This is a genomic window from Staphylococcus sp. HMSC14C01, from assembly GCF_001808085.1.
Classification (GTDB): Bacteria; Bacillota; Bacilli; order Staphylococcales; family Staphylococcaceae; genus Staphylococcus; species Staphylococcus hominis.
Genome location: NZ_KV792054.1, coordinates 1 through 85,174, shown reverse-complemented (window position 1 = coordinate 85,174; position 85,174 = coordinate 1). Strand labels below are relative to the sequence as shown.

Below are 85,174 nucleotides of genomic sequence, written 5' to 3'. Positions count from 1 at the left end.
TTATGCTTTTTCTTCCAAATTTGATATAAAATCGGGGCATATTCTTGAACCCCAAAAAATATGTAATACTAATATTCTATCCATAAAAAGTATGCGCTTAATATTAATTAAAACCTATTATCAGTAGTGTATATCAATATATATTATGAAACTGTTGACATAAGAAAAGATTATAGGTAGTTAAAATGTATATCTTATACATAATCAATAAAAGTTGAATTTAATGTATTTGACATAGAGGAATTTTTTTACATTTCTTTTTCGTTAACTCAGCATATCTTGTAGTTCACTATATTGGAAAGTATTTATTATAAAATATTTCTATGTTTTTGCTAAGTCTTGTCTTTCTATATTTTCGAGTACTAACAAAAAAACTTTCTCACTAATATTTAATGTTTTAAAGATCACTTTACTTTCCTCTTTAATCGACAGTATTATATTATGTTCTATATCTTGAAACAACATTTACTATCTCTTATTTATCTAGATGACGATATAAAGTTGCTCTACTTATGTTTGTTTTTTCTTTTATTTCATCTAGAGTGTAATTTTTGCTCATATACATTTCTATAGCATCTCTAAGATTTTTATCATCTCGTTTGGGTCTGCCTAACGTTTTTCCTTCTTTTGTATAATTTTCTAATCCAACGCGTGTCCTAAATTTAACAACATCACTTTGAAAGTCTGTAATATCATGTAGTATTTCTAAAAATTCTCCTTGGATATTTTTAGAAATATATCGGTTTAAATTAATTACATATAAAGATATATCCTTCTGTGAAAGATAATCTAATATATCTACTAATTGTTTCGTAGAATCTGCAAGTATACATAAATCTGTAATATATACTGCATCCCCCGAGACCAACTTCTTTTTTAAAAGAAGGTCTAATTCATTTCTTTTTTTATTATTAGCATGACTTTCCTCAACTATTTTTTTTGTATAGGTTTCTATTTTCTTTTTTTGTTCGTTTAAATCATCGTTTATTGTAACAGGTCTGATATAACCGTATTTCATTTACTTGCACCACCCTATAGCTAAAGTATAACAGAAAAGTTTCATTAAAGGGTATACATATGAAACTTTTCTGTTATACTTTACAATATAATTAAATAAAAAGGAGAGTAAGTTATGGTTGAAAAATTAAAACATGAATGGTTTAACCAGCCAGGTAAAAATATACTTGCCGGTATCGTGGTTGCCTTAGCTTTAATCCCTGAAGCTATCGCATTTTCAATTATTGCTGGCGTAGATCCAATGGTTGGTTTGTATGCTTCATTTATCATCGCTGTTGTTACTGCTATTGTTGGTGGTAGACCTGCAATGATATCAGGTGCAACAGGGGCTGTTGCCTTATTAGTTACACCACTTGTGAAAGATTATGGTGTAGAATATCTTTTAGCTGCCACGATATTAATGGGAGTAATTCAATTAGTTTTAGGCCTTCTCAAAGTGGGGCGTTTAATGAAATTTATACCTCATTCTGTCATGATAGGTTTTGTAAATGCATTAGGTATTATGATTTTCATGTCCCAAATAGAACATATCTTCGGTATTTCAATCTCAACTTATATATATGTAATTGTAACATTACTCATTGTATATATAATCCCCAAATTTTTCAAAGCAATACCTGCACCATTAATAGCTATCATCGTATTGACTGCTCTTTATATGTATACAGGTTCTGACGTGAGAACTGTTGGTGATTTAGGAAATATTAAGCAAGCTTTACCGCACTTTTTAATTCCTAATGTTCCCTTTAATTTGGAAACACTTCAAATCATTTTTCCATACTCGCTATCTATGGCTATTGTAGGTCTAGTAGAAAGTTTACTTACTGCTAAAATTGTAGATGATGCAACAGACACTTATAGTAGTAAAAACAGAGAATCTCGTGGCCAAGGCATTGCTAATATGATTACAGGATTATTCGGTGGTATGGGAGGTTGTGCCATGATTGGACAATCTGTAATCAATGTCAAATCAGGTGCAAACAGTAGATTATCTACTTTTTCTGCTGGTGTTGTCTTAATATTCATGATTATTGTTCTTGGAGGACTTGTTGTTCAAATTCCAATGCCAATTTTAGCAGGTATTATGGTTATGGTTTCGATTGGTACATTTGATTGGAATTCTTTTAAATATATTCAAAAAGCACCAAAAACAGATGCAGTTGTTATGATACTTACAGTGATAATTGTACTGATGACACATAACTTAGCTCTCGGCGTGGTCGTAGGTGTTATTTTCAGTGCTTTATTCTTTGCTACTAAAATATCAAAAGTAGAAGTAACATCTGAGAAATTTGGTAAAACTAACCGTTTATCTTTTAAAGGTCAAATCTTTTTTGTTTCTATTGACTCTATGATGGATCAAATTAGCTTTAATATTGAAAATAGTATTATAGAATTAAACTTTAATAATGCTCATTTATGGGATGATTCAGCAGTAGATGCTATTGATACAATGGTAAGGAAGTTCGAAGAAAAAAATAACATTGTTCATGTAGAAAAACTAAATTCAGATAGTCGTAAAATAGTCTCAGAATTAAGCAAACTAAATGAAAATCATTTAAACTAAGGAGTGTTGTTTATGTATAAATCAATTTTATTAGCAGCCGATGGGTCAGAAAATAGTTTACGTTCAGCACAGGAAGTTTTGAATTTTATAGATGAAAATACTATAGTTACTTTACTTACAGTTGTAAATGTTGAAGAATCGAAAACAGATGTTTTACATGGTAAACAAGGACATAGTTTAACAAATGAAAGAGAAGACAAATTATCCAGTATAACTGAACTATTTGTAGAACATAATGTAAATTATGAAGTAAAAATTGCACATGGTCTTCCTGCAGAAACAGTGGTTTCAGTTGCTAATAGTGGTAAATATCAAGCAATTGTTTTAGGGTCTCGTGGTCTAAACAGTTTACAAGAAATGGTATTGGGTAGCGTTAGTCACAAAGTGGCTAAACGTTCAAAAATTCCCGTTATCATTGTAAAATAGTCTGTCTAACTCAATCCATAAAAGGATTGAGTTTTATTTTGAGACGACTAAGGGTACCTTAGTAATTTAATAAAGTCTATTTTACAATATAAAAAAACAATACACAGTAATGTGTATTGTTAATTATTTCAGTATATAAACTTTAACGTAATCATAATTTCAAATAACATTTTAAGATATTTATTTTTGTTCACATAATTACTGATTATAGGTAGTAAGTTTGTATAATATATCATTTATTGTCTTTCCTCTTTATAAAAAAAAGCAGAGCTATTGTAATTATTAAGATTACTAAAGTTATCAACAAAGATTTTTCTATATCATTAATTAAAAAAAGCAATATCATAAAATTGGAATTATTAGTATCATTAGCGAAAAGAACTTATTCAATTTAAAGTCATCCTTTCAACATTTTTATTTTCTTTGGTAATTCCTTAAAGTCATTAATATTAATAAAAGTACTATATTTATAATATTGATTTATCACAGTTTATTTTTTCAAAATACAATAGTTCTGATAATACAATATTACTTTCAATATTAGTCTGTTTAATATATTATTTTATATTAATTATAATTTGTTTAGTTATTTTTAAATATAATAGGAGGAATTATTATGAAAAATTTTAACTATACTGATACAGGAGATAAAATTAAGCCAGGAGATAAAATTATAATAGAAATGTCTTTTCCTCAAAAATTCTCTTTCGTAGGGAGAGCCGATTCAGTATTTAAAAAACTACTAGAAGATAATAATGCTAAAATAACAAAATCTGATAAAGAGTAAATTGAATTTAGAAATATTATTATATAAAATAAGTGGCTAATATCTAGCCACTTATTTTTTCGCAGAAAAAATCTTAAGGGGCTTGGGGATATTCCCCAACAAGCCGGCGACGCTACCACGTATGTGGCTAGCAAAGCCAGTGCTTGCCAAACCACTATATTACTTTAATAACCTTTACATATTTTATATGCTTAGGTTATTCAAGTAATAACTTTCGAAGAAAGCGTGGTGGGAATGAATGAGTGAACGAGACACATTTGTGGCTAGCGACGATGCTGTTAAGAAAAACCGTAAACCTAACCGTAAGGAGCGTAAACAAATTAGTTTTCGAGTGAACGAAGGCGAATATTTAAAGTTACAACAATCTGCGGAAACTTTAAATATGAGTGTGCCTGCTTTCGTTAAGAAAAAGGCACAGGGAAGTCGATTGGTCGCACCAAAATTTGATAAAGAAACGCGACAATCGATAGCTAAGGATTTAAGCAAGCTAGGATCAAATGCTAATCAAATTGCTAAATATTGTAACTAACATCAATATGAGGCGCCGAATTATGAAGCATTAGAATATAATATCGAAGAATTACGTAGAAGGTTGGATGAAATATGGAAAGTCCTAAAATAAATATGATTTTAAGTCTAATTTTATTTATTGTCTGTTTAATTATGATTAGCTATTTTATTTTTTATGCACATCAATTTTGGGCAAGTATCTTTTTTTTACTTTTAGCCTTTATAGATGTTATTAAATGCTATACATCTTATAAAGAAATGAAAGAACGTGATATAAATGGCCACAGCTAAAATAAGTTCAACGAAATCAACGTCACGGGCTATTAATTACGCTGAAAAACGGGCTGAAGAAAAAAGTGGCTTAAATTGTGACATAGACTATGCCAAGGGAAGTTTCAAAGCGACACGTGAACTGTATGGAAAAACGAGTGGCAACGAAGGTCATGTGGTTATCCAGTCATTTAAGTCTGGCGAAGTAACACCAGCACAATGTAATCAACTTGGAATGGAATTAGCCGAGAAGATAGCACCTAATCATCAAGACAAGAAGAAACTCGTTTTCAACTCGTTTCAAAACAAAGACAAAGGAGATAATTATGAGTCAATTTAACCGAATTTTTGACGGTAACAATTATTTCGAATGTGATAAATGTGGAAGTTTAGCAACCATCGATGAAGATGGGAAGTTAATGCGAATGATTACGAATATACAAGGTTTGCCAGTAATTTACGAAGAAAAAAATAAAGAATCGTTTATAGATGAAAACGGAAACTTAAAATGCGACTGTAGTGATTAAAAAATTTAATATCGCTTTATTCCAATTGCTTTATTGACGTTGAGCCTCGGAACCCTTAACAATCCCCAAAACTTGTCGAATGGTCGACTTAATAGCTCATGCTATGCCGACATTCGTCTACAAGTTTAGTTAAGAGTTCTTCTCAACTTCAATAAATTTTCTCGGCATAAATGCGTGTCTAATCTTTTTTAGAACGACTAATCAAAAAATAATCTAAAAAATCACAAACCAAAATTAAAAAAATAAAAAAGCCTAAATACTCTCTCGATTTGTGAGAAAGTATTTAGGCTTTTTGAATTAATAAATTTCTTACTTCTTATGTTTATTTAACAATTAGTACTGGGACAGAACTTCTTTTAGCAATCTTATGTGTAACATCTCCTAAAACATGTTTAATATTCAAATCGACTCTATGATTACTCATAATTACTAAATCAAATTCACCATTATTTATATCTTTAGAAGTAATTTTTTCTAAGATTGTATCTTTAATATGCCCAAAATCTACATCTATTTTATATTGAATACCTCTTTTTTCTAATTCACGTAAAAATGGAGTGAGTTTTTTTTCTTTTTCTCTAATAATATCTTCTTTATGCTTATTATAATACTTTATACTAATTGCAAGATCATTTTCTGTTACAACGTGATAAATTACAACAACTGAATCTTCATCGGTGACTTTTTCTAAATAGTCAGGGATAGCACTAAAATCATTTTCGAAATCATAGGGTAATAATATATTTTTGAACATCTACACCAGCCTCCTATTACTTATTATTTAGATGTCTATTACTTATATATACCCTAAATATATATGCTTATTCTGGTTCTGTTATAAAGTAAAAAATATAGCTAACCACTATTTGAAATTTTAAGATACTTTTTTAGAGCATTTAGAGAGATTTATAGAATAATAAACAGGTTAAAAAGTAATAGGAAAAATAGGATTTGGATAAAAAAATCAATCCTATTTATAGCATTGACGTCGACTGAAGCCTATGAAATCAACTAAAATAATAGTATTCAGACAATTTAAAGTGGTCTTGTAACAATTGTAAATAGTATGCAATATTAGAGGTTATAGTATCGATAAATTCTTATTCAATATTAACTATAAGTATTGTTATATCAGCGTTTATGATAATTTTAAAAAGAGCACTTAATTAAAAGAAAATAGAGATATAGATGTATTCTAATATTGATTGGACCATTTCAATTAATATTATTAAATAAGCAGTTAACATAAGTGATAATTATCAGAAGTTCCGTCACTATAAAACTAATTATTATCCATTTTTATCCTTTCTTTAAGATTGAGAGATAGTAAAAAAGTTAACTACACTTGTAGCTAACTTTTTTTGTTCGAAGAAAATAAAAATGCACCTAAGAATAATAAAGGAAAAATAACGAATAAACGAGTAATAAAAAAGTTGGTAGGTAAAAATATATAAATAATAAAAGATAATATGAAACAAAGAAAATATATTTTTTTATTTGTACTCATGTCATCACATCTCCAGTATTATTGTATTATAACTTTTTTAATTGTTCTTTAGGTTGCCAATCTCCGCTATTAGTTCAGAACATTATCTAAAGATTGCTACCAATCTAAAAATATAATACTAATGTAGGAGGCTAATAGATAAATGATAACTTTTATATACCAACTTATTTTATTTTTTATAATTATAGGAACGTATGCTTTAATGCGTGGAGGATATATGGATATTGAATGGAATTTTTTATTATCTATGTATGGCATGTTCGTTGGATACTTGGTAATGTTCTATTTTTCGATTTATACTAATACTGACTTTAGTAGAAGAACAATAAAAATAATAGCAACAATCAGTATTATTTTAATGACTATTATCTTAGTTATTTTAGGACATTTGTTGTTTATTTTATTAACAGAATAAAGATACAAAAGGGCTTTTCTAGACATGAATATATAATCTACTTTTTATTTTTATATAGATAATTACCAATAAATTCTACTAAAAAATGAATAATTGTACCTAAAATAATAGCTGATAAACAAAGTAAGGTGATACTATAATTGTCGCTTAATGAAAATAAAAAATACAATAAAATCAAAACTCCAACTAATGTTATTTTAAAAGTCTTTTTATCTACTTTTGCCATCTCCTTTTCTAAGTTTAAGTTAACAATAAATAATATTTATTATCATTTATGATTATCAAAAGTTATGTTAATGGAATAAATTAATAAACTTTTCATTAATAGAACAATAATATAGATGTCATACAGCTGAGACGTTTGATCGTCTCAGCTTTTTGCATAATAAAAGAGCAGTTATAATCGATTGTTATTATGACAAATGTAATAGTTAAAATCACACACAGAATGTGCTTAACACGTCATATCACATATTTAAAAGGAAGTGAGTGACTTAATAAATATATTCAAGATAAGTTATAACTACAGATTATTTCATTTGTATATTTATATCATTTTGTCGATCATTTCATAATGTGTAAGATAGATATATTTTGAAGTAATTAAGTAAAAAATAAACAAATTTTTCAATTTAATTTAAAAATTTAAAAAATTCCGTGAAATATATTTCGTTTTTTAGTAAACTGTCTACTAAGGAAGAAAGTAAGTAGTGAGATATTGTTTGATTTGAAGCCATACCTCACATCTAAATTAAATATAAGGGGATGACAGTAGATTATGGATTTATTAATTGGTACGTTGTTTTTAGTTTTAGTCTTAGTGATTTTTACGTTATTTACATATAAAGCACCTAGTGGTATGCGTGCGATGGGAGCTTTAGCTAATGCAGCCATTGCGACATTTTTAGTAGAAGCTTTTAACAAATATGTAGGTGGAGAAGTATTTGGTATTAAATTTTTAGAACAACTAGGTGACGCTGCGGGAGGTCTTGGTGGTGTCGCTGCTGCTGGGTTAACTGCCTTAGCTATTGGTGTTTCACCTGTGTATGCATTAGTTATCGGAGCTGCTTGTGGTGGTTTAGACTTACTTCCAGGGTTCTTTGCTGGGTATATTGTAGGTTATCTTATGAAATATACAGAAAAATATGTTCCAGATGGTGTAGATCTTATTGGTTCAATCGTTCTTCTTGCACCACTTGCACGTTTAATTGCGACGGGTTTAACGCCAGTAGTGAATAATACATTACTAAAAATTGGTGACATTATTAAAAGTAGTACGGACACAAATCCAATTATTATGGGGATTATTCTTGGAGGCATTATTACGGTTGTAGGTACAGCACCGTTAAGTTCAATGGCTTTAACCGCATTACTTGGTTTAACTGGCGTGCCAATGGCCATTGGTGCTATGGCTGCATTTAGTTCGGCATTTATGAATGGTACGCTGTTCCATCGTTTAAAATTAGGAGATCGTAAGTCAACGATTTCAGTAAGTATTGAACCGTTATCTCAAGCTGATATTGTCTCTGCTAATCCGATACCAGTGTATGTGACAAACTTCTTTGGAGGAGCTGTTGCAGGTTTAATTATCGCTTTATCTGGTATGATCAATGACGCAACAGGTACAGCAACACCCATTGCAGGATTCTTAGTGATGTTTGGTTTTAATAGTCCAATGAAAGTGATTATCTATGGTGTTGTAATGGCCATTGTGGGTGGTTTAGCAGGTTTTCTTGGTTCTCTTGTATTCAAAAAATATCCGATTGTTACAAAACAAGATATGATAGATCGTGAAGCAAAAAGAAAAGTTAAAACAGCATAAATATGAGTGACTTCTTTGTCAAAATATGGCAAAGAAGTTTTTTGTTGTATGTTTTAAATTTTCTATCTTATGTTTTTTGTGTAATAATATAATAAAAAGTTACACATATTGTAACGTTCATACACATCATGTGTATTGAATTTTAAATGCTAAATCTCTGACAAAGGAGTGGGCTAAGATGCAAAATTTAAGAAATAGAAATTTTTTAACATTACTTGATTTTTCAAAAAAAGAAATGGAATTCTTACTTAATCTCTCTGAAGATTTAAAACGTGCAAAATATGCTGGTATTGAACAACAAAAACTTAAAGGTAAAAATATCGCTTTAATTTTCGAAAAAAATTCTACACGCACACGTTGTGCGTTTGAAACAGCAGCTTATGATCAAGGTGCTCATGTGACGTATCTTGGGCCTACAGGTACACAAATGGGAGTAAAAGAAACGGCTAAAGATACGGCTCGTGTTTTAGGTGGGATGTATGACGGTATCGAATATCGCGGATTTTCTCAACGTACTATTGAAGAAATTGCAGAATATGCTGGTGTTCCGGTTTGGAATGGTTTAACGAATGAAGATCATCCAACACAAGTGCTTGCTGATTTTTTAACTGCAAAAGAAGTATTAAAAAAACCTTATGAAGACATTCATTTCACATATATTGGTGATGGACGCAATAATATGGCAAATGCATTGATGCAAGGCGCAGCTATTATGGGAATGACATTCCATCTTGTGTGTCCGAAAGAGTTAAGACCTAAAGATGAGTTACTAAAAACATGTCAGTCATTGGCTGATAAAAACGGCGGTACTATTTTAGTGACTGACAATATTGACCAAGGGGTGAAAGGATCGGATGTGATTGCTACAGATGTGTGGGTATCGATGGGTGAACCTGACGATACTTGGGAAGAACGTATTAAATTATTAGAACCTTATCGTGTAACAAAAGAATTAATAGAAAAAACAGGCAATCCACATACCATTTTTGAACACTGTTTACCTGCTTTCCATAATGCAGAAACAGAAATTGGTAAACAAATTAAAGAAAAATATGGTTTGAATGAAATGGAAGTCACAGATGAGGTCTTCGAAAGTGATCGTTCTGTTGTCTTTCAAGAAGCCGAAAACAGAGCACATACGATTAAAGCAGTAATGGTGGCAACTTTAGGCGAATAGAGAAAAAAGGGGGACCTATGGATGTCTAAAATCGTGGTCGCATTAGGTGGCAATGCTTTAGGGGAATCACCGAAAGAACAATTAGAGCTTGTAAAAGGAACAGCTCAATCATTAGTTGGTTTAATAAACAAAGGATATGAAGTGGTCATTAGTCATGGGAATGGACCACAAGTGGGAAGTATTAATTTAGGATTAAATTATGCAGCAGAACATGAACAAGGCCCGCCTTTTCCATTCCCTGAATGTGGCGCAATGAGTCAGGCGTATATTGGCTATCAAATGCAAGAAAGCTTACTTAACGAACTCCATACTTTAGGTATCAATAAAGAAGTTGTAACACTCGTAACACAAGTCGAAGTAGCGAGCGATGATCCAGCGTTTCAACATCCAACGAAACCTATTGGCTTATTTTATACAGAAGAACAAGCAGATAAAATGAGACAAGAAAAAGGATATACATTTATGGAGGATGCAGGACGTGGGTATCGTCGCGTTGTGCCTTCTCCTCAACCTATTAATATTGTTGAACTTGATAGTATTGAAACACTCATTAAACATGGTACGCTTGTGATTGCAGCTGGTGGCGGCGGCATCCCAGTTGTTAAGGAACAAGGTCGTTATCAAGGTGTCGATGCAGTCATTGATAAAGATAAGACAAGTGCATTACTTGCAGCTCATTTACAATCGGATCAATTAATGATTTTAACAGCCGTTGATTATGTTTATATTAATTACGGAAAAGACAATCAAGAAGGACTAAGTGACGTTACAGTCGATGATATGAAAGAATATATTGCCGATAATCAATTTGCGAAAGGCAGTATGTTGCCAAAAGTAGAAGCAGCTCTTCAATTTATTGAAAAGAATCCCAAAGGTAGTGTGTTGATTACTTCTTTATCAGGTTTAGATGATGCGTTAGAAGGTAAAATTGGTACACGTATTACAAAATAAATAGTTATATTAAATCGCTTGAGCCTAATATATGTATTTTACATATGTAGGCTCAAGTTTTTTTATGAGTTACTCAAATATCTAATAGTTACAAGTTCTACTTCGGATTGTCTGAGGTTATATTCATAGACCATTTCATTTTAAAACATCCTTTGATTTAATTAAAGAATAATGTAAACTTATTATTATATAAAGTTTACAATTATGAGTTTTATTAGTGTATTTTAAAAGATAGGAGTGACAAACATCATGACATTAAATCTAGCAGAACGTGTATTGAATGGAGAAGCGTTAACTAAAGAAGAGTGTCTAAGTCTATTTCAAGACGAGACGATTGATACGTTTGAATTATTAAATGAAGCCTATATAGTAAGAAAGCATTACTATGGTAAAAAAGTAAAACTTAATATGATTCTCAACGCGAAAAGTGGCATTTGTCCAGAAGATTGTGGTTACTGTGGGCAATCTGTCAAAATGAAAGAAAAACAGCGTTATGCTTTGGTAGATCAAGAACAAATTAAAGCAGGGGCACAAGTCGCGACAGACCATAAAATTGGGACGTATTGTATTGTAATGAGTGGACGTGGTCCTTCGAATAAAGAAGTAAATCATATTTGTGATACGGTAGAAGATATTAAAGCTATTCATCCACAACTTAAAATTTGTGCGTGTTTAGGTTTGGTTGATGATGAACAAGCAACACAGTTAAAAGAAGCTGGTGTCGATCGGTATAATCATAATTTAAATACAAGTGAACGTTATCACGAGGAAGTTGTGACAACACATACATATGAAGACCGTGTGAATACAGTTGAGATGATGAAAGCACATCACATTTCACCTTGTTCTGGCGTGATTTGTGGAATGGGAGAAACAGATGAAGATATTATCGATATGGCATTTGCGTTGAAAGAGATTGATGCAGACAGTATTCCAGTAAATTTCTTACATCCGATTAAAGGTACCAAGTTTGGTGGGTTAGATTTATTATCTCCAACAAAGTGTCTACGTATCTTAGCTCTGTTTAGACTGATTAATCCTACTAAAGAAATTCGAATTGCGGGTGGTCGTGAAGTCAATTTACGTTCACTTCAAGCAACTGCACTTCAAGCGGCTAACTCTATCTTTGTAGGCGATTACTTAGTGACAGGCGGACAGCCTAATGAACTTGATTACCAAATGATTGAAGATATGGGATTTGAGATAGACGGGTAGTGAACATATTATAAAACACCTTCTAGCAGTTTTGGTTAGAAGGTGTTTTATTTAATATCTATTTTTCAGTATTTTTTCTTGCTTTATACGCATGAGTTGCTGCTGCACTTGCATTTTGAGAAGCTTCTGCGGCATTTTCATTGGCTGCTCTAGCGCTATGTGCCGCTCTTTCTGCCCATATTGCAGATGCTTGGGAATTGGATGCTGCTAATTCTGACGCGTATTTTGCTGCTTTAGCATCTACACTTGTTTGAGTAACAGTAGAAAGAATTTGTTGTTGTTGCCCTTCCATACGTGCTTGATGTGATTCTGTTTCATATAAATTAATGGCTTCTTTTAAAGTATCAGCGCGTTGGTTATAAAGATAACTAAACATTGAACGTAAAGAATGAATGTGAGTATAAGCTTTTGGAATACGTTGTTGGGCTTTAGAAGCTGCTACAGTGTGGTGTATATCAGTTAATGTGTGTTGATGACGTTGAATATTATGTTGATGCTGTTGAATATCGGGTTGATCTTTAAGCTCTTTTTCAGCTTTTTTATATCCTTTCGATTTAGTAATTGATTTGTTTTCAGGTCTGATATTTTTATTTTTGACGAACCAGACGATAAGTAAAATGAGTCCAATCATCATAAGGCTAGTTGAGTGATAGATAAACAATGATATGAGTATCATCACAAGACTCGGTAATAATAGCATTAACATGGTTTTCTTTTTAACTTGTTTTAATATTAAGTGTTTTATCTCTTTTTCTTCTTGACGAATAAGTCTATCTTGAGATTTTTCTTGATCGTGCGCTTTAATTAATAATGCGATATCTGACATTAATTGTTCTTTTGTTTGATACATATATTGACTACTCCTTACTCCATATTGAAATCTGAAAATTTAACTTGTGTAACGTCTTTATCTTTAGGTGAGAGGTCGACGAGTTTTTGATCTTTATTATCTAATTTAATCATTGTATATTTATAATCCTCATCATCTGCATCATCTCCTCTAAGTGTTGAAGGATCCGCTGTAAAGGTTCCAATATACTCTACATTTTTAGTGGGATATTGAGATTGACCTGTTTCAACGTTAGTGTAGAACATAAAACTATCTTTATTGGTAGCAGATTTATCCATAGCCTTGCTAATATCATTTTGAAAATCTTTTTTAGAAATCTTACTTGTAGAAAGTAGTGTGAATAAAGGTTCTCCGTTATCCGTGGTTAATTCAATATAACTTTTAACATCTCGGTAAGGTGTTTCCTCATAGTCAACATTTTTACTATCTAAGGTTTTTTTAACTTCGTTGGTATCTAATTTACTAATTAAGCTAGGTGGAATTTCTAAAGAATCATCGAATGCAATCATTTTCATCTTGCCGGCTTTCGTGAGGTATATCCAATCTACTTTTGATTCTCCATTGGAATTACTTACGGTATATAAAAGGTGTTCCTTTTTATCATTAATAATATCTTTAATAGAAATATCTTTTTTATGTTCGATACTTTGGCTACATCCTGTCAGTGAAAAAGTGAATATTGCTAAGCTCATTATGATGAGGAAAGGTTTGAATTTTTTCATAGTAACAGCTCCTTAATAAAATTTTTAAAATGAACATGTAGGATGTATATATTACAACCTACATGTTATGAGGTCATACTTCATTTCTTAGATAAATCATTTGTAGTTTGATAAGTTCTACGGTGAATTGTTTTAATAGATGATCAGGAGAAATCAATCGTAACGAGCGATGATATTGAAAACACAAGTCAATTGCTTCATTAGGATTTAAATTCATTTGAACGTCATATGTTTTATCGTTTTTATTTAAAATTTTAATGTCATCACGTATTTTTAACGTTTCGTATAGCTTAAATGTCACTTCATATGTCACTTGAACACGTAAGTCATCTTGATGTGAATATTTAGGAGAACGTTTAATAAAGTAGCTATTTTTACTTTGTTCAAATTGAATTTGTAACTCAAGATCTGAGTGCAGCGTTGATTCATATAGATAATGTCGAATATTATCTATATCTCGTTGAATCGTTCTAGGATTCACATTAAATTCTGTTGCAAGTTCTAATTTGTTGACTGTTTCATTTTTTAATAATTTATCGTAGATATTTAATACTCTAAATGCTTGTTCCATAGGCGAAAGCTTCCTTTCACAAAACCTAAATTTATTATAAGAAACGACCTTAGACATGATAGGTCATTTCTTTAAAAGTTTTTATTTTATAAAAATTGTATTTTTCGCTTTAAATGGCGTACTATTTAAATTTGAAAATTTAAGTTAGTTATATCGTGTCTAACCTAGTCATTTCCCAGGACATATGAATAAAGAATGAACCATTCTATTAATTCAGATGGATTAGTCGATATGAGTTTTAAATAAGGGCGTAGTGTATGATTTTGATTCAATTTGTGAAAGATTTTAGTGAAATTGCAGTTTAATAATGTTTCATCGTTAGTGCATGATTGACCAAATTCAATACGTTCATATTGAGCGATTATCGTTTGTGGCGTTTCATTTAGATTATTGAGTTCTGTAATGATTTCGTGATATATCATGTCATTCACCTCCATTTCTCACGTTGGAAACTAAAGGCGCCTGACAAGGCGACTTCTTTTATTTTTAGACGGGCAAGGAGTTGTAAAAGAGAGAGGTAAGCATAAAGTAAAAAAACGCCCCCTTACCAATTAAGGTAAGGGGGCGCGATATTAAGGGTTGTTTAAAATGATATAAAAAAGTCTCTCGCAACTATGCGAGAGACTTTTTTATAGTTTTTTACATAAATCCAATCAGTTTCATCCATAATGAGCCAATGCCTAACCAAATAACAAGATAAACAAGTCCTAATACGATATTCATGAGCCACCAACGTTTTTGTGTAATGTAACCTGCTGAATAAAGAATTGGGGCAGGACCACTACTATAGTGTGTTGTTGATGCCATTAAGTTACCAAAGAAACCAAGCATGAGTGCACTAAATAATGGTGGTGCGCCAGCTGCAATGGCAACGCCAAGTAATGCTGCGTACATTGCACTGACATGAGCCGTTGAACTTGCAAATAGATAATGTGAATAGAAATAGAAAATCACTAATATCACAAGTACTATAGGCCAACTAAAGCCATGTAAACTATGCGCAATGGTTTTACTTAACCAAGGAATAAATCCGAGTTGATTCAATTGATCTGCCATCATGACAAGTACTGAGAACCATACCAATGTATTCCAAGCGCCAGTTTCATTTAAGATATCTTTCCAATTTAATACGCCAGTTAAAAGTAAAAGTGATAATGCGATAAATGCAGTAAGCGTCGCATCGATACCAATAAAGCTACCAGTTACCCATAGTAATAAGGCAATAGCAAAGATAGCCATCATAAATGCTTCAGCTTTTGAGATATGACCCATCTCAGATAACTCATGTTCCGCCCATTTTTTAGCATTTGGCGTCTCTTTAACTGTAGGTGGATATATTTTATATATAATAAAAGGAACTACAATGAGTGAAATTAAACCAGGAATTAAGGCAGCTATAAACCAATCTGTCCAAGTTAAATGGATATGTGCTGTTTTGGCTGCTAAGTCTTGTGCAAGTGGGTTACCTGCCATTGCAGTTAAGAACATTGCTGCGGTAATTAAATTTCCATGAAATTCTGTAAATATCAAAAATGCACCCATTTTACGTTCGGTACCTTCTTTTGGCGTTGAACCAAAAGAAGTTGATAAGGACCGAATAATTGGGAACATAATACCACCAGCACGTGCAGTATTACTTGGTGTAGCAGGTGCTAAAATTAAGTCTACGCCAACAAGAGAATAGGCTAATCCAAGGGTCTTCTTCCCAAATAATTTAACGAATTGTAAGGCAATACGACGTCCTAGCCCTGTTTTTACAAATCCTCTAGAAATAAAAAATGCCATAGCAATAAGCCAAATACTTGAATTACCAAATCCTTGAACGGCTGTTTTAATATCAACAACGCCGACAAGCACAGTAAGAGTAAATCCGAGTATAGAGACGGCACCAATCGTCATCGGTTGTGTGATACATCCGATAATGGTTGCGACAAAAATCGCAAACATGAACCATGCTTGTATATTTAAAGATTCAGGTCTAAACGGTGCAAGTAAGGCAATAATTCCTCCAACAATAATAGGAAGTATAAATTTTTTATACTTCATTGAATGATCCATATAGTAGCCTTCTTTCTTGAAAACACTTTTATACATGTCTAGAATAGGCCAATCTTTAAGAATGTACAGACTAATATTTAAAAAAATAAATAGAAGAAAGTAGGGGGGAATTTAAGTGTACTTTAGTCAATTGTGCAGTAATTGGCTAAAGTACACTTAGAATAACTTTAATTATTTTATTCGCTATCTTTAATATCAGTAATGAACATATGGCCTGGCGCATGTGTAATCATAAGTTCTGGTTTAGCATCGAGTGCAACGGATTGTGGAGTTACGCCACATCCCCAAAAGACAGGCACTTCATTAGGACGAATAGTGACGGGTTCTCCATAGTCAGGAACATTAATATTTTGAATGCCAATATGTTCAGGATTGCCGATATGGATTGGCGTGCCATGTACATGTTTAAAATGTGAGGTTATCTCAGTAGCTTTAATAGCTTGAGACATTGTCATTGGACGCATACTGACTGTAATATTCCCAGCAAATTGTCCACTCGGCTGGGCTGGTATGGTTGTGTGATACATTGGTACATTATGTTCTTCTTCAATATGTCGTACGGGAATGTCTGATTCTATTAACGCATGTTCAAACGTAAAACTGCATCCAATTAAGAAGCTCACCATGTCCTCAGTATATAAGTCAGAAATCTCATCACGTTCTTCAATTAATTTGCCTTGTCTATACACACGATAACGTGATACATCGGTGCGAATATCTGCTTGTTGACCATAATAAGGAAATGAAGGTGAACCGATTTCAGACACATCCAATAGTGGACATGTTTTTGGATTTCTAAAACAAAATTTCAAAAAATCATAAGCATATGTGGATGGCAAAATAACGACGTTTGCTTGGATATATCCTTCAGCCATCCCACTTGTATGATGTGTTAATTGACCTTCACGGATTAATTGGCGTAAGTATTCTGGTGATTGATGTTTGGTGTCCATCATGCATACCCCCTTGTTTTTTACACAGTACAATATATGAATATATTAATTATTTATCTGTCTGTGACCCATTTGATGTTTCCTCGTCTTTTTCGCGTTTTTCGAGTGGAATAGAGTAATCTTTATCATCCTCAACATATGACATTTGGAAATGTTTTGTATGTTCTCGTCGTAACGCACGCATAATAGATATTGTCATCAATAATAAAATAATTGAAAATGGTAAGCCAGTTACAACAGAGGCTGTTTGTAGACTTGTGAGTCCACCTGCAATGGTCATTGCGACTGAAATCGCACCAATTAATAAACCCCAAATGACTTTATGTTTTATTTTTGGATTCTCACTACCTCCTGTTGCCATTCCAGCAACAATATGCGTTGTTGAGTCAGCACTTGTGACAATGAATAAAAAGATTAACAAAATGGCAAGACCGCTTGTAATATCAGATAATGGAAATTTTGATAATAATTCAAATAAAGCAACCGTATAATCTTTATCTACAAGACTAGCAATCTTGTCGCCACCCATAGCAATTTTGACAGCCATACCACCGAAGCCACAAATCCAAACGAATGAAATGAGTGGAGGTACTATAAGCACACACATAATAAATTCTCGAATGGTGCGACCGCGTGATACACGTGCAACGAAACCTCCAATAAATGGTGACCAAGAAATAACCCATGCCCAATAGAAGACAGTCCATTGTTGAATCCAAGCATTGTTATTTGTATACGGATCAATACGTAAACTATATTCGACAAAGTGTCTTATGTAGTCTCCGATAGCAAGTGTGTAAGATTCAAAGATAAATTTTAAATCCCCGAAGATAAGCATAAAGACAAGTAATAAAGCGCCTAATATAATATTAAGGTTACTAAGCCATTTCACACCTCGTCCTAGACCTGTAATACCAGATCCAATGAAAATAATCATCATTAATACTGTAATAGAAATTTTAGTGATATTGTTATTTGGTACATGGAAGACATGATTTAATCCACCACTAATTTGCATAATACCAAGTCCAATTGATGTTGCTATCCCCATTACGGTAGCAATAATTGCTAAGATATCAATGATATTTCGAAAAGGACGTTTGTAGGCTTCACCGAAGACAGGTTCCATTGCAGTAGAAATTAAACCATCACGTTTCTTACGGAATTGAAAATATGCGACGATAAGCCCAGCCATTGCAAAAATAGACCATTGTGAGATTCCCCAATGAAAAAAGGTATAACCCATAGCAAGTCTTGCGGATTCAGGAGATTGATCTGGCACTTTTCCTGGGAAAGGAGAATGAAGATAGTGTGTGAGTGGTTCAGCTACACCCCAAAAGACAATACCAACACCTAAGCCAGCAGAGAATAACATACCAAGCCATGACATGAAAGAAAATTCAGGTTCTTCATTATCGTCTCCTAATTTGAACCGACCATATCTAGAAGCAGCTAAAGAAATTAGAAAAATATCTAAAATAAATATAATAAGTAAGAAAAGCCAACCAAAAGTATTTGAAATAAAATCGTACATCGTTTGAGCATGTGTACCAAATGTCTTAGGAAATATACCAGCAATTGCAGTGATAATAATAATAATAGACACTGAAATGATATAAACCAGTCTGTTATTTCTTTTACGTTTGTCATTCATGAATTAATTAAGTCATCCCTTTATAAAATAGTTGTTTTGATTATACATATAATTATGAATATTTTCAAAATTCATTTTAATCGTTTATAAATTAGTTTAAAGAAAGTTAACATTAAATTTGAAAATTTTTTCCAAAAGAAGAAATTGCCTAATGATGACAATATGAAATGATATAATATCTTTGAAATGATAAGAAATTTTATAGAAAAGAAGGGGTATCATGTCTCAATATGTCATTACAAATGGAAGAATTTATACGGAAGCACAAGTTATTGAAAAAGGGTATCTTGTCGTAGAAAATGGCAAAATTAGTGATATTCAAAAAGGTGATTATAAAGGTCATTTAAATCAAATAGATGTAGCAGGAAAGCATGTGTTACCAGGTTTTATCGATATTCATATTCATGGTGGCTATGGAGAAGATGCGATGGATGCATCGTATGACGGCTTAAATCATTTAGCTAAACAATTATTGTCTGAAGGGACAACAACATTTTTAGCAACAACGATGACGCAATCTGATGAGAATATTGAAAAAGCATTAAAAAATATTGTCGCATGTTATGAAAATCAAACGTTAGGTGAAGCAGCTGAAATCGGTGGTGTACATTTAGAAGGACCATTTATTTCTGAACATAAAGTGGGTGCTCAAAATCCTAAATATGTACAACGTCCCACTGTTGACAAAATTCGACATTTTCAAAAGGTAGCGAAAGGATTAATTAAAATCATTACTTTTGCGCCAGAAGTCGAAGGCGCTCATGACACATTAAATGAATTGCGTGATGATATCATCTTTTCAATGGGACATACTGTCGCCACATTTGAAGAAGCAAATGAAGCGGTAGAACGAGGTGCGAAACATGTAACGCATCTTTACAATGCTGCAACACCTTTTGAACATCGGAATCCAGGTGTGTTTGGTGCCGCATGGACCAATCAAAGTTTAAACACTGAAATTATTGGTGATGGGATTCATTCACATCCTGCTGCTGTAGATATTGCATATAAGCAAAAAGGACCTACTCACATGTATTTAATTACAGATGCCATGCGTGCCAAAGGTATGAAAGATGGTGAGTATGATTTAGGTGGACAAAATGTGATTGTTAAAGGGAAAGAAGCACGTTTAGAAAATGGCGCACTTGCAGGCAGTATTTTAAAAATGAATGAAGGACTGCATAATTTAATTCAATTTACGCATGATAGTTTAGATCACTTATGGCGAGTGACAAGTTTAAATCAGGCCATTGCACTTAATATTGATAAGCAAAAAGGAAGCTTAAGCATAGGAAAAGATGCAGATATCGTAATTGTAGACGACCATATACAAGTAGATACAACGATTAAATCAGGTACTATTCATCATTTTTAAGACTACTCGCATGGTGAAAAATGAATAATTTAGTATCTCTTTATCTTTTTAGGTTTATATATATGAAGTTTAGTGTATATACATAGTAAATCTACATAATATATGAATTTGAAGTAAAGGAGGGATAGGTAATGCAAAATGATTTGAGATTTCCAAGTGCAAAAAATTTCTTTACTACTTTAGGGTGGTTATCAGTCATTGCTTTATTAGCGGTTGTAGTGGTCAATGCGCTTTATAATAGTTCTTTTAAAAGTTGGTCAGATATCAGTGTGAAATTCACTCAAACGGATTTAATTTTCTTGATTACTTTCGCAATTATTGCGATAGTTTGTATTATTATTTCATTGCTTTTAAAATTATTTAAACATCCATAGTAAGTAAAGTTAACATATTAAAAGGGACAGAACTCGAGCGTTCTGTCCTTTTTAGTGGTTTAAATAATTAAATATGACATCATCAATGATAATGTCTACATTCGGATGCGTTTGTAAAATAGAAGCAGGTAATGTTTCAGTTTTCGGTCCATTCATTAAACGCTCAACAGCTTCTTGTTTACGTTCTCCAAAAGCTAATAAAATGATACGTTTTGCGCGCATAATAGATTGTAATCCCATAGAAATGGCTTGTTTTGGAACATCATCAATCGTATCAAAATGAGTACTATTTGCTTTAATCGTAGAATCAGTTAAATCTACAACTCGTGTTTGACTATCAAAAGATGTACCTGGTTCGTTGAAACCGATATGACCATTTTCTCCAATACCTAATAATTGAATATCGGGTTGTCCTATAGAGGATAGACGCTGTTCATAAGCATGTGCTTCGTCTTCAAGATCAGATGCGTCTCCTCTTGGAATGTAGATATGATCTTCATTCCATTCGTTATGATTAAATAACAGCTCATGCATATATGTGTAGTAGCTTTGAGGGTGTGATGAATTAAGACCCACATACTCATCTAAGTTAAATGTTTTAATATCATTTAAATTCACACGATTTGCCGTTAATAATTCAGATAATCGTGGATAGATTTCTGTCATCGTATTACCTGTCGCTAATCCAAGAGTGGCTGTCGGCGTACTTTGTATTAACTTTAATAACTCAACTGCTACATAATCACTTGCGATAGATTTGTTTTTTAAATTGATCAATTTCATCATCTAAACGCCTCCATATGTTTATGAATGATTTTTTACTGCTTCAACAAATCGTTCGGTAATTTGTTTAGGTCGTGTAATCGCACCACCAACTACTGTACAATGAACACCAAGTTCGTTCACTTTTTTATACATGTCAGGTGTGATGACATTACCCTCTGCAATGACTTTTGTGTTTACTTGATTAAGTACTTCTTTTAAAAATTCAAAATCATTTTCATATAATATATGACCCTTTGTATAAGATGTATACCCTCTTAGAGTGGTTCCAATATAGTCAAAACCTAATTGATCTGCATAAATAGCTTCTTCAATCGTTGAGATATCAGCCATAATTTCAATATCAGGCGCTTTTTCTCTAATATATTTCACAAGTTCTTCAAGAGATTCTTTTGGACGTTTTTGTTTAGTAGCATCTAAAGCAATGACTTCACAACCGCTTTCAATGAGTTCATTTACCTCTTTTGAAGTTGCAGTTATAAATACACTTGAGTTAGTGTAATCTCGTTTAACAATTCCGATAACTGGTAAATTGATTTCCTTGCGAATAGCTACAATATCTTCTATAGAGTTAGCACGTATACCTACTGCACCGCCTTGATAAGCAGCTAAAGCCATTTTTGACATAATGAACGAAGAATGTAAAGGTTCTTCAGGTAAAGCTTGGCAAGAAACGATTAATCCTTGTGGTAACATATCATTCACTCCGTAACATTTATATTTATAAATAGAATATATCGAGTTTGTGGTTATTTATACAATACTGTTGAATTGATTTACTCATATCATAACATTGAGAAAATTATTATCAATTTAAAATTATAAATTGAAAAATATTTTCATTTATAATAAATTAGACATAAGTTATTTAATTGAGTAAAGAGGATGATTGTAAAATGAAATTTGAAAATAGAGTTCAGCGTTGTCGTCATTTATTAACAAAAACAGATAAACGAATTATAGAATATATACAAAAGCATCCACTTGATGATAGTTTCTCAACAATTAATTCATTGGCTTATGCAATTGAAACATCGCCAGCTACAATAACGCGTTTCAGTAACAAATTAAATTACGATAATTTTCAAGATATGAAGTTTAGTTTGCAACATGAAAAATCAGAGAAATCTGTAGAAAATGCACCATTAGTACAACTTATACATCGTTATCATCAAAATATCATTCAACAAACTGGAGAGTTTATTTCTGAGGAAAAAATTAAACGCTTAGCACATAATTTAAAAACATGTAGACAGGTGAATTTCGCAGGTTTAGGGAGTTCAGGTTTAACAGCAAGTGAATTTTATTATCGTGCCATGCGTATGGGGATAAAAGGTTTAGTATCCACAGATGCTCATCAAATGAAGATTTCTGCGTCATTATTATCATCGAATGATATGTTTGTAGCAATTTCAAATAGTGGTGAAACAAGTGAGCTTATCGATGCGGCTAAAATAGCACGAAATCAAGGCGCTTATGTTGTTGTAATTACTAATTTTGAAGGAAGCACAATTACTAAAAATGCAGATTTAGTGCTGATTACGTCTGCGCAGTCCAATAATAATGATACAAGATTTATTAATTCACAAATTGCAACTCACTTTTTATTAGATCTTGTGAGTTACATTCTTCTTGGAGATCCTTACATGCATAAACTCTATCAACAAACACGTCAAGTTGTGCTAAACCATGGGAGCAAATAAATAAGAGGACTAGAATGCGTAGTCCTCCATGTTTATAACTACTATTGTATTGCACCGTACAAAGCTGCATTATTACCACTTCGAGTCGTCTGAAGACGTGCTATTCCATAATGAGGCGGAAGGTAATAATGAATTTTAGGCTTAATATATTTTAATAGTGTATCTTTTTGAGAAGAGATACCTCCACCAATCAAGATAAGTTCAGGATCATAGATAATTTGTAATTGAGCGATACCTTCAGCTACTGAATGGCTCCACTCTTCTAAAATATTGATTGCTACAGTGTCATTTTCTTCAGCTAATTCAAATAATTTTGGTACGTTAGTGTCATACTTAAAGTAATGTAATAGCATTAAATCTTTTAGCGCTGAAGTTGAAGCTCTTTGTTCAAATGTTTTGTCATCGGAAGAACGATAAAGCAAATAACCAATTTCATTTGCTCGATGACGTGCACCTTGATAGATTCCAATAGATTTATTATAAAATGCACCGCCAATTCCTGTTCCTAAAGTAAGACAAAAGATGTTATTTTCTTCATAATTATGCAAAGAAAGCTCCCCAAGTAATGCTGCATCTACATCGTTGTAAACAGTTATATTTGAGGACAATTCCTTGAAAACATTTAAAAAATTTGTACCATCAAAATTTTGAATAGTTGGTCCAGTGTAAACAATTTCTCCACGAGTTGAATTTACAACGCCAGCACTTGAGATACCAATGTGAGGATTTTTAAGCTGATATTTTTTTATAAATGCATCAATGATTAAGTATATTTCGTTCGTTATTAAAATGTGAATATTGTCTGGAGTAGCAATTGTTTTATAATCAATAATGTTTAATTCATTGTTAATTACTGCAAGTTTTATATTAGTGCCCCCGATATCAACTGCAATTTTATACATATAAAAAACCTCCTTAGTTTTCTTTATAACTACTATAAATCATTTTTAGTACTCTAGTTTTAATTTGAAAATTATTTTCATCAAATTTAGAATTATTTGTTAATATTTTTCATATAGTATTGTATAAAAATATGATAGCGTTTACAATTCGAAATATAAATAGAATATATTGCTGTTGAATTAATAATAAAATTATAAAAAATTCAGATCATATATTGGAGGATTTCGAATGGAAGAACAATTAAAAGGATTATATGCAGCGTTACTTGTCCCATTTGATGAAAATGGTCAAGTTAAAGAAGAGGGATTAAAACAAATCGCAAAGAATGCAATAGAAGTTGAACAATTAGACGGTTTATATGTAAATGGAAGTTCTGGAGAAAATTTCTTAATTAGTAAAGAACAAAAGAAACAAATCTTTAAAGTTGTAAAAGAAGCGGTTGGAAATGATGTGAAATTAATTGCTCAAGTAGGCTCACTAGATTTAAATGAGGCCATTGAACTTGGGAAGTATGCCACAGATTTAGGATATGACGCATTATCAGCAGTAACACCATTCTATTATCCGTTTTCTTTTGAAGAGATTAAGCAATATTACTTCGATATTATTGAAGCAACGCAAAATAAAATGATAATTTATGCCATCCCAGATTTGACTGGTGTAAATATTAGTATCAACCAATTTAAAGAATTGTTTAATAATGAAAAAATTGTAGGAGTAAAATATACTGCGCCAAATTTCTTCTTACTTGAAAGAATTAGAAAAGCATTTCCAGATAAGTTGATTTTGTCAGGATTTGATGAAATGTTAGTTCAAGCAGTTATTTCTGGAGTAGATGGTGCAATTGGTTCTACATATAATGTGAATGGCCGTCGTGCACGTCAAATTTATGACTTAGCTCGTGAAGGTAAAATTGAAGAAGCTTATAAAATTCAACACGATACTAATAATATTATTGAAACAGTTTTAAGCATGGGTATTTACCCTACTTTAAAAGAAATATTAAAAACACGAGGCATCGATGGTGGAGTACCTAAACGTCCATTTTCACCATTTAATGAAGCAAATCGTAAAGAATTAAATCAATTAATTGAAACTTATAGCTTGTAATTACGACACAATTTAAACGACAGAATATAAACAAGGGGTGATCCTTATGCAACATATAGGATTTGGGTTATGGAATTGGATAGCAGTTATCGTCTATCTTGTAGCAATGTTATTAGTAGGTGCCTATTTTACTAAACGTGCAAGTCAAGATACTGATAGTTTCTTTAAAGCAAGCGGACGTTTACCATCGTGGGCAATTGGCTTTTCTATTTATGCGACTACATTAAGTGCAATTACGTTTATGTCTACACCTGAAAAAGCTTTTTTAACTGATTGGGCCTATATAGCAGGAAATATTGCAATTGTAGCAATCATTCCAATATTAATTGCTTTTTATGTTCCATTCTTTAAAAAATTACATGTAACTTCAGCTTATGAATATTTAGAAGCACGATTTGGACCAAGTATACGTTTAATTGGATCATTATTATTTATTATTTTTCACTTAGGACGTATTGCAATCGTTATTTATTTACCAACTTTAGCAATAACTGCTGTATCTGATATTAATCCATACATTGTAGCAAGTTTAGTAGGTATTTTATGTATTTTATATACATTTTTAGGTGGATTCGAAGGAGTCGTTTGGAGCGATTTTATCCAAGGTGTCATTTTACTTGGTGGAGCACTGCTTATCATTATCATCGGTGCTTTTGAAATAAAAGGTGGATTTGGCACAATTGTACATGATGCTATTGCGAATAAAAAAATTCTTAGCGCAGATAATTGGAAACTTAACTCAGCAGCAGCGGCGATCCCAATTATTTTCCTGGGAAATATTTTTAATAATTTACATCAATATACAGCGAGCCAAGATGTAGTACAACGTTATCAAGCATCAGAATCTATGGAAGAAACCAAAAAATCATTATGGACAAATGGTGTCTTAGCACTAATTTCAGCGCCTATTTTCTATGGCATGGGTACGATGATGTATTCATTTTATCAGCATCAAGAAACATTGCCTAAAGGTTTTAATACATCATCAATTGTTCCATATTTTATTTTGACTGAAATGCCCCCATTTATTGGTGGATTACTTATTGCAGCAATATTCGCTGCAGCACAATCAACAATTTCATCAAGTTTAAATTCAATTTCAGCATGTACTTCTGAAGATATTAAACATCGCTTCTTTGGAAAAAGGGATGATAAATCAGAAGTGAAATTTGCTCGATTAATTATTGTGATAGCAGGTTTATTAAGCTATGGTATTTCGATGTATTTAATTGCAGCAGATTCTAATAATTTATGGGATTTATTCTTACTTATTACTGGATTATTTGGTGTGCCGTTAGCTGGAATATTTGCAGTTGGGATATTCACAAGACGTGCAAATACATTTGGTGTCATTGTCGGACTATTTGCAGGAGTAATTATCGCTTATTTACTTCATGGAATAGGTGGAGGAAACTCACCATTTTACGTATCAATTATTTCATTTTTAGTTGCTTTTATTTTAGGTTATATCGTAAGCTTGCTTGTACCATCTAAAAATGTAAAAGATATTACTGGTTTAACGATTTACGACAAAAATAAAGCTTCTACATATATATCTAAAATAGCAAAAAGAAATTGATTTTTAATATTAAGAGAGTAGGAAAATGAATTCATTGTCAATTCAATCTTACTCTTTTTTCTATGCTATGATAAATTTATATACATCACTTATATTGGAGAATAAAAATGAAAATAATAAAAATTGTTGGTATGTTTCTTTTAGCGATAATCATTATGGTTATTTCTCAAACGATTGCGCTATTATTTGATACATTGATACCATTTTATGGAATTGGAACAATTTTATCGAGTATCACTTATATTTTACTTACATTTTTCATCGTAAGATGGATAATTACTCATGTATTTAAAGAGGCGCTATCTTCATATCGAATTACAAAACCTGTATTTCATCCGATTTATTTGATTTTAGGGATTGCATTACCGTGCGTAGTATATGCGATTTACTTTATTTTTATACCGGGAGATTTTAAGATACATCATTTTAACTCAATCAGTAAGACGATACACGACTTGAGTTACATTATTTTTATGCAAGCTGCAGCTGGTGCTATTGTCGAGGAAATGGTGTGTCGAGGTCTTTTAATGGGCTATATTGAAAAGAAAACGAACATTCGAATCGCAATCGTTGGTACTTCACTGTTTTTTGGCGTGATTCATTTATTGAATGGTGCTCTAAATGTTACAAGTTTCCTTTTATTGTTAGCTAGTGGCACTTTAGTTGGTATGATGTTTGGTATAGCAACATATCGATTTAACACCATTTGGGCGAGTATCACTTTACATTTCTTTTGGAATGTCTTTCAAGTCGTTTATATCACTACAAAAGAAACTGACTATAACGTCTTTCAATATGTTTTACGTTTTAAAAATATGGTGCTTACGGGAGGACAGTTTGGTTTTGAAACATCTATCGTCTCTACCATAGGCTATACCATTGTGATTATTGTTCTGTTAATGTGCCGTAGTCCATATAAAGATAGCAACTTATAACGCATTCAAAAGTAGTCGTAATTGTTCTATACTTAAAGTAAAGATAAATAAACGTAGTTAAGGAGAAAAGTTATGAAAAAGATAGTGGTAGTAATGCTTATTCTCATATTATCTATTGGCTTAGTGGGATGTCATCGATTGTCTAAAGAGGATAGTGACCATTCGGACAAAGCGGATACACAAGAAGAACATTCAACAGAAGACAATAAGAGTTCTGATGATCAAGATATCAGTCTAGAATCAGATACAAAGGTACCGGATCATGTTTTTGAAAAAACATCAGTACGACATGTACAGATTTCTGAGAAAACGATTAAAAAAGATATTAAAAAGTATATTAATATTGACAAAAAGATTAACGATACGATCAATACATATAAAATAAAATTATATTCCAATCAAAAATTATCCAATACAGAAGCAAATAAATTAAAAAAACTTGTTCAATTAGAGAATGAGAATGATACAAATTTTGCACAATACATTCAAAATAATCAGATGCCAAATAATGACTATGCGATCTATACTGATAAAATAAGTCGTTATATTTCAACAGCCAATCGCATAGAGCAAAAAAGTTTAGAAATATCATTAAAATCAGATGATGATACATCTATTTTTAATGATATTGAGCAAGTGAATAAAGATCAAGATATTGTAAATGATCGAGAAAAACAAGATATTACAAATTTCTTGGAAGATAAAAATATTAAAACTGAAGCGTTTAATGAGGATTCAAATCATATTGATATAGATTAATCGAATGAATTAAAAAAGGAGTGGGCCGATGAATTCAAAATGAATTCCGATCCACTCCTTTTTTGGCGAGATAGTTGTCGACTTCATTTAACTGGTATACTTTTTTAGCTAAACATTGCGATAAAGTAACTCACAATAATCACAATACCCGTCACGCCATTATGAATCATATGAACCATCATACTATCTCTAACGTTATGACGACGATGATAAGCGAGATAAAAAATCATCGCCATTGTGATATACATTAAAACAGCTACCCAATTTGAAATACCATGTTGAGAAGCGAAAATAAGTGAAGATAAAATAAATGGTAACCAAAAACTGCTACGTTTAAATAGTGTCTCTTTAAAGATACCTCGATAAATTAATTCTTCTAAATAGGGAGCTACAAACGTAAGGGTAAGTGCAAATACTATGACAGGAAACGCTTGTCCAAGTTGATCGGGAGAAGGTTTCGCGCCTTGAAAGTTACCCAGTAATGCCTTATCATTTTCTGTCTGTGCTTGACCTGTTATTGCCATCATTAGAAAACTCATTCCAATGACAATAACGCGAAGTAATAGTGCCCATCCGATATTAATCATAATATCTTTGCGTTTAAACGGTTTAATTGGCTCATATGTATGCCGTTGATAATAACGTCTAACCAGCCAAATAACGACAGCGGCTAACAGCATAAATAATAATGTTGCTAGTGTTCCACTTGTAACATCCATTTTTGCAGAAAAATTAGTAATAAATAAAATAAGAACAATAGGAATCTGAGCAAGTAACATCCATCCTATAAAAATAAGAACATTTAAGAAGCGATTCCCTTTAGGATAATGTTCATCTTTTTTATGATAATGAGAGTCAAGATTTGAATCTGAATGCATACGTGTTTCTGTAATACCTTGTTGAGTCATGATTGTATCACCTCTAATGTTTTTATTTGAACTACGTATACTGCAACTTGAACATAACATACTCTGATTTCAACCTACAACTTACTTTATAAAATATTTGAACTATTTATGAAAAAAGTGAGACAAAACTCGTTGTCCCACTCTTTATTTTGAATTAACCAATATTTAAATGTTTACCAGGTAAAGCTTTCAATAAATATGAATCATGTGTAATGATAATTAACTGTAAATGTTGAAATTCTCTTAACATTTGTAAGATGATATCTTCGTTCACCATATCTAAATTTGTTGTTGCTTCATCTAAAATCAAGACATCTGGTTCTACAAGCAAAGCTTTTGCTATCCATAGCCTTTGGAATTGGCCACCACTTAAAGTACTCACTTTTTTACCAAGTAATTGTGATTCTAACTTACATTGCGACATGACTTCTTTTATTCTGTCCTCATGTATAGCTTTAGGATAATGAAAATGAATTAAAGGTTGTTTTAATATCCAATGAACTGTTTTATTTGGATCAAGTGTACTCGAATGATATTGAGGCACATATTGGATATGTTTCATCCATTTGTGTTGTGAAATATGGCCAAGTTCTAAATCGTTATATATGAGTGTACCTTGATAATTTGAATCTAATCCTGCAATAATTTGAGCCAAAGTAGACTTTCCGCTTCCACTTACGCCACTTATCAATAAATGATCGTGTGTCTCTAATGTATAATTAAAATTTTTAAATATCTGTTTATTAGAAAAAGCTTTATTTAACTGTTTAATCTGTAACATATTGATATCTCCTATTAGCTAGTTCAATCAATTGCTTCGTGTAAGCATGCTGAGGATCACGTAAAATATCAGAAGCACGCCCTGTTTCTACAATGTTTCCGTTTAGCATGACACTGATATGTGTTGCATAGTTTAAGACTAAGTTTAAATCATGAGTTACAAATAGCACTGTCATATCATGTTCTGTCACTACATGATGCAGTAGAGCCATTAAACTATGACGATTGTGTTGATCTAGCGCACTAGTCGGTTCATCTGCAATTAAAAACTGTGCTTCTCTTACAATAGCCATGACAAGTGCAACTCGTTGTGCCATACCACCACTCAATTCAAAAGGATACTGATAATAAATGGATTCAGGTTGGTCCAATCCGAGATGTTTAAATTGACGTAATACAAATGCTTTTTGTTGATCACGTGTTAATGAAGATGACATAGAGTCAAACAATGCATCAAAGTGTCGCTTGATACGAACATTTTGGAAAAAATTGCGATTCGCATCTTGGAACATTGCATCCGTTTGCGTTAAATCGAGATGAATCTCACCACGATAGGTTAAATCATCTTCTTTCATATTCAGTACAGTACGTGTAAGTAAAGATTTACCACTCCCACTTTCTCCAATTAAACAATGAAAGCTTCCTTTTTCAATCTTTAAATGTATCTGTTTAAGTAATGGTTCATGTTTGTGATAAACAGATACATCATTGATATAAAGGACTGTATCTAATGTAGGTGACGACGATTGAGTATTTGACATATGAGTGCGAACCCTCCTAATAAGACACCTGGAAAGATAAATAACCAGGGCGCAGAATAGAAATAACTTTTACCGTCATGTAAAATGGCGCCTAATTCAGGAATAGGGGGTTTTACTCCTAAACCAATAAAGGCGAGACCGGAAATACTTAACATTAACTTACCAAAATCTGCAGTAACAAGTGCCATAATGTCACTGATGAGATGTGGCACAATGTGATGTATTGTAACTTGGAACTTCGACATCCCACTAAGTGGCGCAAATTTAACGAACGGTTGTGTCATCGTGTCACGTGCTAAATTTCTGAAATACCGCAAATAGCGACCGAGCCAGCCGATGATGAGTGCAAGACATAATCCTACTACAGAATTATTAATAAAACCAAGGACGACAAGCGCGATAATGATAGCTGGTAAAGCGATTAACATATCTGCAAGTGCCATAATGATAGAATCTAACCATTTACCTACTATAGCTGAAATAAGACCAATGATCAGTCCAAGCACGATTGTCCCTATCATAATGAATGCAGTAAGACCAAGTGTAATCAAGCTACCTACAAATAGTCGTGTTAGAAAATCTCTACCCAAATCATCCGTACCAAGTAAATGATGTAAACTTGGGGGACGTAATGCTTGAGATTGATGAATTTGATTTGCTTTATCATATAGGGCATAAGCGAGTACAGCTAAAATGATTATTGCAATAGGCCATATGAAATGTTTAATCTTCATACGTTACTCGCCCTCCTAACGTTTTCGACATATTCAAACGAGGGTCACTTTTTTCTAGTAAAATATCACCCAGGAAATTCAATATCATAATGATTGTAATCATCATCATTAGAATACCTAGAATGAGTGGATAATCCCGAAGATTAATACTAATAATAAGCAATTTTCCTAACCCTGAAATACTAAAAATGACTTCTAAAATAATGACTCGACTGAATAAACGAATAAAATTATTAATTGTAATCGTAAGTAATGGCGCTAAGATGTCTTTAACTTGTACGTAAATACGATCTTTTAATTTAAACTGACGTAATGAGGCAAGTTGGTATGCTTCATTACGAAGTGTACGTTCAAATAGATGACTGCTGAGTAAAACCATATGACTCCCTTCAACTAAGACTAAAATAGCGATAGGTAGAATAAAGTATTCAAAGCTATAACTTCCAACAAATGGTAGAAGATGCCATTTCACACCGAAATAGTAAATAAAAATAATGGCTAACCAATATTCTGGTAGTGATGTCACCACTTGAGACGCACGTAATATGAATATAGACCACTTTTTCTTAGGATAATTCCCACAGAGATAGCCAATAATATAGCCAAGTGGAAATAAGATGATGGCTGAGATAAAAATAAGTTTCAAGGTAGGAGCAACGGCTTTAGCAATACGGTCAGTGACAGGCTCGCCGTTACTAAAGCTCGTGCCTAAATCGCCTGTAAATGCATGGCCTAACCATTGTAAATAACGAATAGGCAATGCTTGGCTTAATCCAAGTTTATCTTGAGCCATCTTAATTCGTTCATCTGTGATTTGTGCGACACCATGTTCATGTAGATATTGAATCGCTGGATTTCCAGTTGTATGTTCAAGTAGCACAAATAAGATAAACGAAATAATAATGAAATATAATATAAGTTTAAGTAAATGTTTAATCATACTAATCATGATGAGATACCTTCAATTTATCGTAATTAATGGGTGCATCCGTTTGTCCTGAGAATTCGAATTGCTTAATTTTAGGACTTGTAACAAACACTTCGTTTGGATAAGCAATTGGCACTTCAAGATACTGTTGATTGATGCGATGTGAGATGTGATTAAATGCACGTTGTTGATCATCCTTATTGGTAATGGTTGAGAAGCGGTTAAGCATTGTTGTTAGCTGAACATCGTTTGCGAACATACCGGGCTTATCTCCGTCTTGCTTAAAGCGTGCATTTAAAAAGTTATATGGCATGAGCGCATTCGTATAAGAACGATAGAAAATAAGATCATAATCTTTTCGGATAGTGAGTGTTTCATAATACGTTTGGGCATCTAAAACGTTAATATCCAAATGAATACCTACGTTTTTCAAATCTTGTTGCATAATTTCTGCTTTTGTTTTCCATTCAGGAAATTCATCAGTTTGGAGCGCTAATTTTAAAGAAAGGTCTCGTCCATTTTTTTCAAAGTAGCCCCGATCATTTTTTTTATAGCCTAATTGTTCTAATAAGCGTGTCGCTTGAGTAGGATTATATGAATGGGTGTGTTGATTTGTATCATTCACGAATTCTACGCCGTCTTGGAATAATCCTTTAAGCTGCTTATTTGATGATAAGTGATCAGTATTAATCGCTTTACTGATTACTTCGCGCATCTTTTTATTTTGAAGTAATGAGACCTCTGGATTAAAGGCCATGAACTGTGTTTCTGTACTTGGATATTGTTTTACCTTTAAATCTTGATTACGGTATGATTCCTTGATTTGTTGAGGAGTCAAATGTCCTAGTGAACCCCCTGTAATATCAATAGAATGACTTTCCATTGCAAGATGTCTCGAATCGCTATCTTCAATTGTTTGAAAAATTAAATCGTAATCCAATGGATGATGGTTGTGATAATAAGGATTCGGTTTAAAAGTCACAGTCTCATTTGTTGAATCTGCTACTTTGAATGGTCCTGTACCAATCGCTTTTTCAAATTTTCCAGTGGTTTTACCATCTTTTACCGCATGTGGACTCATGATACGTAGCGGACGTATTTGTGATAATTCATTTAATACTTGATTTGATGGCATTTTCAAATGAATATCTACAGTATAGTTATCTTTAATAGTAACCGACTTCAGTTTATCTAATGTTTCCATAGGATTCGTTTTATCTGTCGCTTTCGCACGTTCAATTGAAAATTTGACTGCTTTCGCATCAAAGTTCGAACCATCATTGAATTTAATATGGTGTTTTAAGTGAAACGTATAATCTTTTCCGTTATTAGAGACTTTCCAAGATTTAGCCAAACCAGGCTCAATCTTTCCATTTTCTCCATATGTAACAAGAGGTTGGTATATTGCACTGTAGACAGGCATCGGAACATCAAACGCTTGTGCATCTAACTGGCTCGGGTTAAATTCTCGTGCAAGAGATACTTTCACTTCTTTGTGTTGATGTTGATCATGTGTACATCCAGTTAATAGTAGGGAGGCACACATTGCGAATGACAAAAGCAGATGCTTTTTCAAATTTAAAACCTCTTTCAATTTATATTCGTCACTTATTAATGATACATGGAAACATTTATTTTGAAAATAAAAATGTCTACAAAATTATATGTTTTGTAGACAAATAAAATCGTTTTAATTATAGAAATTGTATCTTACATATCACTAATCATCTTATTTTCTAATGTGTTTCTCCTAAAGCTACTTTAACATCAGGGTGGTCTGAAATCGCATTGATTGCTGCTGTAAGTCCTTTTGTAATCGTATCTAAAGACATCGAAGGTGTATTAGGTTTATCTATGACTTGTTCTGGAATAAAGGGCACATGGATAAAGCCAAATCGTAAGTTAGGATAATACTTATCTGCAAGGTAGCCTAATTGATAAAGCACATGATTGCAGACAAATGTGCCTGCGGTATTCGATAAACTTGCTGGAACACCCGCTTTTTTAATTGCTTCGGTCATTGCCTTAACAGGAAGATTTGAAAAGTAAGCTGGCGCTCCATCTGGATGAATGGCAACATCAATGGGTTGATGTCCTTTATTATCTGCAATACGTGCATCATCAATATTAATGCCTACACGTTCAGGTGTAATATTGAAACGTCCCCCTGCTTGTCCAATCGATAATACCACGTCGTAATGATGATGTTCTAATTCATGTTGAATCACATCTTTTGATTTGTGAAATACAGTTGGGATTTCTAATGTTGTAATGGTATGTGCCCCAATAGTAGGGTCCAGTTGTCTAACCGCTTCTAATGCCGGATTTACCTTTTCTCCGCCAAACGGATCAAATGCAGTAACTAAAATATTCATAAGAAAACATCTCCTTTAATTTTTTACAGTTTAATACGTAAGGTATAAACACTTATTTACATCATTAAACAGATGATGATATAAGGCAACGTAAAAGATATATGAACAGTTTGTGAATCATTTAAAATTAAGAATAAAATTAAACTATAAGGGTAAAATAATTATGTAAAAGGAGTGGTATTATGACAAAAACAGCAGTCATTACAGGTTCAGCAGCAGGATTAGGAAAAGGAATTGCTCAACGTTTAGCCAATGATGGATTTAATATTGTGATTCAAGATATTAATCAAAAAGCTCTAGAAAAAACAGAACAAGAATTTAAAGAGAATGGATATAACGTGGTAGCATTTCATAGTGATGTTTCTAAGAAAAAAGAGCAAGAAGAATTAGTTCAATTTGCAGTGGCAGAATTTGGTCAAATTGATGTATTTGTAAATAATGCTGGTGTAGATGCGGTATCACCTATTTTAGATATTACAGAAGATGAATTGGATAAATTATTCCATATAAATGTATATGGCACGTTATTTGGAATTCAAGCGGCAGCAAAACAGTTTATTAAGCAAAATAGTAAAGGTAAAATCATTAACGCATGCAGTATTGCAGGACATGAATCTTATGAGGTATTAGGTACATACTGTGCTACTAAACATTCAGTACGTTCTCTCACTCAAACTGCAGCGAAAGAATTAGCTGAAAAAGGGATCACGGTGAATGCATATTGTCCTGGAGTTGCTAAAACTGAAATGTGGGATCGTATTGATGCTGAAATGGTTAAACTAGACAGTAATCTAAAACCAGGTGAAGCATTTGAACAGTTCTCATCAGCAATTAAACTCGGACGTTATCAAGAACCACAAGATGTGGCTTCTTTAGTGTCATTCTTAGCATCATCAGATTCAGATTATATTACTGGACAAGCCATTTTAACTGATGGTGGACTAGTTTATAGATAAAATAAAGAATGATAAAAGTGAAAAAATAATAAGCCTCTCTTACAATTTAATGTAAGAGAGGTACTTTACTAGATTTAAAAATATGTTAGTCATTCACTTTTTCAGTATATAACCCTTTGTTCTTTCTCGAAAAGACTATCAAATCGTCACGATTTATTAAGTCATTGGTGAGTTGTAATTCTGTAATGGTATTCGAGTCATAATATTTAATATAGAGGGTTTTTGTCGTTAAATTAAAAACAGTTTGATATAACGTATAATAAAATCTATTGTCTGAAGGGCGAACAGCGCCTTTTGGTACACTCACATGGTCTAAAATTCTAAATGCATCTAAGATAGGATGGTCATCGCTATTTGGTAATAAGTGATGAACAAGATAAGCTGCGCGAACAAAGCGTTCGCCAGATGTATAACCTCCAGGTAAACCGAATGTGCCATTCATATTCCCTAAGTTCAATTGTTTTGAAAATGTATTGTCAATGTTATATGGTGTCACATGCATATAGTGTTTCAAATTTTCATAATGCCAATTTAAATCTGGGTTATTTGTGAGCACGCCAATTGGATTATCAATCACGACGATGCGACCATCATTAAATGTCACTTCCACAGTGCGCCCTGTCGCATCAGATAAATGATAATGTAATGGAGGAACTTCGTTAATATCACTATATGAATAGGCTACAACGTTAACTTGTTCCGCATTTTCAATAAATTCTTCAATCGTTTTGTTATAGCCAAGCGCCCAGACAAGCACTTCTGTTTGAGAAATATTGATATAGCCGTCACGAATGTCTGTCGCATATGACGCATATCCACGATCGTATTGATTGGACATGGCAAGTCCATGTTCATTGACGCCATCTCCAAAAACAAACCCTTCCATATCAGAACCAGCACCTGCAAAGGCATATAACGTTTCTCCTTTATAGTCGACATGCGATTTAAAGGAGTATCCTCGAGGTTGAACTGCAGGAAAGCCGTTCAAAGGATAATCGTAATCCATCGTTCTTCCAAAAATAACATCTCCATTGCTGGCTTGAAATGTAATGCCTGTACACATATCGTCGTCTCCTCGTAAATTAATTTTTAATTGCTGTTTTAAAATATAAACCTAAAACAAATGTTAACACATAAGCAACGCTACTAATTACATATGCCCACATCACTCCTTGATTATCTACAACAAGAGAAATACCTAAAGTACCAAGTGAGAAAAATACACTGTTTAATAAATTATTCAGTATATAGGTGGATGTTAGGGCTTCTTTTGGTACTTCACGTTGTACAACTGAGTTTAAAGAAATATAGCGTGAATCTTCGAAAATTCCCATTAATAATGAAATTAGTAAAGCAAGTAACACAGATTTATGTAGGATAAAGCTGGCATTAATCAAAGCTAATATGAGCGGAATATAAATAATAATAGGGTAACTTATTTTTGTGAAAAATTGATCTTTATCATTCATCCATAACCCAGCAATAATTGTCCCACTAAAGAAGGCAGCATTGATGAGTCCAAACCAAAAATCATCGACATGTAAAAATGTTCTCGTATATGTAAGAATAATTGCAGCAACCCAAATGGACGTTGCGACAGATTCGAAAATTATAGATAGATTTAGATATAAACTCAGTTTATTGGAATAGTTATGACGTAATACAGTTTTAAAGCTATTTAATATATTTTCTTTTTCATTATTATAAATATGCCGTTCTGAAAGTTGAATAATAAAGAAGTAGGATAGGATTTCTAGTACAAGCGCAAATAAAAATAAATATTTAGCGCCAATCAGACTCATCAGAAATCCACCTAATGCCCATGTCGACAATTGAACCATACTACTCATCATATTCATTAAAGCGTTCGCCGAAGTTATGTATTCTTTCTTTTCAATAAAAGGAATCATCGCGTTCTTAATTGGATTGGTAAAGCCATCAAATAGAGCATTTATAAATAGTAGAATAAAAATAAATATTGGAGATTCCTCGAATATAAGTAGACTTGCGATGATGGATAGACTCACAAGTTTAAGCCCTTGGAAAATCCACAATACTTGTTTTTGAGTAAAATACTGATAAATATAATTTGAAATAAAGCTACTAACAAAGAGTCCGGAAGTAAAAATAATTGGAATCATAGAAGCGGCAGTCGTTTTTGAGGTTATACTATATACTACCGAAATTAAGCCGACAACGATTAACACGTCTCCAGTATTTGCGAATAGCTGACTATAAAAAAGATGGAAGTAATCTTTACTGTGCTTCTTCATAACAATCACCTTATGTAAGTTTCAATTTAAGTTATTATAGCACAGTAAGTATGTAAAAGTACCCTTTAAAAGTAGGTTGATACTTATAAAGGGTACATATCATTATGCGTGAATATGTTCAGGAACATCTTTAAAGTTCTCTAAACGACGATTCCATTCCTCATCACTAATATGGTGTTTTGCAACGTAGCGATTACGTTTATGTTTAGCACAGTCATATGAACATGCGCCAAGATATTTTGCTTCATTTTCTTCGGATACTAAAATTTGTTTATTGCATTCTGGATTTGCACAGTTAATATAACGTTCGCATGGTGTGCCATCAAAGTGTTCTTTACCAATCACTGTTTTGTCTACATGGTTAACATCGACACTAATACGTTCATCGAAGACGTACATTTTGCCATCCCAGTACTCACCTTTTGTTTCTGGGTCTTTACCATACGTAGCAATACCGCCATGTAATTGTCCTACATTTTCAAAGCCTTCTTTTACAAGCCAGCCTGAGAATTTTTCACAACGGATACCACCCGTACAATAAGTCACAATGTTTTTACCGTCTAATTTTTCTTTATTTTCACGAATCCAATCTGGTAAATCTCTGAAGCGTGTAATATCTGGACGAATGGCACCGCGGAAATGACCTAAGTCAAATTCATAATCATTACGTGCGTCTAAAATAACAGTGTCATCATCTTCTAATGCAGCTTTAAACTCACTAGGTGAGTAATATTTACCAGTTGTCACACGTGGATCAACATCATCTTCTAATCCTAAAGCAACAATTTCTTTTCTAGGACGTACATGCATTTTTTTGAATGCATGGCCCTCAGTTTCATCAATTTTGAAAGTCATATCTTTAAAACGTTCATCTGCATGCATATGTTCAATATATTTATCTGTATCTTCTTTTGTACCAGATAATGTACCGTTGATACCTTCTGTAGATACTAAGATTCTACCTTTTAAGTTATGTTCTTTACAAAATGCTAAATGTTCAGTAGCAAATGTGTCAGGGTCATCAATTGTTGTATATTTGTAATACAATAACACTCTATAATCCATTTTCTGATTCTCCTCTAAAAGTTAATTTATCTGTATGTTAAACGTATCTAAATTGTTATTTATATAAAAATCGACATTATAATATTTTAACAAAATTATAACTTCTTTCAATATTTGCGCTCATAAATCAGTCAATTGACCTATACAAGGAGAATCATTTTACTTATTGAAATCGATTACATATAGTAAGCTTAAGTTTAGAATGTTTCAAGCGTATAATAAACTATGTAAATGAATGACATAAGGAGGCTTATTTAATATGTTGGATAATAAATTACCTAAATTAACGTATAGTGGTAAATCTAAAAGTGTAGTTCCTATTGTTTCTGAAAGTGAATTACAAACAGTTACAGCTGAACCATGGTTAGAAATTTCAGATGAAGGACTTCAACTTGAAGGACTTATTTTTGATAGAGAACATAACTTATTTTTATGTGAAGTATTTGGTGGAAAGATTTTCAAAGTTAATCTACCAAGCAAAGATATTTCTGTAGCGTTTCAATCAGAAAAACAAAATCCAGCTGCAGTAAAAATTCATAAAGATGGACGATTGTTTACATGTTACTTAGGTGACTTTGAATCTACAGGTGGTATTTTCGCAACAGATGAACATGGAGAACACTTTGAAGACATTATTTCAGAAATCAATACAGATTATTGTATTGATGATATGGTATTTGATAGTAAAGGTGGTTTTTATTTCACCGACTTTAGAGGGTATTCAACGAATCCTAAAGGTGGCGTCTACTACGTTTCTCCTGATTTTAAAACGGTGACACCCGTGATACAAAATATTTCTGTTGCTAATGGTATCGCACTTAGTACTGATGAAAAAGTACTGTGGATAACTGAAACAACGACGAATCGCCTTCACCGTATTCAATTAGAAGATGATGGTGTGACTATTGCACCGTTTGGAGCAACCATACCGTATTATTTTACTGGTCATGAAGGACCTGATTCTGTTTGTATTGATAGTGATGACAACTTATATGTTGCAATGTATGGACAAGGCCGAGTTCTTGTCTTTAATAAAAGAGGGTATCCTATTGGTCAAATCTTGATGCCAGGTCGTGATGAAGGGAAAATGTTGCGTTCTACGCATCCGCAATTTATTCCAGGTACAAATCAATTGTTAATATGTACCAATGATATTGAGAATAATTCAGAAGGTGGATCAATGATTTATACAGTAGAAGGTTTCGCTAAAGGACATGAAAGCTATCAATTTCAATCGTAAATAGCTATAAATTACAATTAAAAACATCCTTACTTATCGTAGTGAGGGTGTTTTTGAATTGTATTATTGTAGATAGGATTTTAATTAAAAAAAGATAAGTATCATGTGAAACATAAATAGATATCGATTATACTAAAGAAAAGAATAGGACATACATCATGTATGAGAGGAGTATTGGATGAAAGACAATTGGATAACACATAAAGCAGATAGTCTCGTAGGAACATTCTATGACCAACAATCATATCAATTTCAACAAGAAGGGTTTGAAACGACACTTTCCTTTGGAACAGCAGGTATTCGTGGTCAATTTGGTTTAGGTCCAGGACGTTTAAATCGATATACCATTCAACGTCTAGCTTTAGGAATTGCATATTATTTACAAGATAATATGGCACAACCTTCCATTGTCATTCATTATGACATTCGTCATTTATCAGCAGAATTTGCAGACATTATCGCACATATTTTAGCAACACATCATATAAAAGTGTATTTATCAGATACATATCAAACAACGCCTCAATTATCCTATGCAGTGAGGTTTCTTCAAACATCTGCAGGCATTATGATTACAGCCAGTCACAATCCTAAAGACTATAATGGCATTAAAGTGTATGGTGCTGATGGAGCACAGCTCGATGATATCGCCTCACTTGAAGTGGCTAATTATATTGAGCAATTAGATGATCCACTTCATTTAGAAATTGAATTAAATGAGGCGTTAATTAAAGAAAATATTTTACCCTTACCAGAAGAGATTAATAAATACTACTTTTCGGAAATTAGCCAATTGATTGGTGACATACCTCCATCAAACTTAAATGTGGTGTATACGAGTTTGCATGGTACAGGAACACCTATTATTCCGAAGGTGCTAAGCCACCTTCACTTTAATAACATTGAACTTGTTGACTCACAATGTAAAATTGATCCTGATTTTAGTTCTGTAAAAAGCGCCAATCCAGAAGAACATGAAGCGTTTGATTTAGCTATCAAACAAGCCCAATACTCTAAAGCTGATTTAATCATTGCGACAGATCCTGATGTGGATCGAATGGGATTCGTTGAACGAGATCATGATGGTCATATTCACTATTTTAATGGTAGTGAGATTGGTGCGTTAATGATTAAATATTTAGTTGATCATACGACGCTTCCTAAATATCCAGTCATGATTCAATCCATTGTAAGTGGTGAACTAGGAAAACGTTTCGCAAAGCAACATGGAGTCACTGTGAAGGAAGTCTTAATTGGTTTTAAATTTATTGCCAAGGCCATTCGCGAATTAAATAACGATGAAGCGTTTATCTTTGCTTACGAGGAAAGTTATGGTTATCTTGCGGGAGATTTTGTGAGAGATAAAGATGCCATTCAAATTGTGCCACTTGTGATCAAATATGCGTCAATTTTAAAAAATGAAGGCAAAACCTTACGCGATGCATTAACTGACATTTACGAAGAAATAGGATATTATTGTGACCAACCTATATCTAAAGTATTTGAAGGGCAAAAAGGTCAACAAGAGATTGCAACGTTAATGGAACATCTTCGTCAACACATTCCAGATACGTTGGGCGGATTAAAAGTGATAGCAGTTGAAGACTATCAAAGTCAAAAGAGAATCAATAAACGGGATGATAAAATTGAAACGATATCTCTGCCAAAGTCAAATGTGATTCGGTTGATCTTTGATGAGGGATTTGTTGCATTACGTCCTTCAGGAACAGAACCTAAACTCAAATTCTATCTTTCACTTAATGTTGACGATTTCGAACAAGTTTCGCATGATATCTATCAATATATATTTAATGATAATAAATAAAATAGAAAAATAAGTATAAAAAAATAACACCTTATATCGAGTCTTTATACTCATGATATAAGGTGTATTTTAATTAATATTTTCTTAAAAAGTCGAGTTGACGATGATACAATTTATCAGCAATATAAGCTTGGACGCGTGTAAGCACTTCTTCAATTTCTTGTGTCAGATTAGATAATACACGTACTGTAAAACCATGTGTAGGTAATTGCGTAATACCAATACGGCAATCGTATTGCTTTGTATAATCTTTAATTTCATCATACACATCTTCAATGAATTTTTGCGTTATATTAGGGTGTATACAATAAGCCGAACCAAGATGTGTATAGTTTTCCATATAGCCAATCGAACTCATTTTTGTTTCACTTGGGTGCATGCGTAAATTATCGTAGGTGATAAGCACATCATCTACATAAATTTCATTAATTAAATGCATGTAGTCGTAAGTGAATGGTGTGTCTTTTTCAGAATAGCCTGGGGTTAAAATATCGGTATAGAACATTGATGCACTTTTATCTAAATTAAAGACGTTATGTTGGAAAAACTTTGCTCTTTCATAAGCAATAATAGGATCTCCTACATATTCCATATAACCATCTTTTGCTATATTGAATGTTTGGTATTGTTTCACGCAATCGTTTAACGTCTTATATATTTTAGTTGCACCTTGAGAGGTCAAAGTGACTTTAGCATCTTCTTCAACATTAATATCCATACGATAACGATCGCCATCTAAATAACCACCGCCAACATTTACGATATAAAATGTTGGAATCGTAGAAAAATTTAAATAAATTGGACGAATAACCTTTAACGCTTTTTCGAAAAAGATATTACGGGCAACAGAACGCTCACCATTATTAAAAACAGTGAGATTCAATTGTCCAGTCCAAGAAGGTTTTGAATCGAATTGATGTTGTACCATTAAGCTAATCCTTTAAGTAATGCATCGCGTTCAATCCATTCAATGACATTATCTAAACCCTCGTCGGTTTTTAAATTTGTAAATGTGAAGGGACGATTGCCACGAAATGTTTTAGTATCTTCTGCCATTTGGTCAAGTGATGCACCAACAAATTCTGCTAAATCTGTTTTATTAATGATAAAGTAATCAGATTTAATCATACCTTGTCCACCTTTACGTGGAATTTTTTCACCTTGAGCTACATCGATGATATAAATAGAGAAATCTACTAATTCAGGACTGAAAGTAGCAGCTAAGTTATCGCCACCTGATTCGATGAAAATAAGTTCAATATCCTCATGACGATCTAATAATTCATCGATTGCAGCAAAGTTCATTGATGCATCTTCACGAATTGCTGTATGTGGACAGCCACCCGTTTCCACACCGATAATTCTATCTTCTGGTAAAACACCAGTATTCACTAAGATTTTTTGGTCTTCTTTTGTGTAAATATCGTTTGTAATCACGCCAATACTCATATCTTTTGATAGACGACGTACAAGTTTTTCAATTAATTGTGTTTTACCTGCACCTACAGGACCGCCTACACCAATTTTAATTGGATTTGCCATGTATATTACCTCCTATGAAATAAAGATTCTCACGTTTACGTTTTCATGCTCCATTTGATTCAGTTCTAAGCCAGGAGCTGTTAAACCGAAATCTTCTTCGCTTAATGTGAGAATGTGTTGTCGTGTCCGTTCGATATGTGGAATCATCTCCGTCACAACTTGTTGTCCTATTGTTTGACCTAAGGGAATTGCACGTACTGCATTTTGCGTTAAACTGGAAACATTCTGATATAGATAGTAATCAATAATCGTTTCAATATCGACGCCTAAATAATGTCCTAGCATTGTAAAACAAATAGCTGGATGCAGTTTTGCACGTTTATCTTTCATTTGTTGATGATACCAATTAATCCATGGACTATCATAAAGTTCTATAGCAAGTTTTACCATACGTGTACCCATTTGTTTAGTACCTACACGTGTTTCTCTTGGTAAACTTTGGACATAAATTAATTGATCAAGGTGTAATACTTTTTCTGTATCACCATTATTTAAAGCGTTATAAACTAAACGCATTGCAAGGCCATCTGAATAGGTTAACTGCTCATTTAGAAAGAGTTCTAACCATTCTCTAAATGATGTAGCATCATGAACTGTCTGACGTTGAATATACGTTTCTAGTCCAAATGAATGACTAAATGCGCCAGTAGGGAATTGTGAATCACAGAACTGAAATAGTCGTAAATGTGAATGATTAATCATGTGAGTGACCTATATGTCTGAAGGCTTTATTCACTTTTCGATCTTCATGGCTATAGGGAATACCTAGCGTTTTTAATAAATCTTCTACTAGGTAGTCATATTGTACAAGCATTTCAGTTTCTGTGAATTGCGCAGGTAAATGACGATTACCTAATTGATGCGCAATATCTCCCATTTCTTGTATGTTACGCGGCTTAATGACAAGTAAATCTTCCGAGTTTACATCTACTACAATCATATTGTTGTCATCTTGATATAAAATATCGCCATATTGTAAATCGATAGGTTGTTTTAAACGAATACCGATTTCATTACCGTGATCTGTTGTGACACGTTGAATACGTTTAACCAGATCAGAGTTTTCAAGATATACTTTTTCTACATGCTTTTGTTTTTCCTCTGCAGAAAGGTTAGCGATATTGCCTTGAATGTCTTCTACTATCATCTGAGTACCTCCTAGAATAAGAAGTATCTTTGTGCTAATGGTAATTCAGTTGCTGGTTCACTTGTGATTTTTTCACCATCTACAAATACTTCATATGTTTGTGGATCAACATCTAATTTAGGTGTTGCATCGTTATTTTTCATATCTTTTTTAGTAAGATTACGGATACCATGGACTGGTCGAACCATACGTTCTAAGTTTAGTTGGTTATAAATACCATTTTCGTATGCTGTTTTAGAAACGAATGTAATCGCAGTGTGTTGTTTATTTGCACCATATTGACCATACATTTTACGATATTTCATAGGCTCTGATGTTGGAATAGAAGCATTTGCATCACCATTCACAGCTGAGTTAATCAATCCACCTTTAACAACAAGTTCAGGTTTTATACCGAAGAAAGCTGGATTCCATAGAACTAAGTCAGCTAATTTACCTTTTTCGATTGATCCAACATAGTCAGAAATACCATGTGTAATCGCAGGGTTAATTGTATATTTTGCGATATAACGTTTAATACGATTGTTATCGTTATAGTCAGTATCACCTTCTAGAGCACCACGTTGTTCTTTCATACGATGAGCTACTTGCCATGTACGTGTAATGACTTCACCCACACGTCCCATAGCTTGAGAGTCAGAACTTACCATGCTAAATACACCCATATCTTGTAATACGTCTTCAGCTGCAATCGTTTCTTTACGAATACGTGAGTCTGCGAAAGCAATATCTTCAGGGATAGATGCATTTAAATGGTGTGTAATCATAACCATATCTAAATGTTCATCTACAGTATTATGTGTGTAAGGTAATGTTGGGTTTGTAGATGAAGGTAAAATATTCGGATACGATGCAGATTTAATTAAATCTGGCGCATGTCCACCGCCAGCACCTTCTGTATGGTACATGTGTAAAACACGGTCTTTTACAGCGGCCATTGTATCTTCCATGAACCCTGCTTCATTTAATGTATCAGCATGTAGAGCAATTTGTACATCAAATTCATCTGCTACATCCAATGCATGACTTAACGCTGAAGGAGTTGCACCCCAGTCTTCATGTACTTTTAAACCGATCACACCAGCATGAATTTGTTCAATTAATGCAGTGTGGTTTACAGCTTGTCCTTTACCAGTGAAACCAACATTAATTGGTAAATCTTCAGCAGCTTCTAGCATACGATGGATATGCCAAGGTCCAGGTGTAACGGTTGTAGCTTTTGCACCTTCTGATGCACCCGTACCACCACCGATATGTGTTGTCACACCACTTTCAAGCGCAACTTCTGCTTGTTCGGGGTTAATAAAGTGAACATGTGTATCGATACCACCAGCTGTTACGATTTTACCTTCAGCAGAGATAATATCAGTTGTTGAACCAATAATAATATCTACGTTATCCATGATATCAGGGTTACCTGCTTTACCAATGGCAAAGATATAACCATTTTTAACACCGATATCTGCTTTAACAATTTTGTCATAATCTATAATTAATGCATTTGTTAATACTAAGTCAGCCACTTTGCGGTCATCACGTGTAACGTTAGGGTTTTGAGCCATGCCATCACGAATAGATTTACCGCCACCAAACGTTGCTTCTTCACCGTAATTTGCATAATCTTTTTCAACAGTTGCAAATAAGTTAGTGTCACCTAGTCGTACTGCATCGCCAACAGTTGGACCATACAAACTTGTATACTGAGATTGAGTCATTTTAAAGCTCATTACTGTTTACCTCCCATTTTGTTCACATTTTTTTCGCCATTATCACCTTTTGGCGCAGCATATTCATCATTTTCACCAGTTGGACGATAAACGCGATCTTCGTCAATTTCACCGTTAACTAAACCTCTGAAACCATAAATTTTACGGTTACCAGCATATTCAACGAGTTGAACTTTTTTCTCATCACCAGGTTCAAAACGAACAGCAGCACCAGCAGGAATATCTAAGTGTTTCCCATATGCTTTTTCTCGATCAAATTTTAAACCTTCATTGGCTTCAAAGAAATGGAAATGTGAACCAACTTGAATTGGACGGTCTCCAGTATTTTTAACATTGATCACTGTTTCAAAATGACCTTGATTAATTTCAACTTCTGTATTTTTTATTTTAATTTCACCAGGTTTCATTTAAAAATCCTCCTTACACGATTGGATGATGAATAGTGATTAATTTAGTTCCATCTGGGAATGTTGCTTCAATTTCAATATCAGTCAACATGCTATCAACGCCTTCCATGACATCATCTTTATTTAAAATTTGTTTACCGTAACTCATTAAATCAGCTACAGTTTTACCATCACGTGCACCTTCTAGTAATTCATCACTAATAAGTGCTAATGCTTCTGGATAATTTAATTTTAAGCCACGTGCTTTACGTCGACGCGCTACTTCAGCAGCTACCACGATCATTAATTTATCTTGTTCCCGTTGAGTAAAATGCACTGTTATACCTTCTTTCTTTTAAAAATAAGTACTGCAACATTAATCATAAAACTGTAGAATATTTTTAACAAGTAATTTATCTTTTAAATTTATTTAAAATCACTTTTTAAATTAAATTTGTATATATTTTTAATGTTACAAAAGTGTTTAAAAGGTATAATAATTAGAAAGGAAATGAATAAAATAATAAAGGTGAGTTTATGAAATATGTAGAGATTTTCTTAAAAAATATTGCTCAAGTTGTATTTATGAATAATAAATGGTCTGGGCTTTGTATTCTTATAGGATTATTTATTGCAAATTGGAAAGTTGGATTAGGAGCAGCAGTGGGAAGTCTCATTGCACTTGTTCTAGCGCCGTACTTTAATTATAGTGAGGATGAAATGAATAATGGATTAGCTGGATACAATTCAGTATTAACAGCAATCGGGTTAGCGTTATTCTTAGAAGCATCTTTAGTGAATTGGATTGTACTTATTGTAGCGACCACTCTTACTTTACCAGTTGGAGCTGCAATCCGAGAAATTTTAAAACCATATGGTCTACCCATGTTAACTTTTCCATTTGTCTTTATGACTTGGTTAATTTTAGCAATGGGCATGCAATTTTCAAAAATGCATATCACAATAGATATTTTGCCTACTAAAATTAAACATCCAGACATCAGTCATTCACATGTGAATTTTATTAGCGGTATCATTACAAACTTTAGTGAAATTTTCTTAGTGACATCAATCATTGGTAGTCTGTTAATTATTATTGGTATTTTTATTGGTTCAGTAAAAGGCGGGATCTATGCAGTAGTATCAAGTATTTTAGCAGTGATATGTATCACATTACTAGGTGGAGACTATCCCACTATTACTGATGGATTGTACGGCTATAACTCAATATTAACGGGTATTGCGTTGGGTGCGACGTTTAAAACAAAATTCAATCCGATTCTTGCAGTGATTACTGGTTTATTATTAACAGTAGTGATGCATGGTGCATTAGCTACAACATTAGCCCCAATTGGTCTTCCTATTTTCACCGCTCCATTTATTTTTGCAACGTGGCTTGTGATGTTTGCAGGTAAAGAGCAGCATGAAGTTAAAAGTTAGAACATATTAATGAGAGTGAGACCGCATTTATTTTTGAATGTGTTATCTCACTCTTTTTTATTATTTATGCTAATTTAGATATGATATGGATGAGAAAGAAAAAGGAGAGGGTTAGTATGAAACGTATTTATGTTGTGGGAAGTATGTCGATGGATTTGGTTGTGTCGACTGACCAAGTGCCAAGTAAAGGTGAAACCGTATTAGGAAATACATTTTTCACTACACCAGGTGGTAAAGGCGCGAATCAAGCAGTGGCAGCAGCAAGGTTAGGTGACCATGTTCACATGGTAGGGTGTATTGGCGATGATACGTTAGGTAAACAAATTCTTGAAAATCTAAAGCATAATTATGTAAATGTTGAATATGTAAAAAAAGTAGAAGGACCTTCAGGTACTGCTCACATTACCCTAGCTGATAATGACAATAGTATTATTGTTGTCCCTTCAGCAAATCATAAAGTGACAGTTTCTTTGGTAGACTCAGCTTTGTCAAAAGCAAATAAAGGAGATATTGTGTTACTTCAACAAGAGATTCCAGCTGACGTTGTCGCTCACGCTGTTCATTATTGCTATGAACATGAACTCACTTCTATTTTAAATCCAGCTCCATATAGAGACATTTCAGATGATATATTGGAACAAGTGACATACTTAACACCAAATGAAACTGAAAGTGAAAATATGTTTGAAGGAGACATTGAACAAGCTTTAGAACGTTATCCTGATAAACTGATTGTGACACAAGGTGCATTGGGCGCTGTATTTTACGATGGTATAGAACAAGTTGAAATTCAAGGTATTGAACGAGAAGTAAAAGATACAACAGGGGCAGGGGATACATTTAATGGTGCGCTTGCAGTCGGATTACAAAAAGACTATTCACTTGCTAAAGCTATTGCATTTGCTAATGTCGCCGCTAGTCATTCAGTTACAGCACTTGGCGCACAAGGTGGTATGCCCACAATAAATGATATAACTCAAGATTTAGATATGTAGGTTTTGTATATAAACGTGTTAAGTCTATTTTAAAATAAGCGTATTCAAAAGTTGAAACACATCTATTATAAATAATATAAAATTATTATATAATGTTGGAAGGTATTATAATATTTCTATAAATTAAAGGAGTAACTATATGACTAAGACATATTTACTTAGCACGCTTATTGTTTTAATATCTATAGTTTTATGTGCATGTCAATTTTCAACATTGTCATCATCAAAGAAAGACACTAACAAAGATAAAGAAAACATTGCAAATATGTATACGAAAAAAAGTACTCAGAATAAAAAAGATTGGCAAGTGTATCAAGGTGATATTGCACATGTATTTTATCATCCAGTGATTACTGAACCTAAAGTCGCTTTTACACAAGAGAAGAATCAAGCTAAGGGTAATTTTGATTGGATGATTACAGCTGATGAGTTTAAGCGTTCATTAAATGAACTTTATAAACACCATTACATATTAATAAATCCACATGAGGCTTATGATTTAAAAGGGAAGACAGTTACTAGAAAAGAATTAAAATTACCTAAGGGTAAGAAACCATTAATTTTATCCATTGATGATATGAATTATTATGAGTACATGAGAGGTCATGGATATGCAGATCGTTTAGTGCTAGATCAGAAACAACACGTCGTTTCTGAAACTAAAGATAAAAATGGTAAGGTAACAACAAGTGAAACAAATGATATTGTACCTATATTGAATCAATTCGTGAAAGACCATCCTGACTTTTCACTCAATGGTCAAAAAGGCGTCGTTGCGCTAACAGGATATAATGGCGTGTTAGGTTATCGAACAAATGAGTTAAATAATAAAGATTACCCAAAACGTAAAAAAGAGGCTGAAAAAGTAGTCAAAGCAATGAAACGAGATGGTTGGACATTTGCAAGTCATTCATGGGGACATATCGATTTTGCAAATAGCTCATATCATCAAATTGTTCGTGACACGAAACGTTGGAAAAAAGAAGTAGAGCCAATTATAGGAAAAACAGATTTATTTATATATCCACACGGTGCTCAAGATAGAGGTTCTAAAGCATATCAATATCTTGTTCATGATGAAGGATTTAAATTTTTAGCAGGTGTAGGACCAAATAATTTTACAGATATCGTCAATGATAGTGTCTATCAAGATCGTGTTGCGATTGATGGGTTAAATTTATATGATTTTAAATATAAATTAAAGCCATTTTTAGATCCGAGTAAGGTGTATAGTGAGAAAGATCGTCAATATTTTAAAGGAGATAAATCCTATCAATAGTATGCTATAAACAAAAGAGTTGGACAAACTTCGTAAGACCATTTGTTCAACTCTTCTTTATTTTATAATTAAAGGATATATATTAGATACTTAGTTGTAATTCGCCTATAAAGTTGTTATAAAATATATTATACAATATTATAAAAATAAAAAGTAGGTAATATAATGTTTTTGAAAGTAACACAAAGTATTGGAATACTTAGTTTATTTACATTATTAGGAACTTCAATCTCTCATGCAGCAGAAACACCTGTTGATATTACAAATAAAGAAAGTAATGTCGCAGTAAGTTCAAATTATGAACCTGATGGTGTAACGCTTACGACACAACAAGGCCAAATATTATATAATTTCCAAGGAAATAAAGAAGCGGATCCTGCTTCTTTGTCTAAAATGATGACCATCTATTTAACATTAGAAGCAGTTCATCAAGGAAAACTTAAGTTAGACGATAAAGTTAAAATCACGAGCGCATATGATCAATTATCTAAAAAGCCAAATTTAACGTCTGTCCCTTTAAATCAAGGTCAAATATATACTATTAAAGATTTATTAGTACAGGCAGCCTTACCTTCAAGCAATTCAGCTGCGATGATTTTAGGAGAACAAGTGAGTGGCAATACGTCAACGTTCACAGACAAAATGAATGCGCAAGCTAAGGCTTTTCATATGAAGCATACATATTTTGTGAACCCAGCAGGTGCTGCTAATGATTTACTTGGACAACAAGCACCAAAGAAATATAAACAGGATATTTATCCTAAAAGTACGGCAGAAGATATTGCGATATTATCTCATCACTTAATCGCCAAACATCCAAAAATTTTAAACATAACGCAACTTAGTCAAGATACTCAAAAAGGTTATACTTTTAACAATACTAATTTATCAATTAAACATAAGCCACTTTACTTAAAAGGTACAGATGGATTGAAAACGGGTACGAGTGATAAAGGATATAATATTGCTTTAACTAATCAACAGAATTACCTTCGACTCAATGAAGTGGTTATGAATGTGGCACCGTATATGGATAATAATGCCAAATACAATCGTAATCGAATAGGGAATGCGATTTTTAAACATTATCGTAAAGAATATGAATACAAAAAAGTGTTATCTAAAGGAGAACATAAGATTGACGGTAAGACATATAAAGTAGATAAAAATTTATATGATACCGTTCCTAAAGATAATAAAAAATGGGATATACGAATCAATAAAGATGGAAAAGCCTATGTGCACTATAAACGTGATTTCTTACCAGAAACGACGTATCCGCGAGTAAATGCTAAAAAAGTATGGAAATGGTTCTAAATAAAAGCGGGATACACTTTAACGTACTATTAAATGTGAGATTAATATCAAACAATTTAATAAGTCAGTACGATATTTGTTTCCCGCTCTTGTTTTATTTTAATAACTTTAAATGAACTTCTCTCGCTCCACAAATCATGGTAACGATATCTGAAGACACTTCATCAATGGATTGTTGGCCATACTGAATCCAGTTTAGAATAACGCTTAAAATGCCTCCAGTTAGAAATTCTCCATAAATGAACTCATCTATATAAAATTGTCCAATTTGTTTATCAAATTCAATTTGTCGTTTAACCACTGCATAAATTTGATTATATAAAATTTGATAAACTTCACTATAAATATTGATAGAAATGACACTTTTTACCATTGCTTTGTTATCACTAATGAAAAGTAAAATATCTTTCATAAATTTATTGAAAAATTGTCTCGGATCTTTTGGATCAATTTCAGGCAAATGTAACGTTCGAAAATATTCAATTAATGTACCAACAATATGATTAAGTAAATCATACTTATCATTGAAATGACGGTAAAATGTAGAACGACGTACATTTGCTTTTTCGCATAAATCTTGAATGGTGATATTGTCAAAAGATTTCGTTTCAAGCAAATCTGAGAACGTAGTAATGAGTGCTTTTTTTGTTCGTTGTACACGTAAATCTTGATTATTCATGCTGTTCACCTCTTATTTAGGACATTTTATCAAAAATGTCACTTAAGTTACATTTTTGCTTAACTGACTCACAATAATATTTTATAAAATGATTATAATATAAGAGAAGGGTAGATTAATTTCTAAAGCATTTACTTATAGTTTACTACTTTTCATAGATTACTTAAAAATATAAATAAAATGGGAAGTGAATCATATGTACTATAGTAATGGAAATTATGAAGCATTTGCATGTCCGAAAAAACCTGAATATGTTGCACAAAAATCTGCTTATCTTATTGGCTCTGGATTAGCATCTTTAGCTGCTGCATGTTTTTTAATTAGAGATGGGCAAATGGATGGGTCAAACATTCACATTTTAGAAGAATTATCTAAATCTGGTGGAAGTTTGGATGGTACTGAACTTCCAATGAAAGGCTACGTTATGCGTGGTGGTAGAGAAATGGAAAATCATTTTGAGTGTTTATGGGATTTGTTCCGCTCCATCCCATCACTTGAAATTGAAGATGCTTCAGTTTTAGATGAGTTTTATTGGTTAAATAAAGAAGATCCAAACTACTCAAGATGTCGTGTTATTGAAGAAAGGGGTCAACGATTACCTACAGATGGAGACTTTACTTTAACTAAACAAGCCATGAAAGACATACTCCATTTATGTATGATGAAAGAAGAAGATTTAAATGATGTGAAAATTTCAGATGTCTTGTCAGAGGATTTCATGAATTCAAACTTTTGGATTTATTGGAAGACGATGTTCGCTTTTGAACCTTGGCATTCTGCAATGGAAATGCGTCGTTATTTAATGAGATTTGTGCATCACATTGGAGGTTTAGCTGATTTTAGTGCCTTGAAATTTACTAAATACAATCAATATGAATCACTCGTACGCCCTATGATTGCATACTTAACGTCTCATGGTGTGCAATTTGAATACAATGTTCAAGTGCTTGATGTTAAAGTAGATGTGACTACCAAAGACAAAGTTGCTAAAACAATTGAACTAAAACGAAATGGTAATAAAGAAACAATTCAACTCACACCCGATGATCTTGTATTTATTACGAATGGTAGTATCACAGAAAGTTCAACTTATGGCGATAATCACACACCCGCGCCTCCTACAAAAGACATTGGCGGAAGTTGGAATTTATGGCGGAACTTAGCTAAACAAAGCCCTGAGTTTGGCAATCCCGAAAAATTCTATAAAGATTTGCCAGATAAAAGTTGGTTCGTCTCAGCAACGGTAACGACAAATAACAAGACGGTCATTGAAGCTATCGAACGTTTATGTAAACGGGATCCATTAGCTGGAAAAACAGTTACAGGTGGGATTATCACAGTGAACGATTCTAAATGGCAAATGAGTTTTACTGTGAATCGTCAACAACAATTCAAACAACAACCTAAAGATGAAGTGAGTGTATGGGTATACGCTTTATATTCAGATGAGAAGGGCGATTATATCCATAAACCGATTGTTGAATGTAGTGGTCATGAAATATGTCAAGAATGGTTATATCATATGGGATTACCTATTGATCAAATAGAATGCCTCGCAACACAACATTGTAATACGATTCCTGTATATATGCCTTATATTTGTTCATATTTCATGCCAAGAGCGATTGGCGATCGACCACTTGTTGTCCCTCAGCACTCTCGTAACTTAGCCTTCATTGGTAACTTCGCAGAGACAGAAAGAGATACAGTGTTTACTACAGAATATTCTGTAAGAACAGCGATGGAAGCAGTTTATCAATTACTGGACATAGATAGAGGTGTTCCAGAAGTCATGGCGACAGAATTTGATATTCGTGTCTTATTAGATGCGATGTATGAACTTAATGATCGTAAAGACTTGAAAACATTAGCCGAGCAAAATAAAATACAACAAGTTGCATTACACACGTTCTTGAAAAAAATAAAAGGTACGTTTGTAGAAGAACTCTTGACGCAACATAAATTATTATAATAGTGTGTAGGTAAATGTTAACCCCCGCGTGTTTGAGAGCATGCGGGGGTTAAATCATTATTATTCAATATATCGTCTTAAATGTTTTGCTGTAACAGAGTTGTTAATATCTAGGAGTCCTTTAGGTTCTCCAGCATACAATAATTGTCCTCCATGTTTACCAGCAAATGGTCCAATGTCAATAACCCATCTGCTTCTGTCATCATTGTTAAATTATGCTCGATTAAAATGACAGTATTCCCTTCATCAATCAAATGATTAAAGCATTCAATGAGAATAGGTAAATCGTCTTCATGAAGTCCTGTTGTAGGTTCATCAAAAATAATTGTTTTTTCAGTAACGTCTTCTGTAAGATAACGACTTAATTTAACACGTTGTGTTTCCCCACCAGAAAGTGTGTCTAGAGATTGACCTAAAGTCATATAATTTAAACCAGTATTTGAGAGTGCTTGAAGTGGGTGCAGAATATTTGTATGACTTTCAAATTTTTCGATTGCTTCATCTACAGTTAAATCTAAAATATCTGCAATAGAATCTCCGTTTTTTGATTAATACATATAGCATCTTCATTTTGTTCAAAAGCTGTGGTAATAAGTGAGCTTTTTCCTGAACCAGCAACGCCGGTAACTACAGTCATCGCATGTTTAAGAAGTTCAGTTGAAATATTTTTTAAGTTATTTTGTGTTGTCCAATAATTTCGATATCGGACATAGTTTTTAACTCATTATTGTTATTACGCGACAGTAGTAAATTTATTCACTTTTCTAAAGGAAGAATAGCAACGTCAAGATTAAAATAGGTCTTAAAAAAATCTTTATAATTTTCACGTGTGATAGCGAACTGCTCTTTTTTATATCTTTTAGTAAGAGTAAGGTGATTATAAGACATTGTAGCTCGACCGAAATGTTGTGGCTTTGTAATCATGAGTTGCTTTACAAATATAGATTCAGGATGTGAGGTATTGTAGTTAATCATTTCATCAAAATCATGAATATCATGAGAAATAAACTCTGCTTTATAACGTGTTACCCACATTGTTTCTTCCAGTTTTTGAAGAAGATACGTCGCAGGGGTTTCAAAAATGGCACGAAATTGACCTGTCTTTTCAAACACAGTTTGTGTTGCTTCAATTGAAGTTATTGGGAGTGCTTGTAACGGTAAATCGCCAAATCCCACATCAGCAATATAGTAAACGTTGTTAATAAGAACAACTAGTGATAAATGAGATCCTTTAGGACTGTAGTTGCCATTAGGCTGATGAACGGTTGCTGACATTCGAAACACTTTAAAACCTTTAGCTTCTAAGTAGCTACCGAAAAAGTGGTTCATTTCATAGCAAAACCCACCACGATGTTGATATATAAATTTATTAAATAAATGATCTAAATCGACTGAAATCTTTTCTTTATTTTGAACACTAATATTTTCAAAAGGAACGGTTAGCATAAAACGTTCCATGTAATAGTTAAGTGCATCTAAAGTAGGGTGAGGATAACGTTGAGACTCAATATTTAAATAATCTTCAATTGCTTTAATATCCATAATTTTTCCTCCTTAATCGTTATGTACCAAAATATAAAATAGAACAAACGTGTGTTCTTCAATGAACACACGTTTGTTATTATAGTTCTTGTTTCTTAAAAATAGATAGTGATGAAAAATAAGAAATGACAAAAATAATAAAGCCAAGCAATGCATAACTACCAGTTGCTACTAGAACGAGTGGATTTGAAGCAATTTTACTCATTGAACCGGCTTGTACAAGTATTGGCATAATAGCAAAGAACCACATGGATAAAAATAATGCAACAGCAACAACTGCTGTAGTAAGCATAATGACATTTGAATTCTCAGGACCAAATTTAAATGTGAGTGGAAACATTAATGCATACGTACAAGCCATCCCAATACCTATGAATGCTGAAAATAATGTAACCATAATATCTTGAGTCACGATAAGACAAATGATGGCGCCAATCATTAAACCAAGTAAAATGAGTAAACCATAAAAAGCAAAGTATGCTTTTACATAAGTATTTCTATGTGTAGGGAGGGTAGATACATAGTACATCCATTTAGAATCTTTTTCACGTTTTAAGTTATCTGCTACGGGAGATAATAACATGACCATTAGCATGAAACAACACATCATTGGACTAAAAAACGCAAACACAATACTTAATATGAGACCAATAATTAAATAGGTTATGAGAGGTTTTTTAGAAGCATAAAAACTACTAAGTATAAGCCCTTTCATTATTTATCACCTCGCATAATTAATTTTGTAGCATCATCAATACTTTGAAGCGGGCGTGCTTGTTCAAAGTGTTGACGTTGCTTGACTAACGTTTGACGTTGACCATGACGTATTCGTGAAGCAATGATTACCTCTTGAGGTAAGTCTAAAGGGGAAGTTTCATCTGTTTCGATAATGCCATAATCAGTTAGTAATATATGTTTGTCTTCTTGTAAAAGAATATGACCATCGCGCATAAAAATAAGTTTTGTAGCAAGTTGTTCCATATCCTCTGAAATATGAGATGAAAGTAAAATACCATGCCCTTTTGATACATAATCTTCGAGAATTTCTAACACTTCTTCTCGTCCTGAAACATCCATACCAGCTGTTGCTTCATCTAAGATTAATAATTTTGTCTCATGAGAAAGTGCGATGGCTAATGCTGCTTTCATGCGCATCCCTCTAGAAAAAGTAGAAATTTGATTATTTTTAGGTAATTCAAATGATTGAATAAGATTGAAAAATTGATCACTATTCCAATGTTTAAAAATATTTAAAAATACTTTATCAATCTCTGTTATTGTCAATTTATTCGGTACGCGTAAATCATCAAAAACGACACCCACGTGCTCCTTATAATCTTTATCTTTTTCAGAAATAATTTGATTGAAAAAAGAAATCTCTCCTGAATCTTTAAATCGATTACCCACTAATGTGTTAATAAGGGTAGATTTACCTGACCCATTTTTACCAATTAAGCCAATGACCTCTCCTGGATTTAAAGTGAATGAAATATCATTTAATTCGAAATTTGAATTCTTATACGATTTATTAAGTTGTTGTACTTGAAGTAAATGTGTCATCTAATGATCCTTTCTTTATAGAAATGAAAACTATGAATGATAAAATTTATATGTTTTTAATAAATGACTAAATCCATTATAAATAAACAAAATGATTAAAATAAAGATTCCTAACGTTTGAGAATGTCCTGTTTCTAACGAATAAAAACCTAAAAATATTGCGCCAATCATAATTAAAGATAGGTTAATATAGAATGTTTTGAACAAAGAGTTAAAGTAAATATGTCGTTCTCCTTCGTCTAAAATGTTAATTAATTTCTCAGAATAATTTTTTTTCCCTAATTTGGGATAGCGAGAATCAAATTTACGATAAAACAATCCTGTAATTACCGAGGAAATAATCGTTGTCATAAAAGGGAGTAATGCCCAACTACTAGCACTAGAATTTCCATTTCCTAAGACAATGATAAAAAGAGCAATAAAGCTAATTGTTAATTCTAGATAATAAATAAATGAATTTTGCATATATGCTAAATTAGCTTTCTTATCATATGAATCCGCCTCATCTTCATCAATATGTGTTTCGGATAAACGTTTGTAATGAACGGCCTTTTTTTGAATCATAATTAAATACATACTTAAGACTAGGATAAGTGCCACACAGATTAATGAGATTAAAATGACATTTGAATGTGTAGCATAATGATAATTTCCAAAGAAGTGAAAGCTATGGTTGTAGTCAATGAATAAAGCTATACATCCTCCAATCAGTCCGCCAATTAACAAAGTGATTATAAAACGACCTATTTTCATAAATCTTCCTCCTCAATTATAAAGATAGATTCAACAGGTTCATTAAAAATACGAGCTATTTTCATAGCAGTTAAAATAGAAGGTGTAAAGTCATTTCTTTCAATGAGAGATACAGTTTGACGTGAGATGCCTGCTTTTTTAGCAAGTTGCGTTTGATTATAACCTTCTCTCGCTCGTAATTCTTTCAATCGATTTCGCAATCATCATCATCTCCTCACAATTAGTGTATATTATTATAGTCATTTTGACAAATATATTTGTCAAAAAGTGTTCAAAGTAAATTATAGGTGAGACTAACGGTTGTCTGACGTTAGACGCTCGGATGTCTAAAGCGTCTTACTATTTAACACTATCCATTGTGCAATGTCTTCAAGATTATAAAGCTTGATAATATCTTGATATATATCTTCTAAATTTATTTCAGAAAGTGTAGAAATCAATGTATGTTCAATATGATTTAAAGCTATACTGATGTTACATTGTTGTGCTTTGTGTCCTTCTTTTTCTCCTAAAAAGTTGGTAAGTAAATGTTGACTTGAGAAGATATTGCCACGACCTTCAATAGCTAAAAAGACATCGTAAAAAGTAATATCTTTGAGTTTTTTTCTAAGTGTAAATCCTCCATTTTTACCAGTTGTTGAATATACTAAATTTTCTTTTACTAATGCTTTTACTATTTTTTTCAAGTAAGAATCAGAAACTTTAAGTCGCTTGCTTAAAGCGGTAGATGTCATTACTGATTGATGAGGGAGTTGATTTAAAATTAATAAGACATATATGGCTTGTTCCCAACCGGTAGATAATTTCATATATAAGCCTCCTATCAAATCCATTATATAATATTTTTATATTATATTTAAAAAATAAATTAGTTAATATATAATTGTATTTAAAGACAAAATATATCTCAATTATCTTTAATTAAAAATAGGGAGACGACAGCAATGAAAAAACATCTAAATACTTCAATAACATTTTATATGTCTATTCTTTTTACGACTATTTTTATGGGATCATCTTTTCCAACTGGCAAATATTTAATTTCAAATGAACATGTTCCACCTATGCTTCTTGGTGGATGGCGATTTGTTATCGCGGGAAGTATGATGTTAATCCTTACATTTACGAGAAAAGGGCCATTCTACCCACAAGTAAAGGGAATAGTTATAAAGGATTTATATTAGTGTTCGTTATTGGACTTTTACAAACAGCAGGGACGATGGGATTATTAAATTTTGCAATGGCATTTGGCGTGTCTTCTTCTATATCATCTATTCTATTATTTACGAATCCGCTATGGCTGGCCTTTTTAGCCCATTTTATTTTAGATGAAAGGTTAACAAAAATTAAAATTACTTCACTTATACTTGGTGTGTTTGGAGTAGGATTATGTCTCGGATTAGATGAAACATTACTTGGATGGGGAACGCTTTTTGCACTAGCTGGTTCATTATGTTGGTCAATCAATACAATAGTGACAAAAAAGGTAGTGTTTGACAAAGGGCCCTGGGTTTTAACAGGATGGCAACTATTATTCGGTGGTATGTTTATGCTGATAATGAGTCTCGTTTTAAAAGAACATTATACACTTAGTTCGCTTAATCATTGGGGATGGATATGGTTCTTTTGGCTTATTATTCCAGCTTCTGTAAGTTCATTTGGATTATGGTTTTATAGCTTAAGCCAACGAGGGGCAACTACGGCGAGTAGTTTCTTATTTTTAGTACCCCTATTTTCGACACTATTTTCAATTATAGAATTAAGAGAGCCCTTCACGCTTCATTTAATTTTAGGAGGTTTATGCGTTGTTGTGGCATTAATGTTAATTCATCGTCAACCGAGGAAAAATATTTTATAAAATACAATATTCAATACATTGAATATAAATATATATATTAATAGAAATTAGGTTATATAAAACGTTAGTTAAGCCTTTTGAAGTTGTCTTAATTTTAACATAATGAAAAAATATGAAAACTTGTCATTACTATATTTTTGAGAAATAAAAAATTTTAAAAAATCTCTTCACAGAGAATATAATTTTGTGTAGTATATCTTTCATATGATTTTTAGAGAGAAAAAGGAGGAAACAATAATGAAAGATAACAGAATGATGTTCTTCATATTTATGTTAGGTACATTTACAGTTGGAATGGCAGAATATGTTGTTACAGGATTATTAACTCAAATTGCAAGCGATATGAAAGTGCCTATTTCGAGTGCAGGGTTATTAATTAGTGTGTATGCAATTAGTGTTGCATTAATCGGTCCATTAATGCGTGTATTTACTCTAAAAGTGCGCGCACAACGTTTACTCCCAGTATTGGTGGCCATTTTTATTATAAGTAATATAATAGGGATGTTAGCACCGAATTTTCCAATATTACTGTTATCTCGATTATTGTCAGCCTCTATGCACGCGCCTTTCTTTGGCGTATGTATGAGCGTAGCTGCAACTGTTGCGCCTCGAGGTAAACAGCCTCAAGCCATTGCTTTAGTACAAGCGGGCTTAACTATTGCGGTAATGATTGGTGTACCATTCGGTTCATTTTTAGGAGGATTCGCGAACTGGCGTTTTGTCTTCGGCGTGATGATTCTTTTAGCCGTTATTTCAATGATAGGTATGATTAAATTTGTACCAGATATCTCTCTAAGTACAGATGCGAATGTTAAAAAAGAAATGAGTGTGTTTAAAAACCCTCATATTTTAATTGTAATGGCAATTATTGTCTTTGGTTATTCAGGCGTATTCACAACTTATACGTTTATGGAGCCAATGATTCATAAATATGCACCATTTGGAATTGTTGGTTTAACTGTATGTTTATTTATGTTTGGCCTTGGCGGTGTGGTTGGTAACTTGCTTACAGGTAATGTACCAGAACATAAACTTACCCAGTACTTGTTCTATACCTTTGTGTTACTTTTTATAACGATTGTTTTATTTGTAACAGCAGTGCATAGTGCGATTTTAGCAATTATTATTTGTTTCTTATTTGGTTTCGGCACTTTCGGTACAACGCCTCTATTAAATAGTAAAGTGATTTTAAGTGCACATGAGGCACCGTTACTTGCAAGTACACTTGCAGCTTCAGTCTTTAATATTGCAAACTTTTTAGGTGCAATCGTGGGATCAATACTATTATCAATGGGATTCCCATATCTTACGATTACATTTGTATCAGGCGGGATCATTATCTTAGGAATTATAATTAATACAATTAATCATTTTTATGAAAAAAAACATATAACGTTTAATCACTAATAAAAAGCGTTCTAAATTGGACTTTTTCAATTTAGAACGCTTATTTGCTATTCAGGTTTAACTTTTAATGTTGGTTCATACATTTCGTGATTAAAATGATTTTTAGAAAATTGACGTAAATCATTGATGAAATGTAAAATGTTTTTATCTAATTTATCTTTCGTTTTCACAATGATTGTACGGTCGAAATCACTTTTTTCAAAATAATCTCCATAAATACGAGCAGCTATAGAAAATTTAGAGATATAACTTTCAAGTGTTTCATAACAATTTAATAACGCACGAATAGGTGCATTGGCTTCTTCCTCGTGATGGCTCATTGTCCCTAACAACTCTTGGATTTGATGATCTAGTTTGTTAAATAATTGGGTAATATCTTCACAATATTCTAATGTTTGTTGTTTATTATATTTTGCGCCTTTTTCACCTAAGTCAACCTTACATATTTTTGAGGCTTTATAGGCGGTTAGGTCAATCATACTCATGATGTCATTTTTATAATCTTCCTTTTTTTCCGCTTGTTGTTTTGTAAATTGATATTTAATACCTAAAAATGTTCCAATAAGTGCGAAAACACCACCTACGATTGCTGCTAAAAATTCACTCAAGTTTCTCAATCCTTTCAATAGTAGTCAACTATATTTTACACCATAAAATGTAAAGTGAATGTTAAAGAACAACCTTAAAATCGACAACTTGAGGAATACGAGATAAATCGTGGTGCGTCATATAATCAATTAGTACTTGTGCGCCTTCTTCTTGAATATCTTTAACGACTGGCGCTTCTGCAAACATTTTATAATCTCCGCCTCCAACTGCACGATAGTTGTTCACACATATGGTATACGTTTTTGTGTCTTCTAAAGGTGAATCGCCGACTTTAATATCTGAAACACGTTGTCCTATAGGTGCACCAGCATGAATGGTATAAGAGATTCCTCCATACATATCATAATTAAAATGTTGAGGTTTTGGAGATAAAAATGTGTCACTGACTGTGATTTCATTATTGTCACTTACACTAAAATAACTTGCTGATTTTTCTAAAGCAGCTTTAATTCCTTTGCCATTAAGTTCTAAAACTTGGAATGTGTTAGGAAAAGGATAGTTATTAATGATATCTCGCATTGTGACTTGTTGATTAAAGCCTTTAGCTGAATCAAATAGTGCAGTGCTTGCTATATCTGCACCACTTTTTTCTAACAGAATATAATTTATCAGATTAATAAGTGAATGAGGGTGCGTTCGAGCTTCGAATTGATGAGTTACTAGCATTGGTTCTGATAATGTTGTAATGTCCGTATCAAGCCAATCTTCAAGTTCATTTAAAAGTGAATGATCGTTGTTAGATAATGTTAATGAAAGATGAGAGGGCACAGATACAAGAGTGCTCTGTTTATCTGTAATTTGATGTTCATGATCTAAAGTTAATGTCACCTTACCAAATTCTGTACCTCGTGTACCTGGTTGGATAATAGCGGTGTCATTTTTTATCATTGCAATATCACGATGTTGGTGTCCTGTTATAAGCACGTCAATATCTTTATGGAAACGTTCTAGTATGTCAAATCCTTCATTTTCTCCAGTTAATTCTTCAGTAGGTATATCAGTATCAAGACTTCTTTCAAAACCGCCATGATAAGACACAACGACAACATCTGATTTTTTACGAACGTCTGGTAAAATACATTTTAATGTTTCAACTGCACTGTTGAACGTTAATCCTTTAATATTGGCAGGTTGTTCCCAATTTGGAATGAATTGTGTTGTTAATCCAATGACGCCAATAGTTATCTCGCCACGTTTAAAATAACTTACGCCTTGACCAGTCAAAGGTGCGTTATTGTAATCAAAAATATTTGCACACAAGATAGGATGATGAAGATGGTTTAAAGTATTTTGTAAATAAGGTAATCCATAATTAAATTCATGATTACCTAATGTACCAAAGTCAAAATTAAGACAATTATAAATATCCGTAAGAGGTTGACTTGATTGTTCTTCAGTTGCTAGGTAATGGCATAAAGGAGAACCTTGTAAAAAATCACCATTATCAATTTTAAAACTATAGTCATCTTGTTGACGTTCTTGTTCGATAAGTTGATTTACTTTTAATAATCCCATAGGAAGATTTTGGTTTCTTTTTGAAAAGTCAGTGGGAAAAATATAGCCGTGTATATCACTTACGATATAAAAAGAGAGTTGTGTCATAGGTCATTTCCTTTCATAAATAAAGAGATAAAAAAGGGAAGTAGTTTATTGAACGCCACATACCTTTATTATCTCTTATGTGTTGTATTACTATTATAAATTATTGAATTGAACCTGTAGCAAGTGTTTTACTACCTTGTTTTAAACGAATATTCGCACCTGAAATAGATTCAGATGTTTTAGCTGTAAAAGTTAACGTTGCGTTACCTTGGTCGTCAGTGGTTACACTTTGTTCTTGACTATAGCCTACCGTATCATAATTTTGCCCATCTTGAGAAAAACTTGCAAGCTGTCTACCACCATCTTGATAAACACCTAATTTTAAATGATCAATAGTTGTGTTTTTAGCCATGTTTGTTAATTCAACTTGAATATTAAATGGTTGATTTACTGATACATTATCTGGTAAATGGAATTGAATATTATTGCTAGAAATCATTGAATTAGAAGTAGTTGTATCTTGAGAAGACTGTGATGTATTTGTATCCTCTTGTGAATGATTATTTTCAGTCGTATTATCTTCTGTACTATTCGCTTTGTTATTACCATTATGGCTACCATGATTTTTATGATTACTATTTAGTTGTGATGATGTACTGCCATAACTACCTAGTTTAAATGTTGAACGATCATACCATTTATATCCAGAAGGTGGTTGTGACCATGGTTCTTTTTCAGGTTCAGTTGAATATTGTGGTTGTTCAAAATTAAGAAGTGGCGTAGGTTGATCTAACTTAATACCTGTTTCTTTTAAATTCGGTGTATTATCTTGTTTTCCAAACCAAGTTGTAATATTTTTAAGTAATTTACTATTATCTTGTTCTTTAAATCCATCATACGTTTTCTTAGTTCTTCCATTATCTTCACGTACATATTTAGGTGTACTATCTTCGACTAATGATGAATCTCCAATGAAGGCTGCCTTTCCTTTACCTACTTTTGAGATAGCAACATAAGGACCCTCTGCTATACCACCGCCATTGTAAATACCTTGATCGACTGCATGAGACCAACGTTGTTTTTGAGATAAGTGTTCTGGTAAGAAAATGATACCTTTTGCTTTTGTAGGATCTGTAATTACAAGAGTTGAACCAGCATGCATTGATACAGAATGTACACCTTCAGTAATACCAAAGCTGTCACTAGATGACACAATATTTTGAGTGTTTAAATCACCTAAAGCGTTGTAACGGAAACGTACGCCGAAGTGTTCAGAAAGCCAATCTGAACTTTTAACATTGCGCATAGCTTTAGAATGTTTTTCCTCATTTGTTAAATCTTTGGTGATATCTTGATATGCACCACGACGATAACCATTCATCACTTCTGAAGAATCGAAACGATTTAAGTTTCTGTCGGCATTATAATGATCAGCGATAAAGATGATATTGCCACCTTTTTCAACAAAATTAAGCATAGCTTGTTGCTCTCTCTTTTTAAAAGGAATATTGGCTTCTGGAAGAACGAGAATATTGATGCCACGTAGTGTATTAGGTGTAATATTAGATTCTCCATCGATTTGTTTCACAGTATAGCCTTGTTGACGCATTGAATCAGCATAATCGGAAAAGCCACCATCAATGACCCAATCAGCAGCTCCTGCCGTTTGGCCGTGTGAAGCGTCAAAAGCGACAGTTTGAGTGGTAGTTTGATTTGGTGCAGCATGACTGATTGGCGTTGCAGATAATGTAATTGCTGAAGCTAAAATAGTACTACTTAATACTTTTATCCATTTCATATTTTTATCTCCCAAATATATTTTTAAATGATTTATAGAAAAAGTATAATAAAAAAATAAGTTGATAATAGATTATTTAGAAAATGTTTAAATAAATTTTACAATTCTTTAACAGTGTAAAACAATTCTATAAAAAATTCACACATAATGAATATTATTTTTGTTAATATTGTGCTACTCTTAGTATTGTCAAATGAAATGCGTTGACAAATTAAACGAATGTATACATAGCGAACGGGGGCAATATGTTATGAAGCAATTGAAGTACCTTTTAGTATTAGCGCTATCAGTTATTATTTTTGCAGCAGCATGTGGAAATAATAGCTCGTTAGACAATAATAAAAGTAGTAATTCGGATGGTGGATCAGGTTCAAGTAAAGATGGCTACACACCTAAAGAATTAACTGTACAATTCGTACCATCACAAAATGCAGATACACTTGAAGCAAAAGCAAAACCGCTTGAAAAATTATTATCTAAGAAATTAGGTATTCCAGTAAAAGTGTCTGTATCAACAAATTACAATACAATTGTTGAAGCAATGAAATCTAAAAAAGTAGATGTTGGTTTCTTACCACCAACTGCTTACACTTTAGCACATGATCAAAAAGCAGCTGATTTATTATTACAAGCACAACGTTATGGTGTGAATGAAGATGGTTCTAGTAACAAAAAACTTGTAAAAGATTATAAATCAGAAATCTTAGTTAAAAAGAATTCAGGTATTAATAGCTTAAAAGATTTAAAAGGTAAAAAAATCGCATTACAAGATGTAACTTCAACAGCAGGTTACACATTCCCAATTGCAACAATTAAAAAAGATGCTGGTATTGACGCTACTAAAGATATGAAAATCGTAAACATGAAAGGTCATGACCAAGCCGTTATTTCATTATTAAATGGTGATGTTGACGCTGCAGCTGTATTCCAAGATGCACGTAACATTGTTAAAAAAGATCAACCAAACGTATTTAAAGATACTAAAATTCTTAAACTAACCAAACCAATTCCTAACGATACGATTTCAGTTCGTCCTGATATGAACAAAGACTTCCAAGATAAACTTAAAAAAGCATTTAAAGACATCGCTAAAACAAAAGAAGGACATAAAATTATTAGTGAAGTATACTCTCACGAAGGCTATACAGATGCTAAAGACTCAGACTTCGATATCGTAAGAAAATATGAAAAAGAAGTTCAAGATATGAAATAATTTTCACAAAGACAGAATTAAATAAGTGATAAAGAGAAGAGGCTAGGGCAGTAATATAAGAAATGCATACATCATTTCTTATAATCTTGTCCCGACCTCTTTCTCTGTATTAAAAAGAAGGGTGTAAACATACATGAGTCAGATAGAGTTTAAAAATGTGAGCAAGATTTATCCTAACGGTCATGTGGGGTTAAAAGATATCAATTTAAACATTGAAAAAGGTGACTTTGCTGTTATCGTAGGTTTATCAGGTGCGGGGAAATCTACTTTATTAAGATCTGTCAATCGTCTACATGATATTACTTCGGGAGATATTACAATTGAAGGTAAATCGATTACTAAAGCTAAAGGTAAAGAATTATTAATGATGCGTCGTAATATAGGAATGATTTTCCAACATTTTAATTTAGTCAAACGATCTACTGTGTTGAGAAATGTATTAAGTGGTCGTGTCGGTTATCATCCAACTTGGAAAATGGTATTAGGATTATTTCCAAAAGAAGACAAAATTAAAGCAATGGATGCGTTAGAACGTGTGAATATTTTGGATAAATATGATCAACGTTCAGATGAACTGTCTGGAGGTCAACAGCAACGTATTTCAATTGCACGTGCCTTAGCGCAAGAGCCAGCGATTATTTTAGCAGATGAGCCTGTTGCATCTTTAGACCCCCTCACTACTAAACAAGTTATGGATGACTTGAAAAAAATCAATGAAGAATTAGGTATTACCATTTTAATTAACCTACACTTTGTTGATTTAGCATTAGAATATGGCACACGTATTATTGGTTTACGTGCAGGAGAACTGGTTTATGATGGTCCGGCAAGTGAAGCGAATGAAGATGTATTTAATGAAATTTATGGCCGTAAACTTAATGACGATGAGAAGCTAGGGGTGGAGTAATATGGCAACACCTACTACAAGTAAATATGATCAATATTTAAATAAGAAATTCTCTTTCAAAACTAGTTTAACTCTATTTTTAGTGATTGCGCTCGTCGTGTGGAGTTTTTTATATACGGGCTTTAGCTTTAGTGACTTAATGGTAGGGATTCCACAAATCGGTTCTTTCTTTGGGCAAATGGTTCCACCAGATTGGAGTTACTTAAATACTATTACCAAACCTATGTTAGACACAATTCGCATGGCTATTGTAGGGACATTCTTAGGCTCCATCGTATCAATTCCAGTTGCATTGCTCTGTGCAAGTAATATTGTAAAAACAAAGTGGATTACGATTCCATCACGTTTTATTTTAAATATTGTACGTACCATTCCTGATTTATTATTAGCTGCTGTCTTTGTTGCAGTTTTTGGTATCGGACAAATTCCAGGGGTATTGGCATTATTTATTTTAACAATATGTGTTATTGCGAAATTGTTCTATGAATCGCTTGAAACAATTGATCCAGGTCCAATGGAAGCGATGACGGCCGTAGGTGCAAATAAAACAAAATGGATTATGTTTGGAGTAGTTCCACAAACAATGTCTACATTTTTATCATATGTATTATTTGCATTTGAGATTAATATTCGTGCCTCAGCAGTTCTTGGATTAGTAGGTGCTGGTGGTATCGGTTTATTCTACGACTCAACTTTAGGATTATTCCAATATCCAAAAACAGCGATGATTATTCTGTTCACTTTAGTCATTGTTGTCATTATTGACTATGTCAGCTCGAAAGTGAGGGAAAGACTCGCATGACACAAGAACAGCATCAGTTAGAAAAGAAATATCCAGTGAGATCAAAGGAACACAAACAAAGAATGATTAAACATTGGCTCATTGCCATTGTTGTTTTAGCTATCATTGTTTGGGGTTTTGCAGGTATGCCTGCTTTAGAATTAAAATCTAAATCAATTGAAATTCTTAAATCTATTTTTAATGGATTATTCCACCCCGATTGGGATTATGTTTATATTCCAGCTGGAGAAGACTTACTTCGTGGTTTACTTGAAACGTTTGCCATTGCTGTTATTGGTACATTTATCGCAGCAGTGATTTGCATACCATTCGCATTTTTAGGTGCACGTAACTTAGTAAAAGTTCGACCAGTCACAGGGATTACTAAATTCATTCTTAGTGTCATTCGTGTATTCCCTGAAATTGTTATGGCGTTAATTTTTATAAAAGCAGTAGGTCCTGGTTCATTTTCAGGGGTACTTGCATTAGGTATTCATTCAGTAGGGATGTTAGGTAAATTATTTATAGAGGATATTGAAAGTTTAGACTTCTCATCAGCAGAGGCTTTAAAAGCAAGTGGTGCGAATAAAACTAAAACACTTGTCTTTGCGGTGATTCCTCAAATTTTACCTTCATTCTTATCCCTTATTTTATATCGTTTTGAATTAAACTTACGTTCAGCATCTATTTTAGGTTTAATCGGTGCTGGCGGTATTGGTACACCACTTATCTTTGCACTTCAAACACGTTCATGGGATCGAGTAGGGATTATCTTAATCGGCTTAGTGATTATGGTAGCCATTGTTGACTTTATCTCAGGAGCTATTCGTAAACGTATTGTGTAATAGAAGACATAATTTGAACGTTTTTATAAACAAATAGAGCTATTGCCAGGACTTAGAAAAACTGGACAATAGCTCTTTTGCTATGCATGAAAGAAATGTTGTTACAGTATTAGTAACAGATACTTAGAAAAATACAGTTAATGTTTTTTAGGAATAACGCGTCTAAAGCTAATACTTCTAAGGCTAGTATAAGAGTGAATATGCTAAAATCATTATATTTTGAAGTATTAATGTCATATTCTTTAGTAAGGGGCGTTACTAAAGAATATATAACGTTATTTAAGGATTGTGAATGATGATAACTAAGTGTAGGTTCTGTTTTTAAATAATACGGTGGTTCATTGATGTGTGATTCGATACATAAAACGTGTTGTCAGAGTAACGTGTTGTTTGAATAGCATTTAATTTAGTATCATGGAGTTGAATCGTCGTTGTTCGCTGTTTCATTAAGTTCTGTTTTTCAACATAACTATTAAAATCGTTGTCATTATTTTCTAGGGTGTCTTTACTTCATCCATTTTCCTCTACAAGACTATTGAAACCGATACTTGTCTTCAGATAGATTTCACTGTTGGGCTGAAACATGATAAAAACATGTGTGTTGATTCTAACGGATGACGGGAATGTGATTCATGTTATAGTTAATACCCTGATTTATATTGTAATCATTTGTAGGTATAATGAGTCATTTGTTTTGGTCATGATTAATTAGTATCGTTCTCAGAAGCAATAGGCTGATGAGGTATACGATCATTATATTGTTAATCAATATTCTGCTAGGATGTAAAGCATGACCTCGAGAAAAAATAAATGAAGATGCTATAAGTGTTGTACCAAATACCTATTTAAAGTGATGTATAGTCAAAGGTAGTTAGTTCTTAGTAATGATCATTCTATATACATAAAGATAATGATTTTATTTTTCAAAAATAACCATACCTATGTATATTTATAAACTAACATATTCATAAAAAAACAACCTTAATATTCCCTATCATCTATATGACAGTTTTGTCATACACTTAAAAGTTGATAGGATAAATCGCTATTAAATAAAACTATATGATGATATTGAAAGGGTGTAGAAGATGATTTTTCGAAATGTAGTGGCAGGTGATTTAGAAAGTTTAATTCAATTAGAAAATGAAGGGTTTACTAAAGAAGAAGCAGCAACCACTCAAGCTTTAAAACAGCGTATTGAAATCATTCCGGATACGTTTATTGTTGCAGAAGAAAACAATCAAATCGTTGGCTATATTAATGGTCCAGCTATTTCGAATAAGTTTATTACAGATGATTTATTTGCATCGATTAGACCTAACCCCAATATGGGTGGTTATTTAAGTGTACTCGGTTTAGTTGTAGCGAAAGATTTTCAACATCAAGGCATTGCAGGACAACTGTTAAATAATTTTGAGAATATAGCAAGGCAACATGTACGTTTCGGAGTCACTCTCACTTGTCGCGATACTTTAGTAAGTTTTTATGAATCGCATGGATATATTAATGAAGGATTATCAGATTCTACTCATGCAAATGTAGCTTGGTATAATTTAGTAAAAGAATTATAAAAATAGGAGTGATACATTGGAAACAGTATATCTAGCTGGAGGATGTTTGTGGGGTGTACAAGCATTTATTAAAACATTGCCAGGTGTTATGGCTACTGAAGCAGGACGTGCGAATGGAACGACGCAGCGACTTGATGATGAATATGATGGCTATGTAGAATGCGTCAAAACAGTTTTTAATCCTGATATCACTTCAATTCATGATTTAATGCATTATTTATTTGAAATCATAGACCCATACAGTCTGAATAAGCAAGGCGTAGATAAAGGACCTAAATATCGTACAGGTGTTTATAGTGAAAATGAGAGCCATCTTAAAGAAGCACAACAATTCATTCAACAACGTTCAGATAGAGATAAAATCGTTGTAGAAGTACTTCCTTTAGAAAGTTATGTTAAAAGTGCAGATGAACATCAAGATAGATTAGATAAACATCCTGAAGATATATCATTATGTCATATCTCTAAAAGTATTTTAAATAAATACAACTAAAAGGAATGGGACAGCATTCATATGGTATTCGTTGTCCCATGTACTCTTTATTATTTTTTAGAAAATGTATCGATAAGACTAAGTGCAGCTAAACCTAATAAATCTAAAGCATGTTGTGCACCAACCTTACCATGACCTGCTTCAAGGCGTTTGTATACTGCAACACTTAATACACTAAACGTGACAAGTGATCCTAAGCGAGAGATATTTTTATGCAAGACACTTGTGGCAAACAAACCCGATGCAATGAGCTCAATCACACCTGCTAATTTCATTGCACGTTCTGATAATTCAAAATCCTGTGTAAATAGTTGTTTAGTATAAGGGTTACCGGTAAGTTTACGTTTTGAAGCGGCATACAAATCTTTAGCGAGTTTTAAATTGGTAGCATAACGTAATATCATTATCTAAACGCTCCTTTATATCATATTTATTAGTTAAACTAAGTATAAAAGTCGCATTAAAAAAAGTTAAATAAAAACGTTCAGCATAAATGTGTAATGCATTCACGCTGAACGTTTTTATTTATATAGTTATTGAATTAGTTTTTACCGAATGTATCAGCAAAACTTAAAGCAGCTAAGCCAAGTAAATCTAAAGCGTGTTGTGCGCCTTCTTTACCGTGACCAGCTTCAAAGTGTTTGTAAGCTGCAACGCCTAATACACCAAATGTTGCAATAGAACCTAAACGAGAAATATTTTTGTTTAAGAAGCTTGCAGCAAATAATGCAGCAGCAGTAGCTTCTACTGTGCCTGCTAATTTAACTGATTTTTCTGGTAAACCAAATACATTTTTAAATGTATCAATCATTTCTTGGCTACCTTGTAATTTTGGTTTTGATGAATCATATAATTCTTTTGCAAGTTTTAAATTTGCAGCATAACGTAAGATCATTAATAAGTACTCCTTTTTTAGTTAAAGTATTTTATTATAAAATAAGTATAATTTTTATACTAGAAATTATATGATTATTGGTAAGTAAAGTCAATAAAAAGCGTTAGATAATTATCTTTTTATAAGAAAGTGTTAATCAGTACACTTTAGAAACTATATTGAACGTGTCATAATAATACTGTTGTGAAAAATCTATGAAAGGAGTTATATTATGGAAGCATCGATGAATTATAATCGAATGACTACAATTTTCTTTATTTCGGGTATTATTGTTATGGCAAGTTTATATACTGCTTTACCCCTTACCTCTGTATTCGCAAAAGATTTTGGCATTTCAAATGCTGTTGCCTCTCTAAATGGTGTGATCTTTTCAATTACGTATTCAATAAGTTGTCTATTTTATGGTACAATTTCTGAAAAATTTGGACGTATTCGTACGATTTTATTTGGACTTATTGGACTCGTCATTATATGTTTACTTATAGGCTTCATTCATTCGTTCACACTACTTATTATTCTTCGTGCAATTCAAGGTATATGTGCGGCAGCTTTTTCACCTGTATCTATTACTTATGTCACTGAAACATATTCACCAGTAAAACGTGTGACTGCGATTAGTTTTATTAGTACAAGTTTTATGTTGTCTGGTGTCATTGGCCAAAACTTGAGTGAAATTGTAGTACGTTATTCTAATTGGCATATGGTTTATTTTATATTAACGTTACTTTACATCTTTATAGCAGTACTTATATATAAATATATTCCAGAAAGTCCAGTGAAAAATCCTCAACTCAAACTAGTAGGTTTCTTTAAAAACTTTAAAGATTTTAAAGATAATAAAATAGTCATATTATGTTACCTTATTTCTTTATCTTTACTCACAATGTTTATTAGTATGTATACTATCTTTAATCATTATATTACTTCTGATATTGTAGGGGGCTCGGAAGCAACAGCAATTAATGCTAAACTCTTTGGTATTATTGGGATGTTACTTTCACTATTAGCAGGACGTATGAGTGATCGTACAGGAGTTAAACACGTTATCGTAGGCGCATTAATTGTTAGTATCGTTTCTCTTATTTTAATGGGCTTCACTACAAATGTTATTTTATTAGTGATATGGAGTGTATTATTTGTGGGAGGTATTGCGTTTGCAATTCCATCTACTATTTCAAAAGTAGGGATGGTTGTTAATCGAAATCAAGGTTTCTTCTTATCCGTTAATACATTTATTCTGTTTTTAGGAACAGCTATTGCGCCATTATTGATGATTCTTATTCAACCATTATCTAATTTTACATTACAATTTATAATTATTGCAGTCATTGGAGTCATCGCTCTTATAGTCGCTTTACTTTTACCACGTAGAAAAAATGTAATACGATGACATTGCCAGTATCAAAAGCATTCAAATTCAAAATGAGTTTGGATGCTCATTTTTTTATAATTTGAGTTATCAAATTAAGTGCAGCAACTTATAATTTAAAATTTCATAAGACGTCTTCCAATTAAGACACTTTCTAGATCGAGGATACATAGAGATGACACTATCCCTTTCCTTTCCATTTACAAAATGAAATTAAACAACGTGGCGCAACCTACTTGGCTAGAGGTATTCCATTGATAACTTATGTAGAAATAGATGCACGTATTATGACAGGACAAAACTCATAATTTACTTCTCAAGTAGGGTGTGACGTCAAAGTATTATTAGACTATTTACAGTTTAAAGATATCTCTAAAATGTCATGCAATGTAGCAAAAATCTCATCTACACTATAATTGTAGTCATTTTCTACCCAACGTCTTAAGACCTCTATCATGCCACTGCTATAAAAATCTGCAATAATTTCAGGATGATGACTGTGTTTAATTTTTAAAGCAAGTGGATCATTTTGACTTTTTACGCTATCTAACATTAATTCACGACTTACATGCGTTAGATTACGAAAGACATCCGCTTGACGAGAAGAGGTCAGTAAATGTTTAAATACTTTCTTATGTTCTCCGATAAAATAGATGAATTGTTGAAAAGATTCTTCTGTAGAAAGAAAAGGTCGAGTATCTTCATGATGAAATTGAGTTGCGATATAGTCAGGTAAAGAGAATAGAAGATCGTATTTATCTTGGAAATAACGATAAAATGTACTACGATTAATTTCTGCGTTATCACAAATTTTTTGAATTGTTATTTCGTCAAAATGATAATCATTTAATAATTTAAATACAGTTGCGTTTATATGTTTAATCATACGCTTTTGATTGGCAGTAGGCATAATCCGAAAATACTCCTATTCATTTTTTCTAGTTCGAAAGTTTGACTTATTAAAAGTAAAGTATCATAAACTTTAGAATAATTCCAAATATACATCTTTAATATGATAATAAAAAAGTGTGACGATAGAATATTTAATATTCTTCGCCACACTTAATTGTCAAATAAAGTGTCAATTTAATATTTATTTAGTGTCGATATCTTTTAACCAATCATCGACGTTGTGATCATGATTGTCTACATAATCTTTTGCTACTTGTTCAGGATTTTTACTTTTAACAAAGATGTTTTTAGCTAAACGTTCCTCATCTTTTTGATCCCAATCTTTTGCCATACGTGTTGCAATGTCATATGCCGCTGGATGTTTTTCTTTAAAATTATGATTGAATACTAAATCAATATGTTGCTTATTATTTCCATAAATTTTGTCTGGATCTTTAAGCATTTTGACATCTAATTCTTTAGAGAACCAATTTGGTTCCATTGATGTGAAAAGAATAGGTTGTTGTTGTTGATATGCTTTTTGAATTTTTTTGAATTGTTCCTGATCGGAACTTTTATCTAGGCTATATTTACTCAAATCGTCTCTATCTAATTCATCATTCGTTTGTTGCATAACACCATTTCTGTTATCAGTACCTTGAATTGTCCAATCTACAGATTTACCAAAATCTTTATCATCTTTTAAATCTTTAATTGAATCAATGTTCTGAACATATTTAGGTACTGCTAATCCAACATTAACATGATCAATTAAATGTTTCTCATCATATAAAGTAAGTGTATCTTTAAATTTATCATAATATCTTTTATCTGTTTCTGGAAAAATACCTGAAGCATGAAATGCATCATCACTTGCAGACACTGTTGCATATAATGGTCCACTTGCTGGCACAGGTGTAGTTGTAACATCATAACCAGCTTTCTTTAATACTTCCGCAATCACAAGTGAACGTGCAGTTGAATTATCACTTGCAATATAAGGGATTTCAATCGTTTTGTCTCCTAATTCGGTTTTACTTTGTGTAGAGGAGTTGGATTGACTATTCCCACAGGCACTTAAAACTATGGCTAGTGTGAGTGTGGCTAATAGTACTAAAAATTTTGATACGCGTGATTTAAGCATCAATATCTTTCGCCTCCCTGATCATCTTTTCTATTGTCTGTATGACTCGTTTGATATTTATCGTAAACATGTTGATTATGTTCGCGGGCATAAAGCATCAATGCTTTAAATAATACATCCTGCTCCGTATTATTATCAGTTAAATCTTTGTATAGGTGTGTGGTTTTATCAAAATAAGTTGTAGTGTCATGCTGTTCTTGTCGCTTAGAATGAACCGTTTCAGGTGTACCTTCTTCGGTATATAAAGCTTCGTAATCAACATCATCATATGCATTATAATTATTAGAATGGGTAGCATAGCTGCGATTTTGATGTTGATAAGATACATCTTGTGTATCAACGAATTCTCTATAACGAGGGGCCTCTGAATGTTTGTAATTAGAAGTAGAAGATTCATGATGTTCTTCTAATGCTTTACCTTCAACGTCAATTTTAGGTAATATAACACCTAACCATTTCGGTAAGTACCAAGATGCATTACCGAATAATTTAGTTAAAGCAGGAATTAATGTCATTCTGACAATAAAAGCATCAAATAATACACCAAATGCAAGAGAAAGACCCATTGATTTAATTGCAGTATCATCTTGGAAGATAAAGGCAATAAACACACTGAACATAATTAATGCAGCGGCAACGATAACTGGACCACTTTCTTTAATACCTACGCGAATAGAGTGATCATTATCTCCAGTTTTGCTGTATTCTTCATGAACACGTGTCATTAAGAATAATTCATAGTCAATGGCTAATCCGAATAATAAACCGATTGTAATAACAGGTAAAAAGGCAAGTAATGGACCTGTATTGTCTACACCAAATAGACTACTCATCACACCATCTTGCATGACTAAGGTTGTAAATCCAAGGGTTGCCATTAATGATAAGACAAATCCAAGTACTGCTTTTAATGGCACAAGGATAGATCTAAATACAATCATAAGTAAAATAAATGCTAGTATAACGATAACGCTAGCGAATACTGGGATAGCATCATTCAGTTTTTCTGACATATCGATATTAATGACGCTTTGACCAGAAATCTCAGTGTCATAATGATATTTATCTTCGGCATCTTTGTGATAATCTCTCAATTCATATACAAGATCTGTGGTAGATTTAGCGTTTGGACCTTCATTTGGAATAATCGTAAAGATAGCATAGTGATTATTACCATTCAATTGTGCTTTAGATACTGTATCTACATTATCTAAATCTTCTATATCTCTACGCATATTACTTAAATCATTTTCAATTGATGTTTTACTTCCACCATCTTTAGTATTCACTAACATTACAATTTGTCCGTTATAGCCTTCACCAAAATTATCTGAAATCAGTTGATACGCTTTATGCTCAGAAGAATCGTTTGGTTTAAGACTGTCATCAGGAATACCAAGACGCATGCCTGTGATTGGAATTATAGCTAGAATAAGAATCACTAAACTAATAATCGTTGCAAGCACAGGTTTACCTACAACGAATTTAGCCCATGGATGATGTTTAGGGTCTTTATTTTTAGTAGGCTTATTTTTAATTTTAATACTTTTATGGAAAATACTAATTAATGCAGGAAGTAATGTTAAGGCTGCTAAAACAGCGAATAACACACTAATAGCTGAAGCAAATCCCATAATTGCTAAGAAATCAATGCCTACTAGTGATAAACCACACACTGCCATCATTACTGTAATACCAGCAAAGATAACAGCACTACCTGCAGTACCTACTGCTTTACCAATTGCTTCTACCGTGGCAGTACCTGATTTTTTAATTTCTTTATATCTAAATAGAATAAATAAAGAATAGTCAATACCTACCGCTAAGCCAATCATTACAGCTAGTGTTAATGTGAAGTTTGGAATGTCAAACATAAATGTAAGTAATGAAATCATACCGACACTTGTTGCTAAACCAAGAATCGCACTAATAATTGGCATACCTGCTGCAATAAGAGAGCCAAATGTGATAAGTAAAATAATGAAAGCAACTACGATACCTACTATTTCAGAAACACCACCAGGTTCAGAGCCCATTGACATACCAGTTGTTTTTTCAATTTGAATGTTGTGATTATCTTTAATATCTTGAAGTGCTTTATTTACTATCTTTTTAGATGAATCTTGCATACTTGTTTGAGGGACAACATAGCTGATATTAGCAATAGCTGTATCGCCTTCACTATTGACCTGTCCCGACTCATATGGATTAGAAATGTTTTGTATATAATCATCATCTTGTTTAATATTATCTAAGGCATCCTCTATGTCTTTTTTCGTTGTTTTATCTTTCAATCCATCCTCTTTATTTGAATGAAAGACAATCTTCATGGACGCTTTTTCACTGTCTTGATGAAATTCTTTACTGATTTTATCATTCGTATCAATGGATTTTAATCCATTCATTTTGATATCACTATCAAATTTTGGTGAAGTAACTAATAGAGGCGCAATCACTACACCAAGTACGACTAACCATATAATAATACTTAGCCATTTATGCTTAGCGATAAATGTACCAAGTTTATATAATAGATTTGCCAATATAATACCTCCTTTTATTGTTAAAATAGCGTTATTAGACAATGTACGTTAATAGAACGTATTTTATAATTTAACAAGAGTTTGATTATATGTGTACCATTAAAAAATTTAAGACGTTGGAAAATGCAACATTTTATTAAAATTGTTGTTTTTTTATAGAAGAAGTGAGGAGGAGCATAAAAAAGAGAAGGATAACATTCATTTAAAATTCGTTATCCTTCTCTTTATGATATGTATAAATTTAAGCTACGAAATATCCGATAAGACAAATTGCACCAATGAGTACAAATAAAACGCCAGGTAAATATATTTTTTCTCTAAGATCAATATCTTGTCTATATACGACGAAGCTACTAATAGAGATGAGTATGATACCCACTACTAGTAAAATAATAGAAAGTATAAGCATCAACTCAGCCTCCTTCATATCAAAATTGATGAAAACGGTGTTCTCTTAATTTTATTATATTAGGAACAGACAAATTTTTATAGCAATTTATTAATATAATGTAAAAATGTTATCATTTTTATAGTTATTTATTAATAAAATTTATAAGAAATTTACATTTAATAAAATAATTAAAAGGAGTAGAAAATGAATTCTAAAAGAATTGTTTTCTACTCCTTTGGTTATATAAATGATCTTTGCATATCATTGACGTCTAAATACTTTCATTTTTTAAAGAATAGATTAATGTCATAAAGTTTTGAATAAGAGAAGTGAGATGATGATCTGCCCGGTAAACGATAGAGATATAGCTTGAAGGTGGGCCTTCTTTTAATGACTTACCAATAATATTAGGATGATGGAATAAGGTGCTTTGGCTTACAAGACTTAGATAATTAGAATCTTTAATAATGGTTAATATACTACTAATACTATTTGATTCCATATGAACATTTAAATCAATAAAATTGTTTTTTCGCCAATCATCAATACTTTCTCGTGTTGAACCACTACTATGAATAATGAAACGATACGCATTTAAATCTTCTAATGAAATATCTGTTTTTGAAGCCAAAGGATGTCTTTTATCCATTGCGATAACAAGTGGATTTTCTTGAAGACGTTTCACTTTCAATTCTTTTTCATTGAATCCTTTTTCTGAAATAACACCGATATCAATCTCTCTATCTTTTATTTTATTTAGTATTATAGGAGCAGTATCTACAATTAAATTAATATCAATATTTGGATAATCATGCATATATTTTTTTAAAGTGCTAGGAAGAATACTATAAATAGGTGCATGGCTTGCTCCAACGCGTAAAGTTCCACGTTTAGATTGTTTGAATTCTTCAATCATATTTGTTGTTTCATCAATTAAATTTAGCATTTTATTAGAATTACGATAAAGTAAGTCTCCAGCATCGGTTAAATTGAAACATTTTCCTTTTTTAAAATATAAAGGTATTCCAAGTTCGTTATTTAAATTTTTTAGATGAAATGTTACAGTTGGTTGCGTTATCCCCAGTTTTTCAGCAACAGCATTTTCATTCTGCAATTCAACAAAATTTTTAAAAATCATCATTTGTTTTGTATTCATAAATTAATTCCCCAAAATATATAAATTTTTTCTATTCTATTATTTATATTAAAGAAAGAATTTTGAGGTTACGTTAATAAATTGTTTAAAGTTAGTTAATGTTGATACATTATAATGGGATATACAGTATCATCAGTAGAGGATTGAATAAAAATTTTGTTACGCTCTCATGTATTAAATTAAAAATTGAGGGTAATAACAATGTTGCGTAACAAATCTTACAACATAAAGCATTTACATTTAAGGAGAGATTTACATGTCAGAAAGACTACTTGTGATTTCTGATATTCATGGACATCGAAAAGCCCTTTCCATACTTTTAAAACGAGCAAAATATAATCCCAAAAAAGATCAACTCGTACTTATGGGGGATTACGTAAATAATGGGCCGGATTCATTTGGAACATTAAAATTGGTTAAAAGGTTAAAACGACGTGGTGCGCTTACTTTAGCAGGTAATCATGAAATGCGCTGGTTAAATAGTAAAGATAAAAAGATTAAGCGTTGGCATCCGTTCTTACGTGAATTATCTGCTGTTGAAGTAATTGGTAATTATATTTTTGCACATGCAGGAATAGATACCAATAAACCTTTGAATAAGCAGATTAAAGAATATACTACTGGACATTATTCACATTCGCTTAATCGTCAGATTCCTAAAAATAAATATTTAGTTCATGGTCATGTACCGAATGATCGCTATGGATTAAAGAAAGACGAGATTTATAAAAATAAAAATGAATTATCTATAGATACAGGCGCAGGACACAATAAGTTTTTATCGCTGATTGATTTAACAGGTCAATATCAGTATTCAGTAGAGGTAGCGAATATTCGAAAAATGAATATAAAACGCTTAAAAATATAATAGTTAATGATGTTTAATCTTTGATTAAAACGAATAAATAAAAATATAATAAGACATTCAAGTTTTATGTAAAATGTTATATAATGAAATGGAATATCACTAAAAAAGGGTGGCATTAATGAATAAAAATACGCAAAACAAAAATCGTAAAATGTCGAAGCTAAGTTCGTATTTAAAAGTGTCATGTTCAGCTTTAATATTAAGTAGTTCACTTGTAGGTTACGGGTTTACGAAAGATGCATTTGCAGCAACACAAGATGCAGAAACAGCAACTTCTGAAACTTCAACACATGTTCAAAAAGATTTACAAGATGCAATTAATAAAGCGAAAGAAGACATTAAGCAACTAAAACATTTAAGTGCAGTTGAGTTAAAAAGTTATAAAGAAGATATTGAAAGTGCTAAAAATCAGACTGAAATTAAAAATATAATCAAAGAAGCGAAAAAAGAAAATAAAGCAACAGCACAAGAAAACACAACGGACGTTTCAAACAAGGATAATAGTACTGAATCATCTAGCACTCAAGATGCGTCAACAGAAGAAAAAGCTACAACAAGTCACGACACTTCTGCTGATGATACATCTAATATATCAAATGATTTAGATAACATCGTATCAGATTTAGATGCTCTATCTAATAAAGTTGATAGCGGTCAACAAAAAGATGCAACAACATCAAATGAATCTTCGTCTTCTGAATCAAATACTTCTGAAAACACAACTGATGAAGTAACGAAAGAGGAATCCACTACGGAAGAATCATCAAAAGAAGCACCAACAACTGAGGATCCTTCAAATCAACCAACCTCTTCTAAATCAGAAACTTCTATTGTTGATAAATTAGATAGTATTAAAAATGATATCGATAGTGCTAAAAAAGACATGGAAAGTTCAAAAGAAAACAATTCAAACCAATTACCAAGTGATGACAATAATACTGAAGAGGCGACAACTGAATCATCTAGCACTCAAGAAGCGCCAACAACAGAAGACACAACACATTCTAATTCAAACCATCATTTATTAGATGAATTAGCTAAATTAAACAATACGCATAAAGATCAAGACTTAGATACAGATGTACGACATCATCAATTTGATAAAGTGAATCACCAATTATCAGAAACTGAAAAAATTAATCAAGCTATTGCTAAAATTGAAAATAGTAAAGATGATGCCAGTCATTTATATATCAATCGTAAATTAGATCAATTATCTGATTTACGTGATAAAATTCAAAATCAAGCTGATTTAGCGAAAAAAGATAAACAAGTTATTGATAATGACATTGAAACTGTACGTAAAAATATAGAGAATAACCGTGATATTATTCTTAATCGTTTGCAACAAGCGTCTGACAAACAACATGCAGCTGAAGATATATTAAACAGCGTGTTTAGTAAAAATGAAGCACAACACATCTTGAAAAATATTAAAACAAAAGGGCAGTCTGATAAACAAATTGCAGATCAGATTATGAAACAAATTGATGGATTAACTTCAACAACGAGTGATGACATTTTAAAATCTATGTTAGAACAAGCTACTAATAAAGAGGATTTATTAAAAACAATTTTATCTACACGTTTAGGGCAAAATGAAGCGGCTACTATTGCGAAACGATTAGCCAATGACCATTTAACAAATTCACAAATTGTTGATCGCTTAAAACAAGCATTTAATCAACATGGTCTTGTGTCTAGTGATGATATTTTAAATGATATTTTAGATAAAACGTCTAATCGTAAACAAGCTATTGAAACAATGTTAGCAACAAAATTAAACCAAGCAAAAGCGAAGGTTTTAGCTGATATTATTTCAAGAGTACAATCTGACAAAGCGAATGCTTTGGATTTAGTGAAAAGTACAATTAATGGTAAAGCAAATGACTTATTACAACTTCAAAATAGCTTAGGTCAAGCCAAAAATAGATTAAATTATATTCTTGATCCAATTGTAAATCGCCCATCATTATTAGATCGTATTACGGGTAACACAAGTGGTTCAAATCTCGGTTCAAGTCTATTAGGTAATCTTCCTTCAGGTAGTAGTTTGCTTGATGGATTAACAAATGGAAATAGCTTACTTGATGGTATAAGTGATATTCCTGATCCAACACAAGGTTTATCATTAGGTCATTTAGGCGATGATGGTTTACTTAGCGGTTTATTTAATAGTGATGGAAATTTATCATTACCTGCAACAGGTGAAGCTATTAAGAAAAACTGGATTCCGATTGCAGCAGTGATTGCTATTGCAGGTGGGGCACTTGTATGGTTCAGTCGTCGTAAACATCACCAATCTAATAACTAAACCAAATAAATAGGAGTAAATAATTAATGCCATTGAACATTAATTATTTACTCTATTTTTATATATTGAGTTGTTGCACTAAAATGGACAACTCAACATATGTAAAAGATGTATCCAAAGTATGAATAGTAATCAATTTACTTTACATCATCATTGAATGTCATATGCATTAGACATAAACTTAAAGTGTGAAAAAACAATTTTAAAATGACTCAATTGTAATTATGACGTAGTACATATTGAAGTGATTAAGATTAAAGGGGTGGGGAGCATGGAACACGGTGAAGGTGTATCTCATACAGTATCTGATAACAAAGAGAAAAAACGGTTTCGATTAAAAATGCCTGGTGCATTTACAATATTATTTATTTTAACCATTATTGCAGTGTTAGCAACTTGGATTGTGCCAGCAGGTGCGTATTCTAAGCTTTCTTATAATGCAGGAGCGCATGAATTTAAGATTGTCGATGCACATAATAAAACAACGACAGTCCCAGGGACACAAAATCAACTTGATAAATTAGGTGTCAAAATTGATGTGAACCAATTTAAATCAGGTGCTATCAATAAACCGATATCGATTCCTGGAACTTACGAGCGCTTGAAACAAAAGCCAGCGGGTCCCGATCAAATTACGACAAGTATGGTAAATGGAACGATTGAAGCTGTCGATGTCATGGTATTTATTCTTGTGCTTGGTGGTTTAATAGGCGTCGTACAAACGAGTGGTGCTTTTGAATCGGGATTATTAGCATTAACTAAAAAAACGAAAGGGCATGAATTTTTACTGGTCTTTATGGTATCTATCTTAATGATTTTAGGTGGAACGTTATGTGGCATTGAAGAAGAAGCGGTCGCTTTCTATCCAGTTCTGGTACCTATTTTTATAGCGATGGGCTATGATTCTATTATATGTGTAGGATCTATTTTTCTGGCGAGTTCTATTGGGAGTACGTTTTCAACCGTTAACCCTTTTTCAGTAGTCATTGCCTCTAATGCTGCAGGAACAACATTTGTAGATGGATTATATTGGCGTATTGCTGGACTTATTGTAGCAACCATCTTTACGATAGGATATTTATATTGGTATGCAAAACGCATTAAAAAAAATCCGAAACGATCATACACTTATGATGATAAAGTGAAGTTTGAAAGACAATGGTCAGTGATTAAGAATAATGGTGAAGACAGTATCTTTACCTTACGTGAAAAAATTATTTTAATACTCTTTATCTTGCCATTCCCAATTATGATTTGGGGCGTCATGACTCAGGGATGGTGGTTCCCGATTATGGCGTCTATGTTTTTAGCCTTTACCATTGTGATTATGCTTATTGTCGCATTAGGTAAGAATGGATTAGGTGAGAAAAAAGTGGTCGATGCATTTGTTAATGGTGCATCAAGCTTAGTAGGCGTATCATTAATCATTGGTCTTGCACGTGGTATTAATAGGATTATGAATGATGGACTGATTTCAGATACAGTGTTAAATTTTTCATCATCACTTGTAAAACATGTGAATGGACCACTGTTTATTCTTGTATTATTGATTATCTTTTTCTTCCTAGGATTTATTATTCCTTCATCATCAGGATTGGCTGTACTTGCCATGCCAATATTTGCACCACTTGCTGATACAGTAGGTATTCCTCGATTTGTGATTGTTACAGCGTATCAATTTGGACAATATGCGATGCTATTTTTAGCACCAACAGGATTGATTATGGCTACATTACAAATGTTGGATATGAAATATTCACATTGGTTTAAATTTGTATGGCCAATTGTCGTTTTTGTATTTATCTTTGGCGGTGGCTTATTAGTTACCCAAGTATTAGTATATTCATAATAAAAAAGAGTCCGGGACATAAAGTA

82 protein-coding genes and 5 pseudogenes are annotated in these 85,174 nt (G+C 32.6%); 39 read left to right on the top strand and 48 right to left on the bottom strand.

Annotated features, from left to right (window positions below; translation table 11 throughout):
- Positions 1 to 475 precede the first annotated feature (475 nt).
- Entirely contained in the window at positions 476 to 1,018 is a 543-nt protein-coding gene (locus tag HMPREF3131_RS10895; protein ID WP_052463707.1) for a recombinase family protein, read from the bottom strand.
- A 114-nt stretch (positions 1,019 to 1,132) separates the two neighbouring features.
- Here HMPREF3131_RS10895 and HMPREF3131_RS10890 point away from each other — a divergent pair, with 114 nt between their 5' ends.
- The 6 genes and pseudogenes from HMPREF3131_RS10890 (at position 1,133) to HMPREF3131_RS10865 (ending at position 5,104) form a co-directional block, all read left to right on the top strand.
- Entirely contained in the window at positions 1,133 to 2,584 is a 1,452-nt protein-coding gene (locus HMPREF3131_RS10890; protein WP_002447402.1) for a SulP family inorganic anion transporter, read from the top strand.
- 12 nt (positions 2,585 to 2,596) lie between these two features.
- Complete coding sequence (locus tag HMPREF3131_RS10885) at positions 2,597 to 3,010, top strand: universal stress protein (protein WP_070436825.1); 414 nt, start codon at positions 2,597 to 2,599, stop codon at positions 3,008 to 3,010.
- Positions 3,011 to 3,626: 616 nt separating this feature from the next.
- Positions 3,627 to 3,797 carry a hypothetical protein gene (locus HMPREF3131_RS11395; protein WP_153298853.1) on the top strand — a complete coding sequence of 57 codons (171 nt, stop codon included), beginning with the start codon at positions 3,627 to 3,629 and terminating at the stop codon, positions 3,795 to 3,797.
- Between the two features lie 238 nt (positions 3,798 to 4,035).
- Positions 4,036 to 4,419, top strand: a pseudogene (gene mobC, locus HMPREF3131_RS10880) (plasmid mobilization relaxosome protein MobC).
- A 165-nt stretch (positions 4,420 to 4,584) separates the two neighbouring features.
- A pseudogene (locus HMPREF3131_RS10870) lies at positions 4,585 to 4,848 on the top strand (relaxase/mobilization nuclease domain-containing protein); the annotation flags it as partial.
- Between the two features lie 55 nt (positions 4,849 to 4,903).
- Entirely contained in the window at positions 4,904 to 5,104 is a 201-nt protein-coding gene (locus HMPREF3131_RS10865; RefSeq protein ID WP_017175580.1) for a hypothetical protein, read from the top strand.
- A gap of 322 nt (positions 5,105 to 5,426) precedes the next feature.
- On the opposite strand, the gene HMPREF3131_RS10860 is transcribed toward HMPREF3131_RS10865, so the two are convergent.
- On the bottom strand, positions 5,427 to 5,858 hold the full coding sequence (locus HMPREF3131_RS10860) for a universal stress protein (protein WP_070436822.1): 432 nt from the start codon (positions 5,856 to 5,858) through the stop codon (positions 5,427 to 5,429).
- Between the two features lie 895 nt (positions 5,859 to 6,753).
- Here HMPREF3131_RS10860 and HMPREF3131_RS10855 point away from each other — a divergent pair.
- On the top strand, positions 6,754 to 7,026 hold the full coding sequence (locus tag HMPREF3131_RS10855; protein ID WP_017175582.1) for a hypothetical protein: 273 nt from the start codon (positions 6,754 to 6,756) through the stop codon (positions 7,024 to 7,026).
- Positions 7,027 to 7,803: 777 nt separating this feature from the next.
- Here the strand turns inward: HMPREF3131_RS10855 and HMPREF3131_RS11605 are convergent.
- Positions 7,804 to 7,887: pseudogene (locus HMPREF3131_RS11605) on the bottom strand (hypothetical protein); the annotation flags it as partial.
- Here HMPREF3131_RS11605 and HMPREF3131_RS10850 point away from each other — a divergent pair.
- From HMPREF3131_RS10850 to bioB, 4 genes are all read left to right on the top strand, one after another.
- The gene (locus HMPREF3131_RS10850; protein WP_231451771.1) at positions 7,847 to 8,848 is read left to right on the top strand and encodes a PTS sugar transporter subunit IIC; all 1,002 of its coding nucleotides are present in this window, start codon (positions 7,847 to 7,849) and stop codon (positions 8,846 to 8,848) included. The pseudogene HMPREF3131_RS11605 and the gene HMPREF3131_RS10850 overlap by 41 nt on opposite strands.
- A gap of 178 nt (positions 8,849 to 9,026) precedes the next feature.
- Positions 9,027 to 10,025: an ornithine carbamoyltransferase gene (gene argF, locus HMPREF3131_RS10845; RefSeq protein WP_048761618.1), complete on the top strand. Its 999-nt coding sequence runs from the start codon at positions 9,027 to 9,029 to the stop codon at positions 10,023 to 10,025.
- 21 nt (positions 10,026 to 10,046) lie between these two features.
- Positions 10,047 to 10,976: a carbamate kinase gene (arcC, locus tag HMPREF3131_RS10840; RefSeq protein WP_070436820.1), complete on the top strand. Its 930-nt coding sequence runs from the start codon at positions 10,047 to 10,049 to the stop codon at positions 10,974 to 10,976.
- Positions 10,977 to 11,225: 249 nt separating this feature from the next.
- Positions 11,226 to 12,191, top strand: coding sequence for a biotin synthase BioB (gene bioB / locus HMPREF3131_RS10835; RefSeq protein WP_048680355.1), 966 nt, complete (start codon positions 11,226 to 11,228; stop codon positions 12,189 to 12,191).
- Positions 12,192 to 12,249: 58 nt separating this feature from the next.
- Here bioB and HMPREF3131_RS10830 read toward each other — a convergent pair whose 3' ends face one another.
- From HMPREF3131_RS10830 to HMPREF3131_RS10800, 7 genes are all read right to left on the bottom strand, one after another.
- Positions 12,250 to 13,041, bottom strand: a complete 792-nt coding sequence (locus HMPREF3131_RS10830; protein WP_048680358.1) for a hypothetical protein — start codon at positions 13,039 to 13,041, stop codon at positions 12,250 to 12,252.
- A gap of 14 nt (positions 13,042 to 13,055) precedes the next feature.
- Positions 13,056 to 13,763: a hypothetical protein gene (locus HMPREF3131_RS10825; protein ID WP_048680361.1), complete on the bottom strand. Its 708-nt coding sequence runs from the start codon at positions 13,761 to 13,763 to the stop codon at positions 13,056 to 13,058.
- Between the two features lie 73 nt (positions 13,764 to 13,836).
- Positions 13,837 to 14,334: an HTH domain-containing protein gene (locus tag HMPREF3131_RS10820; RefSeq protein WP_017175589.1), complete on the bottom strand. Its 498-nt coding sequence runs from the start codon at positions 14,332 to 14,334 to the stop codon at positions 13,837 to 13,839.
- Between the two features lie 164 nt (positions 14,335 to 14,498).
- Complete coding sequence (locus HMPREF3131_RS10815; RefSeq protein ID WP_017175590.1) at positions 14,499 to 14,756, bottom strand: hypothetical protein; 258 nt, start codon at positions 14,754 to 14,756, stop codon at positions 14,499 to 14,501.
- Positions 14,757 to 14,973: 217 nt separating this feature from the next.
- Positions 14,974 to 16,392: an anion permease gene (locus HMPREF3131_RS10810; protein ID WP_070436818.1), complete on the bottom strand. Its 1,419-nt coding sequence runs from the start codon at positions 16,390 to 16,392 to the stop codon at positions 14,974 to 14,976.
- A 176-nt stretch (positions 16,393 to 16,568) separates the two neighbouring features.
- On the bottom strand, positions 16,569 to 17,345 hold the full coding sequence (locus HMPREF3131_RS10805) for a putative hydro-lyase (protein WP_070436816.1): 777 nt from the start codon (positions 17,343 to 17,345) through the stop codon (positions 16,569 to 16,571).
- Between the two features lie 49 nt (positions 17,346 to 17,394).
- Positions 17,395 to 18,999, bottom strand: a complete 1,605-nt coding sequence (locus HMPREF3131_RS10800) for a BCCT family transporter (protein ID WP_070436815.1) — start codon at positions 18,997 to 18,999, stop codon at positions 17,395 to 17,397.
- Positions 19,000 to 19,219: 220 nt separating this feature from the next.
- Between HMPREF3131_RS10800 and nagA the strand changes: the two genes are divergently transcribed.
- Both nagA and HMPREF3131_RS10790 read left to right on the top strand, forming a co-directional pair.
- Entirely contained in the window at positions 19,220 to 20,374 is a 1,155-nt protein-coding gene (gene nagA, locus HMPREF3131_RS10795) for an N-acetylglucosamine-6-phosphate deacetylase (RefSeq protein WP_049379382.1), read from the top strand.
- Between the two features lie 131 nt (positions 20,375 to 20,505).
- Positions 20,506 to 20,748 carry a hypothetical protein gene (locus HMPREF3131_RS10790; RefSeq protein WP_002449323.1) on the top strand — a complete coding sequence of 81 codons (243 nt, stop codon included), beginning with the start codon at positions 20,506 to 20,508 and terminating at the stop codon, positions 20,746 to 20,748.
- A gap of 51 nt (positions 20,749 to 20,799) precedes the next feature.
- Here HMPREF3131_RS10790 and nagB read toward each other — a convergent pair whose 3' ends face one another.
- Positions 20,800 to 21,531: a glucosamine-6-phosphate deaminase gene (nagB, locus tag HMPREF3131_RS10785; protein WP_049379421.1), complete on the bottom strand. Its 732-nt coding sequence runs from the start codon at positions 21,529 to 21,531 to the stop codon at positions 20,800 to 20,802.
- 21 nt (positions 21,532 to 21,552) lie between these two features.
- Entirely contained in the window at positions 21,553 to 22,227 is a 675-nt protein-coding gene (locus HMPREF3131_RS10780) for an N-acetylmannosamine-6-phosphate 2-epimerase (RefSeq protein ID WP_002449363.1), read from the bottom strand.
- A gap of 200 nt (positions 22,228 to 22,427) precedes the next feature.
- Between HMPREF3131_RS10780 and HMPREF3131_RS10775 the strand changes: the two genes are divergently transcribed.
- Positions 22,428 to 23,234, top strand: a complete 807-nt coding sequence (locus HMPREF3131_RS10775) for a MurR/RpiR family transcriptional regulator (RefSeq protein WP_002454700.1) — start codon at positions 22,428 to 22,430, stop codon at positions 23,232 to 23,234.
- Between the two features lie 41 nt (positions 23,235 to 23,275).
- On the opposite strand, the gene HMPREF3131_RS10770 is transcribed toward HMPREF3131_RS10775, so the two are convergent.
- On the bottom strand, positions 23,276 to 24,136 hold the full coding sequence (locus HMPREF3131_RS10770) for an ROK family protein (protein ID WP_070436814.1): 861 nt from the start codon (positions 24,134 to 24,136) through the stop codon (positions 23,276 to 23,278).
- Between the two features lie 229 nt (positions 24,137 to 24,365).
- Here HMPREF3131_RS10770 and HMPREF3131_RS10765 point away from each other — a divergent pair, with 229 nt between their 5' ends.
- From HMPREF3131_RS10765 to HMPREF3131_RS10750, 4 genes are all read left to right on the top strand, one after another.
- Positions 24,366 to 25,247 (top strand): N-acetylneuraminate lyase, encoded by an 882-nt coding sequence (locus HMPREF3131_RS10765; protein ID WP_017175530.1) that lies wholly within the window; start codon positions 24,366 to 24,368, stop codon positions 25,245 to 25,247.
- A gap of 46 nt (positions 25,248 to 25,293) precedes the next feature.
- Complete coding sequence (locus HMPREF3131_RS10760) at positions 25,294 to 26,826, top strand: sodium:solute symporter family protein (protein ID WP_002449381.1); 1,533 nt, start codon at positions 25,294 to 25,296, stop codon at positions 26,824 to 26,826.
- A 107-nt stretch (positions 26,827 to 26,933) separates the two neighbouring features.
- Positions 26,934 to 27,761, top strand: a complete 828-nt coding sequence (locus HMPREF3131_RS10755) for a CPBP family intramembrane glutamic endopeptidase (protein WP_061544125.1) — start codon at positions 26,934 to 26,936, stop codon at positions 27,759 to 27,761.
- Between the two features lie 72 nt (positions 27,762 to 27,833).
- Positions 27,834 to 28,520, top strand: a complete 687-nt coding sequence (locus HMPREF3131_RS10750) for an NDxxF motif lipoprotein (protein ID WP_061544124.1) — start codon at positions 27,834 to 27,836, stop codon at positions 28,518 to 28,520.
- Between the two features lie 104 nt (positions 28,521 to 28,624).
- Here HMPREF3131_RS10750 and HMPREF3131_RS10745 read toward each other — a convergent pair whose 3' ends face one another.
- The 7 genes from HMPREF3131_RS10745 to pcp form a co-directional block, all read right to left on the bottom strand.
- Positions 28,625 to 29,428 carry a CPBP family intramembrane glutamic endopeptidase gene (locus HMPREF3131_RS10745; protein ID WP_048679934.1) on the bottom strand — a complete coding sequence of 268 codons (804 nt, stop codon included), beginning with the start codon at positions 29,426 to 29,428 and terminating at the stop codon, positions 28,625 to 28,627.
- Between the two features lie 154 nt (positions 29,429 to 29,582).
- Positions 29,583 to 30,209 carry an ATP-binding cassette domain-containing protein gene (locus HMPREF3131_RS10740; protein WP_002449241.1) on the bottom strand — a complete coding sequence of 209 codons (627 nt, stop codon included), beginning with the start codon at positions 30,207 to 30,209 and terminating at the stop codon, positions 29,583 to 29,585.
- Entirely contained in the window at positions 30,196 to 30,969 is a 774-nt protein-coding gene (locus HMPREF3131_RS10735; RefSeq protein WP_017175528.1) for an ATP-binding cassette domain-containing protein, read from the bottom strand. Before HMPREF3131_RS10735 ends, HMPREF3131_RS10740 begins: the two co-directional genes overlap by 14 nt.
- The gene (locus tag HMPREF3131_RS10730) at positions 30,936 to 31,703 is read right to left on the bottom strand and encodes an ABC transporter permease (RefSeq protein WP_002449346.1); all 768 of its coding nucleotides are present in this window, start codon (positions 31,701 to 31,703) and stop codon (positions 30,936 to 30,938) included. Before HMPREF3131_RS10730 ends, HMPREF3131_RS10735 begins: the two co-directional genes overlap by 34 nt.
- Positions 31,693 to 32,652 carry an ABC transporter permease gene (locus HMPREF3131_RS10725; RefSeq protein WP_002449445.1) on the bottom strand — a complete coding sequence of 320 codons (960 nt, stop codon included), beginning with the start codon at positions 32,650 to 32,652 and terminating at the stop codon, positions 31,693 to 31,695. Before HMPREF3131_RS10725 ends, HMPREF3131_RS10730 begins: the two co-directional genes overlap by 11 nt.
- Positions 32,645 to 34,207: a nickel ABC transporter substrate-binding protein gene (locus HMPREF3131_RS10720; RefSeq protein WP_070436812.1), complete on the bottom strand. Its 1,563-nt coding sequence runs from the start codon at positions 34,205 to 34,207 to the stop codon at positions 32,645 to 32,647. The genes HMPREF3131_RS10725 and HMPREF3131_RS10720 overlap by 8 nt, the downstream gene beginning before the upstream one ends.
- Before the next feature lie 160 nt (positions 34,208 to 34,367).
- Positions 34,368 to 35,006 (bottom strand): pyroglutamyl-peptidase I, encoded by a 639-nt coding sequence (gene pcp, locus HMPREF3131_RS10715; protein ID WP_049379388.1) that lies wholly within the window; start codon positions 35,004 to 35,006, stop codon positions 34,368 to 34,370.
- 182 nt (positions 35,007 to 35,188) lie between these two features.
- Between pcp and HMPREF3131_RS10710 the strand changes: the two genes are divergently transcribed.
- The gene (locus tag HMPREF3131_RS10710; protein WP_002449443.1) at positions 35,189 to 35,962 is read left to right on the top strand and encodes an acetoin reductase; all 774 of its coding nucleotides are present in this window, start codon (positions 35,189 to 35,191) and stop codon (positions 35,960 to 35,962) included.
- An 85-nt stretch (positions 35,963 to 36,047) separates the two neighbouring features.
- Here the strand turns inward: HMPREF3131_RS10710 and HMPREF3131_RS10705 are convergent, their stop codons facing one another.
- The 3 genes from HMPREF3131_RS10705 to HMPREF3131_RS10695 form a co-directional block, all read right to left on the bottom strand.
- The gene (locus HMPREF3131_RS10705) at positions 36,048 to 37,025 is read right to left on the bottom strand and encodes a choloylglycine hydrolase family protein (RefSeq protein WP_070436810.1); all 978 of its coding nucleotides are present in this window, start codon (positions 37,023 to 37,025) and stop codon (positions 36,048 to 36,050) included.
- A gap of 19 nt (positions 37,026 to 37,044) precedes the next feature.
- A complete protein-coding gene (locus HMPREF3131_RS10700) occupies positions 37,045 to 38,235 on the bottom strand; it encodes an MFS transporter (RefSeq protein ID WP_070436809.1) in 1,191 nt (396 codons plus the stop codon).
- A gap of 102 nt (positions 38,236 to 38,337) precedes the next feature.
- Positions 38,338 to 39,300, bottom strand: a complete 963-nt coding sequence (locus HMPREF3131_RS10695) for an oxygen-dependent tRNA uridine(34) hydroxylase TrhO (protein ID WP_017175522.1) — start codon at positions 39,298 to 39,300, stop codon at positions 38,338 to 38,340.
- Between the two features lie 259 nt (positions 39,301 to 39,559).
- On the opposite strand from HMPREF3131_RS10695, the gene HMPREF3131_RS10690 reads away from it, so the two are divergent.
- Together HMPREF3131_RS10690 and HMPREF3131_RS10685 are read left to right on the top strand one after the other, a co-directional pair.
- Positions 39,560 to 40,540, top strand: coding sequence for an SMP-30/gluconolactonase/LRE family protein (locus HMPREF3131_RS10690; protein ID WP_048683302.1), 981 nt, complete (start codon positions 39,560 to 39,562; stop codon positions 40,538 to 40,540).
- 178 nt (positions 40,541 to 40,718) lie between these two features.
- The gene (locus tag HMPREF3131_RS10685; protein WP_048761906.1) at positions 40,719 to 42,365 is read left to right on the top strand and encodes a phospho-sugar mutase; all 1,647 of its coding nucleotides are present in this window, start codon (positions 40,719 to 40,721) and stop codon (positions 42,363 to 42,365) included.
- A 73-nt stretch (positions 42,366 to 42,438) separates the two neighbouring features.
- On the opposite strand, the gene HMPREF3131_RS10680 is transcribed toward HMPREF3131_RS10685, so the two are convergent.
- The 7 genes from HMPREF3131_RS10680 to HMPREF3131_RS10650 are packed head-to-tail and all read right to left on the bottom strand — an operon-like array spanning position 42,439 to position 47,504.
- Positions 42,439 to 43,293, bottom strand: a complete 855-nt coding sequence (locus tag HMPREF3131_RS10680; protein ID WP_017175519.1) for an urease accessory protein UreD — start codon at positions 43,291 to 43,293, stop codon at positions 42,439 to 42,441.
- Positions 43,293 to 43,907, bottom strand: coding sequence for an urease accessory protein UreG (gene ureG, locus HMPREF3131_RS10675; RefSeq protein WP_017175518.1), 615 nt, complete (start codon positions 43,905 to 43,907; stop codon positions 43,293 to 43,295). The genes HMPREF3131_RS10680 and ureG overlap by 1 nt, the downstream gene beginning before the upstream one ends.
- A 12-nt stretch (positions 43,908 to 43,919) precedes the next feature.
- Positions 43,920 to 44,609 (bottom strand): urease accessory protein UreF, encoded by a 690-nt coding sequence (locus HMPREF3131_RS10670; RefSeq protein ID WP_017175517.1) that lies wholly within the window; start codon positions 44,607 to 44,609, stop codon positions 43,920 to 43,922.
- Positions 44,602 to 45,054: an urease accessory protein UreE gene (gene ureE / locus HMPREF3131_RS10665; protein WP_002449547.1), complete on the bottom strand. Its 453-nt coding sequence runs from the start codon at positions 45,052 to 45,054 to the stop codon at positions 44,602 to 44,604. Before ureE ends, HMPREF3131_RS10670 begins: the two co-directional genes overlap by 8 nt.
- An 11-nt stretch (positions 45,055 to 45,065) precedes the next feature.
- A complete protein-coding gene (gene ureC, locus HMPREF3131_RS10660) occupies positions 45,066 to 46,781 on the bottom strand; it encodes an urease subunit alpha (protein ID WP_017175516.1) in 1,716 nt (571 codons plus the stop codon).
- Positions 46,781 to 47,188 (bottom strand): urease subunit beta, encoded by a 408-nt coding sequence (locus tag HMPREF3131_RS10655; RefSeq protein WP_017175515.1) that lies wholly within the window; start codon positions 47,186 to 47,188, stop codon positions 46,781 to 46,783. The genes ureC and HMPREF3131_RS10655 overlap by 1 nt, the downstream gene beginning before the upstream one ends.
- Positions 47,189 to 47,201: 13 nt before the next feature.
- Positions 47,202 to 47,504, bottom strand: a complete 303-nt coding sequence (locus tag HMPREF3131_RS10650) for an urease subunit gamma (protein ID WP_002449337.1) — start codon at positions 47,502 to 47,504, stop codon at positions 47,202 to 47,204.
- Positions 47,505 to 47,704: 200 nt separating this feature from the next.
- Here HMPREF3131_RS10650 and yut point away from each other — a divergent pair, with 200 nt between their 5' ends.
- The 4 genes from yut (at position 47,705) to pbp4 (ending at position 52,198) form a co-directional block, all read left to right on the top strand.
- A complete protein-coding gene (gene yut / locus HMPREF3131_RS10645) occupies positions 47,705 to 48,607 on the top strand; it encodes an urea transporter (RefSeq protein WP_070436807.1) in 903 nt (300 codons plus the stop codon).
- A 116-nt stretch (positions 48,608 to 48,723) separates the two neighbouring features.
- A complete protein-coding gene (locus tag HMPREF3131_RS10640; protein WP_070436805.1) occupies positions 48,724 to 49,602 on the top strand; it encodes a ribokinase in 879 nt (292 codons plus the stop codon).
- A gap of 139 nt (positions 49,603 to 49,741) precedes the next feature.
- Complete coding sequence (locus HMPREF3131_RS10635) at positions 49,742 to 50,881, top strand: polysaccharide deacetylase family protein (protein ID WP_070436802.1); 1,140 nt, start codon at positions 49,742 to 49,744, stop codon at positions 50,879 to 50,881.
- 165 nt (positions 50,882 to 51,046) lie between these two features.
- Entirely contained in the window at positions 51,047 to 52,198 is a 1,152-nt protein-coding gene (pbp4, locus tag HMPREF3131_RS10630) for a penicillin-binding protein PBP4 (RefSeq protein ID WP_049379394.1), read from the top strand.
- 94 nt (positions 52,199 to 52,292) lie between these two features.
- Here pbp4 and HMPREF3131_RS10625 read toward each other — a convergent pair whose 3' ends face one another.
- The gene (locus tag HMPREF3131_RS10625; RefSeq protein WP_048761900.1) at positions 52,293 to 52,877 is read right to left on the bottom strand and encodes a TetR/AcrR family transcriptional regulator; all 585 of its coding nucleotides are present in this window, start codon (positions 52,875 to 52,877) and stop codon (positions 52,293 to 52,295) included.
- A gap of 196 nt (positions 52,878 to 53,073) precedes the next feature.
- Between HMPREF3131_RS10625 and HMPREF3131_RS10620 the strand changes: the two genes are divergently transcribed.
- On the top strand, positions 53,074 to 54,849 hold the full coding sequence (locus HMPREF3131_RS10620) for an oleate hydratase (RefSeq protein WP_049379395.1): 1,776 nt from the start codon (positions 53,074 to 53,076) through the stop codon (positions 54,847 to 54,849).
- 60 nt (positions 54,850 to 54,909) lie between these two features.
- Here the strand turns inward: HMPREF3131_RS10620 and HMPREF3131_RS11390 are convergent.
- The 7 genes and pseudogenes from HMPREF3131_RS11390 to HMPREF3131_RS10585 all read right to left on the bottom strand — a co-directional run.
- Positions 54,910 to 55,534, bottom strand: a pseudogene (locus HMPREF3131_RS11390) (ATP-binding cassette domain-containing protein); the annotation flags it as partial.
- Positions 55,535 to 55,605: 71 nt separating this feature from the next.
- Complete coding sequence (locus HMPREF3131_RS10610; RefSeq protein WP_061544110.1) at positions 55,606 to 56,391, bottom strand: arylamine N-acetyltransferase; 786 nt, start codon at positions 56,389 to 56,391, stop codon at positions 55,606 to 55,608.
- 79 nt (positions 56,392 to 56,470) lie between these two features.
- Positions 56,471 to 57,106: an ABC-2 transporter permease gene (locus tag HMPREF3131_RS10605; protein ID WP_048678948.1), complete on the bottom strand. Its 636-nt coding sequence runs from the start codon at positions 57,104 to 57,106 to the stop codon at positions 56,471 to 56,473.
- A complete protein-coding gene (locus HMPREF3131_RS10600) occupies positions 57,106 to 57,951 on the bottom strand; it encodes an ABC transporter ATP-binding protein (protein WP_002449350.1) in 846 nt (281 codons plus the stop codon). The genes HMPREF3131_RS10605 and HMPREF3131_RS10600 overlap by 1 nt, the downstream gene beginning before the upstream one ends.
- A gap of 30 nt (positions 57,952 to 57,981) precedes the next feature.
- Complete coding sequence (locus HMPREF3131_RS10595) at positions 57,982 to 58,704, bottom strand: DUF3169 family protein (protein ID WP_070436800.1); 723 nt, start codon at positions 58,702 to 58,704, stop codon at positions 57,982 to 57,984.
- Positions 58,701 to 58,904: a helix-turn-helix transcriptional regulator gene (locus tag HMPREF3131_RS10590; protein WP_070436798.1), complete on the bottom strand. Its 204-nt coding sequence runs from the start codon at positions 58,902 to 58,904 to the stop codon at positions 58,701 to 58,703. The genes HMPREF3131_RS10595 and HMPREF3131_RS10590 overlap by 4 nt, the downstream gene beginning before the upstream one ends.
- A gap of 126 nt (positions 58,905 to 59,030) precedes the next feature.
- On the bottom strand, positions 59,031 to 59,513 hold the full coding sequence (locus tag HMPREF3131_RS10585; protein ID WP_070436796.1) for an RrF2 family transcriptional regulator: 483 nt from the start codon (positions 59,511 to 59,513) through the stop codon (positions 59,031 to 59,033).
- A gap of 135 nt (positions 59,514 to 59,648) precedes the next feature.
- Here HMPREF3131_RS10585 and HMPREF3131_RS11600 point away from each other — a divergent pair, with 135 nt between their 5' ends.
- From HMPREF3131_RS11600 to HMPREF3131_RS10575, 3 genes are all read left to right on the top strand, one after another.
- Positions 59,649 to 59,888: an EamA family transporter gene (locus HMPREF3131_RS11600; protein WP_256262204.1), complete on the top strand. Its 240-nt coding sequence runs from the start codon at positions 59,649 to 59,651 to the stop codon at positions 59,886 to 59,888.
- Complete coding sequence (locus HMPREF3131_RS10580) at positions 59,888 to 60,562, top strand: DMT family transporter (RefSeq protein ID WP_256262203.1); 675 nt, start codon at positions 59,888 to 59,890, stop codon at positions 60,560 to 60,562. Before HMPREF3131_RS11600 ends, HMPREF3131_RS10580 begins: the two co-directional genes overlap by 1 nt.
- Before the next feature lie 237 nt (positions 60,563 to 60,799).
- Positions 60,800 to 61,969, top strand: a complete 1,170-nt coding sequence (locus tag HMPREF3131_RS10575; RefSeq protein ID WP_070436794.1) for an MFS transporter — start codon at positions 60,800 to 60,802, stop codon at positions 61,967 to 61,969.
- A 47-nt stretch (positions 61,970 to 62,016) separates the two neighbouring features.
- On the opposite strand, the gene HMPREF3131_RS10570 is transcribed toward HMPREF3131_RS10575, so the two are convergent.
- The 3 genes from HMPREF3131_RS10570 to HMPREF3131_RS10560 form a co-directional block, all read right to left on the bottom strand.
- Positions 62,017 to 62,577, bottom strand: coding sequence for a hypothetical protein (locus tag HMPREF3131_RS10570; protein ID WP_070436792.1), 561 nt, complete (start codon positions 62,575 to 62,577; stop codon positions 62,017 to 62,019).
- A 61-nt stretch (positions 62,578 to 62,638) separates the two neighbouring features.
- Positions 62,639 to 64,180: a bifunctional metallophosphatase/5'-nucleotidase gene (locus tag HMPREF3131_RS10565; protein WP_070436791.1), complete on the bottom strand. Its 1,542-nt coding sequence runs from the start codon at positions 64,178 to 64,180 to the stop codon at positions 62,639 to 62,641.
- A 100-nt stretch (positions 64,181 to 64,280) separates the two neighbouring features.
- Positions 64,281 to 65,918: a motility-associated ABC transporter substrate-binding family protein gene (locus HMPREF3131_RS10560; RefSeq protein ID WP_019834755.1), complete on the bottom strand. Its 1,638-nt coding sequence runs from the start codon at positions 65,916 to 65,918 to the stop codon at positions 64,281 to 64,283.
- A 250-nt stretch (positions 65,919 to 66,168) separates the two neighbouring features.
- Here HMPREF3131_RS10560 and HMPREF3131_RS10555 point away from each other — a divergent pair, with 250 nt between their 5' ends.
- From HMPREF3131_RS10555 to HMPREF3131_RS10530, 6 genes are all read left to right on the top strand, one after another.
- Positions 66,169 to 67,131, top strand: a complete 963-nt coding sequence (locus tag HMPREF3131_RS10555) for a phosphate/phosphite/phosphonate ABC transporter substrate-binding protein (RefSeq protein WP_070436789.1) — start codon at positions 66,169 to 66,171, stop codon at positions 67,129 to 67,131.
- 133 nt (positions 67,132 to 67,264) lie between these two features.
- Positions 67,265 to 68,038: a phosphonate ABC transporter ATP-binding protein gene (gene phnC, locus HMPREF3131_RS10550; protein WP_002454720.1), complete on the top strand. Its 774-nt coding sequence runs from the start codon at positions 67,265 to 67,267 to the stop codon at positions 68,036 to 68,038.
- A 1-nt stretch (position 68,039) separates the two neighbouring features.
- Positions 68,040 to 68,840, top strand: a complete 801-nt coding sequence (gene phnE, locus HMPREF3131_RS10545) for a phosphonate ABC transporter, permease protein PhnE (RefSeq protein WP_048680895.1) — start codon at positions 68,040 to 68,042, stop codon at positions 68,838 to 68,840.
- Positions 68,837 to 69,664, top strand: coding sequence for a phosphonate ABC transporter, permease protein PhnE (gene phnE, locus HMPREF3131_RS10540; protein ID WP_070436787.1), 828 nt, complete (start codon positions 68,837 to 68,839; stop codon positions 69,662 to 69,664). The genes phnE (HMPREF3131_RS10545) and phnE (HMPREF3131_RS10540) overlap by 4 nt, the downstream gene beginning before the upstream one ends.
- Before the next feature lie 1,088 nt (positions 69,665 to 70,752).
- Complete coding sequence (locus tag HMPREF3131_RS10535; RefSeq protein WP_070436785.1) at positions 70,753 to 71,235, top strand: GNAT family N-acetyltransferase; 483 nt, start codon at positions 70,753 to 70,755, stop codon at positions 71,233 to 71,235.
- A 16-nt stretch (positions 71,236 to 71,251) separates the two neighbouring features.
- The gene (locus tag HMPREF3131_RS10530; RefSeq protein ID WP_017175494.1) at positions 71,252 to 71,728 is read left to right on the top strand and encodes a peptide-methionine (S)-S-oxide reductase; all 477 of its coding nucleotides are present in this window, start codon (positions 71,252 to 71,254) and stop codon (positions 71,726 to 71,728) included.
- A 50-nt stretch (positions 71,729 to 71,778) separates the two neighbouring features.
- Here HMPREF3131_RS10530 and HMPREF3131_RS10525 read toward each other — a convergent pair whose 3' ends face one another.
- Positions 71,779 to 72,132, bottom strand: coding sequence for a hypothetical protein (locus HMPREF3131_RS10525; protein ID WP_049419664.1), 354 nt, complete (start codon positions 72,130 to 72,132; stop codon positions 71,779 to 71,781).
- A gap of 137 nt (positions 72,133 to 72,269) precedes the next feature.
- Positions 72,270 to 72,623: a DoxX family protein gene (locus HMPREF3131_RS10520; protein ID WP_002449545.1), complete on the bottom strand. Its 354-nt coding sequence runs from the start codon at positions 72,621 to 72,623 to the stop codon at positions 72,270 to 72,272.
- 211 nt (positions 72,624 to 72,834) lie between these two features.
- Here HMPREF3131_RS10520 and HMPREF3131_RS10515 point away from each other — a divergent pair, with 211 nt between their 5' ends.
- Positions 72,835 to 74,013 (top strand): MFS transporter, encoded by a 1,179-nt coding sequence (locus tag HMPREF3131_RS10515; RefSeq protein WP_070436783.1) that lies wholly within the window; start codon positions 72,835 to 72,837, stop codon positions 74,011 to 74,013.
- A gap of 328 nt (positions 74,014 to 74,341) precedes the next feature.
- On the opposite strand, the gene HMPREF3131_RS10510 is transcribed toward HMPREF3131_RS10515, so the two are convergent.
- The 5 genes and pseudogenes from HMPREF3131_RS10510 to HMPREF3131_RS10495 all read right to left on the bottom strand — a co-directional run bounded on the left by HMPREF3131_RS10510 (position 74,342) and on the right by HMPREF3131_RS10495 (position 80,117).
- Complete coding sequence (locus HMPREF3131_RS10510; protein WP_070436781.1) at positions 74,342 to 74,902, bottom strand: TetR/AcrR family transcriptional regulator; 561 nt, start codon at positions 74,900 to 74,902, stop codon at positions 74,342 to 74,344.
- A 183-nt stretch (positions 74,903 to 75,085) separates the two neighbouring features.
- Positions 75,086 to 76,027 (bottom strand): glycine betaine ABC transporter substrate-binding protein, encoded by a 942-nt coding sequence (locus HMPREF3131_RS10505; protein ID WP_019834761.1) that lies wholly within the window; start codon positions 76,025 to 76,027, stop codon positions 75,086 to 75,088.
- 385 nt (positions 76,028 to 76,412) lie between these two features.
- Positions 76,413 to 78,570, bottom strand: a pseudogene (locus tag HMPREF3131_RS10500) (MMPL family transporter); the annotation flags it as partial.
- Positions 78,571 to 78,811: 241 nt separating this feature from the next.
- On the bottom strand, positions 78,812 to 78,979 hold the full coding sequence (locus tag HMPREF3131_RS11385) for a hypothetical protein (RefSeq protein ID WP_170076316.1): 168 nt from the start codon (positions 78,977 to 78,979) through the stop codon (positions 78,812 to 78,814).
- Positions 78,980 to 79,232: 253 nt separating this feature from the next.
- A complete protein-coding gene (locus HMPREF3131_RS10495; RefSeq protein ID WP_017175490.1) occupies positions 79,233 to 80,117 on the bottom strand; it encodes a LysR family transcriptional regulator in 885 nt (294 codons plus the stop codon).
- A 256-nt stretch (positions 80,118 to 80,373) separates the two neighbouring features.
- Here HMPREF3131_RS10495 and HMPREF3131_RS10490 point away from each other — a divergent pair, with 256 nt between their 5' ends.
- The 3 genes from HMPREF3131_RS10490 (at position 80,374) to HMPREF3131_RS10480 (ending at position 85,148) form a co-directional block, all read left to right on the top strand.
- Positions 80,374 to 80,985 (top strand): metallophosphoesterase, encoded by a 612-nt coding sequence (locus HMPREF3131_RS10490; protein WP_017175489.1) that lies wholly within the window; start codon positions 80,374 to 80,376, stop codon positions 80,983 to 80,985.
- A 118-nt stretch (positions 80,986 to 81,103) separates the two neighbouring features.
- Complete coding sequence (locus HMPREF3131_RS10485) at positions 81,104 to 83,299, top strand: LPXTG cell wall anchor domain-containing protein (protein WP_070436780.1); 2,196 nt, start codon at positions 81,104 to 81,106, stop codon at positions 83,297 to 83,299.
- A 271-nt stretch (positions 83,300 to 83,570) separates the two neighbouring features.
- On the top strand, positions 83,571 to 85,148 hold the full coding sequence (locus HMPREF3131_RS10480; protein WP_049434741.1) for a YfcC family protein: 1,578 nt from the start codon (positions 83,571 to 83,573) through the stop codon (positions 85,146 to 85,148).
- The last annotated feature ends 26 nt before the right edge of the window (positions 85,149 to 85,174 follow it).

What these genes read in the sequence shown, in the direction of transcription:
- HMPREF3131_RS10605 (WP_048678948.1), bottom strand. Translation starts at nt 57,106, where the DNA reads ATGAAAGGGCTTATACTTAGTAGTTTTTATGCTTCTAAAAAACCTCTC.
- HMPREF3131_RS10730 (WP_002449346.1), bottom strand. Translation starts at nt 31,703, where the DNA reads ATGAAGATTAAACATTTCATATGGCCTATTGCAATAATCATTTTAGCT.
- HMPREF3131_RS10865 (WP_017175580.1), top strand. Translation starts at nt 4,904, where the DNA reads ATGAGTCAATTTAACCGAATTTTTGACGGTAACAATTATTTCGAATGT.
- HMPREF3131_RS10805 (WP_070436816.1), bottom strand. Translation starts at nt 17,345, where the DNA reads ATGGACACCAAACATCAATCACCAGAATACTTACGCCAATTAATCCGT.
- HMPREF3131_RS10810 (WP_070436818.1), bottom strand. Translation starts at nt 16,392, where the DNA reads ATGGATCATTCAATGAAGTATAAAAAATTTATACTTCCTATTATTGTT.
- HMPREF3131_RS10560 (WP_019834755.1), bottom strand. Translation starts at nt 65,918, where the DNA reads ATGAAATGGATAAAAGTATTAAGTAGTACTATTTTAGCTTCAGCAATT.
- HMPREF3131_RS10520 (WP_002449545.1), bottom strand. Translation starts at nt 72,623, where the DNA reads ATGATCTTACGTTATGCTGCAAATTTAAAACTTGCAAAAGAATTATAT.
- HMPREF3131_RS10790 (WP_002449323.1), top strand. Translation starts at nt 20,506, where the DNA reads ATGCAAAATGATTTGAGATTTCCAAGTGCAAAAAATTTCTTTACTACT.
- HMPREF3131_RS10625 (WP_048761900.1), bottom strand. Translation starts at nt 52,877, where the DNA reads ATGAATAATCAAGATTTACGTGTACAACGAACAAAAAAAGCACTCATT.
- HMPREF3131_RS10515 (WP_070436783.1), top strand. Translation starts at nt 72,835, where the DNA reads ATGGAAGCATCGATGAATTATAATCGAATGACTACAATTTTCTTTATT.
- HMPREF3131_RS10755 (WP_061544125.1), top strand. Translation starts at nt 26,934, where the DNA reads ATGAAAATAATAAAAATTGTTGGTATGTTTCTTTTAGCGATAATCATT.
- HMPREF3131_RS10700 (WP_070436809.1), bottom strand. Translation starts at nt 38,235, where the DNA reads ATGAAGAAGCACAGTAAAGATTACTTCCATCTTTTTTATAGTCAGCTA.
- HMPREF3131_RS10770 (WP_070436814.1), bottom strand. Translation starts at nt 24,136, where the DNA reads ATGTATAAAATTGCAGTTGATATCGGGGGCACTAATATAAAACTTGCA.
- HMPREF3131_RS10855 (WP_017175582.1), top strand. Translation starts at nt 6,754, where the DNA reads ATGATAACTTTTATATACCAACTTATTTTATTTTTTATAATTATAGGA.
- HMPREF3131_RS10750 (WP_061544124.1), top strand. Translation starts at nt 27,834, where the DNA reads ATGAAAAAGATAGTGGTAGTAATGCTTATTCTCATATTATCTATTGGC.
- bioB (WP_048680355.1), top strand. Translation starts at nt 11,226, where the DNA reads ATGACATTAAATCTAGCAGAACGTGTATTGAATGGAGAAGCGTTAACT.
- HMPREF3131_RS10775 (WP_002454700.1), top strand. Translation starts at nt 22,428, where the DNA reads ATGAAATTTGAAAATAGAGTTCAGCGTTGTCGTCATTTATTAACAAAA.
- HMPREF3131_RS10830 (WP_048680358.1), bottom strand. Translation starts at nt 13,041, where the DNA reads ATGTATCAAACAAAAGAACAATTAATGTCAGATATCGCATTATTAATT.
- HMPREF3131_RS10885 (WP_070436825.1), top strand. Translation starts at nt 2,597, where the DNA reads ATGTATAAATCAATTTTATTAGCAGCCGATGGGTCAGAAAATAGTTTA.
- HMPREF3131_RS11395 (WP_153298853.1), top strand. Translation starts at nt 3,627, where the DNA reads ATGAAAAATTTTAACTATACTGATACAGGAGATAAAATTAAGCCAGGA.
- HMPREF3131_RS10815 (WP_017175590.1), bottom strand. Translation starts at nt 14,756, where the DNA reads ATGATATATCACGAAATCATTACAGAACTCAATAATCTAAATGAAACG.
- HMPREF3131_RS10740 (WP_002449241.1), bottom strand. Translation starts at nt 30,209, where the DNA reads ATGTTACAGATTAAACAGTTAAATAAAGCTTTTTCTAATAAACAGATA.
- phnE (WP_070436787.1), top strand. Translation starts at nt 68,837, where the DNA reads ATGACACAAGAACAGCATCAGTTAGAAAAGAAATATCCAGTGAGATCA.
- HMPREF3131_RS10585 (WP_070436796.1), bottom strand. Translation starts at nt 59,513, where the DNA reads ATGAAATTATCTACCGGTTGGGAACAAGCCATATATGTCTTATTAATT.
- HMPREF3131_RS10735 (WP_017175528.1), bottom strand. Translation starts at nt 30,969, where the DNA reads ATGTCAAATACTCAATCGTCGTCACCTACATTAGATACAGTCCTTTAT.
- HMPREF3131_RS10820 (WP_017175589.1), bottom strand. Translation starts at nt 14,334, where the DNA reads ATGGAACAAGCATTTAGAGTATTAAATATCTACGATAAATTATTAAAA.
- HMPREF3131_RS10655 (WP_017175515.1), bottom strand. Translation starts at nt 47,188, where the DNA reads ATGAAACCTGGTGAAATTAAAATAAAAAATACAGAAGTTGAAATTAAT.
- HMPREF3131_RS10555 (WP_070436789.1), top strand. Translation starts at nt 66,169, where the DNA reads ATGAAGCAATTGAAGTACCTTTTAGTATTAGCGCTATCAGTTATTATT.
- pcp (WP_049379388.1), bottom strand. Translation starts at nt 35,006, where the DNA reads ATGAATATTTTAGTTACTGCATTTGATCCGTTTGGCGGAGAAAAGGTA.
- ureE (WP_002449547.1), bottom strand. Translation starts at nt 45,054, where the DNA reads ATGATAGTAGAAGACATTCAAGGCAATATCGCTAACCTTTCTGCAGAG.
- HMPREF3131_RS10890 (WP_002447402.1), top strand. Translation starts at nt 1,133, where the DNA reads ATGGTTGAAAAATTAAAACATGAATGGTTTAACCAGCCAGGTAAAAAT.
- HMPREF3131_RS10685 (WP_048761906.1), top strand. Translation starts at nt 40,719, where the DNA reads ATGAAAGACAATTGGATAACACATAAAGCAGATAGTCTCGTAGGAACA.
- HMPREF3131_RS10505 (WP_019834761.1), bottom strand. Translation starts at nt 76,027, where the DNA reads ATGCTTAAATCACGCGTATCAAAATTTTTAGTACTATTAGCCACACTC.
- HMPREF3131_RS11600 (WP_256262204.1), top strand. Translation starts at nt 59,649, where the DNA reads ATGAAAAAACATCTAAATACTTCAATAACATTTTATATGTCTATTCTT.
- HMPREF3131_RS10480 (WP_049434741.1), top strand. Translation starts at nt 83,571, where the DNA reads ATGGAACACGGTGAAGGTGTATCTCATACAGTATCTGATAACAAAGAG.
- HMPREF3131_RS10725 (WP_002449445.1), bottom strand. Translation starts at nt 32,652, where the DNA reads ATGATTAGTATGATTAAACATTTACTTAAACTTATATTATATTTCATT.
- HMPREF3131_RS10690 (WP_048683302.1), top strand. Translation starts at nt 39,560, where the DNA reads ATGTTGGATAATAAATTACCTAAATTAACGTATAGTGGTAAATCTAAA.
- HMPREF3131_RS10695 (WP_017175522.1), bottom strand. Translation starts at nt 39,300, where the DNA reads ATGGATTATAGAGTGTTATTGTATTACAAATATACAACAATTGATGAC.
- yut (WP_070436807.1), top strand. Translation starts at nt 47,705, where the DNA reads ATGAAATATGTAGAGATTTTCTTAAAAAATATTGCTCAAGTTGTATTT.
- HMPREF3131_RS10825 (WP_048680361.1), bottom strand. Translation starts at nt 13,763, where the DNA reads ATGAAAAAATTCAAACCTTTCCTCATCATAATGAGCTTAGCAATATTC.
- HMPREF3131_RS10710 (WP_002449443.1), top strand. Translation starts at nt 35,189, where the DNA reads ATGACAAAAACAGCAGTCATTACAGGTTCAGCAGCAGGATTAGGAAAA.
- HMPREF3131_RS10635 (WP_070436802.1), top strand. Translation starts at nt 49,742, where the DNA reads ATGACTAAGACATATTTACTTAGCACGCTTATTGTTTTAATATCTATA.
- HMPREF3131_RS10760 (WP_002449381.1), top strand. Translation starts at nt 25,294, where the DNA reads ATGCAACATATAGGATTTGGGTTATGGAATTGGATAGCAGTTATCGTC.
- HMPREF3131_RS10600 (WP_002449350.1), bottom strand. Translation starts at nt 57,951, where the DNA reads ATGACACATTTACTTCAAGTACAACAACTTAATAAATCGTATAAGAAT.
- ureC (WP_017175516.1), bottom strand. Translation starts at nt 46,781, where the DNA reads ATGAGCTTTAAAATGACTCAATCTCAGTATACAAGTTTGTATGGTCCA.
- HMPREF3131_RS10860 (WP_070436822.1), bottom strand. Translation starts at nt 5,858, where the DNA reads ATGTTCAAAAATATATTATTACCCTATGATTTCGAAAATGATTTTAGT.
- nagA (WP_049379382.1), top strand. Translation starts at nt 19,220, where the DNA reads ATGTCTCAATATGTCATTACAAATGGAAGAATTTATACGGAAGCACAA.
- HMPREF3131_RS10525 (WP_049419664.1), bottom strand. Translation starts at nt 72,132, where the DNA reads ATGATATTACGTTATGCTACCAATTTAAAACTCGCTAAAGATTTGTAT.
- HMPREF3131_RS10620 (WP_049379395.1), top strand. Translation starts at nt 53,074, where the DNA reads ATGTACTATAGTAATGGAAATTATGAAGCATTTGCATGTCCGAAAAAA.
- HMPREF3131_RS10800 (WP_070436815.1), bottom strand. Translation starts at nt 18,999, where the DNA reads ATGAATGACAAACGTAAAAGAAATAACAGACTGGTTTATATCATTTCA.
- argF (WP_048761618.1), top strand. Translation starts at nt 9,027, where the DNA reads ATGCAAAATTTAAGAAATAGAAATTTTTTAACATTACTTGATTTTTCA.
- HMPREF3131_RS10595 (WP_070436800.1), bottom strand. Translation starts at nt 58,704, where the DNA reads ATGAAAATAGGTCGTTTTATAATCACTTTGTTAATTGGCGGACTGATT.
- phnC (WP_002454720.1), top strand. Translation starts at nt 67,265, where the DNA reads ATGAGTCAGATAGAGTTTAAAAATGTGAGCAAGATTTATCCTAACGGT.
- HMPREF3131_RS10535 (WP_070436785.1), top strand. Translation starts at nt 70,753, where the DNA reads ATGATTTTTCGAAATGTAGTGGCAGGTGATTTAGAAAGTTTAATTCAA.
- HMPREF3131_RS10765 (WP_017175530.1), top strand. Translation starts at nt 24,366, where the DNA reads ATGGAAGAACAATTAAAAGGATTATATGCAGCGTTACTTGTCCCATTT.
- HMPREF3131_RS10565 (WP_070436791.1), bottom strand. Translation starts at nt 64,180, where the DNA reads ATGACACAACTCTCTTTTTATATCGTAAGTGATATACACGGCTATATT.
- HMPREF3131_RS10780 (WP_002449363.1), bottom strand. Translation starts at nt 22,227, where the DNA reads ATGTTACCACAAGGATTAATCGTTTCTTGCCAAGCTTTACCTGAAGAA.
- HMPREF3131_RS10640 (WP_070436805.1), top strand. Translation starts at nt 48,724, where the DNA reads ATGAAACGTATTTATGTTGTGGGAAGTATGTCGATGGATTTGGTTGTG.
- HMPREF3131_RS11385 (WP_170076316.1), bottom strand. Translation starts at nt 78,979, where the DNA reads ATGCTTATACTTTCTATTATTTTACTAGTAGTGGGTATCATACTCATC.
- HMPREF3131_RS10895 (WP_052463707.1), bottom strand. Translation starts at nt 1,018, where the DNA reads ATGAAATACGGTTATATCAGACCTGTTACAATAAACGATGATTTAAAC.
- HMPREF3131_RS10745 (WP_048679934.1), bottom strand. Translation starts at nt 29,428, where the DNA reads ATGACTCAACAAGGTATTACAGAAACACGTATGCATTCAGATTCAAAT.
- ureG (WP_017175518.1), bottom strand. Translation starts at nt 43,907, where the DNA reads ATGGCAAATCCAATTAAAATTGGTGTAGGCGGTCCTGTAGGTGCAGGT.
- HMPREF3131_RS10490 (WP_017175489.1), top strand. Translation starts at nt 80,374, where the DNA reads ATGTCAGAAAGACTACTTGTGATTTCTGATATTCATGGACATCGAAAA.
- HMPREF3131_RS10610 (WP_061544110.1), bottom strand. Translation starts at nt 56,391, where the DNA reads ATGGATATTAAAGCAATTGAAGATTATTTAAATATTGAGTCTCAACGT.
- HMPREF3131_RS10495 (WP_017175490.1), bottom strand. Translation starts at nt 80,117, where the DNA reads ATGAATACAAAACAAATGATGATTTTTAAAAATTTTGTTGAATTGCAG.
- HMPREF3131_RS10670 (WP_017175517.1), bottom strand. Translation starts at nt 44,609, where the DNA reads ATGATTAATCATTCACATTTACGACTATTTCAGTTCTGTGATTCACAA.
- arcC (WP_070436820.1), top strand. Translation starts at nt 10,047, where the DNA reads ATGTCTAAAATCGTGGTCGCATTAGGTGGCAATGCTTTAGGGGAATCA.
- pbp4 (WP_049379394.1), top strand. Translation starts at nt 51,047, where the DNA reads ATGTTTTTGAAAGTAACACAAAGTATTGGAATACTTAGTTTATTTACA.
- nagB (WP_049379421.1), bottom strand. Translation starts at nt 21,531, where the DNA reads ATGAAATTGATCAATTTAAAAAACAAATCTATCGCAAGTGATTATGTA.
- HMPREF3131_RS10680 (WP_017175519.1), bottom strand. Translation starts at nt 43,293, where the DNA reads ATGGTACAACATCAATTCGATTCAAAACCTTCTTGGACTGGACAATTG.
- HMPREF3131_RS10705 (WP_070436810.1), bottom strand. Translation starts at nt 37,025, where the DNA reads ATGTGTACAGGCATTACATTTCAAGCCAGCAATGGAGATGTTATTTTT.
- HMPREF3131_RS10510 (WP_070436781.1), bottom strand. Translation starts at nt 74,902, where the DNA reads ATGCCTACTGCCAATCAAAAGCGTATGATTAAACATATAAACGCAACT.
- HMPREF3131_RS10485 (WP_070436780.1), top strand. Translation starts at nt 81,104, where the DNA reads ATGAATAAAAATACGCAAAACAAAAATCGTAAAATGTCGAAGCTAAGT.
- phnE (WP_048680895.1), top strand. Translation starts at nt 68,040, where the DNA reads ATGGCAACACCTACTACAAGTAAATATGATCAATATTTAAATAAGAAA.
- HMPREF3131_RS10575 (WP_070436794.1), top strand. Translation starts at nt 60,800, where the DNA reads ATGAAAGATAACAGAATGATGTTCTTCATATTTATGTTAGGTACATTT.